Origin of the sequence: Chloracidobacterium sp., from assembly GCA_016715795.1 — a bacterium.
Taxonomy (GTDB): Bacteria; Acidobacteriota; Blastocatellia; order Pyrinomonadales; family Pyrinomonadaceae; genus OLB17.
In genome coordinates this window covers 286,607-401,949 of sequence record JADJXP010000002.1, presented here as the reverse complement: position 1 = coordinate 401,949, position 115,343 = coordinate 286,607, and the positions used below count along the sequence as shown (strand labels likewise).

Annotated in this window: 109 protein-coding genes and 1 tRNA gene (2 of these 110 running past the window's edge); 48 read left to right on the top strand and 62 right to left on the bottom strand. The window is 56.3% G+C overall.

The genetic code is table 11. The features are described from left to right. The 5 genes from IPM59_06890 to IPM59_06870 all read left to right on the top strand — a co-directional run. On the top strand, positions 1-648 hold the 3' portion of the coding sequence (locus tag IPM59_06890; GenBank protein ID MBK9215314.1) for an efflux RND transporter permease subunit. It extends 2,589 nt beyond the left edge of the window; only the last 648 of its 3,237 coding nucleotides appear in the window; the start codon falls outside the window, past its left edge; it ends in the stop codon at positions 646-648. A gap of 1 nt (position 649) precedes the next feature. After that, a complete protein-coding gene (locus IPM59_06885; GenBank protein MBK9215313.1) occupies positions 650-2,332 on the top strand; it encodes a TolC family protein in 1,683 nt (560 codons plus the stop codon). Positions 2,333-2,522: 190 nt separating this feature from the next. After that, positions 2,523-3,893 (top strand): insulinase family protein, encoded by a 1,371-nt coding sequence (locus IPM59_06880; protein ID MBK9215312.1) that lies wholly within the window; start codon positions 2,523-2,525, stop codon positions 3,891-3,893. Between the two features lie 5 nt (positions 3,894-3,898). Then, the gene (locus tag IPM59_06875) at positions 3,899-5,308 is read left to right on the top strand and encodes an insulinase family protein (GenBank protein ID MBK9215311.1); all 1,410 of its coding nucleotides are present in this window, start codon (positions 3,899-3,901) and stop codon (positions 5,306-5,308) included. A 94-nt stretch (positions 5,309-5,402) separates the two neighbouring features. Then, positions 5,403-7,130 carry a hypothetical protein gene (locus tag IPM59_06870; GenBank protein ID MBK9215310.1) on the top strand — a complete coding sequence of 576 codons (1,728 nt, stop codon included), beginning with the start codon at positions 5,403-5,405 and terminating at the stop codon, positions 7,128-7,130. Here the strand turns inward: IPM59_06870 and IPM59_06865 are convergent. Continuing rightward, the gene (locus tag IPM59_06865; protein MBK9215309.1) at positions 7,077-7,598 is read right to left on the bottom strand and encodes a hypothetical protein; all 522 of its coding nucleotides are present in this window, start codon (positions 7,596-7,598) and stop codon (positions 7,077-7,079) included. The two genes, IPM59_06870 and IPM59_06865, sit on opposite strands and share 54 nt — an antisense overlap. 124 nt (positions 7,599-7,722) lie before the next feature. Between IPM59_06865 and IPM59_06860 the strand changes: the two genes are divergently transcribed. After that, positions 7,723-7,902: a hypothetical protein gene (locus tag IPM59_06860; protein ID MBK9215308.1), complete on the top strand. Its 180-nt coding sequence runs from the start codon at positions 7,723-7,725 to the stop codon at positions 7,900-7,902. Positions 7,903-8,157: 255 nt separating this feature from the next. Here the strand turns inward: IPM59_06860 and IPM59_06855 are convergent, their stop codons facing one another. Then, positions 8,158-8,481, bottom strand: a complete 324-nt coding sequence (locus tag IPM59_06855) for a hypothetical protein (GenBank protein ID MBK9215307.1) — start codon at positions 8,479-8,481, stop codon at positions 8,158-8,160. Between the two features lie 511 nt (positions 8,482-8,992). On the opposite strand from IPM59_06855, the gene IPM59_06850 reads away from it, so the two are divergent. The 5 genes from IPM59_06850 to IPM59_06830 all read left to right on the top strand — a co-directional run bounded on the left by IPM59_06850 (position 8,993) and on the right by IPM59_06830 (position 16,921). Further along, the gene (locus tag IPM59_06850; GenBank protein ID MBK9215306.1) at positions 8,993-10,144 is read left to right on the top strand and encodes a hypothetical protein; all 1,152 of its coding nucleotides are present in this window, start codon (positions 8,993-8,995) and stop codon (positions 10,142-10,144) included. A 24-nt stretch (positions 10,145-10,168) separates the two neighbouring features. Further along, positions 10,169-11,734 (top strand): O-antigen ligase family protein, encoded by a 1,566-nt coding sequence (locus tag IPM59_06845; GenBank protein ID MBK9215305.1) that lies wholly within the window; start codon positions 10,169-10,171, stop codon positions 11,732-11,734. Between the two features lie 8 nt (positions 11,735-11,742). Continuing rightward, positions 11,743-12,891, top strand: coding sequence for a glycosyltransferase family 2 protein (locus IPM59_06840; GenBank protein ID MBK9215304.1), 1,149 nt, complete (start codon positions 11,743-11,745; stop codon positions 12,889-12,891). Position 12,892: 1 nt separating this feature from the next. After that, positions 12,893-13,906, top strand: a complete 1,014-nt coding sequence (locus IPM59_06835) for a glycosyltransferase family 2 protein (protein ID MBK9215303.1) — start codon at positions 12,893-12,895, stop codon at positions 13,904-13,906. Positions 13,907-14,194: 288 nt separating this feature from the next. Further along, positions 14,195-16,921: a CSLREA domain-containing protein gene (locus IPM59_06830; protein MBK9215302.1), complete on the top strand. Its 2,727-nt coding sequence runs from the start codon at positions 14,195-14,197 to the stop codon at positions 16,919-16,921. A 69-nt stretch (positions 16,922-16,990) separates the two neighbouring features. Here IPM59_06830 and IPM59_06825 read toward each other — a convergent pair whose 3' ends face one another. Both IPM59_06825 and IPM59_06820 read right to left on the bottom strand, forming a co-directional pair. Beyond that, positions 16,991-17,968 (bottom strand): M48 family metallopeptidase, encoded by a 978-nt coding sequence (locus tag IPM59_06825; protein ID MBK9215301.1) that lies wholly within the window; start codon positions 17,966-17,968, stop codon positions 16,991-16,993. 74 nt (positions 17,969-18,042) lie between these two features. Continuing rightward, positions 18,043-19,257, bottom strand: coding sequence for a class I SAM-dependent RNA methyltransferase (locus IPM59_06820; protein ID MBK9215300.1), 1,215 nt, complete (start codon positions 19,255-19,257; stop codon positions 18,043-18,045). A gap of 109 nt (positions 19,258-19,366) precedes the next feature. Here IPM59_06820 and IPM59_06815 point away from each other — a divergent pair, with 109 nt between their 5' ends. The 3 genes from IPM59_06815 to IPM59_06805 all read left to right on the top strand — a co-directional run bounded on the left by IPM59_06815 (position 19,367) and on the right by IPM59_06805 (position 23,769). After that, positions 19,367-20,959, top strand: coding sequence for a methylmalonyl-CoA mutase family protein (locus IPM59_06815; GenBank protein MBK9215299.1), 1,593 nt, complete (start codon positions 19,367-19,369; stop codon positions 20,957-20,959). Between the two features lie 862 nt (positions 20,960-21,821). Further along, the gene (locus tag IPM59_06810; GenBank protein ID MBK9215298.1) at positions 21,822-23,060 is read left to right on the top strand and encodes a type IV pilus twitching motility protein PilT; all 1,239 of its coding nucleotides are present in this window, start codon (positions 21,822-21,824) and stop codon (positions 23,058-23,060) included. Positions 23,061-23,175: 115 nt separating this feature from the next. After that, positions 23,176-23,769: a TlpA family protein disulfide reductase gene (locus IPM59_06805; protein ID MBK9215297.1), complete on the top strand. Its 594-nt coding sequence runs from the start codon at positions 23,176-23,178 to the stop codon at positions 23,767-23,769. On the opposite strand, the gene IPM59_06800 is transcribed toward IPM59_06805, so the two are convergent. The 3 genes from IPM59_06800 to IPM59_06790 form a co-directional block, all read right to left on the bottom strand. Next, positions 23,756-24,658, bottom strand: coding sequence for a DUF814 domain-containing protein (locus IPM59_06800; protein ID MBK9215296.1), 903 nt, complete (start codon positions 24,656-24,658; stop codon positions 23,756-23,758). The genes IPM59_06805 and IPM59_06800 overlap by 14 nt on opposite strands. A gap of 36 nt (positions 24,659-24,694) precedes the next feature. Beyond that, positions 24,695-25,861, bottom strand: coding sequence for an RDD family protein (locus IPM59_06795; protein MBK9215295.1), 1,167 nt, complete (start codon positions 25,859-25,861; stop codon positions 24,695-24,697). Between the two features lie 254 nt (positions 25,862-26,115). Next, positions 26,116-26,754, bottom strand: a complete 639-nt coding sequence (locus IPM59_06790; protein ID MBK9215294.1) for an NYN domain-containing protein — start codon at positions 26,752-26,754, stop codon at positions 26,116-26,118. Between the two features lie 263 nt (positions 26,755-27,017). Here IPM59_06790 and IPM59_06785 point away from each other — a divergent pair, with 263 nt between their 5' ends. From IPM59_06785 to IPM59_06775, 3 genes are read left to right on the top strand one after another with little or no spacing between them, the layout of a single operon-like run. Continuing rightward, positions 27,018-28,016: a hypothetical protein gene (locus IPM59_06785; GenBank protein ID MBK9215293.1), complete on the top strand. Its 999-nt coding sequence runs from the start codon at positions 27,018-27,020 to the stop codon at positions 28,014-28,016. Next, positions 28,013-28,846, top strand: coding sequence for a 23S rRNA (guanosine(2251)-2'-O)-methyltransferase RlmB (gene rlmB / locus IPM59_06780; protein MBK9215292.1), 834 nt, complete (start codon positions 28,013-28,015; stop codon positions 28,844-28,846). The genes IPM59_06785 and rlmB overlap by 4 nt, the downstream gene beginning before the upstream one ends. 2 nt (positions 28,847-28,848) lie before the next feature. Then, positions 28,849-29,373, top strand: a complete 525-nt coding sequence (locus IPM59_06775) for a hypothetical protein (protein ID MBK9215291.1) — start codon at positions 28,849-28,851, stop codon at positions 29,371-29,373. Positions 29,374-29,454: 81 nt separating this feature from the next. Here the strand turns inward: IPM59_06775 and IPM59_06770 are convergent, their stop codons facing one another. The 12 genes from IPM59_06770 to IPM59_06715 form a co-directional block, all read right to left on the bottom strand. After that, positions 29,455-31,632: a hypothetical protein gene (locus IPM59_06770; protein MBK9215290.1), complete on the bottom strand. Its 2,178-nt coding sequence runs from the start codon at positions 31,630-31,632 to the stop codon at positions 29,455-29,457. A 173-nt stretch (positions 31,633-31,805) separates the two neighbouring features. After that, on the bottom strand, positions 31,806-33,173 hold the full coding sequence (hisS, locus tag IPM59_06765) for a histidine--tRNA ligase (GenBank protein ID MBK9215289.1): 1,368 nt from the start codon (positions 33,171-33,173) through the stop codon (positions 31,806-31,808). Positions 33,174-33,263: 90 nt separating this feature from the next. Then, a complete protein-coding gene (locus tag IPM59_06760) occupies positions 33,264-33,770 on the bottom strand; it encodes a gamma carbonic anhydrase family protein (GenBank protein ID MBK9215288.1) in 507 nt (168 codons plus the stop codon). A 72-nt stretch (positions 33,771-33,842) separates the two neighbouring features. After that, complete coding sequence (gene murJ, locus IPM59_06755; protein ID MBK9215287.1) at positions 33,843-35,546, bottom strand: murein biosynthesis integral membrane protein MurJ; 1,704 nt, start codon at positions 35,544-35,546, stop codon at positions 33,843-33,845. Positions 35,547-35,652: 106 nt separating this feature from the next. Further along, positions 35,653-38,172: an alkaline phosphatase family protein gene (locus IPM59_06750; protein ID MBK9215286.1), complete on the bottom strand. Its 2,520-nt coding sequence runs from the start codon at positions 38,170-38,172 to the stop codon at positions 35,653-35,655. Positions 38,173-38,181: 9 nt separating this feature from the next. Next, positions 38,182-40,074, bottom strand: a complete 1,893-nt coding sequence (locus tag IPM59_06745; protein MBK9215285.1) for a hypothetical protein — start codon at positions 40,072-40,074, stop codon at positions 38,182-38,184. 168 nt (positions 40,075-40,242) lie between these two features. Beyond that, the gene (locus IPM59_06740; GenBank protein MBK9215284.1) at positions 40,243-41,346 is read right to left on the bottom strand and encodes an ABC transporter permease; all 1,104 of its coding nucleotides are present in this window, start codon (positions 41,344-41,346) and stop codon (positions 40,243-40,245) included. Between the two features lie 52 nt (positions 41,347-41,398). After that, the gene (locus IPM59_06735; protein ID MBK9215283.1) at positions 41,399-43,348 is read right to left on the bottom strand and encodes a radical SAM protein; all 1,950 of its coding nucleotides are present in this window, start codon (positions 43,346-43,348) and stop codon (positions 41,399-41,401) included. Between the two features lie 81 nt (positions 43,349-43,429). Continuing rightward, positions 43,430-45,367 carry a hypothetical protein gene (locus IPM59_06730; protein ID MBK9215282.1) on the bottom strand — a complete coding sequence of 646 codons (1,938 nt, stop codon included), beginning with the start codon at positions 45,365-45,367 and terminating at the stop codon, positions 43,430-43,432. 8 nt (positions 45,368-45,375) lie between these two features. After that, positions 45,376-46,050: a DUF305 domain-containing protein gene (locus tag IPM59_06725; protein MBK9215281.1), complete on the bottom strand. Its 675-nt coding sequence runs from the start codon at positions 46,048-46,050 to the stop codon at positions 45,376-45,378. A 10-nt stretch (positions 46,051-46,060) separates the two neighbouring features. Continuing rightward, positions 46,061-46,693 (bottom strand): hypothetical protein, encoded by a 633-nt coding sequence (locus IPM59_06720; protein MBK9215280.1) that lies wholly within the window; start codon positions 46,691-46,693, stop codon positions 46,061-46,063. A 16-nt stretch (positions 46,694-46,709) separates the two neighbouring features. After that, the gene (locus IPM59_06715; protein ID MBK9215279.1) at positions 46,710-47,297 is read right to left on the bottom strand and encodes an arylesterase; all 588 of its coding nucleotides are present in this window, start codon (positions 47,295-47,297) and stop codon (positions 46,710-46,712) included. A gap of 197 nt (positions 47,298-47,494) precedes the next feature. On the opposite strand from IPM59_06715, the gene IPM59_06710 reads away from it, so the two are divergent. Continuing rightward, positions 47,495-48,166 carry an ABC transporter ATP-binding protein gene (locus IPM59_06710; protein ID MBK9215278.1) on the top strand — a complete coding sequence of 224 codons (672 nt, stop codon included), beginning with the start codon at positions 47,495-47,497 and terminating at the stop codon, positions 48,164-48,166. Continuing rightward, entirely contained in the window at positions 48,167-50,695 is a 2,529-nt protein-coding gene (locus tag IPM59_06705; protein MBK9215277.1) for an ABC transporter permease, read from the top strand. 5 nt (positions 50,696-50,700) lie between these two features. Here the strand turns inward: IPM59_06705 and IPM59_06700 are convergent, their stop codons facing one another. Then, positions 50,701-51,990 carry a hypothetical protein gene (locus tag IPM59_06700; protein MBK9215276.1) on the bottom strand — a complete coding sequence of 430 codons (1,290 nt, stop codon included), beginning with the start codon at positions 51,988-51,990 and terminating at the stop codon, positions 50,701-50,703. Positions 51,991-52,131: 141 nt separating this feature from the next. Between IPM59_06700 and rdgB the strand changes: the two genes are divergently transcribed. The 4 genes from rdgB to IPM59_06680 all read left to right on the top strand — a co-directional run bounded on the left by rdgB (position 52,132) and on the right by IPM59_06680 (position 53,745). Next, the gene (gene rdgB / locus IPM59_06695; GenBank protein MBK9215275.1) at positions 52,132-52,737 is read left to right on the top strand and encodes an RdgB/HAM1 family non-canonical purine NTP pyrophosphatase; all 606 of its coding nucleotides are present in this window, start codon (positions 52,132-52,134) and stop codon (positions 52,735-52,737) included. Positions 52,738-52,795: 58 nt separating this feature from the next. Then, positions 52,796-52,872 (top strand) — tRNA-Pro (locus IPM59_06690). Positions 52,873-52,987: 115 nt separating this feature from the next. Continuing rightward, positions 52,988-53,269 (top strand): HU family DNA-binding protein, encoded by a 282-nt coding sequence (locus tag IPM59_06685; protein MBK9215274.1) that lies wholly within the window; start codon positions 52,988-52,990, stop codon positions 53,267-53,269. Positions 53,270-53,496: 227 nt separating this feature from the next. Further along, positions 53,497-53,745, top strand: a complete 249-nt coding sequence (locus tag IPM59_06680) for a hypothetical protein (GenBank protein ID MBK9215273.1) — start codon at positions 53,497-53,499, stop codon at positions 53,743-53,745. Between the two features lie 57 nt (positions 53,746-53,802). Here IPM59_06680 and IPM59_06675 read toward each other — a convergent pair whose 3' ends face one another. Both IPM59_06675 and IPM59_06670 read right to left on the bottom strand, forming a co-directional pair. Further along, positions 53,803-55,644, bottom strand: coding sequence for a hypothetical protein (locus IPM59_06675; GenBank protein MBK9215272.1), 1,842 nt, complete (start codon positions 55,642-55,644; stop codon positions 53,803-53,805). A 301-nt stretch (positions 55,645-55,945) separates the two neighbouring features. Beyond that, positions 55,946-56,107, bottom strand: coding sequence for a hypothetical protein (locus tag IPM59_06670; GenBank protein MBK9215271.1), 162 nt, complete (start codon positions 56,105-56,107; stop codon positions 55,946-55,948). A 795-nt stretch (positions 56,108-56,902) separates the two neighbouring features. Here IPM59_06670 and IPM59_06665 point away from each other — a divergent pair. Further along, positions 56,903-57,337, top strand: coding sequence for a transposase (locus tag IPM59_06665; GenBank protein ID MBK9215270.1), 435 nt, complete (start codon positions 56,903-56,905; stop codon positions 57,335-57,337). A 243-nt stretch (positions 57,338-57,580) separates the two neighbouring features. Here the strand turns inward: IPM59_06665 and IPM59_06660 are convergent, their stop codons facing one another. Continuing rightward, positions 57,581-59,014, bottom strand: a complete 1,434-nt coding sequence (locus tag IPM59_06660) for an AAA family ATPase (GenBank protein MBK9215269.1) — start codon at positions 59,012-59,014, stop codon at positions 57,581-57,583. Positions 59,015-59,052: 38 nt separating this feature from the next. Between IPM59_06660 and IPM59_06655 the strand changes: the two genes are divergently transcribed. Further along, positions 59,053-59,499, top strand: coding sequence for a GatB/YqeY domain-containing protein (locus IPM59_06655; GenBank protein MBK9215268.1), 447 nt, complete (start codon positions 59,053-59,055; stop codon positions 59,497-59,499). A gap of 75 nt (positions 59,500-59,574) precedes the next feature. On the opposite strand, the gene dnaJ is transcribed toward IPM59_06655, so the two are convergent. From dnaJ to hrcA, 4 genes are all read right to left on the bottom strand, one after another. Beyond that, on the bottom strand, positions 59,575-60,678 hold the full coding sequence (gene dnaJ / locus IPM59_06650) for a molecular chaperone DnaJ (protein MBK9215267.1): 1,104 nt from the start codon (positions 60,676-60,678) through the stop codon (positions 59,575-59,577). An 88-nt stretch (positions 60,679-60,766) separates the two neighbouring features. Continuing rightward, positions 60,767-62,572: a molecular chaperone DnaK gene (dnaK, locus tag IPM59_06645; protein ID MBK9215266.1), complete on the bottom strand. Its 1,806-nt coding sequence runs from the start codon at positions 62,570-62,572 to the stop codon at positions 60,767-60,769. A 39-nt stretch (positions 62,573-62,611) separates the two neighbouring features. After that, complete coding sequence (gene grpE, locus IPM59_06640) at positions 62,612-63,469, bottom strand: nucleotide exchange factor GrpE (GenBank protein MBK9215265.1); 858 nt, start codon at positions 63,467-63,469, stop codon at positions 62,612-62,614. A 34-nt stretch (positions 63,470-63,503) separates the two neighbouring features. Next, entirely contained in the window at positions 63,504-64,646 is a 1,143-nt protein-coding gene (gene hrcA / locus IPM59_06635) for a heat-inducible transcription repressor HrcA (protein ID MBK9215264.1), read from the bottom strand. 141 nt (positions 64,647-64,787) lie between these two features. On the opposite strand from hrcA, the gene IPM59_06630 reads away from it, so the two are divergent. Continuing rightward, positions 64,788-65,510, top strand: a complete 723-nt coding sequence (locus tag IPM59_06630) for a M48 family metallopeptidase (GenBank protein MBK9215263.1) — start codon at positions 64,788-64,790, stop codon at positions 65,508-65,510. 83 nt (positions 65,511-65,593) lie between these two features. On the opposite strand, the gene IPM59_06625 is transcribed toward IPM59_06630, so the two are convergent. Further along, positions 65,594-66,580 (bottom strand): hypothetical protein, encoded by a 987-nt coding sequence (locus IPM59_06625; protein MBK9215262.1) that lies wholly within the window; start codon positions 66,578-66,580, stop codon positions 65,594-65,596. A 171-nt stretch (positions 66,581-66,751) separates the two neighbouring features. Here IPM59_06625 and IPM59_06620 point away from each other — a divergent pair, with 171 nt between their 5' ends. The 4 genes from IPM59_06620 (at position 66,752) to lpxK (ending at position 70,478) form a co-directional block, all read left to right on the top strand. Then, on the top strand, positions 66,752-67,534 hold the full coding sequence (locus tag IPM59_06620) for an SDR family oxidoreductase (GenBank protein MBK9215261.1): 783 nt from the start codon (positions 66,752-66,754) through the stop codon (positions 67,532-67,534). Positions 67,535-67,736: 202 nt separating this feature from the next. After that, the gene (locus IPM59_06615) at positions 67,737-68,303 is read left to right on the top strand and encodes an aminodeoxychorismate/anthranilate synthase component II (GenBank protein ID MBK9215260.1); all 567 of its coding nucleotides are present in this window, start codon (positions 67,737-67,739) and stop codon (positions 68,301-68,303) included. 53 nt (positions 68,304-68,356) lie between these two features. Next, positions 68,357-69,445, top strand: coding sequence for an anthranilate phosphoribosyltransferase (gene trpD / locus IPM59_06610; protein MBK9215259.1), 1,089 nt, complete (start codon positions 68,357-68,359; stop codon positions 69,443-69,445). Between the two features lie 37 nt (positions 69,446-69,482). Further along, complete coding sequence (gene lpxK / locus IPM59_06605; protein ID MBK9215258.1) at positions 69,483-70,478, top strand: tetraacyldisaccharide 4'-kinase; 996 nt, start codon at positions 69,483-69,485, stop codon at positions 70,476-70,478. 12 nt (positions 70,479-70,490) lie between these two features. On the opposite strand, the gene IPM59_06600 is transcribed toward lpxK, so the two are convergent. Genes IPM59_06600 through IPM59_06585 form a run of 4 tightly spaced genes read right to left on the bottom strand, consistent with a single transcriptional unit; the run spans position 70,491 to position 74,148 of the window. After that, positions 70,491-70,628, bottom strand: coding sequence for a hypothetical protein (locus IPM59_06600; protein MBK9215257.1), 138 nt, complete (start codon positions 70,626-70,628; stop codon positions 70,491-70,493). Beyond that, positions 70,629-71,846, bottom strand: a complete 1,218-nt coding sequence (locus tag IPM59_06595) for an AI-2E family transporter (protein ID MBK9215256.1) — start codon at positions 71,844-71,846, stop codon at positions 70,629-70,631. It lies immediately after the preceding gene. Between the two features lie 19 nt (positions 71,847-71,865). Then, on the bottom strand, positions 71,866-72,276 hold the full coding sequence (locus IPM59_06590) for a hypothetical protein (protein MBK9215255.1): 411 nt from the start codon (positions 72,274-72,276) through the stop codon (positions 71,866-71,868). A gap of 51 nt (positions 72,277-72,327) precedes the next feature. Continuing rightward, complete coding sequence (locus tag IPM59_06585) at positions 72,328-74,148, bottom strand: hypothetical protein (protein MBK9215254.1); 1,821 nt, start codon at positions 74,146-74,148, stop codon at positions 72,328-72,330. A gap of 104 nt (positions 74,149-74,252) precedes the next feature. Between IPM59_06585 and IPM59_06580 the strand changes: the two genes are divergently transcribed. The 5 genes from IPM59_06580 to lipA all read left to right on the top strand — a co-directional run bounded on the left by IPM59_06580 (position 74,253) and on the right by lipA (position 77,487). Further along, on the top strand, positions 74,253-74,894 hold the full coding sequence (locus tag IPM59_06580) for an alpha/beta fold hydrolase (protein ID MBK9215253.1): 642 nt from the start codon (positions 74,253-74,255) through the stop codon (positions 74,892-74,894). A gap of 119 nt (positions 74,895-75,013) precedes the next feature. Then, entirely contained in the window at positions 75,014-75,355 is a 342-nt protein-coding gene (locus IPM59_06575; GenBank protein ID MBK9215252.1) for an acyl-CoA thioesterase, read from the top strand. Positions 75,356-75,450: 95 nt separating this feature from the next. Then, positions 75,451-75,783, top strand: coding sequence for a (2Fe-2S)-binding protein (locus IPM59_06570; GenBank protein ID MBK9215251.1), 333 nt, complete (start codon positions 75,451-75,453; stop codon positions 75,781-75,783). 61 nt (positions 75,784-75,844) lie between these two features. Further along, on the top strand, positions 75,845-76,450 hold the full coding sequence (locus tag IPM59_06565; protein MBK9215250.1) for a superoxide dismutase: 606 nt from the start codon (positions 75,845-75,847) through the stop codon (positions 76,448-76,450). 98 nt (positions 76,451-76,548) lie between these two features. After that, a complete protein-coding gene (gene lipA, locus IPM59_06560) occupies positions 76,549-77,487 on the top strand; it encodes a lipoyl synthase (protein MBK9215249.1) in 939 nt (312 codons plus the stop codon). Here lipA and IPM59_06555 read toward each other — a convergent pair. Both IPM59_06555 and IPM59_06550 read right to left on the bottom strand, forming a co-directional pair. Further along, positions 77,484-78,431: a serine/threonine-protein phosphatase gene (locus IPM59_06555; protein MBK9215248.1), complete on the bottom strand. Its 948-nt coding sequence runs from the start codon at positions 78,429-78,431 to the stop codon at positions 77,484-77,486. The two genes, lipA and IPM59_06555, sit on opposite strands and share 4 nt — an antisense overlap. A gap of 76 nt (positions 78,432-78,507) precedes the next feature. Beyond that, positions 78,508-79,641: a cystathionine gamma-synthase gene (locus tag IPM59_06550; protein MBK9215247.1), complete on the bottom strand. Its 1,134-nt coding sequence runs from the start codon at positions 79,639-79,641 to the stop codon at positions 78,508-78,510. Positions 79,642-79,863: 222 nt separating this feature from the next. On the opposite strand from IPM59_06550, the gene IPM59_06545 reads away from it, so the two are divergent. The 4 genes from IPM59_06545 to IPM59_06530 all read left to right on the top strand — a co-directional run bounded on the left by IPM59_06545 (position 79,864) and on the right by IPM59_06530 (position 82,802). Continuing rightward, positions 79,864-80,766, top strand: a complete 903-nt coding sequence (locus IPM59_06545) for a LysR family transcriptional regulator (GenBank protein ID MBK9215246.1) — start codon at positions 79,864-79,866, stop codon at positions 80,764-80,766. Positions 80,767-80,836: 70 nt separating this feature from the next. Continuing rightward, entirely contained in the window at positions 80,837-81,169 is a 333-nt protein-coding gene (locus tag IPM59_06540; GenBank protein MBK9215245.1) for a PilZ domain-containing protein, read from the top strand. A 48-nt stretch (positions 81,170-81,217) separates the two neighbouring features. After that, entirely contained in the window at positions 81,218-81,607 is a 390-nt protein-coding gene (locus IPM59_06535) for a four helix bundle protein (GenBank protein ID MBK9215244.1), read from the top strand. A 70-nt stretch (positions 81,608-81,677) separates the two neighbouring features. Beyond that, positions 81,678-82,802, top strand: coding sequence for a carboxylate-amine ligase (locus IPM59_06530; GenBank protein ID MBK9215243.1), 1,125 nt, complete (start codon positions 81,678-81,680; stop codon positions 82,800-82,802). Here IPM59_06530 and IPM59_06525 read toward each other — a convergent pair. The 23 genes from IPM59_06525 to IPM59_06415 all read right to left on the bottom strand — a co-directional run bounded on the left by IPM59_06525 (position 82,783) and on the right by IPM59_06415 (position 103,015). Then, positions 82,783-83,115: a hypothetical protein gene (locus IPM59_06525; protein ID MBK9215242.1), complete on the bottom strand. Its 333-nt coding sequence runs from the start codon at positions 83,113-83,115 to the stop codon at positions 82,783-82,785. The genes IPM59_06530 and IPM59_06525 overlap by 20 nt on opposite strands. 170 nt (positions 83,116-83,285) lie before the next feature. Beyond that, entirely contained in the window at positions 83,286-84,188 is a 903-nt protein-coding gene (locus tag IPM59_06520; protein MBK9215241.1) for a hypothetical protein, read from the bottom strand. 83 nt (positions 84,189-84,271) lie between these two features. Next, positions 84,272-84,727: a hypothetical protein gene (locus tag IPM59_06515; GenBank protein MBK9215240.1), complete on the bottom strand. Its 456-nt coding sequence runs from the start codon at positions 84,725-84,727 to the stop codon at positions 84,272-84,274. A gap of 7 nt (positions 84,728-84,734) precedes the next feature. Next, the gene (locus IPM59_06510; protein ID MBK9215239.1) at positions 84,735-86,273 is read right to left on the bottom strand and encodes an NADH-quinone oxidoreductase subunit N; all 1,539 of its coding nucleotides are present in this window, start codon (positions 86,271-86,273) and stop codon (positions 84,735-84,737) included. Next, positions 86,270-86,911 carry a DUF1684 domain-containing protein gene (locus IPM59_06505; GenBank protein ID MBK9215238.1) on the bottom strand — a complete coding sequence of 214 codons (642 nt, stop codon included), beginning with the start codon at positions 86,909-86,911 and terminating at the stop codon, positions 86,270-86,272. Before IPM59_06505 ends, IPM59_06510 begins: the two co-directional genes overlap by 4 nt. A gap of 188 nt (positions 86,912-87,099) precedes the next feature. Then, the gene (locus tag IPM59_06500) at positions 87,100-87,318 is read right to left on the bottom strand and encodes a type II toxin-antitoxin system HicB family antitoxin (protein ID MBK9215237.1); all 219 of its coding nucleotides are present in this window, start codon (positions 87,316-87,318) and stop codon (positions 87,100-87,102) included. An 8-nt stretch (positions 87,319-87,326) separates the two neighbouring features. Beyond that, positions 87,327-88,913 carry an NADH-quinone oxidoreductase subunit M gene (locus IPM59_06495; GenBank protein ID MBK9215236.1) on the bottom strand — a complete coding sequence of 529 codons (1,587 nt, stop codon included), beginning with the start codon at positions 88,911-88,913 and terminating at the stop codon, positions 87,327-87,329. A gap of 8 nt (positions 88,914-88,921) precedes the next feature. Continuing rightward, a complete protein-coding gene (gene nuoL / locus IPM59_06490; GenBank protein MBK9215235.1) occupies positions 88,922-91,099 on the bottom strand; it encodes an NADH-quinone oxidoreductase subunit L in 2,178 nt (725 codons plus the stop codon). An 8-nt stretch (positions 91,100-91,107) separates the two neighbouring features. Continuing rightward, complete coding sequence (locus tag IPM59_06485) at positions 91,108-91,449, bottom strand: hypothetical protein (protein MBK9215234.1); 342 nt, start codon at positions 91,447-91,449, stop codon at positions 91,108-91,110. After that, positions 91,449-91,754, bottom strand: a complete 306-nt coding sequence (nuoK, locus tag IPM59_06480) for an NADH-quinone oxidoreductase subunit NuoK (GenBank protein MBK9215233.1) — start codon at positions 91,752-91,754, stop codon at positions 91,449-91,451. Before nuoK ends, IPM59_06485 begins: the two co-directional genes overlap by 1 nt. Before the next feature lie 2 nt (positions 91,755-91,756). Further along, entirely contained in the window at positions 91,757-92,341 is a 585-nt protein-coding gene (locus tag IPM59_06475; protein MBK9215232.1) for an NADH-quinone oxidoreductase subunit J, read from the bottom strand. Positions 92,342-92,436: 95 nt separating this feature from the next. After that, positions 92,437-93,525 carry an NADH-quinone oxidoreductase subunit NuoH gene (nuoH, locus tag IPM59_06470; protein MBK9215231.1) on the bottom strand — a complete coding sequence of 363 codons (1,089 nt, stop codon included), beginning with the start codon at positions 93,523-93,525 and terminating at the stop codon, positions 92,437-92,439. 20 nt (positions 93,526-93,545) lie between these two features. Next, positions 93,546-93,953: a hypothetical protein gene (locus tag IPM59_06465; protein ID MBK9215230.1), complete on the bottom strand. Its 408-nt coding sequence runs from the start codon at positions 93,951-93,953 to the stop codon at positions 93,546-93,548. After that, positions 93,892-95,808: a molybdopterin-dependent oxidoreductase gene (locus IPM59_06460; protein ID MBK9215229.1), complete on the bottom strand. Its 1,917-nt coding sequence runs from the start codon at positions 95,806-95,808 to the stop codon at positions 93,892-93,894. The genes IPM59_06465 and IPM59_06460 overlap by 62 nt, the downstream gene beginning before the upstream one ends. Positions 95,809-95,822: 14 nt before the next feature. Then, positions 95,823-96,200, bottom strand: coding sequence for a 30S ribosomal protein THX (locus tag IPM59_06455; GenBank protein MBK9215228.1), 378 nt, complete (start codon positions 96,198-96,200; stop codon positions 95,823-95,825). 20 nt (positions 96,201-96,220) lie between these two features. Beyond that, the gene (locus IPM59_06450; protein MBK9215227.1) at positions 96,221-97,624 is read right to left on the bottom strand and encodes a hypothetical protein; all 1,404 of its coding nucleotides are present in this window, start codon (positions 97,622-97,624) and stop codon (positions 96,221-96,223) included. After that, complete coding sequence (nuoF, locus tag IPM59_06445) at positions 97,624-98,940, bottom strand: NADH-quinone oxidoreductase subunit NuoF (GenBank protein MBK9215226.1); 1,317 nt, start codon at positions 98,938-98,940, stop codon at positions 97,624-97,626. Before nuoF ends, IPM59_06450 begins: the two co-directional genes overlap by 1 nt. Further along, positions 98,941-99,387, bottom strand: a complete 447-nt coding sequence (locus tag IPM59_06440; GenBank protein MBK9215225.1) for an NAD(P)H-dependent oxidoreductase subunit E — start codon at positions 99,385-99,387, stop codon at positions 98,941-98,943. Positions 99,388-99,542: 155 nt separating this feature from the next. Next, entirely contained in the window at positions 99,543-99,914 is a 372-nt protein-coding gene (locus IPM59_06435) for a four helix bundle protein (GenBank protein ID MBK9215224.1), read from the bottom strand. A gap of 30 nt (positions 99,915-99,944) precedes the next feature. After that, positions 99,945-101,162: an NADH dehydrogenase (quinone) subunit D gene (gene nuoD, locus IPM59_06430; protein MBK9215223.1), complete on the bottom strand. Its 1,218-nt coding sequence runs from the start codon at positions 101,160-101,162 to the stop codon at positions 99,945-99,947. A gap of 81 nt (positions 101,163-101,243) precedes the next feature. After that, complete coding sequence (locus tag IPM59_06425; protein ID MBK9215222.1) at positions 101,244-101,723, bottom strand: NADH-quinone oxidoreductase subunit C; 480 nt, start codon at positions 101,721-101,723, stop codon at positions 101,244-101,246. 101 nt (positions 101,724-101,824) lie between these two features. Then, positions 101,825-102,472 carry an NADH-quinone oxidoreductase subunit B gene (locus IPM59_06420; protein MBK9215221.1) on the bottom strand — a complete coding sequence of 216 codons (648 nt, stop codon included), beginning with the start codon at positions 102,470-102,472 and terminating at the stop codon, positions 101,825-101,827. A gap of 54 nt (positions 102,473-102,526) precedes the next feature. Continuing rightward, positions 102,527-103,015 (bottom strand): NADH-quinone oxidoreductase subunit A, encoded by a 489-nt coding sequence (locus IPM59_06415; protein MBK9215220.1) that lies wholly within the window; start codon positions 103,013-103,015, stop codon positions 102,527-102,529. 197 nt (positions 103,016-103,212) lie between these two features. Here IPM59_06415 and IPM59_06410 point away from each other — a divergent pair, with 197 nt between their 5' ends. The 6 genes from IPM59_06410 to IPM59_06385 all read left to right on the top strand — a co-directional run bounded on the left by IPM59_06410 (position 103,213) and on the right by IPM59_06385 (position 106,428). Continuing rightward, entirely contained in the window at positions 103,213-104,031 is an 819-nt protein-coding gene (locus IPM59_06410; protein MBK9215219.1) for a hypothetical protein, read from the top strand. Positions 104,032-104,095: 64 nt separating this feature from the next. Next, complete coding sequence (gene thiS, locus IPM59_06405; GenBank protein MBK9215218.1) at positions 104,096-104,305, top strand: sulfur carrier protein ThiS; 210 nt, start codon at positions 104,096-104,098, stop codon at positions 104,303-104,305. 41 nt (positions 104,306-104,346) lie between these two features. Continuing rightward, positions 104,347-105,117 (top strand): thiazole synthase, encoded by a 771-nt coding sequence (locus tag IPM59_06400; GenBank protein MBK9215217.1) that lies wholly within the window; start codon positions 104,347-104,349, stop codon positions 105,115-105,117. A gap of 2 nt (positions 105,118-105,119) precedes the next feature. Continuing rightward, the gene (locus IPM59_06395; GenBank protein ID MBK9215216.1) at positions 105,120-105,359 is read left to right on the top strand and encodes a MoaD/ThiS family protein; all 240 of its coding nucleotides are present in this window, start codon (positions 105,120-105,122) and stop codon (positions 105,357-105,359) included. A gap of 8 nt (positions 105,360-105,367) precedes the next feature. Next, positions 105,368-105,919 carry a nucleotidyl transferase AbiEii/AbiGii toxin family protein gene (locus IPM59_06390; GenBank protein ID MBK9215215.1) on the top strand — a complete coding sequence of 184 codons (552 nt, stop codon included), beginning with the start codon at positions 105,368-105,370 and terminating at the stop codon, positions 105,917-105,919. Beyond that, positions 105,850-106,428: a molybdenum cofactor biosynthesis protein MoaE gene (locus IPM59_06385; GenBank protein MBK9215214.1), complete on the top strand. Its 579-nt coding sequence runs from the start codon at positions 105,850-105,852 to the stop codon at positions 106,426-106,428. Before IPM59_06390 ends, IPM59_06385 begins: the two co-directional genes overlap by 70 nt. Here IPM59_06385 and IPM59_06380 read toward each other — a convergent pair. Next, positions 106,388-108,214, bottom strand: coding sequence for a hypothetical protein (locus IPM59_06380; protein MBK9215213.1), 1,827 nt, complete (start codon positions 108,212-108,214; stop codon positions 106,388-106,390). The genes IPM59_06385 and IPM59_06380 overlap by 41 nt on opposite strands. A 137-nt stretch (positions 108,215-108,351) precedes the next feature. Here IPM59_06380 and IPM59_06375 point away from each other — a divergent pair, with 137 nt between their 5' ends. After that, complete coding sequence (locus IPM59_06375) at positions 108,352-109,314, top strand: alpha/beta fold hydrolase (GenBank protein MBK9215212.1); 963 nt, start codon at positions 108,352-108,354, stop codon at positions 109,312-109,314. A 22-nt stretch (positions 109,315-109,336) separates the two neighbouring features. On the opposite strand, the gene IPM59_06370 is transcribed toward IPM59_06375, so the two are convergent. After that, the gene (locus IPM59_06370) at positions 109,337-110,593 is read right to left on the bottom strand and encodes a metallophosphoesterase (protein MBK9215211.1); all 1,257 of its coding nucleotides are present in this window, start codon (positions 110,591-110,593) and stop codon (positions 109,337-109,339) included. A 160-nt stretch (positions 110,594-110,753) separates the two neighbouring features. Between IPM59_06370 and IPM59_06365 the strand changes: the two genes are divergently transcribed. Next, positions 110,754-112,310, top strand: a complete 1,557-nt coding sequence (locus tag IPM59_06365; GenBank protein MBK9215210.1) for a B12-binding domain-containing radical SAM protein — start codon at positions 110,754-110,756, stop codon at positions 112,308-112,310. Positions 112,311-112,323: 13 nt separating this feature from the next. Here IPM59_06365 and ispH read toward each other — a convergent pair whose 3' ends face one another. Continuing rightward, positions 112,324-113,190, bottom strand: a complete 867-nt coding sequence (gene ispH, locus IPM59_06360; GenBank protein MBK9215209.1) for a 4-hydroxy-3-methylbut-2-enyl diphosphate reductase — start codon at positions 113,188-113,190, stop codon at positions 112,324-112,326. A gap of 64 nt (positions 113,191-113,254) precedes the next feature. Here ispH and IPM59_06355 point away from each other — a divergent pair, with 64 nt between their 5' ends. Further along, positions 113,255-114,133 (top strand): GNAT family N-acetyltransferase, encoded by an 879-nt coding sequence (locus tag IPM59_06355; protein ID MBK9215208.1) that lies wholly within the window; start codon positions 113,255-113,257, stop codon positions 114,131-114,133. A 38-nt stretch (positions 114,134-114,171) separates the two neighbouring features. Here IPM59_06355 and IPM59_06350 read toward each other — a convergent pair whose 3' ends face one another. Both IPM59_06350 and IPM59_06345 read right to left on the bottom strand, forming a co-directional pair. Beyond that, the gene (locus IPM59_06350; protein ID MBK9215207.1) at positions 114,172-114,591 is read right to left on the bottom strand and encodes a hypothetical protein; all 420 of its coding nucleotides are present in this window, start codon (positions 114,589-114,591) and stop codon (positions 114,172-114,174) included. A gap of 165 nt (positions 114,592-114,756) precedes the next feature. Beyond that, positions 114,757-115,343: the 3' portion of a hypothetical protein gene (locus tag IPM59_06345; GenBank protein MBK9215206.1), read on the bottom strand. It continues 205 nt past the right edge of the window; the window shows 587 of its 792 coding nt (coding positions 206-792); the start codon falls outside the window, past its right edge; the stop codon is at positions 114,757-114,759.

The following is a 115,343-nucleotide window of genomic DNA, read 5'->3' as shown; positions in this document are numbered from 1 at the left end:
CTTAATATGCCGGCCGAATATGTAACGGGCGTGACCGGCCAGTCAAAGGAGCTGCAAAAGGCTTATAACGCATTCCTCTACGCGTTTCTGCTCTCATTCGTATTTATGTATCTGATCCTGGCGGCTCAGTTCGAATCGTTCATCCATCCGGTCACGATCCTGCTGACGTTGCCGCTTGCGGTACCATTCGCATTGCTTTCGACCGCCATCGCCGGGCAAACGCTTAATATCTTTTCTGCCCTCGGCATCCTCCTGCTGTTCGGTATCGTGAAAAAGAACGCGATCCTCCAGATCGATCACACCAACAATCTCCGCTCTCAGGGCATGGGCCGCTACGATGCGATAATTCAGGCGAACCGCGACCGCCTGCGTCCCATCCTGATGACAACAATCGCTCTGGTTGCCGGAATGGTCCCTCTCATCCTCGGCACCGGTGCCGGTGCGGCCACCAACCGCTCGATCGGGATCTTGGTCGTCGGCGGCCAATCGCTTTGCCTGCTGCTTACGCTGTTGGCGGTGCCGGTCTTTTATTCGCTGTTTGATGACGCCGCCGAAACGGCCGTCTGGCAAAAGATATCGGGCGGCGTCGGCAGCATCTTTTCGGTTTTCAAGAAGAAAAAGGCCGATTCAGGAGCCGACACGATCTAAGATGGCGCCAATACCGATCATCACTCGCGCTTTCGGCCTCGGCGCTCAATTCGCAGGATTGGGCCTCGCCCTGCTGCTCACCGGACAAACTCAGGCTCAAACGCCGACGCCCACGACAACGCCGGAGGAGCCGAACCCGACGGCTCCGACATTCAGTTCGCCGGCGCGTCCGCTGCCGGGCCTCGATCGCGTCGGTGTTACGACAGCGGACCCGCTGTCACTCACGCTCGCCGCTGCGATCGAGATGGCTCTGAAGAACAACAACGATATCGACGTTTCACGAAATGATGCACAGATTGCTGACTTTGATCTGAAAGCCGCTCGCGGCATCTACGATCCGCTCGTTAACTCCCAGACGTACTTCGAGAGCCGAACGACGCCGACGGCCTCGACCATTGGCGGCGCTGTCGACGGCAAGGTGACGCAGCGTCAGTTCTTTAACGATCTCGGCCTGTCGGGTTTCGTCCCGCGATTTGGCGGGTCGTATGACGTCGTCTTTAACTCGGCCCGCACGAATACGTCTAATCGCAACGCCACGCTTAACCCTCAGTTCCCGGCGAGTCTCATCGCGTCATACGTTCAGCCGCTCTGGCGTAACCGTAGGATCGACGCGAATCGGCGCTCGATCCAGATCGCCAAAAAGAATATCGAGATCTCCGATTCACAACTCCGATCAAAAGCTATCACCGTGATCTCGGACGTCGAACAAGCTTACTGGGACCTTGTATATGCCTTGAGAAACCTGCAGGTCCAGACCGATACTTTGCGGCAGGCCCACGAACAACTCGAGAGCAATAAACGACTGGCAGCGAAAGGCGTTCTCGCCCCGATCGAGATCGTCGCGGCAAACTCACAGATCGCGACGCTTGAGCAGGCCGTCTATGCCGCCAAGGAGAGCATTACGCGAGCTGAGAATTCCTTAAAAACGCTGCTGTTGCCGGACCGCAATGCTCCCGATTGGTCGCGGCCGCTGACGCCCGTAACATCCGCCGAACTCGACCTGCCGCGGATCGGGCTTGAGGTTGCCGTCACCGAGGCGTTCAGGAATCGGCCTGAGATTGCCCAATATGATGGCTTGGCCGAGATAAATCGCATTGACGAAAAGTTCTACCGCAACCAGGCCAAACCGCAGATCGACCTCGTCGGCTCATACACGTCCGCCGGCCTCGCCGGCACGCCAAATCCGCTCTCGTCCGGCGGCGCGAACGTACCCGCGAATCTGCGCGGAGGTTATTTTACATCGCTTGGCAATCTGCTCGCCCAAGACTTCCCAACCTACCGCGCCGGAGTGCAGATAACGTTTCCTTTGAGGAATCGAACCGCCGAGGCCAATCTCGGCCGTGTGCTTGTCGAGGGTGAACGCATCGCCAACAACCGCGCTCAGGTCGAACAGTTGATCGAAGCTGACGTTCGCAACACGCTCCAGTCTCTTCGCTCGGCCGAATCTCGGCTCGCTTCAGCGACCGAGGGCAGGATCGCAGCCGAAGGGCTCTATGCCAGCGAGCAGCGGCAGTTTCGAGCCGGCACAACGACCTTCTACCTCGTACTTCAGCGCCAAACCGACCTGACCGCCGCTCTCGGCCGCGAGCTTCAGGCCCGCACCGATCTGAATAAGGCCGTCTCAGAGTTTAACCGAGCGATCGGCTCCACGCTCTCCGTCAACAACGTCTCGGTCACCAAATAGGGTAGTGTCTTATTTCGTGCATTCGTGGCTAATGGTGCTCTCGAAGGATTAGCCACAATGCACGAATAGATCCCAAACAAAGGCCTCTAAAATAGTACCTCTCGCATTCCTGAAACCTTTTCGGCTACAATCCGAATTACAAGCATTCAGTTCGCCCTACGGAGTGATTATGAGATCTCTAGCTCGCATTATGGCCACCTTTGCCGTGACCGCTGCCGTCGTGTTGTGTCTCGTTCCGGCCGCGGCCGCGCAGAAGAGAGGCGGCATCAAGGTGCCCGTAACGTATTACAAGCTCGGCAACGGCCTTAAGGTCGTGCTCTCGCCCGAGCATTCGGCACCGCTCGTGACAGTAGCCGTGTATTACAACATTGGCTTTCGGATCGAGCCGCGCGACCGCACCGGCTTTGCGCATCTATTCGAACACCTCATGTTCCAGGGCTCAAAGAATCTGGGCAAGATGGAATTCATCCGGCTCGTCGAATCGAACGGCGGCGTGCTCAACGGCTCGACTCGGTTCGATTTTACGAACTATTTTGCCGTCGTCCCTGCCCACAAGACCGAGACACTGCTCTGGGCCGAGGCCGACCGAATGAAGGGACTCGACATTACGCAGGAAAACCTCACCAACCAGCAAGGCGTCGTCTCAAACGAGGTCAAGGTCAATGTGCTGAACCAACCCTACGGCTCGTTCCCATGGATCGATCTGCCGATGGCAGCGTTCACAAACTGGTACAACGCACACAACTTTTACGGCGACCTCAAGGACCTCGATGCCGCGACGCTCGACGATGCAAAGGCCTTCGCGGCCAAGTACTACCAGCCGCAAAATGCCGTATTGGTAGTGGCCGGCGATTTTGATGAAAAGGCAACGAAGGGCTGGGTCGATAAGTATTTCGCAAAGATACCGTCGCAAAAGCCCGAGCCGCTTCCTGAGTTGACCGAGCCGCGTCAGGAAAAGGAAAAGACGGTCACCCGCACGGATGCGCTCGCAAAGAAGCCCGCCATCGGCTTCGGCTATCAGATGCCAAAGCGCGGCACGCCTGAGTATTATGCGATGGGCCTGCTCGACCAGATACTGCTTCAGGGCGAGGATTCGATGCTGTTTCAGGAGCTCGTTAAGAACAAGACCTACACCAGCGGCCTCAGCGGCGGTATCAACGGCTATTTGGGCAATATGTTCAATTACAATGGCCCGATGCTCTTTAGTGTCGACCTGATCCACGACGAAAAATATACGCCCGAGGAAATACTGGCCGCCGCCGATAAGGTCATCGCACAGGTTCAGGACAAGGCCGTCGATCAAAAAACGATCGAGCGAGCGATCGTCAAACTTCGCAGCGGGCTCTACGACACGATGACGCAATTCGGCGGCTTTGGCCGGGCCGACCTTCTGGCGAGCTTTGCCCTGTTTGACGACAAACCCGACAACATCAACCAGATCGAGGCGAATTTCAAAAAAGTAACGCCCGCAATGATCCAAAAGACCGCAAAGGAATATTTGCGAAAAACCAATCGCACGGTCGTCATCCTTGATGTCGAAAAATCGGCCACCGCGGAGTAACAGCAATGCAAAATTCTAAATTCAAAATTGTAAATAGAGCCTTTTCTCTGCGTCTCTGCACCTTTGCGGTTATTTCCTTCGTTCTGCCGCTCGCGATCGCGGCACAGAAAGAAACGCCTCCGGCCGGCGGCCAGCCCAAGGCGTTCGTTTTCCCAAAGCAAGACACCTACAAGCTCAGCAACGGCATGCGCGTGACGCTCGTGCAATACGGCTCCGTGCCAAAGGTCGCCATGCAGGCCGTCGTTCGCGCGGGCTCGCTCAACGAGATGAGCAACCAGCGTTGGATCTCGGACATGGTATCGACGCTGTTAAAGGAAGGCACATCGAATCGCACTGCCGAACAGATCGCTCGTGAGACCGCCGAAATGGGCGGCAGCATCTTCTCCTCGGCCGGGACCGACAAAACTGTCATCGGCGGTGAGTCATTATCAGAATTTGATACGCGCTTTCTCTCGCTGTTGGCCGACGTGATGCTCCATCCAAAATTTGCAGCCGACGATCTCGCAAAGGTCCGGGCCAATAAGCTCCGCGAGCTCGCTATCAGCAAAGCACAGCCCGGCACGCTGGCGTGGGAAAAGTTTCGCTCAGTCATCTTCCCGGATCACGCATATGGCTCGATCTTTCCGACCGAGGAAGGCCTCAGGGCATATACGATGCAGGACGTTAAGTCCTTTTATTACAACCAGTACGGAGCGGCACGTACCCACCTGTATGTCGTGGGCCAGTTCGACGCAGCGAAGATGAGAGCGGCTATCGAGAAAGTATTTAGTAACTGGAAGAAAGGCCCCGAACCGATCCGCAACCCGCCAAAGATAGCCGCGAAGTACTCGCTCGACGTCATCGACCGGCCCGGTGCTCCACAATCGACCATCTATCTCGGAATGCCCGCGATGTCGCCCTCGGATGACGACTTTATCAAATTTACCGTGATGGACTCGCTCCTCGGCAGTTCGTTCGGCTCGCGCATCACCGCCAACATCCGCGAGAACAAAGGCTACACCTATTCGCCCAACAGCTTTATCTGGAACCGCTACAAAACGGGCTATTGGATCGAGAACGCCGACGTCACCACCGAGCACACCGGCGCTTCGATCAAGGAGATCCTCTACGAGATCGAACGCCTGCAAAAAGAACCGCCGTCCGACGCCGAGCTGCAGGGCATCAAGAATTATCTGGTCGGCATCTACGTCCTGCAAAACTCATCCCGCACCGGCGTGATCGGCCAACTCGAATCCGGCGACTACAACGAACTTGGCCCAAACTATCTGGACACCTACGTCCAAAAACTAACCGCCGTCACCCCATCAGACATCTCCGAAATGGCCCGAAAGTATCTCCTAAAAGACAAAATGACGTTCGTCGTCGTCGGCGACAAAGCCAAGATCACCGATCAGCTGAAGCCATACGAGAACTGATCGGCCATAGGCCGCGGATGTCGTGATTGCTCGAAAACCGAGCCAGTGCTATATTACGGTTGGGGAACACACATCACATTGGAGGTGACATGGGATGCGTTGTCGATCTATGGCCCGAAGGAGCCTGATTCCGGTCGTCCTGGGAGTACATCTGGTTGCGATTGCCCTTTTCTTGTCTTACCCCGGTCAAGTCAACGGACAGTCTACCTGGCGCCTGAAGCTCGCCGACGTCGAGGTAGTTGACCAGCGCGAGGCCAGCGGCGACCGGCCGTATTTTGCGGTGATCCAATTTCGGTCGCGATTCAACTCGCGCAACTCTACCGAAGTTAAGGTTCTGAGCTACGAACCGCATGATTGGGTGTCAAAGCCTGAGTTCCGCAGCGGCCTCAGCTCCCGCGGTGACCATATCTTCAATCGCCAGCGGGCATCTCTACCCTTTTGGATGGGTGACATCGAGTGGCAGAATATGACACCTCTGCCGTCACCGTTCGTCGGCACCGCGATCGACCTGCGCCGGGTCACGCCGGAGGTCTTGCGGATGGAGGTAGCCGGCGCGGTAATTGTTGGCCTTGATAACAACAACACGCCGCCGCACATAATTCGCGGATTGCTCGATTCTATCGGCCAGGTGCTCGACCAGACACTGCGGGAAAAGATCGAGCGGAACACTGCGGTCGTCGCGTCATCAGCAACTTTTAGCAAGGACTTCGAGGATCGCCTGGGTGAGATCGCCAAGGGGCTGGTGACAGTTCCTCGCGTAATGGAACTCCTCGGGCAGCTCACCGTGGGCTCGACCTTCAATCCGGACCAGATCATCGGGATCCAAACCTTCATGATGCCCGTTCTGGATGGATTTCCCGCGAAAGTCGAAGGTCGAACCATCAATCTTCCTAACGTGATCGTAGCGGGACCGATCGAATTTCGAACAAAGACGTTGGCCCTTCAGCCATGGTCGGAAACTCTTACTTTCAAGGGTTCGGGTGGTGAATACCGAGTCTCGGCCCGTCTCGAGGGATCGGCCTGTCGTGGGACCGTTCGTGATCTGAGCTTTTCATTCCTGTCCGGCGACGACGGATTGAGGGACGACTCACGTCTAGAGCTGGAACTGAACGTCGCAGGCCGTGCGCCTATGATAATTCCGTTGGGCGGCGGCAACGGCGACCGCACAAATGCCATGTTCACCCGCACTGCACGGCTGCCAAGCGCAGTAAACCGCTCTGATATCAGGCAGGTGGGCATCAGATTCTCGAGCCGAGGTGGCTTTGGCCTTTCGCAGGACAACTGGACGCTGAACGCAATGCAGGTAGTTTCGGGCGGCGATACCGTCGTGAGCAGTTCGGGCCGGCCCTTGATGCGCTTCACAGGGCAGCAACGCCGCATGATGGTTGAGACCGGATGTGGCTCAGCGAGCTCCAGTAGCGGGACGGCGGCGGTCGATCCCGTCGTTAGTACCATTGAGGTAACGCTCGCCACGGGAGACGACGACCTGCGCGGCGGCAATGACAACGCATTTGTTTTTGCGATCCTTTCGGACGGAAGACGGATCGAAGTGCCATTTAACAGCCGGCGGCGTTTAGCCGATAGGACATCGAAAACAGTGTCGTTCTCGTTACCGCCGGGAACCCGCACCTCGCAGGTTCAGAGCATCGGCGTCAGAGCGACGCTGTCCGGAGGGATCGGCGGAGACAACTGGAATATCGATTCCGTAAGTGCGATCGCGGTTTCAAGAGACGGCCGTCAGCCGCTTCTTTCGAAGTCCGGCAGGCCTCTAACCCGGCTGTCGAGAGAGACCCGCGAAACCGTCTGGCGGATCGGTCGGTGACAAGAGATATTCTGACGTGATCGCTCGGGCCGGGGTCGGATGGTCCGATCCTTGCTTGGATTTGTATTTATAGCCGCCAACGTCGGTGGTCTCACCCAGGTTCAGGAGCACGATGCCGGGGCTGAATTCGGGGGCGAAGAAGTACTGAGTTCCTGAGATCTTGATGCGGTAGTGGCGGCAAAAGGACGAGGCGTGGACGACCCAGCCCATCTGTTTTTTCGTCACCGGAAAGCTTTCGTCTGAGGGCGGCGCGGCGGGTTCGACGGCGATCGCGTCTTCTTTTTGGCTGTAATAGAGCGTCACAAAGCCCGGACGGCCCAGGGCGTTGTAGGCGGTGGAATTAAGGTAGATCGTCCCTTTTGAGTTGATCGTCACCCGCGCGACGCGCGGCTTGTTTGGCCCCGACGCCGGCCCGCCTCGGAATCTCTCAAATCCTCGATTAAGAATTGCTGCTCGTTCGTGGTTCATCGTCGTGTGTGCTCCTTGTTCGTGTTTCGTGATTGTGTTGCATGTATAGCACGTCCTTGCACCGTGTGTCAAGCCCAGTTTCCTTCTCCGCTCCTGCGGCTTGCCGCCCTATTTGCGGAGGAGCTTGCTCCTCCGAGATCGGCCAACTAATCTGCGGCTTGCCGCCGCCCTAACATTCGGCGGCGGCAAGCCGCGAATAAGAGAGCCCGTCACCGGAGCAGTAAACTGCTCCGCAAATAGAGCGGCAAGCCGCAAAAAAATGGATGCGGTGTTTAAGATGCGGGCGACGGCCCGCGATGAGTAAGAGATGCGTGCTAAATGGATCTGCGATGGCGACTGCGTCCCCAAACGGTCCGTTTTCCTATGTCGTGGGTCATACGAAATAGCAGTTGGTCATACGGAATGCGTCCCAGGGACGCATGCAAATTGAGAATGAAGAGCCTTTCGACCAATCGGGGGATTACCTCTACCAATCGAGGGTGTTTTGGATGGACAAGGCCCTGCGGGGCCGGACTACGGCCGCAGCATTTCTTGCCTATCGAAGATGATCGGAGATCGGTCAGTGAACGAGGGCGCTGTCCAAGCCGTTCAGCAGGTCCTTAAGCGAAGCGGGGTCTGAATGCTTTTTTTTTAGGAGCGCCTCGGCAAGCTCAAAGAGTGGTGCAGGGATCGATGCCGGCTCATAAGTATCTACGGGCATTTCATCCTGCGGATACATTGAATAGAACTCAGCCTCGGCGGCGCAGAATTCGCATGCCTCGAGGTGGCCCATTATCGCCAGCGACTGTGCGGAGGTTAGTTCACCCTCTTCAAAGGCGACAAGATCGCATGATGTCGGACAATCTTCGTCCTTATAAAAGCCTGTCATTTTTGCTGAGTCCATACTAGACGCAATGCGACCTGAGTGTCGCTGTCGCCCGCCACACAACGGCCGGCTGAAGTTCCCTCTTGCTACATCAAAAATAAATCTGTAATGCCTAATTGCTTCCAAAACTCGAAGCCCAAAATCACGCAAATTGACAAAAAATGTGTCTTATTATTGTCAAAAAGTGTCACGAAGGCCTAATTTGACAATGTTTAGCGATGGTGTATAAAAAATATACAATATTGCAAAAACTTGTTGCTCATCGAGAGATTAATTGTTACTATCTTACTTGTCGGCCGTGAGAGGCAATCATCTCATTGCCACCCGGTCGGACCGCCACCAGTAGCTCGGAAACGGTCCTGTCTCGGCCTCACTACCAGATACCCAACTTACTCACCCTTGAGTTCGAATTGAGTCGCAACCGATAGCCTCAACGGCGCATCGAAAGCCGGATCGTTTGCTCGGCGATCCTCACAAAAAGCGAATTGCGACTTTTCGACCATTAGGCGACTGAATCGGAAGAGTGACTATGAAAGAAGTGAGAACAAAGGAACGCCTGCCCCGTTCGATCCAAAACAAACAGGTCAAGGTCGGCAAATGGAACGACAGCCTCAGGACCTCTGACGTAAACCAGATCTGGACCGAACTGCATCGTATCGTCTCGTCGCATCCGCTCGTACGGGCGTCAAAGCGTGCGGGTTTTCTCGTTGAGGAAGGGCGCTATAACGCCTACACCGACCTCACTCAGGAACTCTTCGTCGCACTCCTCAGCAAAGACCGATTCCAGCATTATATTGACAGTGGGATGTCCGACCCCGAGATCGAGGCCGAGATCAGCCAGATCGAGCTGACCAATATGCTCACGGCCGAGCTCCGAAAGCGCTATCCCGAGAGTTACCGCCTCGCGCGACGAATTTCAACGTTGATCCAGTCGAGCGAGACATTCAAGAGGTTCGACAACATTGACAATCCTGAGGCCCACCGCCGCCTTGCGGATCGGCTCTACGGGCTTGCCGACTGGAAGGTCACCAAGATGCGGCGCGACGTCCAGGAAATGGACGAACGCGTTAAGGCCGTAGCGTTCTATCGTCGCGACACGCGAATGGTCGGCTGCACGGGTGACGCTCAGATCGTCATCAGCAATCCGGAATTGGAAAAGCTGATCATCCGCGTCTTTAAGGCCGTGGATTCGCCCGTCGATGTTCGATCGCTGCGGTCATTCGTCATGTCCAGACTGCCGATCATGGACATCCATCTCGTGCCCGTAGGCAGCGGCACAGACAGCGACGACGACGACCGCATGCCGTTTGAATTTACGGACACAGGAGCGACGCCCGAGGAAGACCTTCTCCGTAACGAAGCCGAAGCGGCCGCCGCAGGATGCGTCGATGATTTTCTCAACACGCTCAGCCGCTCGGTCCGCGGCAAGGCGAAACAATACGACCGCATGATCAACGTCCTCTGGCACTGCTACCTGATCTCGAATAGCGGCACGCAGCTCGAGGTCGCGGACATGCTCGGTGTGTCGGACTCGCTCGTCTCCGACTATCGCAAACGTATCGAGGCAAATCTCCAGCAATTGTCATTCAACGGCGTAAACGAAGCACGGCAATTCGAAAAGGCGCTTAAACTTCGCGTTCGCGACATGATAACGATGGACCGCGAAGGAGTAACCGCCTGAGTTCCGACAAGTATATGGGCGCCGATGGCCTTCAAAACAATAAAAAGCAAGGAATACCGCTCGCTGACAAATCCGGCCCGCAAGAGCAAGCCGTCGGGCGATATTCCCTCGTTGATGCCACCTCAAGCGCTTCGGCCGGAAAACGACGTCTCGCAAGAATACGTCGCTATCGCGCCGGAGTTCGAAGGCGACGCTGCATCGGCCGCGCCGCCGCTTGATCGTGCAGAGCCACGGCAGCCGTCACCCGTAAGTTCAGGATCGGTTCGCCACGACAAGAAGGCTAGGAATAGCGAAAAGGACCAACAGCTATTGACCAGCGAAAAATGGCTCGTCCGTGCCGGCCACAAGCTCACATATATCGGCCTCTTTCTGTTCTCGATAATGGTGCTGTTCCGGCCCTACGAGATCGTGCCCGGACTCGGCTTCTTATCGGCAACAGCGTTCTATTTTGCACTAGCGACGATCCTGCTCTTCGTCCCGAGCCAGTTGGCTGCTGAGGGCACGCTCACAACATTCCCGACCGAGGTCAAAGCCATTCTCGCAATGGCATTGATCGCTCTCTTGACCATGCCGCTAGCCAAGGACCCGGCGATGGCGTGGGAGACCTTTAACGACCCTTTTATTAAGGCCGTTATCATCTTTGTCGTCCTCGTCAACGTCGTCCGTACGCGACTGCGACTGCTCGGAATGATGTGGCTCTCATTCGGCATTGGGATATATCTTGGTATTTCGGCTCTCAACCTATATTCGCAGGGCAAGTTTGCGGTCGAGGAGTATCGCATCGCCGTGGATGTCGGTGGCATGTTCGGCAATCCGAACGAGATGGCTCTGCATTTCGTGATGATGACACCTATCGTGTTCTCGCTTGGGCTTGCAACCCCCAAGAAGCTCGTTCGAATCTCGTATTTTGCAATGGCCAGCCTGTTTGTCGCAGCAAATATGGTGACATTCTCGCGTGGCGGTTTTCTCGGTTTGATCGCGTGCCTCGCTGTTCTTGCGTGGAAACTCGGCCGCAAATATCGTCTCAATGTCGCCATCGGATCGATCATAATCGGCGGGATCGCTATCGTCGCAGCCCCGGGAAACTACGGCCTGCGGATGCTCTCGATCTTCATTCCAGGCCTTGACGCAGCCGGATCGAGCGATCAGCGGTGGGAACTGTTGATGAGATCGCTGCTTGTGAGCGCACGAAATCCGTGGGGCATCGGCATCGGCAACTTCCCGATCGTCGGTATTCGAAGCCTGCAATCGCATAACGCGTTCACACAGGTCTCTGCAGAACTCGGCATTCTGGGCCTGATCGCGTATCTGGTCTTCATTATCAGCCCGTACCGAAAGCTGTCGGCCATCGAGAGAACTCTCTTTGACGCGGACGATCACAGTTGGTATTACTATCTCGCGATCGGACTGCAGGCGAGCATCGTAGGCTATCTAGTTTCGAGCTTTTTTGCATCCGTCGCCTACAATTGGTTCGTCTATTACCTGATCGCGTACGCCGTCGCATTCCGCCGGATCTACACGATCGAGACAGGCGGTGTAAAACAAGAGACCGCTGCCGCACGAGCAGCGAAACCAGTCGCAGCCGTATGATCTGGGCAGTGGAACAGTCAGTCTTTTGGGCATGCGTCAGTGTGCTGAGTTACGTGTATGTCGGCTATCCACTGCTGGCATGGCTCGTCGGTCGCCTTTCTCCAAAGCCTGTGCGGATCGGAGCCCTCGAACCGACCGTCACCGTACTGATAACAGCTTTTAACGAGGCCTCGTCGATACGCGGAAAGATCGAGAATACCCTGAAACTCGACTATCCTGCCGATAAACTTGAGATACTGGTCGCATCTGACGGATCAACCGATGGCACAGACGACATCGTTCGTGAATTCGAGTGCCACGGCGTTAAGTTGTTTCGACAAGAGGGACGCGTCGGCAAGACCATCACGCAAAACAACGCCCTTCGTCAGGCATCCGGCGAGATCATCCTTTTTTCCGATGCGACCACGATCTACCGCGAAGATTCGCTCAAGGCCCTTCTGCCGGCCTTCGCCGACGACACCGTCGGCTGTGTCGCAGGACGGCTCGTTTATCGTAACGTCGAAAGGTCAAATGTCGGGAAAGGTGCCCGCGGCTACTGGGGCTATGAGACGCAGCTCAAGATGTCCGAGAGCCGCGCCTGCTCGCTGATCGGTGCATCGGGCTGTCTTTATGCTGTTCGCCGCTCGGCATATGAGCCAATGTATGCCGAGGCATGCTCAGATTTTCTCATTTCCTCATTGCTCTATCGCAAAGGCCTTCGGACCGTGTTCGAGCCGGATGCTATTTGCTACGAAGACACTAACCGCGAAGCCGGAAACGAACTTAGCATGCGTGTCCGCGTGATCGTGCAGACGTTTACGGACCTCTGGCGGAATCGCGATATGATGAACCCGCTAAAACGCGGTTTCTTCGCCGTCGAGCTCATTTCACACAAGTTGCTGCGTTATGCGGTGCCGCTCGTCCTCATCGTACTGTTAGCTTCGAATGCTATGTTAGCATCGGGTTCCGCATTCTATTCGATGACCCTGCTCATCCAGCTTACGTTCTATCTTATGGCCCTCGCAGGTTGGATAACTGAACGAACTGGCCACCGGCTGACGCTGCTTGCCATGCCGCTCTATTTCGTCCTCGCAAACGTAGCCTCACTCGTCGCATTCTATAAGTTTCTGCGTGGCGAGCGGCTCGCGAGATGGGAACCGATACGAGATTCTCAGTGATATGATCAGTCACGCCGATCACATCATCAGCAAGCGCGTCGGGCGCAACGTCTTTGAGACGCCGCCGCGAGTCTCTGTGGTCATTCCGGCATACAACGTTGCCGGGTACATCGGCGAGACACTTGATTCGGTCATCGGCCAGAAGTTTCGCGAGCACGAGATCATTGTCGTCAATGACGGCTCGCCCGATACCGATGCGTTTGAACGTGCACTTCATACGCGCCTCGAGGATATAGTCTATATCAAACAGCGAAACCTCGGTGCCGGCCCGACACGCAACACTGCCATCGAACATGCCCGCGGCGACGTCATCGCATTCCTCGACGGCGATGACGTCTGGTTGCCTGATTTCCTCGCGTCGCAGCTTGTTTATCTCGAGCGTCATCATCTCGATATGGTCTATTGCGACGCATTCCTCTTCGGAATGAACAACGCCTATCGACGCACGTTTATGGAAAGCGCTCCGTCCAATGGCGAAGCGAACTTTGACAGCATTCTCGACCTGCGGTGCAACGTAATAACGTCAGGAACGCTTGCGAGGAAGCAGGCAATCCTGGATGCCGGTGGGTTTGAACTCGAGCGCGTTCGAGCGCACGACTTTCACCTATGGCTGAGAATGGCGAAAAATGGGGCAAAAATCGGCTATCAGACAAAACCACTGGTCAAGTACCGCGTCCATTCTGACAATTTGTCGGGCGACTCGATCAGCCGCGTCGAGCGCGAGATCGACGCTTTTGAGCGTGTTCGCCGGACGATCGAGCTTAGGCCGCAGCAACACGAGATCGTTACGGCCCGCCTCGCCGGCCTCGAAGCCGATCTCGCCGTCGAGCAGGGCAAATCTTACCTACTGAAAGGCGAGCACCGCGAGGCCGCCCTAGCCTTTCGAGTTGCAAACCGACATCGGCGATCGCTCAAGCTGACGATGGCCGCCGTTCTGGCATCTGTCGCTCCATCGACACTAATCAAGTTTATGCAAAAGCACCGGTCAGAGGATCTTGCTCTCGTCCGTCGCTGACGGTGGATACTCAAGACCGCGTTCAAGAATAGCTGAAACAGGTTGACATACGAGCCATTTGGTGAAATGGCTAAGTTTCCGTTGCTTGACAATTGGTAAAAACCGCGAATAAACTTGAGGTTACTCGAGAATCACAAGTTTTTGACAAGGGGGACACATGGATCGCGTCGGATTACTTTTCGCGACACGACGGATGTTCCGGCCAAGTAGAATCAAATAAATTGGAGACCTATTCGTATGTTAAACAAAAGGCTCTCTTGCGAGAGAAACAGCAGATTAATCCATGTCATGGTGCTGATCGCGTTTGCGATGCTCGCCATGGCGACACTCCCGGCGCATGCCGCAACTTTTCTGGTAAATACCACCGCAGACACGCAAGATGCGGTACCGGGAAACGGAGCTTGTGCTGATGCGGGCGGAGCGTGTTCGCTACGTGCGGCGATCACGGAAGCAAATGCTCTAGCGGGAGCAGACATTATCACGTTGCCGGCCGGAACGTACACTCATTCGCTCGTTGCCGCGACCGAAGATGCAAATGCCGGCGGCGATATGGACATCACGGGCCCGGTTACGATCAACGGTGCCGGGGCTGGAACGACTATCGTCCAGGCAAATGCGGCCCCTGATACGGCAGCAGAACGTGTTTTTCACGTCGTTACTGGTGCGGGCGCGGTCAACCTCAACAACTTTACCGTTAGACACGGGTTTCACCGTTTCACGGCAGCAACGAACGGCGGCGGCGGCATCCTGCAGGAAGGTGCCACGACAAACGTCACGCTGGACCATATGACCTTCTCAAACAATACTGCTGAGCCACGCGGCGGCGGTGTCCGTGTCGGTACGAATGGTGCGACGATGACCATCACGGACAGCACGATCAGCAACAACAAGGCGAGCGTTGCTGCTCCAAATAGTTCTAATGCGGCAGGTGCAGCCCTCGATGTGGCCCAGATCGCCGGAACCGGAACATCAACGGTAACGGTGACCGGCACGACGATGTCAAATAACGTCGCGAACACCTCGACAGGCAACTGCTTTGGCGGTGCGGTGATCACGACCTCCGTCGGAGCGACGTTGAGCTTTACCGATAGCAACTTCACGAACAACCAGTGCATCCAGACGACCGGCACGGCCAACTCGTCAAATGGCGGCGGCCTTTACAATCAGAACAGCACGATGAATCTGACCCGCTGCAATATCACGGGCAATACATCAACGGAATTCGTTGGCGGTGTCCGTGCCCTGTCGTCGGCGAGTGGCACGTTTACCAATATCACCGATTGCAACATCACCGGAAATACGGCGGCTGGGGCCTATGGTGGCGTATTCAATGTCCCGACATCGACTTTTGAGTCAACCATGACTATCGTCGGAACAACGATCGCAAACAACAACACCACGGACGCCGACGGCCAAGGTGGAGGCGGGGCTAATGTGACCGGGGGAACGGCAACCGGAGCGGCCACTCTCTTCCTCACCAATTCAACCGTTGCCAACAATACAGCAGCCGACCTCGGCGGTCTCGCTAATGACGGAGCGACGGCAACGCTTATTCTGAACTTCGTCACGGTCACCGGTAACGTGGCCAACAATGTTACCAGTCCTGAAGCTGGCGGCCTTTTCCAAGGAACGACCGCGGGCGGCTCGACGTTTATAGGGAACACGATCGTGGCGGGCAATACAGCCTCGATTGGCCCGGATATCGACGGCGTCATCAACTCCCTTGAGTACAACCATATCCAGAACACTGCCGGCGGGACATTTACGCCGGGCACTGGTGATGTGACGGGCTCAGACCCAAATCTAGGAACACTCGGCAACAATGGCGGCTTAACGCAGACCAGATTGCCGAATACCGGCAGCCCCGTGATCAACACGATCCCGAACGGGGCTCTTGGTTGTAATGATCCGTTGATCCCAACTGACCAGCGCGGTACTGGCTTCCCAAGGCTCGTTGGAGGAAGCTGCGATAAGGGATCAACAGAGGTCGGTACAGGCCCGCTGCCAACGCCAACGCCAACCCCGACACCTCCACCGCCGACGCCGACGCCAACTCCGACGCCGACTCCAACGCCGACGCCTACTCCGACGCCGACGCCGACGCCGAGTCCTTCTCCAAGTCCGAGTGCATCGCCGACGCCGTTGTATACGCGTGGTGACTATGACGGTGACAACAAGACGGACACGACCGTCTGGAGGCCGTCAGCATTTCCGTCGCCAAACGAGATTCTGAGTGCGTTCTACATCCAGTATTCCGGCAACGGAAGCTTCTTTGGCATACAGTTCGGGAATAATGGTGATGGTGCCATTGCGGGTGACTTTGACGGTGACAACAAGACCGATTTTGGCGTCTCGCGGCTCAACACCAGCCCAGCACCGCCGGATCCGCCGGACTTCTACTATCTCGAGAGTTCGACGGGCACGGTGAAGTATCCGGTCTGGGGCAATGCCGGAGACATCTTTGTCTCGGGCGACTATGACGGCGACAAGAAGACCGATGTCATGGTGTACCGTCCGTCGAACAACGTCTGGTACATCGTGAATTCGAGCGGTGCGAATGGCGGCTTTACCATCGTCACGCACTGCCAGAGCGGCGACAAGCCGTATGCCATGGATACAGACGGCGACGGCAAGGCAAATCTTGCCTGCTATCGCCCGGCTACCGGCGACTGGATTGTCCGGAACAATGACGGCAGCAGTACGACGACGAACTTTGGCCTGCCGGCTGACATTCCGGTTCCGGCGGACTACGACGGCGACAACAAGGACGACATCGCCGTGTTCCGTGACGGCTTGTGGGTCGTGCTTCGCAGTTCTGACGGCCAGGTCGAGTTCACACCGTTCGGAACGACGGGTGACATTCCTGTCCCGGGCGACTACGACGCCGACAATAAGTACGACCGTGCGGTCTATCGCGGCGGCATCTGGCACATGCTGAGATCAACCGCAGGCTACACCGGCGTCCAGTTCGGTGCCCCGACCGATACGCCTATGCCCAAGACCTACATTCCGTAGCTCTTGGCATTCACTCAAACCAAAAGCCGGGCGAGGTAACTCGCCCGGCTTTTTTATTTGGTCACGGCCCTATTTGGTTTCCATTACCTTCGCATACTCACCGGTCTCGACCCACTCGAGGATCTCGGCGACACGCCATATCGGAAACGGATGCGAAAGTCCGGAGTTCATTACGTCAGCCCAAAACCTGTCCAGCCGGCTCTCATCGTATTGCTTCTTAAACTCGCGTCCCTGCTCGAGAAACAGGTCATAATCGATCTTTGACGCAAAAGTTCCGCCTGCGAGTTTCATCATCGTCCGGCCGATCACGTGCTCGTCCTGCGTGACCAACAATGCTGCTCGATCACACGATAATTCCGCTCGTCTCGCCCAGGCCAGCAATGCGCTCGCAATGCCCAGGCTGACGACAAGTTTGATGATCTCGGAGCCGGGCAGCAATGCGGCGATCGAACGGTTCAGGAGAAATTCGATCAGCCGGGCCGCCGTAATATACAGGACGTGTTCTGAGTGAATATGCCCGACCTCGTGGGCTATAACGGCCAGTGTCTCCTCGTCGTTGAGCCTCTCGACCAACGCGGAGTGGAGAACGATTATCGGTTTCTCTACGCCTCCGGTAAACGCATTAACGATTGGATTCTGCTGGACGTACATATCCGGCATCTCAACACCCAGCGTCTTGCAGGCGACATCGAGCTTTGCAAATAGATCGGGACACTGCTTCGGCGTCACCTTGACGGCCGATGCCATAAAAGAAACACGGATCGCCGACTCACCCGTCCACGCAAGCAGTTTCTTCAGCGCCGAATCCACGCCCGGGATTGCTTTTAACGCAGCCATAGCCTTCGCATCGGCCGGATGAATATAGTCGTTCTTGCTAAGCTCGGAAAACTTCTTATGAGGCTCGTCCGACAACGGCAGCTTACACTTGCCGCAGTTGGCGTCACGTGCCTTGTAATCGCCCTTTACGACGTTCTTCTGCCCACAAAAGCGGCATGTAACGGAATTTGGTTTTGACGGTTCGAGCGATTCGCTCTTCTTTCTCGACATAAACGCAGTCTATTTCATCGGCCAGACATTTCCAACCTCTTTAGTGAACGATATCTACCGGAGAAAGTTGCGGTCTATGCGGCTTTCAGGTGCACGACGGTTTCGACGTGGTGTGTCTGTGGAAACAGATCGAGTGCAGTGATCGAATTGATGCTGTATCCCGCGTCCACCAGCCTCCTAAGGTCGCGTGCCAGAATTGACGGCTCGCATGAGATGTACGAAATGTGGATGGGATGTAGCGTTGCGAGGGCGTCGATCACGCCATCCTCAGGTCCGGTTCTCGGCGGGTCGAGAACAACAAGATCGGCGCGTTTTGCCTTTCTTGAGTCCAGGAAACTGCTAACGCCTTTGCTGATGAGTTCAAGGTTTGAAAGCCCCGCATTCGCCGCATTCTTCTTTGCGATCTCGACAGCTGCCTTGTTCTCTTCCACGCCGATCACTTTTTCGAATCGGCGTGCGAGAGGCACCGAGAACAAGCCCACGCCGCAATATAGGTCGTACGCCGTCTTTCCCTCTGAGTCACCGATGGCCGTCTCTATCAGGTCCGGTATCAGGAAACGGTTCGCCTGAAAGAACGTTTCGGCGGAGTATGAGTAATTCTCGCCCGCTAGATCGATCTCAATCTCGGCGGCGTCGCCCTTCGCTCCCGGCGAATGTGTCGATACACGTCCGCCCTCACCGCTGACGGCCTCGATCTCCTGCTGCCCCTTCTGCAAAGCCGACCAGTCCGCGCTGAGACGCAGGTAATCAAGCGTCGATTGCATTCCAGGCGTCAGTATTGCGCACGAACCAATATCGACAACATCGTTTGAATCGCGCCGCTTATAGCCGAACGCGTGCTGCTGTGTGTCGAGATGCCATCTCGCACGCGAACGATATTCAAATTCCTGCGCGCTGGCAATGATTGGAATATCGAACTCAAATTCAATCTTGCCGATCCGCGTCAGACAGTCGCGAATGATGCCTATCTTCGCATCTAGCTGGGCCTTGTAGCCAAGATGCTGGAAATCACAACCGCCGCACACGCCGTATTGCGGGCATGGTGCCGGTATCCGCGCCGGGCCCGCACGTTTGATCTCGACGATCTCACAAAAGGCCAGCCGTTTTTTGCACTCGCGGATCTTTACCAACACCGTATCGCCGACCGCAGCAAAAGGCACGAGGACGGTGAGATTCTCCGCAAAGCCCAGCCCAAAACCGCGCGGCACGATTTTTTCGATCGTGACCACGACAGCATCGCCCTTGCGGTAGTGCGTGCTCAACGGCCCCGACTCTGCTGGTGAACTCACGGCTGACTCTTAAGGAACTTATCTTGTTTATCACAAAACGTCCGCCGATGGAAACGAGCCGCCATATCTTGAGCTTGATCGAGATCCTCGAATGGTATAATCAACCCGCATGGCTGAGCGTCGTTTATCGTTCAAAACCTCGTCGGACATTGATCTTCCGCAAGATTTCGGGCCCGACAACACCAAGTCGTTCGATTACGACAGCGAAATCGGGGAGCCTGGCGAATTTCCATATACACGCGGCGTCCGGCCCAATATGTATCGCGGTCGCTTTTGGACGATGCGGCAATACGCCGGTTTCGCCACGGCCGCCGAATCGAACGAACGCTATAAGTACCTTCTTTCCCAAGGAACTACGGGCCTCAGTGTGGCATTCGACCTGCCCACTCAGATCGGCATCGACAGCGACGATCCGCTCTCTGCCGGCGAGGTCGGAAAGGTCGGTGTCGCGATCGACTCGCTCGAGGATATGTTGACGTTGCTTGACGGCATCCCGCTCGATCAGGTGACCACGTCGATGACGATAAACGCGACGGCATCGACACTGTTGTGTCTTTATCTCGCCGTCGCTCGAAAACAGGGCGTGCCTTTCGATCGGATCGGCGGCACGATCCAGAACGACATTCTCAAGGAATACATCGCTCGCGGCACCTACATCTATCCGCCCAAACCCAGCCTGCGGCTGATCACGGACACGTTCGCATACTGCGCCGCCGAGGTGCCGAACTGGAACACCATCTCGATCAGCGGATACCACATCCGCGAGGCTGGCTCGACCGCAGCCCAGGAGATCGCGTTTACGCTTGCTGATGGCATTTGCTATGTGCAGGCCGCGATCGATGTAGGCTTGGACGTCGATATGTTCGCCCCTCGGCTCTCATTCTTTTTTAACTCGCATAATCAACTCCTCGAAGAAGTTGCCAAGTTCCGTGCTGCCCGCCGTTTATGGGCACGGATAATGAGGGAGCGTTTCGGCGCTAAAGACCCAAAGTCGCTGATGCTGCGTTTCCACACCCAAACCGCCGGATCAACCCTGACGGCCCAACAGCCGGACGTAAACGTAGTCCGGACGACCATCCAAGCCCTAGCTGCCGTTCTCGGCGGCACACAGTCACTGCATACGAACTCACTCGACGAGGCGCTCGGATTACCAACCGAATCAGCCGCCCGCATCGCGCTACGCACGCAGCAGGTCATCGCGCACGAATCGGGCGTCGCCGACACCGTCGACCCTCTGGCCGGAAGTTATGCAATTGAAACTCTAACAACCGAGCTCGAAAAGATTGCTGTTGACTACATTGAAAAGATCGACGCGATGGGCGGCATGCTGCGGGCGATAGAGACCGGGTATGTCCAGAATGAGATACAAGAGGCCGCCTACGAATACCAAAAAGCCGTCGAACACGGCGATATGATCGTGGTCGGAGTCAACCGGTTCCAAGCCGAGGAAGAACCGATCCCGGTCCTGCGCGTCGATGACCAGATCGAACGCGACCAAGTTGCTCGTCTACAAGCCCTCCGAGCCCAACGTGACGACGAAGCAGCCGGCAAAGCACTAGCCGTAATCGAGGGTGCCGCACAAGGCAGTGAAAACCTGCTTCCCCATATCCTGACCGCCGTCGAAGCCTACGCCACCGTCGGCGAGATCAGCAACACGCTACGAAAAGTATGGGGCGAATATCGCGAGTCGGTAACCCTCTGAGACTAAAAATCGCGTGACAAACAACGTTAACCTCTGCTATTCTTGCAGGTAGGGCATCGTCTGCCCACGCCTCCTCGTCCTCACGTATTACCACAACGCGTACTCTCCTGAAGATCATCATATGGAAAAGTTGAACGACTACCTAAAGCAGCTTCTTTCATCCTGCAGCGAAGAGCTGCGTCTCGAACCGAACAAGAATCCATTTCTTGTCTCGGGGAACGCAACGACCGAAGTGGCGAATACGCCGCTTGCCGGACCGCAGATCAGCACTATGGTATTTCCCCTGATACCGGCTGACGTCAAATCATCACTGCCTACCAGTTCCGAGATAGAGTTCGTGCATCCGCACAATCTGGGAAATTTTAGTTTTACGGTCCTGAAATCACCTGCCGGATTTATCGTCACGATCCGACCTATGATCGGCGAATCAGACGGTTCGATCTCAGTCCCGAAGCCGCTGCCTGAGACACCGCCCGCACCGGCGGTTGCCCCTATCCCTGTCTCGACACCGCAATTCGAGGATCCAGTCCCGGCTGTTGATAATGACATTTCGCTCAATGCCGGGCCCGAACCGGCACCCATGGCAACGGCAGCCGAACCGCCACCGAGCTTTGAGGCTATCTCGTATGAGCTTGAGAGTTCATCGTCTGCCTACGACCTGACAACAGCAGAACAGGTCGAGTTGAACTCACTCGAGGATCTGCTGACCGAAAAGCGTGACATTGCTCAGGAATATGTGCCGTCAGGTATCGAGGCTGACGTGGTTCCGGTCAATGATCCTGCGTTTCAGACCGTTTTTAGCGCGACCGCACCGGAGGTGCCGATGCGACGGAGAAGTGATTTTATGCCCGAATATACCGATATGACGCCGACTGCTGTTGCCGAACCGCCTTCAGAGATCAGCTTTGAGCAACCGGCTTATACACCGCCAACCTCGGCCGCCCCGTCTCACACGGCCCCGGTAGCTCCCGTTTCGCTTCCCGCCGAAGTGTCTTTCGTGCCGGCACCGGCGAACTCCGCGATGGCAGCGCGAATGGATACGCTATTCAAGAAGATGGCCGAGATCGGCTCGTCAGACCTTCACCTCTCCGTATCGATGCCGCCGATGGTGCGCAGGGACGGTAAGATGTGCCCGCTAGAGAACGGCCAGGAACCGCTGACTACCGACGCGATGCGCGAACTTCTTACCTCGATCATGCCCGAGCGTAACCAGGAGGAATTCGCCCGACGCAGCGATACCGACTTTGCTTATGAGATACCAGGCCTCGCTCGATTCCGGTGCAATATCTTCGCTGACCGCAAAGGGATGGGAGCCGTCTTTCGCATCATCCCGAGCAAGATCCTGACAGCCGAGCAGCTCGGCCTCTCAAAGGCGATAATGGATCTATGTGCTCTATCCAAAGGGCTTGTCGTCGTAACCGGGCCGACCGGTTCGGGCAAATCGACTACGCTCTGCGCGATGGTCGACTCGATAAATAAGACGCGAGAGGACCACATCATCACCATTGAGGATCCGATCGAGTTTGTTCACGACAACCAGAAATGTCTTGTGAATCAACGAGAGGTGCACAATCATACCGACAGCTTCAAGGACGCTCTGCGCGCAGCTCTTCGCGAGGACCCTGACATCGTGCTCGTTGGCGAGATGCGCGACCTCGAGACGATATCTATCGCCATCGAGACAGCCGAGACGGGGCATCTCGTCTTTGGCACCCTCCACACGACGACGGCCCCGTCGACCGTTGACCGCATTATCGATCAATTCCCCGCGGATCGTCAGCAGCAGATCCGCGTGATGCTCTCGGAATCGCTCAAGGGCGTGATTGCCCAAACACTGCTGCCAAAGAAGGGCGGCGGCCGTGTGGCGGCCCTTGAGGTCCTAATTGTCACGCCCGCGATCTCAAACCTGATCCGCGAAGGCAAGACGTTCCAGATACCGTCGGCCATGCAGACCGGCAAAAACTACGGCATGGTCGTGCTGAACGATGCGCTCTTCGAGCACGTCCAGAATGGCACTGTCGAACCTCTAGACGCATACATCAAGGCCGTGGACAAGACAGGATTTGAGTCATTGCTTACGCGCGGCGGATTCAAGATCTGATCGCGGCAAGTCTCCGATTTTGCGCACGTTCAATTTGATGCTACTGTTTTCTTTGATTTGGACAGCGGCATCGGCTGAACCTTAAAGTCGCGCATTGCGTAAGAGAAGAGACTAGATGACGAGAGTATTTCTAAAGGTAGCCATCGCGACCGTTTCGGCATTGATGATCGCCTCATGTGGCGACACCGGTGTCAATTCGGGCACAAACAGATCATCCAACCGAACCGCATCGAATAGTAGATCGGCGGAGTATCCGCCGCTGCCGAGTGCGGTATCGGATGCGGAATTCGAGATGATCGATGGCACAAAGAGCAAGATCGCCGACCGCAAGGGCAAGGTCGTGCTGATCAACCTCTGGGCAACTTGGTGCGGGCCATGCCGCGGCGAGATGCCGCATCTGGTCGAACTGCAAAACACATTTGGCGACAAGGGTTTCACGGTCCTCGGACTCGATATCGGCGCACATGATGGCCAGCCCGAAAAGATCGAGGACATGCAGCGATTTGCGGCGTCGATGAAATTGAACTATGAGCTGGCCCGCATCCCCGGTGAACTCGTCGGGAGATTCAATCGGGTTTCCAACTTCAACGCCATTCCCCAGAGTTTCGTAATTGATCGCGAAGGCAAGCTGCGCGGGGTCTTTCTCGGCGGTGGCGGAGACGTGATTGGTAAGATGAAGCAAACGGTCGCGATGGTCATGAGCGAGTAATATACTCTGTGCCCGGCGGTATTCCGGGCTCGACGACGACGGTCTTGAAATCCGCTATACTCACCCGTCCTGCAGGTGCCCGTTTCGGCTTATTTACAAATTTCTTCTCGGTGTAGCGGACAGTAGCCTTGCCGAGGCTCCGAGCGTCGCTGTAAAACGCTGCAATCTGTGCGGCTTCGATCAACGTACGGTGCGGAATATCGGCTCCGCCACGCTTCCTGATCACAACGTGCGAGCCGGGATAATCAGCTGCGTGCATCCAAATATCACGCGAGCGGGCCACGCGAAAGGTCAGAAAATCGTTGTCCGCAGCCTTTTTCCCGACAAGTATCTCGTAGCCTTCAGACGAAGCGAATCGGCGAGCACCCTTGAACTCTGCGCCTGTTTTCTTCTTAGCTCGCCGGTTATTGATCTGCGGTTTCGTCTCGGCCGCTGTTATTAGGAATGCACGGTCACCAACGGCGATCGCATGGTCAACCGTCTTGAGCCACTCGTGAGCCTGACCTAGTTTGGCCTCTGTTATCTCTAGCCGCTCAGCCACCCTCTGCGAAGCGTTTCTCGCCTTCGAATACCGGCGAAAGAATGCTTCGGCCGCCTCCGTCGGCGTGGCCGCGTTGTCGACTGGGATGGCAAGCATCGGCGCCGCCGCATCAAAATAGTCCGTAACGTAGAAAATGTCACCATCACGAACAGCATTCGAGGCGTTCGCAAGCAGAAGATCGCCGAATTTTCTCCACTCGGTCGCGTCACCGTGACGGCGAAGGTCACCGTGAAGGTTCTCAATGAGTTTCTCGAGCTTCGAGATCTCGCGGATAGCCTTCCGGCGGGCAGCCATGGCCAGCCGATCAAGATCGGGATCAGGTTGAGGTCGATGTTCGTCCTGCGTCACAGGTCGATTGTAATCGATACAAATCGCGAATTGCGGCTAGAATTCCTTGACGAGGATCGTGCCGGAAAGCAAGTCGTGAAGCGCTCGGTTCTCTTCGTTATAGAGGATGGTCAGAAAGCCCGCCCCGACCAGCGGCAGCGTGACGAGATAGACGGCGGAACTGATCGCGGCCTGGTGAAGCGTCGGGTATTCGTTCTCAAACGCGTCCACGAGCTCAAGTGAAAACAGCCGCATCCCTATCGTCTTGCCGACAAATCCCAGGCAAACGGTCATATAGACGAAAAGAACGATTGCCCAAACGCCTGTGAAGAGGAGTATTCCGCTCGTCGTGGACCAATCGCCGCCTGCCAAAATGAACGGTGACATCGCTGCCATTGCGATGAATGCTCCGATGATCAGGTCAAACAGGCCCGCACCGAACCGCATCGAGAACGGAGCGAGATCCTCAATATCGTCAATTGCGGAATCGGAAGCCTGATCGACGGTTGTATCCTGCGAGACATGGATCCTTATCCGATCGATCTCAGCCGCCACAAAGGGAACGATGGGAACCTCGGCGTTGAGCTCCACGGGTTTCTCAACCGGCAGCAACTCCACCGATTCGATTGGCGGCAGTTGGCTTGTGACACGCTTGGCTGGCTGAGCCGGAACGACGAGTTTCGGCCTCTGAACAGGCTGAATACGCGACGGCGCCGCGACCGTGCCGGTCGCAACCACACCGAGTCTTGCCGCCGGCCGGGGCATCGGTGGAGTCGGCGTCATCTGCGGTTTTCGCGCACCGGAATGTGGCCGGGCTTCAGTAAATTTTGCACGCGAGGCATGGATACGATCGAGCGCTTTGCTCACACGAGGATCATTGATCGTAGTCTCCACCTCGGGCTTGGCGGTAACGCCTCCCATCGCGACAGCAGCCGGTGCGGTCGCCGGCGTCGACGGTACGGCCGGCTCTTTCATGCTCCTACGGTGCCTGACCGCGTTTTGCATCTGCAGACGCCAATCCGGTAAGGCCGGCTGCTTGTTCTGAAACTCGACGAGCGTTGGACTCGTTTTCGGCGCGACAAGGCCTGCGGTCACAATCCTCGCGGCTGGCCGTGCCGACGCGGTCGAAGGCGCCGTGTCGTCCGTCGCCCGGATCGCGACCCGGGACGGCGGCCGCATCGTTATCTTAGATTGCAGTTCTTCACGAACGGTATCGTTCATCATCGTACCGCACGCCGGGCAAATCGACAGTGTTGGAGCTAACAGGCGATCACAAACCGGACAATTCATATGCTCTCTGTGTCAAGAATCTCGGTTGTTTAGGGATAAGCGCTTAAGAAAGCTAAGCGATAGTATCAACATTTACCTAAGACCGTCAACTGTAAAGCGCAGCAGAACCGATACTTGTCCAAAAATACGCTTGATCGTCTTGAGCTTAATATCTGTGGAAAACTTGTAAGCGCTCTAGAGAAGGTCGATCACTCGCGTCCATGCCGCGTCACATCGGAATAGTCATCCCGATCCGCCTTGGCAAATCCGCCTTCTTCGGGTGGCACGAACGACGGCACTTCGTAGTCTCCCGGCTGCCCGACGTCCTTACGGATGAGATGCGCGATGTCGCCCAAGTCGATGAAGTAGTCGCCTACGTCGATCAATCGCGGGGCAGTATTCGACCGGAATCCGGCGATCTCAACACGACAGCCTTTGTAAGCGACCGCGTTGATAGCATAGACAAAATCCTCGTCACCCGATACGAGCACGGCTGTATCGTAGCGCCCGGCCAGACTTAGCATATCGACCGCGATCTCAACATCGAGGTTGGCCTTTCGTGTGCCGTCGTAAAAGGTCTTTAGCTCCTTCTGAATGACGCGAAAACCATTTCGCCGCATCCAAAGCAGAAAGCCCTGCTGCCGCTCGGCTCCGGCATCGACGCCGGTATAAAAGAACGCCCGAAGCAGCCGTCCGTCGCCGAGCAGGACGCGGAGAAGCTTGGTGTAATCGATATCAATATTGTGAAAACGTGCGGCGTGAAACAAATTATTCCCGTCGATAAAAACGGCGACACGTCCGCGATGACCAAACTGCCAGGATGAACCGGCCGCCGTATCGAATTTCATTAGAGCCACCTCAAACTACGAGTATTCGGCACCGCTTGAGTTGATGTGAAAGGCTGGAAATTTGTTACCGAATCTTGTCTCCAATAGAGGGCTAACAACCCGCTGATATAACAATTTGCTTTCGATAAACCGCCTTGATAAATACCTTTGCTCACACCTGATCACAGAACGCTGCCTTGGTTCTAGTTTGCCAACGGGGCAATCAACGGTCAAGCATTTTTGGCCCGAAAGTGCTAAAATCGCGCCAACCCCGGCCCGCCACTATGCCTGAGAGCACCGATAAAGAGCACCGATTCGATCCGAAAATTCAATCGGAAGACATCGCATTTCGCCCCTCGGAACTGGTGAAGTGCTCCTGCGGCCGCACGAATCCGCCAAACCGCTCCGCTTGCGTGTATTGTGGCAAGGCTCTCGAGATTGCCGACCTCTCGACCGTCAGATTTTCGCTCAGACAGCCCGAGACGTGGGAACGCGGTTGGAACCTGATCTATCTGCCGAACCTCAACGATCCGCGGCCGAATGCCGCCGTGCTATCCGGTATTGTTGGGATCGATGCCGAACGGCTGACTCCGTTGCTCGACGCCGGCGTGCCTGTGCCGGTAGCACGAGTTTCTAGCGATGCCGAACTGGCGGCCAGCGTCAAAAAACTTTCGGGACTCGGCCTCGATTGCCGAATTGTCGGTGATGCCGACCTTGATGCCGATTCGCTGCCGACGCGGATCAAGGGCATCGAAATTACCGGCGACGGCATTACCGTTTGGGATTTCAATACGCATGCCACACAGCATATCTGTCGCGACGATCTCGCTCTGCTCGTCATCGGAACACTCCGCTCAAGTCGCACGGATTCTCTTGAAAAAAAACGTCGCCGCGGCAAGGAGGCAAAGGTGCTCGACGAAACGACGGCCGATTCCGATCAGGCCGTGCTCGATATCTACAGCCGAAGCGAAGCGCGCGGCTGGCGCATCCATCTAGCCGGTTTTGATTTCACTTGCCTCGGCCAGGACAAGAGCTTGCTGGCGGGAGAGAATCTTCGCCGCCTCGTAACGGCCCTCAGCGAATACGCTCCAAATGCCAAGGTTGTGACAGACTACGCTCGCATCAGGAATTCGCTTGACGCGATCTGGCCCGTCGAGTCTCGAAAAGATCCGCAAGGCCTGCAACGTGCTGGATTCGGCAAGGTTGAGTTCGGCAGCGTGGCCTCGACAAACAACGTGATCCAGTTCACCAAATACTCGCGCCTGCAATGGCATCTTCTATGAAAAGAAAGTCCGAAGTCTCAAGGCATCAGTCTCGAGCAGGAAGGTCAAGCAGTCATGGCGGCCGCCCGAAGCGACGGGCCCACCCAATATCCCAGACACAAGACTCCAGACTGATCTACGGCGTTCTGCCCGTCCTAGAGGCCTTGCGCGCTGACAAACGCCGGATCGACAAGGTGCTGATCGCTGAGGGCGTTCGGGAAAAGCGGCTTGTCGACATCATCGACTTGTGTCACGAACGGTGTATAGCTTGGAACCGAGTGCCGCGCGATACGTTCACGCACCAGTTAGGCTCGGACGCTAACCATCAGGGAGTAATGGCCTTTATTGCCTCGGCGGAGTATGCCAATCTCGATCAGGTACTCGACAAAGCGGCCGGTCCCGCACTTCTCCTCCTGCTTGACGGCGTCGAAGACCCGCGCAATCTAGGTGCCATCATCCGAACGGCCGAGTGTGCGGGTGCCGACGGCATCATCATTCCCGAACGCCGCGCCGTCGGGCTGACCGATACGGTCGCCAAATCCTCGGCCGGCGCGGTCGAGTTTCTGGCAGTCGCAAAGGCCCAAAACCTGAACAGTGTCATCAAAACGCTTAAGGACAAGAACGTCTGGGTCGTCGGCACATCGGCCGATGCGTCAACTTCATACACCGATTGGGACTGGACGCGGCCGAGTGCTCTCGTACTCGGTGGCGAGGGTAGGGGCATCCACCGGCTGGTTGCCGATAACTGCGACGTCTTGGTAAACATCCCGATGTATGGAAAAATAGATTCTCTGAACGTCTCCGTCGCCGCCGGCGTAATACTATTCGAAGCCAGACGGCAACGAACTTAACTATGTTTTGCCCCAAATGCGGACAACAGAATCCTGAGACTGGTAAGTTTTGCCGCGGATGCGGAACTGACCTCGGCAACGTCTCGCAGGCGCTCTCGGGTGCTCCTCCGACGGAGACCACCGAACTGCGCAAACAAAAGGCCAAAGGCTGCGAAGCCGCCTATTCACAGATCTTCATGGGGACGGCTTTCATTATCGTTGCCCTCATTCTCGGAGCCACGGGCAAGGGAAGCGGATGGTGGTTCTGGATGCTGATCCCAGCGTTTATTATGCTTGGCAACGGGGTTGCAAAATTCGCTCAGTTCAAGAACGACCGCCGCTCTCAGGTCGGCATCGCCAGTCAATCAAACGCCGCGGTCGGCCCCGCGCCTGTCGCTAGCCTCACGCCAGCCCAGACAGAATTCGTCGCCCCCACCGAATCTCGCTACAAGACTGGCGACCTCGTCCCGCCAAGCGTCACAGACTCAACGACCCGGCATCTCGAGATCGATAGCGAAGGCAAAACTATGACGCTGCCAAAAAAGTGACATTGCATAAGCCCGCGCGTTAGCAAGGGCCTAATACTCACGCTGAGAGCATCGCCCTTGCTCACGCTCGTGCCCTCGTACCTACCGCCGCACAACGATTCGGGTATTCCCTGAGTTCGCGTTCACATCAAATACACGCAGCGTAACCGCATGTTCGCCCGGCTCGGCGGCGAGCTCGATCGTGTAGCGTTCACGGTTGCTGTCTGAGATGCCGTCGTCGGCGTAGACGGTGTGCCATTCACCGCCGTTGACGCTGTACTCGGCACGTGTGAGATAGCTCGACGTGTCTAGGGCGTCGAATACGATGCGGGCCGTATCGCCGGTGATCTGCGGCGTGCCGACGGTTGTGACGACGGGTGCAGTGTTGTCGATATCGACAGGTTCGGTCAATCTCTCGCCCGATAACGCAAGTGTCGCTGGATTAGAAGGCTCGTCACGCGCGACCACTCGGAAAACATAGCGCCCATCCGCCAGTGATTGGCCGTCGATTGCGAGGAAGTTTTCGATCAGACCGCGGCGCAGCGGTTTGTAGGCCGCATCACCGATCTCTCGGTAATAGACGTCATAGACGAGAGCGTCGCCGTTGCGATCTTCGGCGGTCCATTGCAGCGAGGTCGCTCCTTTTTGATAGACGCGCCGCGGCGGAACCGCCGTCACCGGAATGCCGAATGTCGCCGGCTCCATTCCGGAAAGCACAATATTCGGATCGATCTGGATCGGGGGATTCGATGCGAGACCGACGTTGGTTGGCAGGACGCTGATCGACAGGATCTCAGGCGCGATGTTCCGGGCGACAAAGGCGAGATTCACCTCGTTCAAGGATGTCCGGTCGTCGGTCGCTCCCTCGGGGACCGGCCATGACGGTTTGAGCACCGCTCGCCATTGAATGTATCTCGCCTTTGGGCTCGTGATCTGTCCGCCTTTTTGATCGACCTGCGCGACGCTCCACCCACTCCACGTTTCGTCGGGCTTCTCAGTATTGCCGGTGCGAGTCTGTATCGCTACGTCACCGCCCGAACGCCACCAGATACGGCCCCAGGTCGCGGTCGAACGGGCGTCGAGAACAGCCGATTCGTACGTTCCTTGCGGCATCGTCTCCGGGCCGATGCGATAGAACGATCCCTGATTGCTGGATGTCGCGAGCAAACTGCGGCCGTCGGTGCGGATCGTCGAGATCTGGCCGGCGTCGGACTGCAGCACGAGTGTCTCGCGGCCTTCGTTGGTGATGTTGTAAACACGGCCTTTGTCGGATGTGCCGACAAGCACGCCGCGACCGGTTTGGTGCGCGTAGATCGAAAATCCCGTCACCGTCGGCGATGCCCAAAGCAGATCGACCGCACCATCGGGCAGGATGCGATAGACAGCGGTTTTTGCATCCTTTAGTTCGTAACGGCTCTTTGGCGTTGGCTCGGCACTAGGCATTCCGGGCCGGTCGATGGTGACAGGCTTGTACTCGGCTGCGTCCTTTGGCGGGTCAGCCTTTGGCGTCGAGACCGACTCGCCCAAGGCGAGTACATACACCGAACCGTCAGGCCCGACGGCGAGTTCGTGAATTTCCCTCAGTGACGAATCGAGCAGCCCGAACGGCCTGCCGGCCGGCCCGAACCGCATCACGAGGCCATTAGAATCCGTTCCTGCGTAAAGATTTCCGGCCTTGTCCGTAGCCAGCGATATGACGTGTGTCTCGCTCGTGTCAAACATCAGCGACGCATCACGTACCGCACCGGCGGCCTTGACCTTGTAGATACGTCCGCCGTCGCCCGTGGCGACAGCGAGGCCGTCTGGCAGGATAGCGAGCGCCCAGACGTACTTTTCCTTCGGGTCGAAATAGACCTCGGCTTTGCCGTCGGCCGCAATGCGATAGACCTTGCCGTCAGGCGAAGTGCCCGCGAACAACTCACCGCCGCTGCCTATCGCCAATGCCGAAACGTTCAACTCGGCAAGGTCAGCAAACTGCGCTCCCGCTCCGCTCGCCGGGACTTTGAATATCTTCCCCTCGCCGCCGGTGCCTAGGTAAACGTTTCCCGTCGCATCGACTGCGCTGGACCAGATGTATTGCTGCCCCGTCTTGAACGCCTCGACCATCGCCGGTGCCAACGTGATCGTTCCGTCGTCCGCTATGGAAACACCGCGAGCATCACCCCGCAACACGTCCGCACGCGCATTTACAGACCAAACTTGCGGGCCGGCGACATACGCGGCATGGACGCCAACGATCAGCATAAACAGAGTCGAGATCGAAACGGTAAGAATGGACATATGTTCCGTACGGGCTTGGTCTAAGCGCCGCGTAGCGGCGTCTGAGTGTAGCCGTGGGTTAAAACCCACGGACGCCGTAAAGTAGCGACGGTTGATTCAATTGTCGCTACGCGACACGATGATACGTTGATCGCCAACCGTGGGCTATCACCCACGGCTACAGTCAATGATCGCTACGCGATCTTGATCTTTGCCGCAACCTGATCAAGCGGTTCTCGATAGCGTTCGCGTGTCTTCAGGTTCTGAAACGACACCTTGCCCTCGGCGATATCCTCGCTCCTGACCGTGCATATCCACGGCGCGCCGATCGAATTGGCGTATTTCCACTGCTTGTCTTCCTTATCGGCCTGCGGATAAAGTGTCACGCGAAGGCCAGCGGCACGGAGTTGGTTAGCGAGCTTTAGTGAATCGGCAACTGTCTCCTCAGAGGATATCGTCACCAAAACATCAGCCGGCGTCGCCTCAGCGATCTCCGGCGGAAACATCCCACGCTCTTCCATCACCACCAATATCCGCTCCAACCCCAACGAAAACCCGCACGCCGGAATCTGCTCCTTCCCAAACATCCCGATCAGCCCGTCATACCGTCCTCCGCCGCCGAGACTGCCCGCAAGATCGGGAACATTTATCTCCATGATCGTGCCGGTGTAGTATGAGAGGCCACGGGCAAGGGACGGGTCGATCCTTAATTTGAAATTTGAAATTTGAAATTTAAGGATCTGCTCGAGGTCACCAAGAGCGATAATACTGTCCTCATTTTGGCCGATGAAGTTTCTTAGGCGCTTAAGCTTCTCCAAGTTGTCATCGGCCAGGAATAATTCATCTAAGTACTCGGAAAAGAAAAGCTCAAGCAGGCGCTCTGATGAGGTTTCGCTTATACCGCGTTCCGCAAGTTCCCTAGTAACACCTTCTGACCCGATCTTGTCAATCTTGTCGAGTGTCACAAGAGCCGCGGGATGAAATTCAGTCTCGATACCGCAGGTGTCCAGAATCGCAGTAAGCAGGCGGCGGTGATTGATTCGAATGACAAAATCGGTAAATCCGAGAATATTCAGAATGCTGCCCGCAGCCGCAATGATCTCCGCCTCCACAACCATCGACTCAGACGCGATACAGTCAACATCGCACTGATAAAACTCGCGAAAGCGCCCTCTTGCAGGACGGTCGGCTCGCCAAACCGGTTGTATCTGATAGCGTTTGAAGAACTTAGGCAGGTCGTTGCGGTTGTTGGCGACGACGCGGGCCAGCGGGACGGTCAGATCGTAGCGTAAAGCGAGATCGGCAAGTTCCCGTTTCCCGTCTCCCGTCTCCAGGCTCTCGTCGAGTTTCTCGCCGCGCTTGAGTATCTTGAATATGAGCTGATTGCCCTCGTCGCCGTACTTGCCCATCAGCGTTTCGATGTTTTCGACGGCGGGAGTCTCCAGCGGTTCGAAGCCGTAGCTTTCGTACACCTGCTTGATCACGCCGATGACGTATTCGCGTTTGCGTACGTCTGCAGGCAGAAAATCGCGCATACCGCGAGCTGGATTGGTACTCGACATAAAAAGCTATTTTAGCCACGAAGTACACGAATTACACAAATAGAAGATCGAGACTGCTTCTTAGATTCGTGCAATTCGTGTAATTCGTGGCTAAACGTATTTTGTTTTTAGCTCGACATAATTTCGCCACGATCTATCGAGATATGCAAGTTCGTCGTCACTCAGTTCCCTTTTCACGCGGGCGGGCGAGCCGAGGACGAGCGAACGCGGCGGGATTACGGTGCCGGGCGTCAGCAGGCTGCCAGCGCCGACTAGTGACTGTTCGCCAATACGAACACCGTCCATCAGGATCGCTCCGATTCCGATTAGGCAGCCGCGCTCGACGTGACAACCGTGCAAAACGACGCGATGGCCGACTGTGACCTCTTCCTCGATCACGGTCGGGTGTGTTTTTGAACTGACGTGGATGACGGTTAGGTCCTGAATGTTCGTACGGGCTCCGATGCGGACATAATTCACATCACCGCGCACTACCGCCCCAAACCAAAGGCTCGCGTCCTCGCCAATCTCGACGTCACCGATGACGACTGCCCCGTCAACAACCAGGGCTGACTCGTGAATGCTCGGCCGGATCGACCCAAACTCTCTGATTGTCATACACGTCAACGCCTTGCTACTCGCTTCGTCAGGAGGCCGAATAGCTTCTCTAATTCGTGAATCCTCAATAGTTTAGCAGCAAATGAGGAACGTGACACCGGCGAGCGCTATCGGCACGAATACTTCGATCAGCCTTGTTGAGAACGCCTTCGCACCGAGATATCCGGCGAGCAGTCGATAGCTCGTGTAAGCGACCGCAGACATCGCCGCCGACGCGATCACGATCCGCACGAACGCCGAAATTAGATCGCGGCCGTTGAGCCGTTTTATCTTTCGCCGCATAAAAAAGGCGAGCACAACCAACGTCACGATCGAAACGACCGACGTCGCCAACGCTACACCGACGTGGCCAAAACCGTTCGGACGCTCAGGCGACACACCAACCGTCGACAACAACTGCATCATCCCAAAGCTCGTCGGCACATGTACCAGGATCGACGCGAGGCTTAGATACATAGGCGTTTTCGCGTCATCGAGAGCGTAGAATGCAGGCGACAACACCTTGATCGCAGCATAACCTGCCAGCCCAACCGAATATGCCGTCAAGGCCCAAGCCGTCATGTTCGTGTCAAACGCCGTGAATTCGCCTCGCTGATAGATCAGCGAAATGATCGGTTCGCCGAGCACGATAAGGCCGCATGCCGATGGGATCGCGAGAAGAAACACGAGCTTCATCGCATCTGATAGCGTCGAACGGAATTTGAGAATATTCTCTTCCGACGCAAGCCGAGACAGAGTCGGTATCGCTGCCGTGCCGATCGCCACACCAAAAACGCCTATCGGAAATTGCATTAACCTGAAGGCATAGCTCAGCCAGGAGGCGCCGCCGTCGATGCCCGACGCCACCACCGTATCGACCAAGACCTTGATCTGAATAGCTCCTGTCCCGACGATTGCGGGTGCCATCAGTCGCATCACGCGCCGAACGCCCGGATCAGTAAAGCTGAGCGCGAAAGAAAATCGGAAGCCGACCTTGAATAGCGACGGTATCTGTATCGCAAGCTGCGCCGCGCCGCCCAGCAATGTCCCGATCGACATTCCGATGATCGCCCATTGTGCGGCGTCCGACGGGATCGTTATCTTATCGACCGATCGCTCCCATGCTCCACCGCTCAGCCAAAAGGCGAGACCCAGCCCGAACACGACGGACACGATATTAAAAGCGGTCGATGCCGACGCAGGTATGCCAAAACGCCCTTTGGTATTCAACACGCCCATCGCCAACGCCGCCAGAGCGACCAGGAGTATGAACGGGAACATTATCTGCATCAGCGTGGTCGCCAATGCTGCCTTTTCGGCCGGATAGTAATGGTTTGGGTCGCCGAGATAGTTGTAGGTTATGAGCTTGACGAACAGCGGCGAGAGCAGAATACCTGCGATACAAATGACGCTCAACACTACCGCGAGCCCATTGAATATCAGGCTCGCTAGCCGCCAAGCCTCTTTTTCGCTGTTCTTTAGCTGATAATCCGTGAAGACCTTGACGAATGCCGCCGACAGAGCTCCCTCGGCAAACAGGTCGCGGAGCAGATTAGGGATCCGAAATCCAACGATGAACGCGTCGTAGAGAAAACCCGCGCCAAAGTAGCGCGCAAATATCGTCTCGCGCACCAACCCCAGTACACGCGAGAACATCACCGCGATCGATACAATTCCCGCCGACCGCGCAACGCTCTGCTGTCTGGGCGGCTCAGCCTCGACTATTGCCTCGGCAGTCGGCCCGGTCAGTTCTTCTGGTTCTTCAGCGGTAGCCTCTACGTTTTGCAGGTCGCTCATTCAGGCGTGAATTATCTCACAACTGGAAACCGTTCGTCCCTCCACGGAACCACGACTCCGCGGTGCAGCCCGGCGGCAAACATACCCTTTAGATCCGGACCTCTGCCTATCGCTGTCCCGCAACGTCGATTTGGCCCTTCAAATTGCTCGATGTCGATGATCGTTGACCGACTATCTCGGTAATCACCCTACCCGGAAATCGGCGAAAGCCGAGCGCGGTGAGGGCGGGGTCGGGTCGATTTTTATCGTCAATGCGGCCCATCAGCGAGAGAAGGGTCGGAAGAACGCTTAGATTATCGTAGGGCTCATCGACCCTGAGCCCTCGCGGAATGCCCGACGTCTCGCCGCCTGCGATCATAAAGGTCGAGTTTGTCGAGACGCGGAAAAACGAGCCATGATTGCCGCCTGGGTTAAAGCCCTTGACGTCAAAATTCCAATGGTTACTGGCCATTATCAGCATGTCCGTCTCGGCGAGGTGCCGCTGTCGCTCGCGAAAGCGGCGGACAAGACGATGATCGGCGGTCAGCCCTTCCACGTCGTCGAACAAGGAGTGCTTGCCCAACTGCTCGTTAAGGCCTATGATCGCGTTAGAGTACTTAGTTCGGTGGACGGCTCTGAGCCATTCGATCTCAGTGTGCCACTGAGTCAGCCACGCGGCCTTGTTCTGCTCGGCAATGTTAAGTGCCGGATCCTCGATTATCTTTAGCGGCAGGCCCGCGGCCCAATCTCGCGTATCGAACGTGATGGAACCGTTGACGTCAGCCCGCAGATCGGCGATCGGCACGTATTTGATCGACCTGCCCTCATCGTTTCTCGTAAGAAGCAGAGCCTGCCTGTCTCGGTCAGCGTAGAGCCAGATCGGGTCGGCATCGCTCCTAAGGTCGCCGGACAAAGCATTGCCGAAAGCGTTGAGCGGGATCGTTGTTGCGACGAAATCAATGGGTCGATTGCCCACCTCCGCCTGCACGTTATTCCGAACCGTTTGCGAGGTAAAGAGATCGAAGTAGTTGACATGCTGAAAGCTGGCCAACATGTCCATGCGGCCATCCTGGTCAAGCACTAGGCCATTCTGCGATGGTCCGACAACATAATTCTGAAGCTGATATATCGAGTTGTGATCGCCCATCGCTCCGGGAGCGATCAGCGTCTCGATCTTGACATCCTTGGGCTCAAAGCTGTCCTTCTTCAACGACAGGAGTCCGTTCAAGGTCGCAAGATAATTTCGATAATCAGCCTCTTCGCGTCGGGCAATCTTGTTCTGAGCGGTCATTCGCCGGCCCTGGACGTCTTCACCCGGCTTCTTGGCCATGGGATCGATCTTTGCAATAAATTCGGCGGTCAATTTCTCTTTCGCATCCGTCGTGCGGCCGAGGGCGTCCAGTTCCTCCGACATCTCACGAACCGTCGCCTCCCAGTCGGCCCGGTGCCGGTCGATCAGGTCAAATAACGTCGCTGTGGCCGCGCGTCGGACTTCCGGTTTGAGGCCGCCACTCTTAAGCTGCTGCAGCAGGATGTGAAGGACATTAAGATCGCTGTTCCTAAGTTGAACGGATGCTCGTTCATTGCCGTCAAAATCGAAAAGGGCTGTCGGATAGTTCTTGCTCTGCCCTTTTAGGTAGATCGACTCGTCGGAGGCTGTCCTAATCAGTGGTGTGAACGGGTAAAGGGCCTTGACATCATAATCGAGCATCAGCCGCCGCTTTGTTATCACATGGTGGCCCCCGGCGGTGCGCTTATTAAGCAGCTTCACAATGTTGTAGCCCTGGCTGTAGGTCTTATCCTTAGAGTTGAACCCGTGGTCAGATACCAGAACGAGAGCGGTCTCGGCCGCTCGCGACGAGTCGCGGATTGCCGTCCAAAAGCGGCCTACCGTCCGGTCGAGCTTCTTGATGTCTGCGAGTTGTGCCCTCGGATCATTATTGCCGTGGGCCACATGGTCGAATGAGACATCGTAAAAGTCCATATAATCAAACTCCGGCCTATCGATCAGCCGCTTAACGATGTCCCGCTCGTTTTGCCGCATAGTCATGCTGCTGAAATGGATACCCATCGCCCATTCGTCGATCATATCGCTGGGCGTGCCGGGATAGAGATGCACAAAACCGCTGCCGATGATCTCCCAACGATTACCGCGCTGATAGAGCTGAGCACTGATATAACGTTTGGGGTAGGGAAAAACATCGGCGAGGATCGGCAGCTCAAGCTGGTCCAACACTTCGAGTGCCGGCATGTCGGCAACCTTCCTCAAGCCAAAGTCTATGAAGAAAGGGACAAAGTTCAGGTAATCGTAAGAGTGCAGCGTGTAGCGGTCGTATTCAACATTCCCTTTGATATGCAGGCGCTGTCCTGTATCGATCGTGCTCCACGACGGGCCCGAAAGGCTCATTCCACGCGTATAGAAATTGTCCAGGCGCGTGCCGTTCTTATAAAAGGCCTCCTCGATCCATGGCAACTGCGACTTGCCGGTCACCGGATCGGTCTCCTTGACATATTTGTCAACAAGATAACCCGGAAGGCCGTCGATCTTCATAACGACCAGCCGCTTGACGCCCTGTGCTCCGGCCGCCGATACAAAGACGAGCAGGAATAGCCATGCCAGAAGAGATCTCGATCTTAGGAACATCATCTTGAGGGATCAGTTAGCTTCGATCGCAGCGATCGCGGATGCGTCGCGTTTAGTGAACCGCTGACCTTCGCCGAGTGCGCGTCGCAGATAGAGCGCACTGGCATCGCGCCACGTCGTGTCTAAACCCGGATCACGATAGATCGCCAGCAGTTCCCTTTTCGCCGTCGAGTTGTTAATTCGGTAAAGTCCCGCCAGGGCTGATGAGCGCATGGCATCGTCAGGTGCGATGCGGAATATCCTGGCCAGCGCACGGCTCGTTTTACCCTTGGCTGATGCGCCGTTCTGGGCAACGAATTCAAGGGCTCGCCGCACAGCCGGGGCATCACTATCGATCTCGGGATCCGACGAGTTGTATGCGGTCTCGATCAGGACCCGTTCGTGGTGGTCAAGCTGCCGCCGGATGTCCATCTTGGCCAGCATCTCCGGCGACGGTTCTTCACGATGTCGATAGATCCCCAAGCTCAGCATGCTCGCGAGAGAGAAGAAAAGCCGCTCCTTTGAGCCGTGGGCCAGCTTCACCATTTCCTCGCGTCGTTCGCGGATTAGTTTTGCCGGCAGCCCGTCCGGCCTGCGGGCATATGCCATTAGATTCTTATACTGCTGGCCGGCGATCTTAACCTGCGAAACCGCATCGTTCTCCATTGGATTGATCGAAGCCCGCTCTATTCGATCGATCAACTCATCCTCAAGGCCGTCGTCGAGGCTGTGATCAAGGGCCAACAACATCTTTAATTGAGCATAGGATCGCTGACGCGAGGCTCCGTTAAGGTCCATTCCGCGCTTTCCGGTCGTATAGTCATAAATATATCGCCCAACAAAATACGGAATACTGCTGAATTTCGATATCGCCAATACATTGTTCGTGACGTCGTTCAGAACGCGTCGGCTGATCTCACGACGCCGGGGATTCCCGCCATCGCGAAAATCGATAAGTATCACCGGTATTTTGGGATTATCGAGGCCATAAAGAGCGAGCGGTATCATTGTGCGCTCCCGGGCACCCTGTGTACCGGCGTCGACAACCCGATTCTCCCTATCAAACCACCACGTCTGCGTATAGCCCTTCCATTTACGAAGTCTGCCATCATTCCAGGGGCTGGCGATATTCAGAAATCGCGAGTTAAACGTCCGGCCCGAATACTCAGCAAGGTCATCGGCGGCAACCCAGATCATCGCATGTCTTGCCTCACCATCGGCCATCTCGATCGGATCAAAATACAGCCGCTGCGCCTCAGCATACTGGCGAAGCAGTTCCCAATTGGTGCCGCGCTCAGACTTGACCCTCGTCATCTCTCGTTCGTAAACGCGATTCAGGTTCTCATCCTGCATGTGCCATCCGAAGGTCTTATCGGTAAGCCAAAGCCGAGCCTGGATGTCCTTCAGTTCGGCGTCGCTAAGGAGTTTGTCTTTCTCGATCGACTGGTACAGGGCAAGAATGGTCAAGGCGCTCGCGACAGCCGTCCGGCGATGATCGCGAGAGTTCTTGTAATACTGGGAGACAACCGATTTGCCGCCGAGGCCGAACTCACTCCTCACGATCCGCTTAAAAACTGACCAGAAGATCTGGTCCCACAAAGCCTTGTTCGACCGCTGCATATCGACGAGCGGCGGGGGCGGGCCTGATACCTTGGAGCGGCCCGTAGTACGCGTGTAGAGAAACGGTACCGATCCGGCAAAACGCTGCCAAAAACTTGGTTTTGAATACGTGTGCATCCAGACATAGCGGAGACGGTCGTTCTCGCTTATCTGATCGCCCAATGTGTCACGCAAGACGCTCACCATAGGCAGTTCCTGCGAGCCGTATTCACTGCCGTCACCGATGAGTATACCGCTCTTCGCAAATATGGTCACGATCTCTGCCCCGCCCTCGACCGGAACTTTCTCGACACGAAAGGTGTTCACCTCCTCGGTTTGCGCGTTTAACCCTGCGGCCAGTAAGGCCGACACGATGGCACAAAAAAACAACCTTGCGATAGAATTCGTCACGCGATCAACGGGTTGAATCATTGTAGGTCAAACCGGTCCGATTTTCGAGGACTTTAGGACTTTTTTTTAGAACGGAAGGCCGAACTATTCGTAATTCAGGGCCTCGACAGCATCCAGCCGTGCGGCCCGCAGCCCCGGATACAATGCCCCGATCACGCCGCTGATGAGGCCGACGACGACGACCGCTGCCACCACCTGAGGTTCGATCGCGACCGTCAGAGAGGTCCATTTCACCGTCGCCGCTCGCAGCAAGACCGTCGCCAATACTCCGAAAATGACGCCACCGAGACTGATGAGAAGAGCTTCTTTGACGATTGTCAGAGCGATACCGAAACGCGACATACCGAGACTCTTAAGAACGCCGATCTGGCGTGTTCGTTCCGTTACTGTCGTGTACATCGTCAATAGAATGATCAAGGCACTAATGCCGCCGGCGACACCGACAACGACGTCCAGAAAGACATTCAGAGCAGGCACGCCTTGCATGTAGAGTTCCTCAAGCTCGCTCGTCAGGATTATCTGATTATCGGGAAATCTCGCATGCAAGAGGTCGCCCACTTCCTGTGGCGTGCGGCCCGGCTGGACCTTGATCAGGAAGGCCGAAGCCAGATCGTCCGCGCCCAACTGGGCCTGCATCGTTGAGAGAGGTATCTTTACTCGTGCACCCGCGCTTGGTTCATAGGCTCCGACTATCACAAAATCGCGTTCGTATATCTGAAACTTGTCGCCAACCTTCTTTTTTCGTCGTTCGAGCCATGTCGGATCGGTCATCATCTCATCCCGGCCATCGACAAACTTCCGCCCTTCGACCACCTCGAGCCCTGAGATCTCCGCATACTTGTCGAACGGAATACCGTCGATCAGCCGGTTGCCGGTCGTCGTCTCGTTCGCCATGACACTGTTCTGACCTATTGGAACCACAGCCTCGACACCGTCAACCTTCTCAAGGTCAGCACCGAGCGACACGGGCAACCGAAGCACGTCCGCTCCGGTCAGGCCCATGCTGCCTGATGCACGAAACATGATCTCGGCCCCCACATTGGCCTCGCGTGCGGCTCGCTCACGAAGGCTGCCGTTCGCTAGCCCAATCGTAAAAACGATCAGCAACACACCCACGCCTATGCCAAGAACACTCACGACGGTCCGCGCGGGCCGGTGCAGCATATTTGAGAAAACGAGACTGTTCATCTGGTGGGCGAACAACAGATTCGCGCGAATAATTGTTCTTCGGTCGGTTCGGTCAGACTGGGGCTGATTCGCCTTCCTCGACAAGATACGGCGAGACCGCAGGCTTTTCGATGTCTGCTTCGAGAACCTTTGCTATCACGGGAAGACTGAGCGAGCGGGTCTTTTCGATATGCGGCACATCATGCCCTTTTGCATAGACCGCATGGCGGCCGTGTTCCTTGTACCAATCGGCCAAACTCGCCGTCTTGTGCATTTCTTCGATGATCTGCCGCCAGCCGACGCCGGTATTGTATGCGCAGAATGAGACCTCACCCTCCTGCGTGCCGTATGGGATGACGCACATCTCGGTGCGGCGAAAATCGTAGGTAAACAGGTCCTGAAACCACATACCTTCGACGCACAGCACGCGCCAAACATCCTCCTCGGTACGTTCGACCTGCATCCGGTCGTTGCGGTCCGAGTTCGATGTAGTGGACGATGGTTTGAACAGGTTGATGATCTGAGAGATCGGAAATCCCTCGGGCGCACGTGACGCGTCGTAATTGCGCATTATCGCGAGCCCGAGCTGCGCGATTGTCAATTTCTTTCCGCGGGCTGTGTCTGTTATGGTCGCCACGTCCTGGATGAAACGTTCGTAGTTAAAAAACTCAAAGAGCGACCGCATCTCGTTCGTCTTCTTGTTGACAACGATTAGCGTAAAGATGCCGCAGTTCGGATGGCAATTACATGACGACCATCCCCACGGAGCATCAGCTCCCTGAAGCATGTCCATTACGGAGGTGAAAGCTGAATAGCTTGAAAGAGGAAACCAATCCCTGAGCGGCTCGAGCGTGCCTTCGAGCTGACGCTTGAGATCGTGCGTCATTCCCGCGAGCGTATAGCGCTGCTGTGTTCGATCCTTTTCTGAGATATCCTCATCGCGCCCCGTAAAGCTAACCGGCTGAAAGGCGATCGTCTGGACCTTGTCGATATTCTCGGCAGCAAACTTGACGATCGAGCCGATGCCTTCGTTGTTCCACGAATTGACGATCGTGGTAACAAGCGTGACCTTGATACCGACCGAGGCAAGGTTCTCGATGGCCTTTAGCTTGACATCAAACAAATTACCGACGCCACGATGCTTGTTATCCTCTTCGTTTGTGCCGTCAAACTGTAAATAGACGCCGTGCTGGCCCGCAGCTTTCGCAGCCTTACAAAACTCGATATCCTCGGCATAGCGGATACCGTTCGTCGCAGCGAGAATGCGATAGAACCCTACCTTTTTTGCATATGCAACCGCATCCAAAAAGTACGGCGACAAGGTCGGCTCGCCGCCGGAGAACAGGATGATTATCTGACGCCGTGGTTTGAAGGAGACCGCTCGATCAAGTATTGCCTTCGTATCCTCGAAGGTCGGCTCGTGAACATAGCCAACCTGGTTCGCATCCATAAAGCATGGATTGCACATCATGTTGCAGCGATTTGTAAGATCGACGGTGAGGACCGCGCCGCGGCCGAATTTGATATCGCTCGTACCGTGATGGTGAACGTGCGTATCCTCCGCCGCCTTGAAATCTCGCCCGAAGAACAGCTTCTCGATCCGATCAAGAAATCTCGCGTCAGTCGCCAGCACGTCTTCGTACAGGCCATGCGTCGGACATTCCTTTCGCATCAGGATCTGCCCGTTCTCTTCAAAGATCTGAGCCTTGATCTCGCCCGGATGGGCGTCCATCAGAATGTCGAGGGGAATGTCACCGGAAATTACACCGTTGCGAACGGACTTAACGCACGCAGGGCACAGCGAATCTGTTTCGCGTGGAAATCCAAGGGGTGGAGCCGTCCTTTCATGGGACTTGAGGAGTGCTTCGGCAGCCCACGCGGGCTTGATCGACTCTCCCTCGGGAATCGCGCGATTGACGGCCTGAAAAGCCTTCCAGCCGAAGTCTGCGATCTTGGAAACGGCCCGCGACCCAGCCATTCCCTTACCTTTCCCTTCACCCCGCCTGAAGTTGTCGCTGAACATCGCTGCCTCCCCAAAACAACTAACAAGTTTAGCAAACTTCCGGGCAAGACCCCAAAATAGTTTATTGCCGCAACCGAGGTGTTAGATGCCCGGCTTTTTCAGGATCGCGGCAAGAGCCTGCATACGAACGCCATCCTGGCCAAATGAGGCATTGTAGCGGCGGCCGATGTCCTTCCCGAGTTTTCTCATCTTGCTCTTGTCCTGTTTATCGATGGCGGCACGGACGGCTGAGATCTCCGCTCCCGGCAAGGCACGCGAGCGTTCGAGTTGATCAAGATACGCCTTTGCAACGGCCGGGCTATTTGGCCAGTGAAAACGCTGCTGGGTCTGGACATTCAGAGCATCAGCATGGACGGCTTTTGCCGCATCGATCTCATTCTGCGAGAGGTGTTGCGTTGGGGTCAGTTCAAAGATATCCAAGCCGCGTGCGATCTCGGACGAGTAGATTCGTCCGTTGTACCAATAGGCTGACCAGGAACCGCCCATTACGAGCATCTTGTCGTCGATCGGGCCTCGGTCGAAATATGCTATCTCGACCGGTTTTGCCGGATCTGTGAAGTCCATCAGCGATATGCCGCCCTGATACCACGCCTGTATCTTTAGATCACGTCCAGGCACAGGGATGAGCGAACCGTTGTGTGCTACACAGTTTTCGCTGTCGGCCTGAGCCGCCGGCAGTTTATAGTAACCGGCGAAACGCAGCTTGTTGTCCTTAAGATTGAAGACCGCATCGGCTCCCCAGACGTTTGGGTCATTCGCACGACACCGAGCTCCCATACCGCCACCCCACTCATCGGTAAAAACGACCTTTGTACCGTCATTCGAGAAGGCAGCCGAATGCCAGTAGGCGTAGTTCGGGTCATTGACCGCGTCGATCCGTTTGGGATTTGCGGGGTCTTTGATGTCGAGGATTATCCCGTTGCCGGAACAGGCTCCGGCAGCCAGGCCAAGTTCCGGATATGCTGTGATGTCATGGCATTGATCGGTCGGTGTGGGCGTGCCGGTTCCGTGGGTCGCCGCGCTCTTGAGACCGGCGATCTCGCCCGTCCGCGACTCCATGAATATTCTGGGAGCAGAGACGATCTTGGCGGCCTGGGGATTTGCAAGGGGAACCTTGATCACCTCGATACGGAAGAGGGCCGTATCCGGATTCTTGTCCGGTGTGCCGGCGGAGCATCCAGCAAGCTCCTCATCCTGACGGACGAACGATGTGCCGGAAACGTAGATGTAGACGTTTTCCTTGTCTTTAGGATCGGCTACTAATGTATGCGTGTGCGATCCGCGGCATGTTTGGACCGCAGCCACCTGCTTCGGCTTGCGGATGTCGGAGATATCAAATATTCTAACGCCGCGAAAACGATCCTTGCTCGCGGCCGGTAGCCCACCACCCTGTCCGTTGGTCGGCGGAGGCGGTGCGGGAAAGCCCTGCTCACCGCAATCGAGGCGGCCGTTCTGCATCTCGACCGACATGAACATCAAGTTCCCAAATACGGAGACGTCGCCCTGCCCGCCCGGGCAGACCATCGACGTTAGCAGTTTCGCATCGGCCGGATCAGCAATATCGTAAATATTGATGCCGTAGAAATTGCCGACGAATACCCGGCTGCCCTGAAACGCGAGGTCCGAATTCGCAAATGCCAATCCGCCCAGCAGCAATCGCATCCCGACCGGGACCATCGACGGATTGCCGATGCCTAGCGCTCCAAGGGCCGTACCCATTTTCGGCCCTTCGGGATCCAAACCGAGCTGGAAGGCATCAGGCTTTCGTAGCAGCTGCAGATGTTTGATGCCGAATGCGGCCTCGCCTGCGTCAAACAGCCCGGGAGAGAGATTGGTCCGCGGGTCGGTCGCGTCCGAACCTTTCATCCCGGCCGGCAACGGCGGCGCCTTTTGCAGTGCGAACGGATCCGGCGGCGGAGCGGGAGTCGGCGACGGCTGACCGGCCACACCTAACGTGATCAAAAGCGAAAAGCAAAGGACGACGACAAAGCGAACATTCGCGGTTCTATTTACATTCATGGTTCTTATTACGGTTCCTCACCGAGTAATGTTTGCATTCTCTTGATCTCTGCCCGCTGACCGCTGTCAACATCAGTCGCGAAATTGAAGATCTCAGCCTCCTGGCCTGCCCCGGCAGTACCGAAGAGGTCCTGCACCATCACAAGCGCTCCCTCATGATGCTGGATCATGCCCGTCAAAAACAGTCGGTCGAAGGCCGTGCCTTTTGCGTTACTCAGGGCATCCATCTGCTTCGGCGTAAGCATTCCCGGCATCATTATCGGATCGACCTTCATCTCCATACCGGGCATATGATGATGCTCATGTCCGCCGCTGGCAGCTTTCGCCGCCATGGATGTTGGTTTGCCGCGAGCAGCAAGCCAACGTTCCATAAAGCGTATTTCCTCAGCCTGCGAGTGGCTAATACGCGCCCCGAGCAGCTTAAGTTCCTTGTTCGTCGTCCTATCATCTATCAGCGCCGTCATCTCAACGGCCTGAGCATGATGATGGATCATACCCTGCATGAACTCTACGTCCCTCACCGCTACGGGTGCGAGCACCGCACGGGTTGTGGCAGGCAAAACCTTGGTCGGCTGGCCCGGAGCCCCGGGCTGAACGATAAGCGGAGCGGCCCCGCTCTCTTGCGCCACTAGCGAAAGAGCCAAGGATAAGATAACGATCGCTAATCGAATAATTCGAGTCATGATATTCTCATCAAAAATGAACAAATTCCTTGAAGAGGTTCGCAAGAAATTTGACACCCAAGGACATCGTTCCGCTTCGGAGGCCGTCTTTCCATGTATATCGACTGGGATACCAAACCTCAGCGGCGATCACATTTGAGGCATACGTCCCAACCAGCCGCGGAACGCCAATGGCACGCCTACCGTCCGGGCGACGCGCAGTAAATACAGAAACTAGAGCGTTCCCGACTTTGTTCGCAACTCCCTTATTCTTCGTCCGGTAGAATTTGCTGTCCAGTTTTAAGGCCTCATCCAGGCCGTACCGGACGCTGCTGCTGATGGCACGCTTGCCAAAGTTCGACGCCAGGCGCTTGCCGAAACCGTCCCAGTGCGGGCCCCATTCCCGCGGACTGTTGCGCGAGGTGCCCCAGCCGGCTGAGGCCACCATTCGTGCCCAGGCACCGGGACCGATGAGCCCTTTCACAAAACGAGTTCGTCGCGTCTTGGCATCCGGCCTGACATACTTCCCAGCGGCGGGCGGATCGTCGTCCCTAACAGACACATCCGCGACCGCCTTGATAGCCGGCGTAGGCTGTGGAGTCTGTGCGGAAAGAGAGACGACAGACATAACTGAACAGAAGAACATCAGGGCAAACATTCTCATAGTTAGTCGTGCGGCCTTATAGCAACGGCTTTAGGGCCTTATAAACATTATCGGTCATTATACGGGCGCCGGCCGCATTCGGATGAATGCCGTCGGCCTGATTCAATTCCTTCTTAAGGGCGACGCCATCAAGCAGGAACGGCAGGAACTTAACCTTGTGTTCGGCGGCGAGATCGGGAAACACCATCGTAAACTCCCGTTGATACTCTGCTCCCATCGTCGGCGGCGCGAGCATTCCGCAGAGCAGCACGCGAAGGTTCTTGGCCTTTGCCTTTCGTATGATCTGATCGAGATTCTTCCTGATGTTGGCAACCGGTACGCCGCGGAGCAGGTCATTTGCACCCAATTCGAGGATCAATACTGCTGCATTGTCCTGGTCGAAGACCCATTCCGCCCGCTCCAGTCCGCCAATCGTCGTATCACCCGACACACCGGCATTCACAACCTCGTAGGCAAATCCGTCCGCCCTCAGCTTTTCCTGTAACAGGTACGGATATGACTCTCGTTCAGTAAGTCCAAATCCAGCGGTCAAACTATCGCCAAGCGCGATGATCTTCGGCAATTTCGAACGCGGCTCGGGCGTCGTAGGTGTCCTGCCTGCCATGTTTCTTGGTTGAGCTTCCGAGCAGGCGATCAGCGCCACCGCAAAGATCGTGGAACCAAGTATGGCGGATATTCGAATAAGTGAGAGCATCGCAACCAATTAGTTTACGCTATCAGAGACGATTTTGATTCAGAAAGAATGGAGTTTAGTGGCCACGTTTTGGCAAGCTAGAATACAGGCGGCAATTTTCTAGATATATGATCACGTTGAACCAAGTCACCAAGATCGTCCGTTCCGGTACTGAAGACCTTACGATCCTCTCGGATGTATCGATCGACATTGCAGAAGGTCAGTTTGTCGCCGTTACGGGCGCGTCGGGCAGCGGCAAATCAACACTGCTTGGCCTGATCGCGGGGCTTGACTCTCCGACATCGGGGAGCATCTCCGTAGATGAAGACGACATTACCTCGCTCGGTGAGGACACCCTTGCCGGGATACGCGCACGCAAGATCGGCTTTGTCTTCCAGTCTTTCCATCTGATCCCGAGCTTGACGGCATTTGAGAATGTGCTGATCCCGATGGAGATCCTCGGCCTCGATAACGTGCGTGACCGTGCCGCTCGGCTGCTGGATGCAGTAGACCTTTCCAATCGGGGTCACCATTACCCAAATGAGCTCTCAGGAGGCGAGCAGCAGCGCGTTGCAATCGCGAGGGCTTTTGCGAACAGTCCGAAAATACTATTGGCGGATGAGCCGACCGGCAACCTTGATTCAAAGAACGGCCAACATGTATTCGAGCTAATGGAGCAGCTTCACCGTCAGCACAAGGTCACCCTTGTCCTTGTCACCCACGACACCGCCCTTGCTGGGCGGGCTGAACGCCGGATCGCATTGTCTGATGGACGTGTCGTGTTGGACGAACTGAACTAGATGCGATTTATCCTCAACCTCACGCGACGCGAGATCCGATCGTCCTGGCGGCGGCTAATGTTTTTCTTTCTCTGCATCGCCGTGGGCGTCGGTTCGGTCGTGGCCCTGCGCTCAATGATCCAGAATCTAAACAAGGTCGTTGGCGACGACGCACGGACGCTTATGACGGCCGATGTTGAGATAACGTCGACCAACGATTTCTCCCCGATCGAGATCGCAAACATTGAGGCGGTCATCAGCCGTTTCCCGACAATTGAAGCTCGGACAGAGGTGATGACCACTGCGGTTATGGCGCGCCCGACGGATTCGTCGAATCTCGCCCTTGAGTTCGTCGACCTTAAGGGTGTCGCCTCGGGATTTCCTCTTGTCGGTGATTTTCGGCTTTCAGACGGCTCGCCGTTCGGCCTGGATCTTGTAGAGAGCGACGGCGCCGTGATCAGCCGGATCCTTCTCGACGAATTGAAGATCGCGGTAGGAGAGAAGTTGAAGATCGGTGATCGCCAGTTCACGGTCCGCGCAACGTTCGACGAGGAGCCTGGTGGAACCAGCGGGTTTCGCCTGGGGCCTCGTGTTTTCGTTGACATCAAGGCCTTCGAGACGGCCGGAATCTCGCGAACGACCAGCCGCATCCGCCGCCGGATACTGTATCGAACCTTGGACGATCCGACCGAACTGGTCCGGGAGCTTCGCCAAGCTCTTCACGGCACCACCGTTCAGGCGAACTCATATCGCGAACAGCAGGAGAACATGAACGAGCAGTTCGATCGGGCGGAGAATTATCTCTCGCTCACGGGCCTGTTGATCCTCGTTCTGGGCGGTGTCGGTGTATGGAATGTGTCGCGGGCATTCGTCGAGCAGAAACGCAAAACGATCGCCGTGCTCAAATGCCTCGGAGCTTCCGGAAATCGCGTGATAACCATCTATTTACTCCAGATCTGGCTCCTGGGGCTGATCGGAAGCCTGCTCGGCGTCGGTCTGGCACAATGCGGGCTCCTGTTGGCTCAATGGAAATTCAGTGATGCGCTTCCCGCAAAAATGAGCTATGCGGTAACATTCTCGACCGCTTGGCACGGCGTTGTTCTCGGCTTGACGATCTCGATTCTCTTTGCCGCGCTGCCATTACTTCAGATCAGGAACATCAAGCCGAGAATGCTGCTCCGCGACGATAATAACCTCAGCCTCACGCAGCTTAACCTGTCAAAATGGCTTCTCGCTGTGAGTTTTCTCACGGGGCTTCTTGCCTTGGCCATTTGGCAGGCGGGTTCGATCCGCGTGGGATTACTCTTCCTTGCCGGACTTGCGATCACGGGTGGTGCTCTCTACTCTTCGGCAACGATCCTGACAGCGACCCTTAAGCGGGCACGGGTCGTTGGTTCATTCCCGCTACGACAAGCCATAAATTCGCTCCATCGGCCGGGCAATCAGACTCGCGTCGTCCTCATTGCGGTTGGATTAGGCGTACTGGTCGTCCTTACAGTAACGCTGATGCAGGAGAATCTCGTTCGCGAGTTCGACCTGACCCGAAACAGCCGGCTTCCGAGCCTGATCTTCGTCGATGCCCAACGAAGCCAGATAACCGAGGTTGCCCGGATCATAGAGTCCTATACCGGAGAGAAACCCGAACTAGTGCCGACCGTGCGTGCCCGGATCGCGGCTGTCAACGGTGATCCGATCGATTATCAGCAAACCGAGATCAGGCAAAATCAGGGCCAGATCGGGCGCGAGTTTGCCCTCACATACCGGCTCAACCTCGAAGAGAACGAATCGCTCGTAGCGGGCGACTGGTGGAGATCCGGCGAGGCTCCATCGCAGCCGGAGGTTTCTGTGGATGAGCGAATGGCGAAGACGCTGCAGGTTGGGCCCGGTGACACGATGACGTTCGACGTTTCGGGCCGGGCGGTCAGCGCACAGGTTCGAAGCATCCGCAAGATCGATCTGAGAAACGCACGTTCAGCCTTTGTGTTTGTCTTCCGTCCTGGCACATTGGACAAGGCACCCCAGAGTTATGCGGCCACGGTGCTTCAACACGTTCCTGCAACGGAGCGACAGCAGCTTCAGCGCACGGTCGTTGACAGCTTTCCAAATGTTCAGATCATCGATGTCGCCGACGCTCTGGCTACATTCAAGCGTGTGCTCAACAACTTCGTAATGGCGATCTCCTTCGTGGGAAGCTTTGTCCTGTTAGCCGGCATCCTGATCCTGATCGGATCGGTCGCCCTGACGCGCTCCCAGCGCATCTACGAGAATGCGATCCTGAAAACACTAGGCGCGAGCCGATCGACTCTCGCGATGATCCTGGTTTCTGAATACGGTGTGCTTGGAGCGATCGCAGGCCTGATCGCGACCGGATTCGCATACGCTCTTGCTTTCGCGATCTCTCGCTACATGATGAACATCGATTGGGTGTTCGATCCGCTGACCGGGCTTTTGGGTGTTATTGCATCGACCGTGTTGGTCACGTTGGTTGGGACGGCGGCTAGCTTTGACGTTCTGTTTCGCAAGCCGCTCGCGACGCTCCGTTCGCATTGACCACATCAACCAATTTCGTCCTGGAGCACCAATCGCAGGCCCACCTGACCGAGCAGCGTCTCAAGGTAGGCTCCAAACCGGTGAAGGATGGGGACGAGATCGCTGCTCTGTCGGGCAGCTACCACTTCATCTGCAAATCTCTCGAACGTCTCTATGTCCTTGTAGAACAGGAAGCTGACGGCAGAAGCCATAAAACCGTGAAGTTCAGCCTGCATTGTCGATATCTCATCCTTCTCGCTCTTCCGCTCGGCAGCTTGGACGGTCTCCAGCAGCGACGCGAGGCCCTTGCGAAGGGCGACTGAGTTATCACGCTTTTCGCGAAACTCCGGAAACAGGTCATAGATCTCGATCTGCGGGTCAAACTCGCGAGCGAGAGTAGCAAGCATTTGCTGAAAACCATCGTTCAGTAGCGAATAAGCAGTTTCGATCCGGGCATAGATTGCGGTGCAGGCTCGCAACGTCGGCAGCGAGACTAGCTCCTGAGAAAAGACCTTCTTCAGCTCGATCGTTGCCGTGTATGCGGCTGCATCTAGCGAAGCAAAGACCTGGCTGTCGTCACCGGGAAGCCTACTAAGGCGTCGGTCGATACGTTCCGTCAATTCAATGACCTGCTCATTAACGCGGGCAAAGATTACAAGCGTCGGTTTCAGCGGTTCGTCAGCCTTGAGCATTCCTTCGACTACACTCAGCCATCGAAGCACCTTCCCGAAGTCGGGTAGGAGCGCCGCCACGTCGTCGAGACAGGAAACTGCATGGCCTGAACTCGATGCGGCACGCCTTAGTATCGTCGGTAGAAACTGCTCGCCTACGCGTTCAGCTTTTCCTATCACCGAACAAAAAGCCGGTTCGGCTCGAAGCTTCTCGAGCACAGAATTCCGTGCGGCATCTCTCCCGTTCACCTGAGCGTACCGACAGGCAGATGTGATCTGGATACATTCCTGCAAACTCGCATAGAGGCTGGACAAGCCGCTCAAGTCGTTGGGCAACGGCTCACCCGTCGCCACAGATCGACTCAAAATTCGGGCAAGGAGGTGCGTAGACCGTTCGAGGGCCGAGTGGACCAGTTCGATAGCCTTATCGTCAGTCTGTAGCGAGCGCACGGAATCACCTGGGCCGACCATGAACTCCCTCGACGACAGGAAACTCTCGATACCGGAAAGCCACACACCCAGATCAACAACGATCTCGATCTCAACGCCCGGCTGCTCATGCGCCGCACGCCCGTTCCGGCCCACCTCTTGTCCGGCAGGTCGAGCGCGGACGGCTACAGGTTCATCGAGGAGAAGAGAATCCAATACGTGTTTACCTCACAAGGTCAGAAGCACGGACGAAGAGAGAGGGAAAGCCCGCTATATCATTTATATCGCGATTGGCCATACTGTGGCAATAGAAATCTGCTTGCCGTTTCGATGCGGGTTGTCTATTCTGGGGCCAATATGGGCCCATTTCTAACGATCGGAACTCACAATCGCGGCAAACTTTTGGAGATGTCGCAACTCCTGGGCGGGTTGCCGGTCGATATACTCCGGCTACGCGACGATATCCTCGAGATCGAGGAAACTGGTAAGACATTCGCCGAGAACGCGGGCCTTAAGGCCGCAGGTTATGCTCGCCGCGCCGAAGCCTACGTGTTAGCAGATGATTCAGGCCTTGCAGTAGCAGCCTTGGATGGAAGGCCGGGAATAAACTCGGCGCGATACGCCGGAGACAATACACCATTCTCTGAGAAGATGGCTGTCGTGCTGAGCGAACTCGACAGTGCGGACAGCAATGACCGGTGTGCGTGGTTTGTGTGTTCACTCGCATTCGCCTCTCCTGCGGGCGATATCCTTAGCACCGCGGAAGGAGTGTGCGTCGGATCGATAGCCACAGCTCCTAGGGGCAGCGGCGGTTTTGGATACGATCCGATCTTTGTCCCGGACGGCTACGACCTGACTTTCGGCGAACTCAACGGGGCAGAAAAGGCCAAAATCAGCCATCGAGCGCGCGCATGCACAGAAATTATCCCGTTTTTACGGGATTTTTTCGCTGAATTGACTTGACGTCCACGTTTTTCGGGCTTAGAATGCGACACTTGGAACCCGTTTCCAGAGTGAAACACGGGGCGTAGCACAGCTTGGTAGTGCGCACGGTTTGGGACCGTGAGGTCGCAAGTTCGAATCTTGCCGCCCCGACCAGTCAGTAATATGTTGGCTGGTACTCTTTTCCCGCTGTTGTCGGAGCCCTTTTCCGACTGGAAGGTCACTAAGGAAGGTAAGATCACAAGACAAAAATACTGGAGGATATTCAACTATGGCTCGTTTGACACAATCGGAAATCATTAGCCGTCTCGCAGATTCGTGCGGATGTAAGAAATCAGACGTCAAGGCAATGTTCGATGCCTTGGCATCTATGGCCGCCAGCGAGGTACGAACTAATGGCGAATTCACTGTTCCCGGCTTTGGTAAGCTGAAGAAGACCCATCGTAAAGCGCGTGACGGACGCAACCCCGCAACAGGAGCCGTCATCCGCATTCCGGCCAAGACGACGGTTAAGTTCAGTATCGGCAAAGCCATGAAGGACGCGGTGGCATAACCTACAAGATAGTGTTCTGAATACTTGTTTGACCGGCAGATGTTGTGTAATTCTGCCGGTCTTCTTTTGTTTAAAAAAAGGTAGTGACAAAGGCCGTTCCCTCTGATAACATTCAATTACAGTTGAGATCGGGCCGGGAGCGATGTTTTTTGCAGACTCTAGTAGGCTGAGGTCTTGACTTTTATGGCGTCCCGCGTTGGGGCGACTAACACGAAGGAGAAGACAAAGTGGCAGCAGCTAGACCCATGACCTTGCAGGACAGAGTTCTGCAGATCGATCATATTCAGGCTCGACGGTTCTCTAAACTGACCGGCGATGCAGTCGAGATCGCGGCCGAGGGCATCATCAGGCATCTTAGGGCCTGTGCCCGCATGGACGTAAATCCCGACGCATCGGCGGTGAGGGAGATCATCGACGACGCCCTTAACGGCAGACGAGTTTTTGCCGAAACCTCAAACGACCTTTTGGCCGCCTGAAGCAGTACTTACTTTTCTTTGTAATACCAACTGACCGCCCGCGTGGCGGTCTTTTTTTTATGACAGGCGCGGCGTCAGCCTGAAAAGAACGTACTTTCCAAAAGCTTCGCCGGCGTCGCGAAGGTACCATCGGTCGATATTTTCGTAGAAAACATTCGGCTCATTCGGGGCCACCAGATAATCGACCCGAACGGCCCCATTCTGCTCCGGATCGAATTCGCGTGCATACCGCTCGTATCGCATCGCCTCGGCCTCGATCTCTGCGTAGGTAAGCGGCTTTGATTCTGAATTCAGCCGGTCCGTATGCCTTCCCCATCCGAACAGCGCGATCATCGAGACAAAATCGTTGCCATGCTTCATTCCGTCAGCAAGCTGTCGCGGGCTAACGCCCTGATAATACAAGAGTTGGTAATACCTTTCCTTGTTCTCCTGCGTTGTGACGCCTGCAAAGACGTGCTGATGGCGGGCCCACAGGACCGATTGCGGTGCAATCGTCGGGAGGTCATCGGCTTCGGCGATGCCGAGATGAAGGACGACTTTTCGGTAACGTTCAGCGTCGCTCACACCGAGTTCTGCAAGTCGGCGAGCAACCGGCAATGCCTCGTCCCTGATGACATTGACGTCGTCGAGTATCCGTACCGTATAGTGACATTCGACGAATCCCCAACCTGCCGCAGCCAGGGCAACGACAGCGGCGGCAACACGGCCCACGACGCGTCCGGCCAGCCTCGCCCGTCGCCAGATCAAACCGCACGTCAGCACGAGAGCGAGCCCCGCGACATAATTGCCGATAAAGACCTGATAGTGTATTGGCTGCAGCGATCGGCCCGTGATCACTTGTTGATTAAAAACAACGATAACCGCTATGGCGAGAGAGGCAGTAAACAGCACGGAGCGATCGCGCACGTCGAGAAGCCTAAATAACACACAGCCCGCCAGCACAATGAGGACCACGATCGCGATCAGTTCCGGCGGCCGTGTCAGGTCGAGCGCCCGTGTATTGACGACCATCTGAACGTCGTCCATCGTATGCGAACGCTTCGAAAGCAGATACGCATACGGCACCAGTGCCGCGCCACAACCGACCGCCAAAACGACGAGCGATCTAATGTCCTTCCAGCCGCCCTCGGGCCTGACGAGCAGCCATAACAACCCGAGACAGCCAAGCCACGCAACCGCCATCGTCCAGACATAGAAATACGAGAAAACGGTGTAGGCAAAGGCGAGGACGGCCAGTAAGGTAGTGAGATGGTGAGACGCTGAGACGCTCAGAGTCCATTTTTCGCTCATTTCGCGTGTTTCGCGGTTATCTCCAACCAGCTTCCAAACCAACCCGACCAAAATAAAGAACGCCGGGAACGCCATCGCCGGCACGTACCGACGAAAGCCCGGAAAATACGGATACGCGTAGCTTGTATCGAGAATTTCGCCGATCGCGCCTTCGCCCGCGAATATCGCTCCGCCGGCGAGCGTAACGAGGCTTCCTGCCATCGCAAACCAATCGTCGCCCGTGATCTTCCTTACGAGCCAAAAGATCGCTAGAGCCGTCAAAAACGCCGCAACCGCGCCCGAGATCGTCATCGCCCACGTCACGGGCACACCGAGCAGCCTCGCGGGCAGCGCTATCGAATACGGCGCCGCAAACTGTATTGAGAACAACGACTCCGGCTGTGGGTTCTCCGCCGAATCGTCACGGCCCGTATAAGGGTCATTCTTCCTCGGCCGCCCGTCGATCAGGGCCTTGAGATACGCCGCGTATGCGACCTCATCAATGTCGTTATAAGCGTAATGGCCGTTCCACTCTGCCCCGCGAAGATAGATCATCTTCATCTGCGGATACAGCGAAAACACAGCGAGAAACAATCCCGCAACAATGCCAAAACGCCAACGAATCTTCATAACGGACAGTGGAAAGCGGACAATGGAAAATGCTGAAGCAATTGTCCATTCTCCACGCTCAATTGTCCAGAATCGTGTCCGGGTGAGTCATCACGCAGGGGAAACGCTTCATCGCGTCGGAACGCGGGCACCCCTGCCCGCGTGTTGCTAATAGATATTTGAATGCGGATAAAGCGGATCGGGCGGATAAAGACGAATCTGAAAGGCCTATTGCTTATCCGTCCTGATCCGCTCGATCCGCCCGATCCGCGTTCAAAAAATATCCTCGCCACGAGCGGGCAAGGTGCCCGCGTTCCGGCAATCAATTGCCGAAGGCCGACGGCGTCGGTTTGTCGCCATTCTGGCCCCACGGGAAGACGATGAATTGCGAATTTGACGAACGTTTGATGTACCAAGTCCCATCCGAAGGCCGCCATACGCCGATGTCTGCCTTGCCGTCACCGCAGGGTCTGGAAACAGTCACAATTGCGTGGCATAATTTAACAAAGCCTAAAGAGAAGTTCACAATCGCGAATGGAGAACAAACCGCTAAATCGAAGTCTGCACGCCGCCAAGTCGTCCAAGAAAGACGAATTTTATACGCAGGTCGAAACCGTAAACCAGAGAAATAAACGAACCTCGAACCAAGAGAGATCACGGCGGGCGTTGTTCCTTTCCGCGAAGCGGCGGATCCTTCGGTTTTGCCCGTCGATGTGCGGAGCACATCAAATAACTTTAGCTACACATGACGCGAAGCGAAATGTGTAGTCAGAACGCCCAACGGACGTTAGCGTGTGAAACACGCGGCACGAAACGGCAATGCACAATTTCGCGTGTTGCACACGCTGATACGTTATTGAACGCGCCGGTTCTACAGGTTACGCTTCGCTCCACCTGTAGCTAAAGTTATGCTGCGTGCTTCGCACGCTCTGGACGAGAAAAGGATGATTATCAAACAATAAAACATCACGGCCGTTCGTTATACGCCAAGCGGCATATCCTTCGGGGCTTTGCCCGTCGATGTGCGGAGCACATCAAATAACTTTAGCTACACATGACGCGAAGCGAAATGTGTAGTCAGAACGCCCAACGGACGTTAGCGTGTGAAACACGCGGCACGAAACGGCAATGCACAATTTCGCGTGTTACACACGCTCGCGATTCCGGTCGGAAGGTTCTACAGGTTACGCTTCGCTCCACCTGTAGCTAAAGTTGTGATGCGTGCTTCGCACGCAAAAGATAAGACGTACGAAAGATAAGACGGACAAACAGAACCAGAATGTCACACACCAGATTTCTGTATCACATAGTTTTCCGAACCAAAGGCGGCAAGCCGATGATATCGGCGGCGTGGGAAAACGATCTATACAAATATCTGGGCGGCATCGTAAAAGGCTGGAAGGGCGTCCCGATCATTATCAACGGAATGCCCGACCATGTGCATTTGCTCGTCCTGCTCGCTCCGTGCGATTTCGCCGCATTCATGCGTGAGTTGAAAGCATACTCGTCGAAATGGGCAAAACAGCATAACCAGCATTTTGCCTGGCAGCGTCGGTATGGAGCGTTCACGGTTAGTTCTTCGGTTGCCGACAAGGTGCGTGAATATATCAGGAACCAGAAGAAGCATCATTCCAAACGATCATTTGAAGATGAGTATTTGGAACTGTTGGTAAAGCACGGCGTTGAATTCGAGCCTGATTATTTGTGGGATTAATATCGCGTGTTTCACACGCTCAGTTTTTTTGTCATCCGTTTCTACAGGTTACGCTTCGCTTCACCTGTAGCTAAAGTTATGCTGCGTGCTTCGCACGCTTGAGGAATATGAAGCACGCTTGAGGAATATGAACCACGCTTGAGGAATATGAAGCACGCTGGGGGAATTCGTTCGTGGCCCTGCCCTTGATCGCGATCTCATTAACGAGGTAATAAAGCGATGCCCCGCCTGCGAACCAGGATATCATTTTGAACTGGTTTGTCGTTTCCTCAGGTAGCTCTCGACTGTTGACGGGCTTAGGTCGAGGGTGTGGGCTATTTGGGTGGTGGTGCGGCCGGCGGAGTGGAGGATGCGGGCAAAATCGCGCCAGCGGCCGCGAGGGATGCGGTGGCTGGGGCCGAGGTGGTCGCTCTCATTGGACATTCCGGCGTAGGTGAAGCCGAGGAAGGCCGCGTCCGGCGAGACCGGACGGGCCGCCGGTGCGGGAGCGCTTGGCGGGCTGAAGACATATGTCGCCGCTGCGCCGCCGGCCTCGCCGGGGACTTTTTGGACGTGTTTGCCGCGGAGCGGCAGTTCGGGCGGGGCGACGCCGTGCATTTTGCCGAGGCGGAGCGTCCAGACGGTGGTTTCGTCGGCGCGTGTCGGGGCGTTTCGGACCTTGAGGTGCTTGAGGTATCTGATGTCGTGGCCGAGGCGGCTGCCGCCGAGAGCAAAGATCGTGTCGGCAAAATTCGAGAGCATCTTGCTGCCCTGCATGTCGTTGAGGCCGAGGCGGCCGCCCTCGTAACGCTTTGGCGTGTGAGCGAGGATCAGGATCGACAGGCCAAGATCGAGCTTTAGCCGCTTGAGGCCCTTGACCAGGGCGAGCGCGCTGCTCGTATTACCGAGCGACGTGTTGAGCCATGTAATGTTGTCGATGATGACAACGCGGGCCCGCGTGTATTCGATCAGCTCGACTATCGAATCGATCGTGCGGACAGTAAAGCTGCGCCTGTCGCCCGGCGGCGGTTCGGCATAGCCGACGCGGGCACGGATGAAGTTGTCAGAGAAGCGATAATGAACCGTCTCATTCGATAACGGCACGCGTGCGGCGTATCGCTGCTCAAATTGCTTGTCCTCTAACTCAAAATCGAACAGCAACACGCGCTGAGGCTCGGCTTCCATCGAAAACGGCGGTATAGGCGTTCCGGTCGCAATGCTCTCGGCGATCTGGACCGCTAAAACGCTCTTGCCCTTCGCTGTCGCCGCAAAGAGTATCGCCATCTCGCCTTCGTACCACAGGTCGCCGAAAAGCGGACGCGGCTCCGGCTGTTCGCTCGCGTCGTTCAGCCAACTGTTAACCGGCCTTGCCGAGAACACGTTGTCGTGGCGGTAGAAATCCAGATCGGGCAGATGGTCCTCGGAGAGTGCGTGATCGTAATGATAATTGTGCTCGCGCGGCTGTTCCGCGACGTCGGGAGGCTCGACGGCCGGTATTTCTTCAGGCGTCGTTTCACTGGTTGTCTCGACGGGCGGCGGAGCATTGTCGGGCACGTGGTACGGGCAGAACACGTTGAACCCGTAACGTTCTCGAGCCTCGGCCTCCTCGTCAAAATCATCTTTGTAAGGCTGCGGGATGAACTGCACGTGAATTAGTGTTGCATAGATAGCAGACAATTGCAAGTAGCTCTGCGGCACTTTGCGTTGATCGCGCCTTTGCGTCTAGACTGGTCTTTATGGGACTAAAAGAACAAATAATCGCCGATCTGACCGATGCGATGAAAGCGCAGGACGCCGGAAAGCGCGACACGCTGCGGATGGTGAAGGCGGCGTTGATGAATCGGCAGATCGACAAAGGCAGCGAACTGACGGATGAGGAAGTGACAAAGACCCTGCAAACGCTCGTCAAGCAGCGGCGCGATTCGATCGAGCAATATGAAACGGCAGGCCGCGCTGAACTTGCCGAGAAAGAGGCGGCCGAGATCGCCGTGATCGAGGTTTATCTGCCGCAAGCGGCCACAGACGATGAGATCGCAACCGCGGTCGAGGCTGCCGTGGCCGAGACGGGAGCTTCGTCAATGAAAGAAATGGGAGCGGTGATGAAAGCCGCCCTTGCCCACCTCGCCGGCAAGACTGCGGACGGCAAAGCTGTCAGCGAAGCGGTGCGAGCAAAGCTCGGCTAATGCACAAATCACGATGCACAATGCAGGAGGTTCAAACTCCCTTTTTATTGTGCATTGTGCATTTTGCACTGTGCATTAGCCAAAGATATTTCTAACCTTGTCGATAAACGACTGATCTGAGAAATCTGCATCCTCGACCTCAGCGAGTTGTTCGAGCAGGGCCCGCTGTTCCTTGGTTAGCGACTTGGGCGTGACGAGCGTAACGGCGACAAACAGGTCGCCGTGGCCGCGGCCGCCGAGGTTGGGCATTCCCTTGCCCTTGACGCGAAAGACGGTGCCCGTCTGCGTACCGGCCGGCACCTTTAATTCCTCTTCGCCGTCGAGCGTGCGGACCTGTAGGTCAGCACCTAGAGCGGCCTGGGCAAACGTAACGGGAACGGCCGAGTAGAGGTCCGCACCCTGGCGCTCGAATTGCTCGTGCTCCTTGACGTGGAGGACGATAAAAAGGTCGCCCGACGGCCCGCCGCCGACGCCGGCTTCGCCCTCGCCGGTGACACGCAGCCGGCTGCCCGTTTCGACACCGGCCGGTATCTTGATCTCGATCGTTTTCTCTTTTTCGGTGCGGCCCTGGCCCGAGCACTTCGGGCAAGGCGATTTGATGATTTGGCCCTTGCCCCGGCAGTTCGAGCACGTTCGCATCACGCTGAAAAAGCCCTGCTGATACCGCGTCTGCCCGCTGCCGCCGCAGGTCACGCAGTTCTCCGGCTGAGTTCCCTTCTCGGCCCCGGTTCCGGTGCATTCCTCACACGTTTCGAGACGCGGAATGCGGAGCTTCTCGTCCTTGCCCGTCGCCGCTTCTTCAAGCGTGATCTCAAGGTCGTATCGAAGGTCCGAACCGCGCTGAACGGTCGTCCTGCGGCCGCCGCGGCCGCCAAAAATATCGCCGCCAAACCCGAACATCTCGAATATGTCCTCGATATTCGAAAATCCCGGATCAAACCCAAATCCGCCCGCACCCGTCGCCTGATGCCCAAACCGGTCAAACGCCGCACGCTTCTGCGGATCAGACAACACGGCATAAGCCTCGGCTGCCTCCTTGAACTTCTCCTCGGCCGTGTGATCGCCCGGATTCTTGTCCGGATGATACTGCACCGCCAACGCCCGATAAGCGCGCTTGATCTCGGCATCATTCGCCGTCTTAGAAACTCCAAGAACCTCGTAATAATCGCGTTTGCTCATCAATCAAAATCTCAAATGCGCCAGACGATGCGAGATCGAACTGACGCAATTGAGTATTTTATGCAGAAATGGGCCGAGTGGCAAGGCCCTATGCCATCGCCAGCATCGCCGCGGTGATGCGGTTGGCGGCGGCTTCGACCTTGTCCAGTTGGACCTTTATCTCGTCGATGCTGGTGGTCGAGAGGGCGTCTTCGGCTTCGTTGAGGATGCCGTTGATGGACTGCTGCTCCTCGAGCTCGAACGAGCGGCCGACCTCGGCCATCGCACGGCGGGCATTCTTGATGAGCGTGTCGAGCTTGTTCTTTTCGACGATCAGTTCCTTTTCGTCGCGGTCGCGTTCGATCGATGTCTCGGCCTCGATGATGAGCTTTTCGATCTCGTCGGGCGAGAGGCCGCTCGAAGGCGTGATCTGCATCGCCTGTTCGAGGCCGGTCATCTTGTCCTTGGCCGAAACGCTGACGATGCCGTTGGCGTCGATCTCGAACGAAACGTCGATCTGCGGCACACCGCGAGGGCTGGGCGGAATGCCGACCAGCTCGAATTTCGCGAGGCTGCGATTTGCGCTTGAGATCTCGCGTTCGCCCTGCAGGATGTGGATCTCGACCGACTGCTGATTATCGACGACGGTAGTGAACGTCATCGTGTTCTTGAGCGGGATCGTCGAGTTGCGCGAGATGAGCTTTACGAACAAGCCGCCGCGCGTTTCGAGGCCAAGTGACAGCGGCAGCACATCGAGCAGGACGATGTCCTTGACGTCGCCGGTCAGCACGCCGCCCTGAATGGCAGCACCCATCGCGACGACCTCGTCGGGATTGATCTCTGAGGAGGGCTCCTTGCCAAAGACCTCGGTCACCGTGCTCGTAATGATCGGCGAGCGCGTCTGGCCGCCGACGAGGATGACCTTGTCAATGTCGCTGGGCTGGAGCTTGGCGTCCCAAAGGGCTTTCTGGCACGGCTCGACCGACGATTCCACGAGGTCGCGGACAAGCTCCTCGAACTTGTCGCGGCTGAGCGTCATGTTGATGTGCTTAGGCCCGGAGGCGTCGGCGGCAATGAACGGAAGACTTACGTTGGTCTCGGCGACGCTCGATAGCTCGCACTTGGCACGCTCGGCCGCTTCCTTAAGACGCTGCAGGGCTAGGCGGTCGCCCTTCAGGTCGATGTTGTTCTCTTTCTTGAACTCCTCGACAAGCCATTCGATGATCCGTTGGTCAAAGTCCTCACCGCCGAGGAACGTGTTGCCCGACGTCGACAGCACCTCAAAGACGCCGTCATTGATCTCAAGGATCGAGATATCGAACGTGCCGCCGCCGAGGTCATACACGGCGACCTTCTCGGTCTTGCTCTTGCCAAATCCGTATGCGAGGGCCGCAGCCGTTGGCTCGTTAATGATGCGCTCGACCTCGAGGCCGGCGATCTTTCCGGCGTCTCGTGTGGCCTGACGCTGCATGTCGTCAAAGTAAGCGGGAACGGTGATGATCGCTTCGGTTATCTTGTCGCCAAGGAACTCTTCGGCCGCTAACTTGAGTCTTTGCAATACGATAGCCGATATCTCCGGCGGGCTGTAGATGCGGTCGAATACGCGAATGTGGGCGTCGCTATTCGGCGCTTTTACGATCTCGAATGGCACCGTCTCGCGCATCTTTTCGACCTCAGGCGAGTCGAATTTGCGGCCGATCAGGCGCTTTACGGCGTAGAGCGTATTTGCTGCGTTGGTCACGGCCTGGCGCTTGGCGATCTGCCCGACGAGGCGTTCGTCCTTGTCCGTAAAGCCGACGACCGACGGCGTCGTACGGCCGCCCTCTTTGTTCGAGATGATCTGGACCGAGCCGCCCTCGAGGACCGAGACGCAGCAATTCGTCGTGCCGAGATCAATACCGATTACTTTCCCCATAGCGTTGTGTGTTCCTTGTGTTATTTGGGAGCGAGAGAACTATTCACCGAGAGTCAAGACATCCGGCTCCAGGCCAAGATCATCGGAGCCCTTCGGTTCGGCCTCCGCCTCCGGCTTCTTTGCCGGAGCGGCTGACGTGGTCACCTTGACCATCGAGTGGCGGATAACGCGGTTGCCGATGCGATAGCCGCGAAGCATCTCTTCGAGGATCGTATTCGGCGGCATGTCGTCGCGGTCCTCCGCAGCGACGGCTTCGTGAAAATTCGGGTCAAATGTCTCGCCGACCGTCTTTATCGCCTCAACGCCCATACCGCCAAGCGTCTCGCGGACCTGCTTGTTAACGAGGACGATGCCATCAAAGAATTGCTGAAAATCATCGCTCTTTTTGCCGTCGAGCTTCTCAGCAGACTCGAGGGCCCGATCGAGATTGTCGATCGCGGGCAGCAGCTTTTCCGTCACGACGGCGACCTGGTCGATGTGGGAACCGCGACGCTCGCGATCCATCCGATACTTATAGTTCTGGAAATCCTTGAGCCGCTGATCGCTCTTTTCCTGGATGTCCTTTCGCTCATCTTTGAGCTCGACGACCTTCTCCTGCAGTGATTCGACCTCGCGCTGCAGTTCGTAAACGCGTGTCTTCAGGCCAGCCTGCTGCCTCGTTGCGGGCTCGGCTGTCGCGACGGCCGGGCCGCTGCTCTTCAATTCATCCTGCACAAAATCCGGCAGGTCCTGAGCTTCAAGATCGGAATCCTCGATCTCGATCTGAAGATCGGCCGTGATATGCAGATCCTTTTCTTTTTCCTCGAGTTCCCTGATGAAATCGTCGACCGACCCGACATCGTCCATGTCGAGTTCGTCGAGAGTTTCATCCGGCTTCGGGATCTGTTGGTTCTTCATTTGATTGCGGTGAGGGAGCGGTCAACCGCGAGAATTAGTTTCGTGAGGTGTCGGTGGACATCATTCTTTCAAGCGTGCGGGCGACATAGCTGACGATCGAGATCATCCGGCCATATTCGATCCGCGTCGGGCCCAGCACGGTCAGCGTGCCGACGGCCGAGCCGTTGCCGATGCGGTAAGGGGCCGAAACAAGTGAACAATGCTGCATCGACGTGTTGCGATTCTCGGTGCCAATTACGACCTGAACGTCGCCTTTGGCGCTTGAGTCGCGTTCGATGCATTCATTGAGTATCTGCATCAGCCGCGAGCGTTCGCCGATCGTGTGCAGAAGCTCACGCAGGCGTTCGAGGTCGGCAAAATCGCGTCCGGAGAGAATATTCGACGTACCGTCCACAAAGACCTCGCCGGCAGCATCGTCCTCGATCGTTTCCGAGCAAAGGATCACCGCCGTCTGAAGCAGATTGTCAAACAACGCCTTTTCCTCGTGCATGAGACGCATTATCTCGGCACGTATCTCGGCAAGGCTCTTCCCGGCAAACTCCGCGTTCAGATAGTTCGCGGTGCGTTCGAGTTCCTCTCGGGCAAAGGCCACGTTCAGCCGAATTATCTTGTTGTGAACGATATTCGGCGGCGAGACCAGCACGACGAGGACGCGATTGTCGGAAAGGTTGACAAACTCGATATGCTGCAGGCGATCACTCGCCAAACTAGGCGATACCACGATGCCCACATTATTAGAAAGAGCAGAGAGCAAGTGGGAAGTACGTTCCAACAGCCGGTCGGGCGTTTCGCCCGCGTCCATCGCATTCAGGCCGAATTCCTCACCTATGCGGAAGAGGTCGTCATTCGAAATGCTCAGCACGCCCAGCAGATTGTCAACGTAGAACCGATAGCCCTTATCCGTGGGAACTCGCCCTGCCGAGGTGTGAGGCTGTTCGACCAGCCCGATCTCCTCAAGCTCACTCATCACGTTGCGGATGGTCGCCGAACTCATCCCCGACTGGCGGGCGAATCGCTCGGCGAGCACCTTTGAACCGACCGGTTCACCGGTGACGAAGTGTTCGTTGATAATGGCTGTCAGAATGATCTGTCCGCGACTGTCGAGGTGCCTCACGGCCTCCTCATTGCCTGGGTTGCCGTCACGGGCGAGGTTCTGATCTCGGTGGGTTTGATGCATAGCCTGTCGGGGCGTATGCTGTTCCCATATAAAGGGATAGCATTTACCCGGCCAGAGTGTCAACAAAAATGTTTAATCCTGGTTATATTCGTTTTGCACAAAATAGGGCCGATACGTCCTATATGACCTGTTTGTCCCATTGTGATCGACCAAATCATCGCCTTCTATAACGAAGCCTACCGTTTTTACGACCCAAAACGGGCTGTGCCGCCGGTCCACGTTTCATTTTACCCGTATGTCGGCATAAATCATACGATACGCTTGCGCGGCGGCGAGGTCTATGTGCGGATCGGCACTGTTTGCAGCGATATGCCGCTGCCATGTCACCGAGGCCTCGCATACGTGCTCGTCGGCAAACTGCTGAGGAAGCGCATTCCGGCCGGGGCACGTGAGGTCTATGCCGCATATAGCAAGTCAGACGCGTTGCGCGAACGCGCGGCCGAGAGCAAACGCTCTCGGGGCCGCAAGGTCGTGACGAGTTCAAAAGGCTTGGTTTACGACCTCGATGAGATATTCGATGCGGTCAACGATAGGTATTTCAGGGGCGAGATCCCAAAACCGGCTCTCACATGGTCAGCCCGCAAGACCTATCGTATTCTCGGCCACCACGACGCGACGCACGATCACGTAGCCATCAGCCGCTCGCTCGACAGTGGCGACGTCCCGCGATACATCGTAGAATACGTCGTATTTCACGAGATGCTCCACATCGCCCACCCGACCAAACACATCAACGGCCGCCGCTACAACCACACGCCCGCGTTTAGGAGGGATGAGCGAAAGTTTGCACACTACGACGACGCCGAGAGATGGATAGAGCAAAACGTGCGCAAGCTCAAAAGGGCGGCAAAACGCAGGACCTGATCCGAAATAAGTTAAGAATTAAAAGTGATAAGTCGGCCTTAGCACTTTTCACCTATCACTTCTCACTTATTCCGGTATGTCAGCTAGCCTTCGCTCAACTGCGCGATCAACCAGCCGAAGAAGCCCAGATCCGAATTAATGCGACGTTCGGCGGTCGTTGCGGTGCGGCGGTCTTCGCGCTGATGGACGGTGTTGGGAGCTGTTGCGGTCTCGGTCCTACGCACGCCGAGGACGGCGACGACCTCTTCGGCGGTGAGCCCTTCGAGATCATCGAAGAATGAATCGACGAGTTCGGCCACAAGCTCATTTCCCTTCTCTACCGGTTGAGGCCGCGTAACTGAAAATCTGTCCTCGATTGCCGGACTAGCGGCACGCGAGACCCAGCTCAGGTCGCTCGCAGATGATCGGATAAGCTCCGGCAGCACCGCAACAACGCTTGAGCGAATATCCGGATCCTCGGTCGATTCAGCGGCAACCTTGACCGAAGCGAGACTTGCGATCTGAGCAACGCCGTCGGTCGATACATAACCGCGAGCCAGAGTGCCGGGCTCGGCGGCTTGAACCTTCCCCGTCGTGATAAGGCTCTCGGCCTCACCGCGGCGGACGGCGAGACATTTATCAATGGCGGTCTCGTCGTTGCCGAACCAGATGAGGCTATCGGTAACGAGGGCGTAAGCTTTTCGGCCGTCAGCGGCGGTCCATGTGAAGTACTTTCCGCCGTGCTTATCGCTTTTTTCGAGCTGTGGCTCAGCATTGTAGATGTCCCGGACGAAACTTCCGAGTTTGTGCTCGACAAAGGCCATGGCCTGATTGTTCCACGCGTGCGTATCAACAACGGCGACGAATCGCGGCCGCACTCTGCCGATGCTCTGTTCGTCGTTGACCTTTTCTTCGCTGGTCTCAAAGCCGGTGACCGCTACGGCGACCTGAACGCCTTTTAGGGCCGAAAAGTCGGGCTTGCTCGTCGCCACCTCAGTGAACGGTTTGCTGTCAACTATCGGCTGCAAAGCGGCCGCGAGGTCATTGGTCTCAAGATAAACAAGCGTCTCGGCCGGCACGAGCGTGCGCATGTCGGTGGGCTTGGCCGAGCAACCAGCAAGAGGAATTAACCACAGATAAACACAGAGAGACACAGATAGAACAATCGGAAGTCGTCGCCGTCCTGGCAGGCCGTGCTCATATCTGTGTTTATCCGTGTCCATCTGTGGTTTCAATTTCTTTATGCTAAAATCCACGCCAATATGACCAAGGTATTCAACACCGACATTTTACAGGGCAAAGTTGCTTTTGTAACAGGCGGCGGGACGGGCATCACTGGCGGCGTCGCGAGGGCGTTTGCAGAACACGGGGCAAAGCTCACCATCACGAGCCGGAAAGAAGAGAATCTCGCTGCGATGAAAGAGGCTGTCGAGGCATTTGGCGGCGAGTGTTTTACGGTTGCCGCTGATGTTCGCGAATATGACGCCGTCGAACGTGCCATTGCCGCGACCGTCGAGCACTACGGCAAGATCGACATAGTGGTGAACGGCGCGGCGGGCAACTTTTTGTGCGCGGCGGACCAATTGTCAGCGAACGGCTTTGGCACGGTCATCGATATCGACACCAAGGGCACGTTCAACGTCTCGCGCGCGGCATTCGATGCGTTAAAAGAGTCAAAAGGCCAGATCATCAATATCTCGGCGACGCTGCACTATCTCGCAACGCCGATGCAGATACACGTCTCGGCCGCCAAGGCCGGCGTCGACGCGATCACGCGAAACCTCTCGGTCGAATGGGGCCGTCACGGAGTGCGCGTCAACGGCATCGCACCGGGCCCGATCGAGGACACCGAAGGCATGAAACGCCTGCTGATGCCGGAATTGAAAGACAAACTTGTTCGCAAAATACCGATCGGCCGTTTTGGCCGCATCGCCGATATCGAGAACGCTGCGTTGTTCCTGGCATCCGACGCCGCGAGCTATGTTAACGGGGTGACGCTTGTCGTGGACGGCGGCAGCTGGCTCTTGGGAACGAGTCTGACCTAAGTCGCGTAGCGACGGTGTGACTGTAGCCGTGGGTTTCAACCCACGGACACCGAGCGAAGCCAAAACTCGTCGCGTCAGCGACGATTGAATCATCGTTTCGATGGGATCAACCGTAGCTGACGCGACGTATTCATGCGATCTGCCGTCCCGTGGGTTGAAACCCACACCTACAATCAGTTATCGCTACGCGATGTAAAGCCGGATGCTGCTGATCATAGACAATTACGATTCATTCACATATAACCTCGTCCAATATCTAGGGGAGTTCGAGACCGAGATGCGGGTCGTAATGAATGACGAGGTTACGGCCGATGAGATCGAGAACGAGTTCAAACCGACCCGTATCCTGATCTCGCCTGGGCCGGGGACGCCGGATACGGCGGGGACCACGCTTGGCGTGATCAAGAGATTCGCCGGGCGGCTGCCGATCCTTGGTGTCTGCTTAGGACATCAGGCGATAGGGCAGCATTTCGGCGGGCGTGTGGTTCGTGCTCCGATGCCCGTTCACGGCAAGCCAACGACAGTCAGGCATGACGGAAAGACCGTGTTCGCGGGAATACCGAATGGCTTTGCCGCCGGGCGTTATCATTCGCTTGTCGTAGATCGCGACGCGTGGCCCGCCGAGCTTGAGGTCTCAGCCGAATCGCCTGACGGCCTAGTCATGGGACTTAGGCACAAGACGCTCCCGATCGAAGGCGTGCAGTTCCATCCCGAGTCAATATTGACCGAGCACGGGAGAAAGTTATTGCAAAACTTCCTCTCTCTCTGACATAGTAAAACTAGGCGTTTCTCCCGCGTCCTCACGTCGTTCTGTGCCCTGTTATGTCCGCTTCCCGCTCAGATTGGCTTAAGTCTGCTCCGCTTGCCGCGACCAACGCAAAGGCGGACACGCCCCTGTTCCCGTATCTGGCCAAACTGGTCCGCGGTGAGGACCTGTCAACAGACGAAGCGGCGAAATTCTTCACCGCGATGACCAGCGGACAGTGTGGATCTAACCAGATCGCCGCCGCTCTGACCGCATTGACGGCGAAAGGCGAAACGCATGAGGAGCTCGCGGGCATGGCAAGCGTGATGCGTTCGCTTGCGGTCAAGATCCGCAGCCCGAAAGGCTCTGTCGATATCGCAGGGACCGGCTCGTCACCGACGAGAACATTCAGCGTCTCGACCGCCGCAGCATTCGTTGCCGCCGGCGCGGGCCTCGTCGTCGCCAAGCAGAGCAATCGCGGCATTACGACCAAGGCCGGCAGCACGGATGTGCTCAGCGAGTTGGGCGTCAAGATGACGGGCGAACCCGATGTTGCCCAGATGAGCCTGAGCGGAGTCGGGCTTTGCTTTATGTTTGCGCCTAAATTCTTCCCGGCTCTGCGTCGCCTTGCCGACGTCAGAAGTGCTCTCGGCTTGCGCACGTGCCTTAATATTCTCGGCCTGATGGCAAATCCGGCGGGCGTCAACCGCCAGCTTCTCGGCGTATGGCACCAGTCTCTGATCGAGCCCATGACTCGTGCGCTGTCGATGCTCAAAAGCGAAATGGCATGGGTCGTTCACGGGCACGACGGCCTCGATGAGGTGACGCTCACAGGCAAGACGTTCGTCGGTGCCGTAAAGGGCGGCGATATCCGTGCATATACTATCTCACCAGGCGATTTCGGGCTGAAGCCCGGAAAGATCGATCACCTCAGGACCGCCAACGCAAAAGAAAGTGCTGCGATCATCCGAGACGTACTCGCAGGCAAACGCCGTGACGAGGCGCGTTCGCTGATCGTCCTAAACGCCGCAGCAGCCCTCGTTATCGGCGGCCTCGCACCTGATCCGATGCACGCCGCGCGCCTCGCCGAACGCTCGATCGACAGCGGCATGGCCCAGAATAAGCTCGACCGCCTGGTCCAGGTAACGAACAAAAAACCAAGCTAATTGTTAATTAGTAATTGTTAATTAATAATTATCAGCGATGCTCGCATTGCTGGCCTTTGTCTTCACTAGGATCGTCGGTCTCCGCAATCGGCTCTATGACCGCGCATTGATCGAGAGCTTCGATCTCGGCGCACGCACCATTAGCATCGGGAACATTACGGCCGGCGGCACGGGGAAGACGCCTCTGGTCGCGCATGTCGCCGGTATTCTGACGGATCGTGGCGAGAAGGTCTGCATCCTGACTCGCGGCTACGGACGACGCGACCCAAAGGATCGTGTGCTCGTGTCCGATGGCGAAAGCGTGCTCGTCGATGCCACGACCGGCGGCGATGAGCCGGTCGAACTGGCACAAAAGCTGTTCGGCAAAGGCGTCATCATCATTGCCGACGCTGACCGCGTTGCCGCTGCCGAATGGGCCAAGCGAAAATTCGGCGTGACGGCATTTGTATTGGACGACGGCTTTCAGCACAGACGTGCCAAACGAGACGTGGATATCGTCTGCATCGACGCGACCAGCCCATTTGGCGGCGGAAAGATGCTGCCGGCGGGCCGGCTGCGTGAGCCGCTTGAGAATCTGAGCCGTGCCGACGTTATTGTCATCACCCGCAGCGACCTCGTCGAGAACATCTCAGATCTAAGGTCTCAAGTTTCAAATTGTGCTCCCGGTGCCGCCGTATTTGAATCCCGGACCAAGATCAACGGCTTCACTACACTCGACGGTGCACCGGCCGAGTCGCCGGATCGTCCGGTGTTCGGCTTTTGTGGACTTGGCAATCCGGAAGGTTTCCTTGAGCAGCTTCGACGTGCAGACATGCAGTTAGCCGGAACCAAGGTATTTGCCGATCATTATTGGTATTCGCAGCACGACGTTGATGAGGTTGCTCAGGCGGCGAGAAGTGTTGGTGCGGACGTACTGATAACAACCGCTAAGGACGCGGTGAGTCTTTCCGAGTTTAAGTTTGAGATGCCGTGCCTTGTGGTTGGGATCGAGGTTGTGATCGAGCGATCTGAAGAATTCGAGTCGCTGTTGTAAGCGGCACACTCCCTACTGGTCGTGTTTCCGCCTGTCTTCCGGTCCATCTTTGCCGCCCCAGTAGAAGGCCCTTACGACAAGGACATAGACCAGGAGACATATCCCAAGCAGCACAAAGAAGAAGACGATGAGCCATGCAAGAGGTGACATCTACGCGGCCTCCTCTGGCGCGGCGTCGGCTTCCTCGATGAGGTCCGTCATGATGCCTCGGCTGCCGCGATGTTCGACGACATGGCGATAGATGACCGTTGCGACGGCAACAATAGGAATAGATAGAAACACGCCCGGAATGCCGGCGACCTGTTCACCTGCAAGCACTGACAGAATTATCGCAAGCGGATGCAGATGGATGCCGCCCCTGACGATCCGCGGATACGTGACGTAGTCGTGCGTAATTCTCAGCACGATGAGAAAAATGGCGGCGTAGAGGGCCTTCCACGGATCGGCCGACAGCGCGGCTGTCGATACAACGATAATGCCGATCGTAAGCGGCCCGAGTAGCGGAACGAACTCAAATATCCCGGCGAGAATACCGAGCAGCAGAGCATATTTTAAGCCGAGAAGATAAAAGCCGAGTGTGCAGACGGCTGCTATCAGGATGCACGAGATGAGTTGTGCCCGCGTGTAGGCCGCAAGCGTCGTGTTCACGTCAGCCAGCACGAGTTCGGCCCGCGCTCGCCATCGGCCCGCGGGAAAGAGCCGTAGGACGCCGAGCCGGAATTGGTTGACATCCTTGAGGAAGAAGAACGCCAACACCGGTATCAGGATGAACCACGGCAGATATGTGACAAGCGCGAGCACGAATCCGCCAAGCGCGGTTGTAATGCCTCCGCCAAGTTCGGTGACCTTTTCATTGATCTTCACCTGAACCTCATCGGGGATCCTCAGCCTTTCATATCGATGCGCAAATTCCTCAGCGCTCTTTCGAAATGATTGGCCGTAGGCCGGCAGATTCGACCCGAACTCTTTAGCCTGCTCGACGACGCGCGGTGCGATATTCGAGATCGCAATTCCAAGAACGGTAAAAACGAAAAGATACGCAAGAACGATCGCCAGCGAACGCGGCATCAGACGCTCTCGGCCGCGGTCCTTGAATGGGCGTCGTATTATCCTGACGATCGGATCGATCAGATAAGCGAAGAATACGGACAGGACGATGATGAAGAACAGGTACGTAAGGGCACCTATCACGGCCTGCAGCCAACCTGCGACAAAGAGCAGCAGCAGCGTTACCAGCACAACACGGACTATCGATCGAATCGTCGGCGTTGCTGCATCGAGATAGACGCGGCGGGCCGACTGCTGCCGTTCGCGCAGGCGACGCCTGGACTGTGGCGGTTCAGATTCGGGCTCTTTTAGCCTAGGCATAAACTGTGTCTAATATACGCTATTTCGCTGCCGAATTTGTGTTGACCGGCAACAACGGAGGCGAATAGTTCTCAACCGCAAAACGGTCGAAGAGCACGAACATATTCTTTGGCGGAATTGCGTAATTCGAGCCGATCACGACTGCCCTGTCTTCGTCCGATGTGACACGGCGATTGGCATCGGCCGTTTGAAGCCGCACGATGCCGCGATCTTCCGCGTCGAACTTCTGTCCGTCTTTTCGCCGTAGAACATAGATGAACGTGAACCCGGCGGTCCGCATCTCGTCGATGTCCCTTTCGATGGTCGTCTTTACCGGTTCCACGTTAGCTTGCCCGGGCGTCTCGCGGCCCGACTTTAGCACACGCTCGTTCGCCCCGCAGCCGGCACAGCAGGCAGTCATCAGAGCAGTTGCGATGAAGTGCTTGACCATTGTATATGAAAGTAGCTGTTAGCTCTTAGCTGTCAGTTATTAGCCGGAGGCCTAATTCTCTGCGTCCGGCTCGGCATTGAGATTCGGTTCGTTTGCTTCTTCCTGATCGAGGGCCTGTTTTTCCTCTTCGGTCTCCGGCGGCTCGTCCTTGGCCTCATCCGGCGGCAAACCTTTTTCTACACGGATCCGGAGCAGACGCGCGTCGGCGTCCTCATAGATCGTCTCAGCCCAGCCGCTTTCGAGCATCTTGGCGATCATGTCCGTGTTCTCTTTCGCGTCGGCAAAGACGTAATTCGCACCAAATTTATCGCGTATCTGCGGCGCCGGATCGTCAACCTTGCCCTCGGTCAGGTCCTTGAGCAATTTGTACAGGTCGGGATTCTCGGTGTAGAGATAATTCGGATCGAGCCCGTAAACGTATCGGTGCTTGGTGTTGTAAAAGAAAAGCTTTGGGAAATCGTCCCAGGTGCAGTTAAAGATGATCTCACCCGGCGGAATGTTATCGGCACCCGTTTCGTCGAGGCCTGTCGCCCACTGCATTGCACGCTCGTATTTGTCCGCAGGCTCATTCGAGGTGATGTTGTCGATCATCCCCGCTTCGTCAAAGCCCCAACGGTGCAGGCCAATGAGGTTGTAAAACCAGAAAACGCACAGCACGATGCCGATCACCCAAGGCGCGGCCCGCTTGGCGGAATATATCCATGCCTCGCGTTCGGTCGTTTTTGGCGCATCCAAATACGGGTCGATCTCGCGGCGAAATTCCTCGGGCAACTCGATTGTCGTAGGCCTCGTGAATGCGTTCCACGCAAACGCGAGAAATAGTATCGCGAACGGCGGGAAATACTCGGCGAACCGTTTGGAGCGAAACTGCGCCGTAAACAGTATCGTCGTGAACATCAGAAAGAACGCCGCTTTCTCAGGCAGCTTACTTCCGCGCGGAACGAACAGGATGTAGCCGATCAGCATCGCGAGCATCGCGACAGGAAAGTTCATCAGCAGTTCCATTCCCGAATACGGATACCACTCGCCGCCGACGGCGACGGCAAAGTCGCTTCCGACCTTAAACTTTGTCCAGAAATGCTCGGTAAAGAGATACAGGTTATTCGGAAAATACGGATTGATGATGTTGCCGAGCACCATTCCGGCTCCCGTAAATGCCAGCGGTCGCCATTCAAAAATGCGTTCGTTCCAAGCAATGATGATCGTCCAAATGATCGCGGCAAAAAGCAGCAGCGGAAACAGGCTGTATGTCCACACGAACGCGAACATCAGCGGCAGCAGCCATTTGTAATTCCGCTGGAAGAGCAAATGAATGCCGAGCACCGTGATGATGATGGTCAGCGGCGGCGCCTTTGCCATGTTCATCCGGTAGTAAAAGGCGTTCGAGCAGACGAGGATCGCCGCAAGCCAGATCAACTGGTGCTTGATGTCATAGCGATAGATCAGCCAGTAGACCGAAAAGATCGCCAGCGTCGCAAATGTTACAGTCGCTACTTTCGCTGCGGTTACGGCCTCAAAGATCCAGAGGAACGGTATCTGGAGCAGGTGAAAGAGGAAATGATGATCGGCGTAATCTCGTGGGTTGAGCACCGTCAGCGGTAGCCATTCAAAGGTCGGGAGCCACTTGAACTGCTTGAAGTTCTCCCACAGCAGCGATGACCATTTGATGTGATAATAGCCGTCCCAATCGCCGCAACAGACGGCACTCGTGCGAGTCTGGAGAAACGTCATCACCATCAGGATCGCCAGAAACCCGAAGATCAGGTAAATGACACGGACGGCCTGCTCCGTCTCAAGGAATTCGGCCCAGGTCTGCTTTTTCGGTGGCGCAGCCGGCGAAGCGTCTGCCGTTTCGATCACGTTTTCGTCCATCTTGGGCAAGTGGATAATTGACAGTTGATAATGGACAATGAAGACGAGAGATCACATTGTCGCTCGATGTCCATTGTCCATTGTCCATTGTCCATTGTCCATTCATGATATATCCAAAGGGAAACCTATTCATCCCGGCATCGCACGGACGGCTCGAGGCGATGTTGAAAGAGCCGACCGGCGAACGTCACGGGGCCGGGCTGGTTTGCCATCCCCATCCGCTCGGCGGCGGGACGATGCATAATAAGGTCGTGTTTCGCGTTGCTTCAGGACTGGTCGATGCGGGGCTGGCGACGTTGAAATTCAATTTTCGCGGCGTCGGAGCATCGACAGGCGAACACAACGACGTCGAGGGCGGCGTTGAGGACGTTCGCGATGCGTTGAATTACCTCGCAGGCGAGTACCCTAATGACGACATCACGCTTGCCGGATTCTCATTCGGTTCGCGCACGGGAATGGAGGTCGGCATGAGCGATGACCGCGTCAAACGTCTCATCTCGGTCGGCACGCCGGTCGAGAAGTATCTGGATTATGACTTTCTGGTTGACGTAACGAAGCCGATACTATTTGTTCATGGAGATAAGGACGAGTTCTGCTCGGTTGCGAGCTTGCGGGCCCTAACGAGTCGCATACCGCACGCAGAAGTTATTGTTCTTGAGAATTGTGGACACTTTTTTGACGAGCACCTGAGTGAACTCCGAGATACGGTAATGATATGGACGGAGGGGCAGATCCGGGATAAGTGAGAAGTGATATGTGACAAGTGAGAAGTTACCTTATAACTTATCACGTATCACTTTTGCCCAATTCGGAGTGATCTCAAATGGAAACAGAGGTTCGAGACGCAGCTATCCGCCTGACCATGATGCCGAGGGACACTAATGCCCATGGCACGGTATTTGGCGGCATTATTTTGAGTTACATCGACGTCGCCGGCGGCGTCGAAGCGATCAGGCATACGCGGCACAATCGATTTGTGACCGTCGCGATGAAAGAGGTGATATTTCACGAACCTGTATTCATCGGTGACCTCGTTAGCTTTTACGCAAAGACGATTCGCGTCGGCAACACGTCGATCACGATCCACGTCGACGTCGAGGCTGAACGCTTTGGCACGCCCGGCGTCATTGTCAAGGTGACCGAGGCCGAGGTCGTCTTTGTAGCGATCAACGAGAAGCAGGAGAAAGTAAAGATCGGAAAGAGCTAACCACGCAGCGCTTGTTAATCGAAGCGGCACTTCCAAGCGGCTGTTTTTTTGATCTGCCCGCGTAGGATAGAATAGAGGTACGGAGGGAGTTTTTAATGCCAAATGTGACGGCCGAAACGGCCACGGGAACAGTTTCATTTGACGCGCCGGCGGGCAAAAAGCTCGTGCTGGCGATCGAGGACAGCGGGATCGACATACTTCACCGCTGCGGCGGCAACATGCGCTGCACGACCTGCCGCGTCGAGGTTTTATCGGACAACGTCGGTGAGCGGAACGAGGACGAGCAGGCGATATTATCGACTAAGGACGGCATCAGCGATATTACACGCCTGTCTTGCCAGATCAGGCTGAGCGAGGACATTCACGTCCGCGTGATCAACCAGGCAAGCGTCGCGGGCATTGATCCCGGAACGAGACCTGAGGATTAGAATGCATATTAATTACTAATTACTAATCTATAAATTATTAATTAGAGACAAGGAGAGAGCGATGGGAACAACCACTACTTACACGGCAAAGACATTCGACCTGAGCGACCTAAATGGCATCTCGAACGAGACGCTGGCGATGCACTTTAAGCTCTATGAGGGCTATGTCGCGAATACCAACACTTACAACCAGCGTATCGCCGACTTGATCGGTTCGGGTGAACTTGATGCCACGCAGGTTGCGGCATACAGCGAGCTCAAACGCCGATTCGGCTTTGAATACAACGGCATGGTGCTGCACCAGTATTACTTCGAAAACATGCAGAAGCACGGCACGGGCGACCCTTCGACGGGCGATGCGTTCATCAACGCGGCCGAGGCGAGCTTTGGTAGTTACGATGTCTGGAAGGCCGATTTTGTCACGACCGGCAAGATGCGCGGCGTCGGCTGGGCCGCCTGCTATCAGGATCCGTCCAGCGGCGCGATCTCAAACCACTGGATCGACCTTCACGAGACCGGCAACGTCGCCGGCTTTACGCCGATCCTCATCATGGACGTGTGGGAGCATGCATGGATCAAGGACTACGCCCCGGCCGACCGGCCCAAATATATCGAGGCGTTCTTCTCGAACATCAACTGGTCGGTCGTCAATTCGCGGCTCGGCTAGCCGGTCGGAATAAACTAACCACAGATAAACACAGATAGACACGGATGGGGCAAAATCCTATCTGTGTCTATCTGTGTTAATCTGTGGTTTCAGTTCTTATGATCGAGGAAAAGGTGCTAGTTCAGAAATTTCTAAACCGCAAGCAGCGCGAGCGGCTGCGTAAGCCTGATTGGCTCAAGATCAAGCTCGGCGACCCGCGCAATCAGAATGCGGTTCTCGACCTCATTTCGGGGCTGAATCTGCACACCGTCTGCCAGGAGGCCAAGTGCCCTAACATCTTCGAATGCTGGACGGACAAGACTGCGACCTTTATGCTCGGCGGCGACACCTGCACGCGGCATTGCGGCTTTTGTGCTGTCAACAAAGGCAAGCCGATGGACCTCGACCCGCAGGAACCGGTGCATGTGGCTGAAGCGGTCAGGCACCTGAAACTCGAACATGCCGTGATCACATCAGTGAATCGCGACGACCTGCCGGACGGAGGCTCGATGCATTGGGCCGAGACGATCTTTCGCGTGCGCGAGATGAACCCGACATGCAAGGTCGAGGTGCTTATTCCCGATTTCAATGGTGATGAGGACGCGCTGAATAACGTCCTGCGTGCGCGGCCGGACGTGCTCAATCACAATACAGAGACCATCGCCCGCCTCTACCGCCGCGTGCGGCCCGACGCGATCTACGATCAATCGATGGAGCTGCTCTCGCGCGCCGCCCACTGGCGCGACCGCTCTCAGCCAACGATGCTCACCAAGAGCGGCATCATGGCAGGCCTCGGCGAGGAATTTGACGAGGTTGTCGAGCTAATGCGCGATCTGAGGCGAGCATCGTGCGATATTATGACCATCGGCCAGTATCTGCAGCCATACGAGAAACGGCTGCCCGTCGAGCGTTATGTCACACCTGAGGAATTTGCTGAGTGGAAACGCTTAGGTGAGGCAATGGGCTTCAAACACGTTGAATCATCGCCGCTCACGCGCAGTTCCTACCATGCCCGGCAGCAGACCGAAACGGGTGAACAAGCAGTAAATTCGATCTAATTTATCTCGGCGGTATCGAATTCATCGGTCAGCTGATCGGCGGTGTCATGGATGCCGCCGAGATCGATGTACTCGATCTGGACGCCTTCGTCATCAGGCTCGGGCAGGCCATCGCCGGCGAATCTGACCAGAACGACGGTGATGTTGTCTTCGCCGCCGTTCTCGTTGGCGATCTTGACGAGCTCTGCACAGGCATTCTGAAGCTCATCCATGTTGTCGACGATGATCTGCTGCATCTCGCCGGCGGCCACCTTGTTTGACAGCCCGTCGCTGCACAGCAGGAATACGTCATCTTGGCACGGCTGGACCCGCGCCGAGACAGGATATATCTCATTCTGAGCTCCGAGGGCCTGAAGGATGACGTTCTTCAGCGTGTGCGTTTCAGCCTCTTCGGCAGATATCTGCTGGGCATCAATAAGCTGCTGGACGAGCGACTGGTCCTTTGTGACCTGATAGATCACGCCCTTGCGAACCAGATATGCGCGGCTGTCGCCCACCTGAATGATGTCAGCGGCGTTCGGCGTCACGCCGAGGCCCGTAAAGGTCGCGCCCATTCCCTGATACTGCGGGTCGCGCCCTTGTTGGTGGATGAGATAATTTGCGAAAACGGTAGCGTCGTAGAGCTTGTTGATCAGGTAATGGTCCTGGTTCTCAGCGGTTGGGATTTCGTCGTCATCTGCGCTGAGCAGCTTTTCGCTCACGGTCTCGACCGCCATCGTGCTTGCAACCTCGCCGGCGAGAGCACCGCCCATTCCGTCCGAGACTGCCATCACCGCACCGGCGTCATCAATATCAAAATTCTGACTCTCAACGACAAATTCGCCATCCGGCTGGTCGCTCGTCCAGGCCTTGGACCTGGCAACATTCAGCAGCAGATAATTGTCCTCGTTGCCTTTTCGGACGCGGCCGATATGCGATGTGGCGTGGACCTCGACAGTGAACATAACCTAATAGAGTTTCTAGTTTAAGGTTCCAAGTTTCAAGTTCGGAACCGCAAAAACTAGGAGCGGAAACCTGTAACTAGCTCAGGGCCTGATCAAGGTCCTCGATTATGTCCTCCACGTCTTCGATACCGACGGATATCCGCACAAGGCCGTCGGTGATCCCAAGTTTATCACGAGTTTCGGCGGGCACGGACGCATGCGTCATAGATGCCGGATGAGAGATCAGGCTTTCGACGCCGCCGAGGCTCTCGCCGAGTGTGCATAACTTCACTGATTCCAAGACCTTACGGGCATTATCGAGCGAGCCGGTCTCAAATGAGACCATCCCGCCAAAGCCCGACTGCTGTCGCTTTGCAAGCTCGTGCTGCGGATGCGAAACGAGGCCGGGATAATAGACCTTTTCGACACGCGGATGCTCGGCGAGGAAATTTGCCACGACGCGGCCGTTCTTATCGTGAGCTTCCATGCGCACGGCGAGCGTTTTTGTTCCGCGAAGCACAAGGAACGAGTCGAACGGCGAGAGTATTGCCCCGACGCCGTTCTGGACGAATCCGATCCATTCGGCATCAGTTTCGTCATTGAGCGCTACAAATCCGCCGACGCTGTCCGAGTGGCCGTTGAGATATTTTGTTGTCGAATGCACGACGATATCGACGCCGTGTTCGATCGGCCGCTGAAAGTACGGTGACATGAACGTGTTGTCGCACACGACCTTGGCGCCCCGCGTGTGGGCAAGCTCAGACACAGCCTTGAGGTCGGTCACCGTCATCACCGGATTGGTTGGCGTCTCGACAAAGACCATCTTTGTGTTCGGTTTGAACGCGCTCTCAAGACTATCGACGTTAGACGTATCCGCGAGGCTAAACTCGATGCCGTAGTCGTTCAAGATGCGATTGAACAGCCTAAACGTGCCGCCGTATGTGTTGTCACCCAAAATAACGTGGTCGCCCGCTTTTACAAGCTTGAGAGCAACATCGATCGCTGACATTCCAGATGCGAACGCGAAGCCGAATCGCGCCCCCTCGAGCGCGGCGATATTCTTCTCAAGCGCCGCCCGCGTCGGATTCTGCGTGCGAGCGTACTCATAGCCCTTGTGTCGGCCGAGCCCATCCTGAGCGTAGGTCGAGGTCTGATAGATCGGCACGCTCACGGCACCGGTCGTCGGGTCCGGCTCGTTGCCGGCGTGAATAGCTGTTGTCGAAAATCCCATAAATCAGAGCCTATTCTATCGTTTTTCGCCCCTATGGAACAGTCTCTTATCCCGTATCTATCATCTATTTTCATGCATTTTGGGTAGTGTCTTAATTCGTGCATTCGTGGCTAATATCGCGTTAAAAGAGTTAGCCACGAATGCACGAATAGATCCAAATTAAGACACTGCCAGCAGGTGTTATCTATTCGCGTAATTCATAACTATTGTTAATATAGGGCCGTGGACATAAATGGTCTCGAAGTGCTCGTCACGGTCGCGCGCGAACGCAGCTTCTCGCGCGCCGCCGAGGTGCTCGGGCGTACACAGCCCGCGATCAGCCAGGCGATAAGGCGGCTCGAGGCGGACATCGGCGAGAGGCTCTTCGACCGCTCGTCAAAGGACGGCACGCTCACACCGGCCGGTCAGGTCCTGTTGGGGCACGCGAAGCAGATGCTCGCTCTGCGACAGCACGCGCTGGTCGCCGTGACCGAGCTTCGCGACCTGCGTCACGGCAAGGTCACGATTAGCGCCAATGAGCATACGGTCTTTTACCTGCTGCCGGTGATCGCTGAATTCCGCAGGCAGCATCCGCTGATCAAGATCGAGGTCCAACGCGGCGTCGCCAGCCGCATTCCAAAGCAGATCACCGCCCGCGAGGTCGAGCTCGGCGTCATCTCGTTCACGCCGAGAGACGCCAGCCTGCGCGTCGTCCCGGTCCTGAATGATGAGCTCGCGCTGATCGTCGCTCCGACACACCGGCTCGCCCGACATCAGCGCGTGTCGATCAAAGAGCTTGCTGAGGAGCCGTTCGTCGCACACAATGCGCCGTCTCCATACCGACAAAAGGTCATCGAAGCATTCGAAAGCCACGATACAAAACTCAACATTGTCATCGAGTTACCGTCGCTGGAGGCGATCAAGAAACTGGTCGAATCAGGCATCGGCGTGGCGCTGGTGCCTCGGCTGACGGCAAACGACGAGATCGCATCGGGACGGCTGTGTGCATTGTCGGTAAAGGAAATGCGGCTCGAACGCAAGCTCAACATCATCTACCGCCGCAACTCCCAGCTCTCACACGCCGCCCGTAAATTTCTTGAGATCGCAAAACAGATGCGACGAACCACAGATACGCCTATGGATTAGGGCTGTTTTGGGTTAAAATTTAGGCGAAATTCGCGAAGTTCTGCGATCCTCTGATCTGAAACGGAAAAGTATGGCTGAGCACGAACCCGGTGATGCTGCGTCTTGGTCTAACAGGCGCGGCTCCGAACGCAAGAAGCTGATAATTGACGTCCGCTTTGAGGGCGGCGACGGCACCGGTATCGCGAATACGCGCGATATCGGCTCGGGCGGACTGTATATGACGACGACGGCCCCGCTCGATCAAGGCACGCCGATAATGATGACGTTGAGCCTCGGCGAACGCACGCTGAACCTCAACGGGGTCGTTGCCTACTCCGATCCGGGCCATGGCGTCGGCGTGCGGTTTCGCAACCTCACCGCGGAGGATGACGCTTTTCTACGTTCAGAGCTAGAGATGATCTAAGAGTCCAAGGTCCAAAGCCCAAAGTCCAAAGCCCAAGGTTCAAGATAGATGGCGCGAATTGAGAGGTTTGAGGATATTGAAGCTTGGAAGCTAGCCCGTGAGGTTACGAGAACGGTCTATGCCGTAAGTTCGTCCGGGGCATTTGCGAAGGATTTTGCGCTGGTAAATCAGATCCGCAGGGCGGCTGTATCGATCCTATCTAATATTGCAGAAGGATTTGAGCGAAACGGAGATAAGGAATTTGTGCAATTTCTAACGGTAGCGAAGGGCTCCTGCGGAGAAGTCAGGGCTCAACTCTATATAGCAATGGACCAGGGCTACTTGGACGAAAAGAACTTCCTGAAACTTAGGGAAGAGGTAGTCCAAGTGAGCATGATGATCGCTGGTTTGATAGCCTATCTGAAACAGTCGGAGCTCAAAGGCAGCAAGTTTCGCTAACAATAGCGACATTGGACCTTGGACCTTGGACTTTGGACTCTTGGACTCTTGGACTTTGGACACCAAGTTTATGTTCGATCAATTCACATTGGGTATCGAGGAAGAATTCCAGATCGTCGATCCGGAGACGCGCGAGTTGAAATCGCACGTCTCGGAGATACTCGACGAGGGCAAGATGCTCCTCGGCGAAAAGATCAAGCCCGAAATGATCCAGTCGATGATCGAGGTAGGCACAGGCGTCTGCGCGAACATTCAGGAAGCGCGCACCGACATCACCCAACTTCGATGCATAATCTCGGACCTCGCGCAGAAAAAGGGCATGGCGATCGTCGCCGCGTCAACGCATCCTTTCTCAAAGTGGTCCGAACAGGAGATCTACGACGGCGCCCGTTATAAGCTGCTGGTCGACGAACTGCAAATGGTCGCGCGATCTCTGCTGATCTTTGGAGTCCACGTGCATGTCGGCATCCCCGATCTCGAACGCCGTATTCACATCATGAATGCAGCGCGTTACTTTTTGCCGCACATACTGGCGATGACGACGTCGTCGCCGTTCTGGCTGGGACACAATACGGGTCTTAAATCATACCGCTCAGAGGTCTTTAAGAAATTCCCCCGAACGGAGATCCCTGACCATTTTGAGTCGTATGCTCAGTACGAGGCCTATGTCAATCTGCTGATAAAGATGAACTGTATTCCCGACGGTTCAAAGATCTGGTGGGATGTGCGGCCGCATTATAAGTTCCCGACTCTCGAATTTCGCGTTTGCGACATACCGACGCGCGTGGATGACACCGTTGCCGTCGCGGCCCTGTTTCAGGCGATCGTCGCGCGGCTGCACCAGTTGATCGATAAGAATCTGGGATTCCGCATCTATAAGCGTCGCCTTATTCTGGAAAATAAATGGCGCGCCATCCGCTACGGCCTCGACGGCAAATTGCTCGATCTCGGCAAACAAAAAGAGGTCCCTGTAAAGGACCTCATCCGCGAACTTCTCGATTTTGTCGAACCGGTCGTCGGGCCTTTAGGCTCGCGCGACGAGATCGACCACATCCACACCATCCTCGATCGCGGCACCTCAGCCGACGAGCAACTGCGTGTTTACGAGCAGAGCGGCGGCAACTTCAAAGCGGTCGTCGATATGCTGATGAAAAACACGCTCGAGAATGTCCCATCTAGCGAATCGAGACCGTAAGCGTGTAGCGGACCGATCCCCGACACTCGTTGCTGATGTCGAGATAATTACTGCCGCTGTCCGTGATCATACTGATGCTCGAACTCCCGTTAAATACAACGCATCCACCGCGGGAACTTACGTTGGCCGTCAGCCGCTGGCCCGCCCTTGCCCCCAAGACATAGGTTCTCGTTCCATGGCTACGTAACGTACCGGAAACGGACGCAGATGTGCTGCCGCGGCTAAACCGTATACGCGTTTGGGCCGGGGTATCTATGACGGCACCCATAAATATCATCACCAGGATCAACAGGTTTGCACTGAGTATTTTCATTAAAGTAGTCCTCTCCCTTTCTTTACTATTGAACTCGTTTGAGGCTCGGCAACGGAGATTGGATCTGTCGGGACCTCACCTCAATTGGTAATGCGTAAAAAACTCGCGATAAGTGACAAATCCCCATCGGCAGCGACGTCAATAGCCTTTTTAGAATGGTTGAGGGTTGATTAGGAGGCGTGAGCGAGAGCGAGTCTTAGGAAGTTTTCAAAAAGGATGCGGCCGTCGCGGCTTTCGTTGGGGTGCTCCCAGCGGGTGGGGTTCTTTGACCAGTCCTCGAAGGATTTTTCGAGGTGAAACTGAACACAGTAGATCAACTGTCCGTGGGAACGCTTGACCATCATCTGGTTCTTGCAGAGGTATGAGGTCGCGAGCAGTTTGAATCCGGCAGGCAGGCCGTCGACCTGGACGCCGTGATTTTGCCAGACGCGCAGAATGTCGTCCTGAGTGGTGTAATCCTGCCAGACGCCTGACCGATTGTCGTCAGTGCCCTTAAATATCGGGTCCGCCTTGTCAAGGATCTTCACAAAACGATACTGATACTCAACGAGGCGATCGTCCCTGCGTGCCGCGAGTTCGAGGTCGTCGAGCGTCTTGAGCTTTGCTCCAAAAGCTAAGCCGACCAATTGGTGAGCGCCGCAGATCGCGAGGACCGGTATCTCAGTCTGGCGAATAAATTCGCTAAAACCCGCGATGTGATCGGGATTGTAATAGTCAAAATCCGCATATGTCCCGCTCATCACGATCGCGTCGGGCTGAAACTGTTCGGCCGCGCCGGCGATCTCAGAGAGATGCACGGTCATCGTCTTAGGGTTCTGAACGAGGCGGATCACGTTCTTGGCAATGTTGTCGCATGCCATCGCGGCGACCTTGCGCTCGAATTCGAGCTTGGCCTTGGTCGATGAATTCCAGTCTTTTAACGCGAGGTCAGACAGGTCAGACTCGTAGCGGAGCAGGTCATTGACGATCAGCACCTTTGCGTGCTCGATCCTTTTCACGACCGGCTCGTAAAGACAGAATGTGCTCTTGTTGTAGGGGAAAGGCAGTTTTTCCGCTTCGGTTACCTTCGCCACGCCGTCATACATAAGCCAACAAAAAACGTCAAAAAGACATCCTTTTGACGCGTCAAGAAATTATAGCTCAATGGGCCCTTGCGTCAAACCTTTCGCTGCCGCGTCTCTCGGTCAAACAGCGGCATCGCATCGCCCGGCCCTATCGCAGCTATTTCGTCACGAATAGCTTTTACGGCCCGTTGCCGCATATCGGCCATACCGTTTGGCTCCAGCGCAAGCAGCGTGCGTTGCCATGCGGTCTCTAATTCGTCAGCGATGGGCGAGATCCGGCTGATGTCGTAGGGAACCGCAAACGACGAGCAGCCCAGCCGTGCAAAAACCCTCAGATACCGGGCGGTCGCCAGATCAGGACAGGCAAAGCGTCGCCGTCCGACCTTGAGTTCGATGCCGAGCAAGGTGTACTGGATCTCGGCCGCGTTCTCCTTCTTTGGGACCTTTAGATCATATGACCGCGTGCGGTCAGAGCGCACACGGGCCTCATAGATCGTCGGGATCCATTGTTCGCCAAGTGCCGCCTTTAGGTCGTCGATGCCGGACACAGTAGGCCTACTTTAGCTGGGCCTTCTGCGTAGCTACGGGCCGCGAGAACCGCTGGATGACGCTGTCAGAGAAAATGCCGAAATAGAGCACACCGGCGACAGTAATGATAAGCACGGCCGCCATCGCAGCGGACAATTTCGGTGCCGCCCATTCGGTCGTGCGTTCGCGAAAGAACATCAGCACGATCAGCCGCAAATAATAATAGGCCGAAACCGCCGAACCGAGCACGGCCACTACGACGAGGGCTGTCACCAGCGGCTCAGCCGCGACCATCGCCGAGCTGAATACCAGCACCTTGCCCATGAATCCGGCCGTCAGGGGCAGGCCGAGCAGGCTTAGCATAAAGAGCGATAACGAGAAGGAAAGAACCGGCGACTTAAATCCGATGCCCGTGTAATCCTCAAATTCGGCGCGGCGGTCGTTTTTCTCGGCGAGCAGAGTAACGATGGCGAACGCGCCCATGTTCGTCACGGCATAGGTCACCATATAAAAGGCGACCGAGGCGACGGCCTCGTCTCGGACAGTTGACGCCTTAGCGAGGCCCGCACCTATGAATCCGACGAGCGCGTAGCCCGCGTGGGCGATTGACGAATATGCGAGCATTCGCTTGACGTTGTTCTGCATGATCGCGGCGACGTTGCCGACAACGATCGTCGCCATTGCGAGGACCGTGAGGATCGTGATCCACGACTCGTGGAGCAATGCTGCGACCGGCACACCGGCGAGCAGCGGCAGGCCGAAAACAAAGACACGCAGGAACGATGCAAAGGCGGCGGCCTTTGGCCCGGCCGCCATAAAGCCGGTGATCGGCGTCGGCGCACCCTCGTAAACGTCAGGCGTCCAAACGTGGAACGGCGCCATCGCGATCTTGAACCCAAACCCGACGATCATCATCGCGCCGCCCGCAAGCAATAGTGCCGGGAAGTTCGGTGATGCCATCTTCGCGGCGATCTGGGTCAGATCGGTCGAGCCCGTAGCCCCATAGATCAGGGCCATTCCATACAGCAGAAACGCGGATGCGAACGAACCGAGGATGAAGTATTTCATCGCAGACTCATTCGATTTTAGGTCCGTTCGCCGCAATCCGGCCATCACATAGGTCGCGATCGACAGGACCTCGAGGCCGAGGAAAATGATGACCAGATCGTTGCCCGCCGACATCATCATCATTCCAAACGTCGCAAACAACAGCAATGCGTGATATTCGCCCGCGGGCACGTTCTCGCGCTCGACCCAAACCGTCGAGATGAGCACGGTCATTGCAGAAACGAACAGGAAAACGAACGAGAAACTGATCCTCAGATTGTCATGCGCAATCATGCCGTTCCAGGCCGTCGCCGGATGGCCGCCCCACATCGTCGCCAGTATCGCACCCGATGCGACAAGGCCGATGATCGAGATCGCCCCCGTCACCCCGCGCCGCCCCGGAAAAAAGCTGTCATAGAGCATGACGACGACACCGGCGATTGCAACGGTCAACTCAGGCGCGATGATCGCGATGTTTGCGTCGGGACGTGTCAGCTCGGTCAACAGGAACGTGTTCATTTCAGGTCTCTATTTGCTCTTTCCAAATACTCAAATCGCTTTTCACCTGCCGTTATCGCGACATCGAGCGTGTTCTCGCGCGGTGGTATCGGGCAATTGTATTTGTCGGTGCCGTACGCGCAGTTTGGATTGTAGGCCAAATTAAAATTGACTACTACTGCGGCGTCCTTGGGCTGTCGAATGTCGATATACCTTCCGCCCGCGTAGGTCTCGGTCCTATTGGTGGCGTCGCGGAACGGTATGAAAAGCAGGTCGGCATACTCGGGAAATTTATCGAGCACCTCCTTATCGATCTGATAGACGCTGAGCTTCCTTTCGGTGCCAAACAGATCGAATCTCAGGACGCCATACTTTACAAATTTCTTGCTTATTCCAGACGACGTCGGCATCTGGAAATATTTCTCTTCCGGCGTCCGTGTAAACCGCGCACTGACCCGAAATGCGTCATCCACCGGGAAATAGTTAAGCCCTTTGAAGGCCGCAAGGTCCTCTTCCTTCAGCGGCGATTCCTCCTTGTTACGAAACTCATGGTCCCGTCCGTCGCGAAACGCCTTGACATCGGTCGAGCCGTAGAACGTCTGGCCATTCACAGGCACGAGTAGCCCGATCACAAAGATGGCAAGAAAGAGAAGCCTCATAAATACGTCATGGCGTCGGGATCGACAGATTCTTGCAGATCTTGTTTGCCAACAAGTTTGGACCCTCCGTATGTCGCGGAACAGCCTCAACGGCACCGGTTCTGGGGTTGCACCAGAGTGAATGCTCACGGCCCTCGCGCTTAGGGTAACAGCCGTACCTGCGCAATGCCGGAGCAGCGAACCGCGTTTCATGTCGCGACGACGACCGAATCCCTGATCGCTTCCGGCGGAATCCCGCGAAGAGCATCTTCAAGCCGGTCTTCGAGTATCAATTCGATCGCCGATGCAAGATTTGATCGGCATTCTTCGACTGTTCGCCCCTGGCCGTTAGCTCCGGGAATCTCAGGGCAATAGCCGATATACCACTCGCCATCCCGTTCAATGATCGCTGTAAACTCGCTATTCATACCGCTGATTATCTATCTTTCGAAGTGTGCTCCGCAATGGTCCCGCCAGCGCGCTGCATCAGGCGCTGCTCGATGCTCTTAACGATCTGCTCAGTTCGCGTCAGGAACGGCTTCGGGAATACGCCCATATACACCATCAAAGCAAGCAGCGGCACCATTAGGCCGATCTCACGCCATGAGAGGTCGGCGAGCGTCTTGTTCTTATCGTTTGTCAGCTTGCCAAAGAACACTCGCTGCACCATCCAGAGCAGGTAGACTGCCGCAAAGATGACGCCCGTGCCCGCGAACATCGTCGCGACGTAATTCCAGTTGACCGACTGCGTGACGCTAAGCGCGTGCGACTGGAACATGCCGACCATTATCAGGAATTCACCGACAAACCCGTTAAGGAACGGCAGTCCGATCGATGACATCGTCGTGATCACAAAGAGCGTCGCGTAGATCGGCATCACATTCGTGAGGCCGCCGAATTCGCTGATCTCGCGTGTGTGACGGCGTTCGTATATAAAGCCTACGAGCAAGAACAGCGCTCCAGTCGAAACGCCGTGGTTGAGCATCTGAATGACCGCGCCCTGCATGCCCAACTCGGTGAACGAGAACATTCCCAGCACGACAAAGCCCATGTGAGCGACCGACGAATATGCCACGAGCCGCTTCATGTCGGGCTGCACCATCGCGACGAGAGCTCCGTAGATGATCCCGATGATAGCAAGCGTGATAAATATCCACGCCGTCTCGCGGGCCTGATCGGGAAAGAGAGCGAAATTGAACCGCATCAGCCCGTACGTTCCCATCTTGAGCAGTATCGCGGCGAGAATGACCGAACCGGCCGTCGGGGCCTCAGTATGCGCGTCGGGAAGCCACGTGTGGAACGGAAAGAGGGGCACCTTGATCGAGAACGCCAAAGCAAAGGCAAGGAACAGCAGCATGCCGGTCTGCGGCGTCAGAACGACGTTGCCGGACTTCATCGCATTCAGGATAGCGACAAAGTCCCACGACCCGCCGAGGCCCGTCTGGTCAGCATAGACGTAGTACAGCGCGATGATCGCGACCAGCATCAGCAGGCTGCCTAACGCTGTAAAAATAAAGAACTTGATCGCTGCGTAGATGCGGTTTTGCCCGCCCCAGACACCTATCAAGAAAAACATCGGTATCAGCGACGCCTCAAAAAAGAGGTAAAACACAAGCAGATCGAGCGAGACAAAAACACCTATCATCGCCGATTCCATCAGCAGCAAAAAGACGTAAAACGCCGTCACTTTCTTCTCGACCGCGTGCCAAGTCGAAATGACCGCGATAGGCATGATGAACGTCGTCAGTATCACGAGCCAAAAGCTCAAGCCGTCAACGCCGATGTGATAATTCGTATTGATCGCCCTGATCCACGGCACGTTCTGCTCAAAAAGAAACCCGCTCGGCCCGGCCACAGCGGAGCGCGAGAACATCGCCAGCGAGACCACGAAGTTCACCAGCGTCACGCCGAGCGTCAACCACTTGATCTGCCCTTCCTGCTTTGTGAACGCCTTATACGCGAGCACGACGATCGAGCCGGCCAAGGGCAGCAGGATCAGGATGGTCAATAGATTGGAATTAATGAAGTTCATCAGACCAGCTTCAATCCAAAATAGATAAAGTAACCAAGCACAGCCAACGCCCCGAGCAATATCACCGCTGCGTAGCTGCGGACAAATCCGACTTGAACGCCGCGGACCATATTGCCGACCTCAACGACAAAGTGTGCAATGCCGTTGACGATGCCGTCGATAAAGCCAAGGTCAAAGCCCTTCCACAGGCCGTTTCGCGACAGGCTTGTTATGGGATCGACGACGTAGCCGTTATAGAGTTCGTCAAGCCGCCATTTCTCCTCGAGTATCTTTGGCATCTTGCGAAGCGGCGTGCGCCGAAACGCGAACCAACCGAGAGCAATGCCGCCTATCGCCATGATCACCGATAATCCCGCGAGCAGGCGTTCTTTTTGCACGACGGCTGGCTCGTGCGACGCGGCTGCCTCGCGTGCGGCAACGGCAGACGGCATCTCGGTCTCGGCAACGACAGGTTCCAGGACGTGCTCGAACGAATTCGCGTCCTTAATACCAACAAGCGAACTCATCGCGTATGGCACGCCGACAAGTCCGCCGACTGTTGAGAGAAACGCGAGAATTATCAACGGCACGGTCATCACCCACGGCGATTCGTGCGGCTTGAAATCATGCGGCAGTGGGTGGTGATCGTCGTCGTGGTCAGAACCGCCTGCGGCAGCGGACGGTTGAACGTAATCATCGGCATGCTCGGCATGAGTGGATGCTTCGCTTAAACCACCCGCTACCGCAGGTGGTTCTGACTCGGCCGACGTCCAGCGTTCCTCGCCCCAGAAGGTCATGACCATCATCCGGGTCATGTAAATGGCTGTCAGGACGGCAGTTACAACCGCGATCGCCCAAAGCACCTCTTCGCCGGGGAACGGTCCGGCCGGAAAATACCTATCCGTAGCAAATGTCTTGTACAGAATCTCATCCTTTGAGAAAAAGCCCGCCCAGATCGGGATGCCGCAGATCGCGAGCCAGCCCATTGCCATCGTGATGAACGTGACGGGCATGTATTTCTTCAGCCCGCCCATCTTTCGCATGTCCTGCTCATGGTGCATTCCGTGAATGACGCTGCCCGAGCCGAGAAAGAGCAGCGCCTTAAAAAACGCGTGCGTCATCACGTGAAATATCGCAACGACAAATGCGCCGACACCGGCCGCCAGGAACATAAACCCGAGCTGCGACACGGTCGAGTATGCGAGCACCTTCTTGATATCGTTCTGCGCAATGGCGATGGTCGCGGCAAATAGCGCGGTCGCGGCACCGATCACGGCGATGATCCACATCGCGGTCGGGGCAAGTTGATAGATCGCATTCGAACGGACGACCAAATAAACGCCCGCCGTGACCATCGTTGCCGCGTGGATCAGCGCCGAGACGGGCGTAGGCCCGGCCATCGCGTCGGGCAGCCATGTCAGCAGCGGTATCTGCGCCGATTTGCCGGTCGCGCCGATAAAGAGCAGCACGCCAACCGAGGTAAGCCCGCCGGCCACGATTGCGCCCCAGGTGAACGGATCGGCGTGCAGATTGTGAAGCACGTAGGTAAACACGCTCTGCACGTATGTGCCGTCCACCGATTTATCAAAAAAGGACAACGAACCGGTAAGCGTAAAGATAAGGAAAATGCCGATGAGCACGCCCCAATCGCCGATGCGGTTCATCACGAAGGCCTTCTTTGCGGCCTTTCGCGCTTCGTCCTTCTGAACGTAGTAGCCGATCAAAAGGTATGAACACAGCCCGACGCCTTCCCACCCGACGAACATCAGCAGGTAGTTGTCCGCCAGCACGAGCGTCAGCATCGCGAACATGAACAGGTTGAGATACGCAAAGAACCGGTAAAATCCGGGATCGCCCTTCATATAACCCGTCGCAAAAATGTGGATCAATAGGCCGACGAATGTTACAAAACATGCATAAACGCCGCTCAGGCGATCCATACCCAGGGCAAAATCCGCCCGAAATCCGCCGACCTGTATCCAGGTCCAGATATGGTCGAGTATCGGCTTGTCCGCGTGCAGTGCACCGTGCTCACCGAACGCGAGCATGAACGCCACGGCCGTCGACACCGCGATCGCTCCACACGCAAGGACGCCGCTAAAAAGCTCATTCCTCAACCGACCGCCGATCAGCCAATTGATAACGGCACCGACAAGCGGCGCGAAGATGATTATGCTTAGGAGGTTGTTTTCCGCCATTTAGTAACTCAGGTCGTTGTCCTCGTCGTCAACGGAGAAATCTTGCTCGACCAATTCGCTCCAAAAACCTTTGCAAACTTGCGGATCCATCTCACTCGGACGTCGATGTGGAATCTATCGCTCAAATGCTGCCGCAACTCCTCAGCAAACTCATGCGCTTGGTTCGACATAATATCGACCTCCTGCGTCGCACGTGGTTCGGCGACGTATGCATTGACGGCCTGAGCGCCGAAGAGCACCGCGTCATCGCGCCCTTGCAAAAATTCAAGGATCGCGCCCTGGATCGTTGATAACGGGAGCGGCTCGTGCATAACGAACTCCTGAAATGTCAGCACCTCGGCGTTAAGCATCAGTTCTTCAAAATACTCGCATCGTCCACATCGACGGATTGCTTGTTGCGGAAAAACGCGATGATGATACCCAATCCTACAGCCGCCTCCGCTGCGGCGACGCTCATTACCATAAATACAAAAAGCTGCCCGGTCGTGTCGGCGTAGTAACGCGAAAAGGCTACGAATGTCAGGTTCACCGCATTGAGCATCAGTTCGATACACATGAACATGCCCAGAGCGTTGCGCTTGAATATCACGCCGGCAGCGCCGATCGTAAAAAGTATTCCTGACAGTGCGAGATAGCTCGCGAGATTGGGTTCCATATCTAAAACGATATCCTCGGCTCTTCTAACGCCTCAGGTTCGTTGCGACGCTCCAATTCTTCTTCGACAACAAGCTCAAGCTGTGACGGGCGCAATCGCCGAGCCAGCATCACCGAACCGATGATCGCCATCATCAGCAGCACGCCGACTATCTCGACCGGCAGCAGATATTCGGTGTACATAGCCTCACCGATGGACATCGTCTTGCCGGCCGTCGTGTTAGGATCGACCGTCTGCTGCGGCGCACGCAGCACTGCGTAAAAGACGAAGAGCGTCTGTGCAAGCAGCACGACCCCGAGCCCGCCGCCGACAGCATAGAGATAACCGAGACGGTTCTTGGCCGTGTCATCTTCCAGGTTCAGCAGCATAATGACAAATACGACCAGTACCATGATCGCACCGGCGTATATCAATATCTGCACCGCAGCGATGAATGGCGCTGCGAGCGTGATGTAGATGCACGACAGCGAGATAAATACGCCAACCAAAGAGATCGCGCTGTAGAGCGGATTCTTGTGATACACCATCGAAATGGCGCACATTATCGCAAAGCCGGCGAATAAGAAAAATAATGCGGTCGAAGCCATAAAAAGAATTAGCCACAGATGGACACAGATGGACACAGATAGGAGAAACTCTCCGAAAATCTGTGTTTATCTGTGTTCATCCGCGGTTCCATTTCTTATCTATTCAAGAAAAACACAACCACGATCGTCAGGATCACGTTGCCCAAGGCGACCGGCAGCAGGAATTTCCACCCAAAGTTCATGAGCTGATCAAATCTAAACCTCGGAAGGGTCGCACGCACCCAGATATACAGGAACAGAAACGCGCAGACCTTGCCGATAAACCCGATGTGGCTCGCCACCGCATATGGCACCGACCCGGGTTCAAAAACATGGCTCAAACCCGGTACATACCAGCCGCCGAGGAACAACACCACGCACATCATTGAGACCGTGAACATGTTCACATACTCGGCCATGAAAAAGAGCGCGAATTTCAAGGCTGAATACTCGGTATGAAATCCCGCAACAAGTTCCGTCTCGGCCTCGGGCAGGTCGAACGGCACACGGTTGGTCTCGGCAAATGCCGCGATCAGAAAAACGACAAAGCCGATGAATTGCGGGATGATGAACCATCGGAACGGCGACTGGATCTGGGCAAAGATGATGCCGTTAAGGTCGAGCGTCCCCGCCAGCATGACCACGCCGATGATCGATGCGCCCATCGCCAGTTCATACGAGATCATCTGGGCCGATGAGCGCAGGCCGCCCATCAGGGAATACTTACTATTAGATGACCAGCCGGCAAGCATAATGCCGTAAACGCCGACCGAGGTTATTCCGAGGACAAATAGCACGCCGATGTCTATCCTGGCGATCGTAAGCGGCAGCGCCGTAACGCCTTCGCCCAGCCCAAAAGGCAAAAAGCTCCAATCGATCGTCGTAATGGCAGGGCCGAACGGATAGACGACGATCGGCATCAGCGCACATGTCAGTGCGACCAGCGGAGCGAGAAAATAAACGAACTTCGTCGATTTATCTGGGACTAAATCTTCTTTAAAGATAAACTTGAGCAGGTCAGCAAACGGCTGCAGCAGGCCCCACGGGCCCACTCGATTAGGGCCCACACGGCCCTGCATCCAGCCGAGGATCTTTCGCTCGCCGAGCACGGTGTAGGCGACGATCATCAGCACGATCTGAAAGCCAATAAGCACGCCCGCGCCTACAACGGCATAAGGAAATGCGGTTTTGATGATCTGTTCCATTAAAGCTATCAGCTACTTCTCTATCTTCCTGACGGATTGCTCCTGTCGCCGGCGCCCACGACCGCCGCCTGCTCGCGAGGATTGCCATCGAGGTCAAACTGCACCAGTGGCGATACGAGCAGGTTCTCAGGCTTTGGATTGCCGTGCGCCAACAGGTGAAACTGCGGCGTCTTGCTCGTCATCGTTGTCAGCCGATGCAACTTGTGCCCGATCCGCGGTGCGGCCGTTATGCGATGGCTCGGCTGGACGGCCTCGATCTCGGCCTTTAGGGCGTCGATATTCTCGGCCACACTCGTTTTCTTCGCCAACGCGTGTTTCGCCTTAACCGGATCCGATTCGTCCTTGAGCGCCGGATAACGCAGTCCTTCATAGGCCGGAACGGCGTCCGCGATGTTTCTGAAGATCGCCGACGCGGAAAACTCCGGCACTATTTCGCGCGCCCATCTCGCGGGCTATCAGTGCCGTGACCATCCAATCCGGCTTCGACTGATTCAGCGGCTCGATGGCCTTGCGGACACGCTGGACATTGCCCGCGTTGTTTGTATAAGTTCCGTCAACTTCTGCAAAGCTCGCCGCAGGAAAAACGACGTCGGCATGTTCCGCCGTCTCGGTCAGGAATAATTCCTGAACAACGATGGAGTCTTTGCCCGGCAGCACACTTGCGTCCGGCAGGCTGCCGCCGATCAGCAGGGCCTTTGAAGTCTTCAGCACGTCAGCGAGCGGCTTGCGTCCCGCCATCATGTCGTGCGCACCGACGGAATTATTATGTCTGGCCAGAGGATGGAGCAGCACGCGGCGGCCCTCGCCGCCGAGCTTTGCGGCCGCGGCGGCAAGTATCGCCTGAGCGTTTGCAGATAGATCTCCACCGAACATCACGATCAGGTCGCCCTGTGTCTCGGCGATGGCCTTGCGGACCGCGTCGATCTCACCGGCCTGGATGCCCACTTTCTCGGCAACAAAGCCGTCAGCCTTTGGGTCCTCGACACAAAGGGCAAAGGCACCGGTCGTGCCCGGAGACGTATGCACGAACATCGCTCCGGTCTGCCTGACGAGGTTGATTGGAGTGTCATTGATGCAGATCAATCTTGCCCCGCCATTTTGTACCGCCTGCCGTATCTGCTTGGCTGTAAAGGTCTGTTCCTCCTCAGGCTCGCCGCCGATGAGCAGGATCGTTGCCGCGTTGCGGATCTCACTATGCGTGCAGAGCGGAACGCTGAGGTTGTCAAAGATGGGCGAGACATCGTGCGTGTCCGCGACGGCGAAATTGCCGGAACTCGCCGCATCGGCAAATTTCTTGAGCGTGAAAACCGACTCATTCGTCAATCTCGGACTGGCTACGACGCCGACCGAGGAGCCAGCCTTCTTCAGGCCGTCCGCCGCAAATTTCACCGCTTCATCCCACGTTGTCGGGATCAGTTTGCCGCCTTTAGAATAGCGGACCATCGGCGTTTTGATGCGGTCCGGATGATCGATGAATTCATGCCCGAAACGCGCCTTTACGTCGAGAAATTCGCCGTTCAGGCCGTTGACGTAACGGTCGCGCGCGACGACGCGGTGCACGCGCCCGCCCCGCGAGCCTATGGATATCTGCATTCCATCCGAACCGTAAACGTCAGTTGAGATGGTCTGGTCTAGTTCCCACGGCCGCGTTTCGTGGCGATAGACGCCGTCAAGCAGCGTACCCGTCGGACACACCTCGACACAGTTGCCGCACTGCGAACAATTGAGCCATCCGCCATACGTACCGATCACGGTATTGACGCCGCGATTGCCAGCCTCGATGGCGTCCTCGCCCATCCATTCCGAACACACGCGAGTACAGCGTTTGCATAGGATGCACCGCTGAGGATCGTTCGCTATCACCGGCGAGAGATACTTTTCCGGGGCGACATTCTTGTTCTCTGTGAACCGCTGTTCCAGATCGCCCCAATCAAAGACAACCTCCTGCAATTCGCACTCGCCGCCGCGGTCGCATACCGGGCAGTCGAGCGGATGATTGGCAAGAAGGAATTCGCCCATCGCCCGTTGGGCCTTTTCGACCTCTTCGCTGTTCGTCGTCACGACCATGCCATCAGTACAGTTGATCGTGCACGACGCCTGCAGCTTTGGCATCTTGTCTATGCGCACAAGACACATCCGGCACGATGCCTGAAGTTCGAGGTCCTTGTAATAACAGAACGACGGGACGCCGAAGCCCTTTTCGCGACACACGTCGATCAGGCGCGCGCCTTTATCAACCTCGAAGGCCTGCTCGTTGATGGTTACTTTGATCTGTTCTGACATTCGTCTGCTGCGGCCTATGCTGCTTCGGCAGTTCCGGCTTCGGCGGTGGCATCGGTCGCCTCTGCTTCGCCCGCATCGGCGGTTGCAGCATCAGCCGCTTCGTCTGCCGCCCCGTCAACCTCCGCGCTATCAGCGGGAACGTTTGCTTCTGCCGGAGCCTCGATCACGGCCTCGGTCGTCTCCACCGGGACTTCCACCGGCTCGACAGCGACCTCGGCAACGGGGTTCGCAGCCGGGATGCGTTTAGCGGTCCTCTTCTTCACCGGTTTTTCAGCCGGAGCCGCCTTTGGCGCGCTCGCGATGAATGCCGGACGTTTATACTTCGGCCGCGTCTTTCCGTGGCTTCCGGCAAAGATCTTGCCGCGCCGCGTTCTCATATCACCTTTTCCCATACAACATTACTTTCTCCTAACTACATATGGCTCTTTCCGAGCCTGTCTTCGTCATCATCCGAACCTGCAGCCGCAAGCCAGGCAATGATCCGGTCCTGAACTTTGGCATTCGCCGCGAGCTTGCTGTGGCTCTCGCAGACTAGGATCGTGTCCTTGGCGAGCGTGACAGATCTGGCGCCCATAAGCCGTGCCTCGGTCGAAGCCTCGAACGACCGGAGCGTCACCGTCCCGTCACCCGAGGACAGCATTGCCGGTCTCAACTCCTTGTCCGTCACCTTTTGCCCATCCGCTCGGGTAAACCCCTTGGGCGAAAAGAGCGTCTTCCATTTATCGCCCTTTTCGTCCCGGTAAAGCACTATGGCATCGAGTGCTGTTTTGCAGTCAGAGCCGATGGCATAGAATGTGACCGGGCCGGGTTTGTCGGCGGCCGCCGCAAGTGCCTTGTGCAGTGCCTTGGCACGGGCGAGAGCGGCCTCAAAGTAGGCCGGTGCGATCTTTCGCTCGGCCGCACCGAATTGCGACAGGAAATCCGGGTCGGTCATCGGGTTCCAACCGTATTTGGACCAAACCTTTGGATCATAGATATCGACGTCAATCGGCTCCAGTTTCTCATCAAGAACGCGGACGGTTCCGGGTGCCGGCAGCAACTGAAAGGCTGACGGGCATGAAAAGATCGTAAACCGCGAGGTGTCCTGAACGAACGGAACGTCGAATCGCAGGCCCGCGATGGAATATCCGTGCATAAAGCCCTCGAGAGCCGAGACCGTTCCCTCATTCGGCGTCGCGAGCAGAATTATCTTGTCAAAGTGCTTTGCTCCGGCCCACGTCGGCACATGCTTCTTGCTGCCCGACGGCAGGTCGGCGTCGCCATACATGGCCGCATATCTCGCAAGCAGCCCACCCATCGAATGGGCAACGATATTGAATTTGAGCCGTGGCTTGCCGAGCCGGTGTTTCAGATCCTCGACATCCTCGACCAAACGCCGGGCGTTGGTCACAATGTCCAGCCGCCAATCGTATGGAAAGACGTATAGCGAATCTTCAAAGCCCTCAGCCGACGGCGCGTCCCATCTCTCTTCGCGATAGCCGCCATTGACCGCCATCGCCTTGATAAAGTTGCCGTAAAAATCAGCGACCTGAAACGGGCCGACCTTGACCGAGCGAATAATGTCGCCCGGTATCAGGCCGTCGGCGACCTTCTCAGGGTCGCGGTTTAGCGGGAGGCGCAGGTCCTCGTTCTTTGACTTAAAGGCCCTGATCCAGATACGCTCGCCCGTTTGTTTATCGATCAGCTCCGATCCCGTCAGGCCGGGAATAAGGATCACGGGAGCTTTGCCCTGGGCCCATAGCGAAAAGCTCAGCGCGAACCCCACCGCTGCGATCCGCAACGCACAAAAGGCTGAGCTTTTAAGGCCGAGTCCCACTATTGAACGTTTGGCTTGACGCCGTTCGAGCTCACGTTGTCAAAGAGCCATTTCTTAAAATCACCTGGAAACTGCCGGATCGCCGATTGTATCGGCCACGCGGCGGCATCAGCAAGCGGACAGAACGACTTGCCCTCCATGTTGTCACAAATATCTAGCAACAGTTGAGCATCCTCAGGACGGCCTTCACCCGTCGAGATGCGGTTGAATATCTTGACGAGCCAGTCGGTCCCTTCGCGGCACGGCGTACACCATCCGCACGATTCGTGTTTGTAGAATTCGGTGAGGTTCTTGGTCGATTCCATGATATCGACCGTCTCATCCATCACCATCATCCCGCCCGTGCCGAGCATCGAGCCGGCCGCGACGAGGCCCTCGTAATCGAGCGTCACGTTTTGTCCGATGATCTGCCCGGCGTTCATTATGTAAACGCTTGAGCCGCCAGGAATTACGGCCTTGAGATCCTTGTCCTTGCGAAGCATCCCGCCGCAGTCCTTCATGATGAACTTTTCCATGTCGGCGTAGCCCATCGGCAGCTCGTAGACGCCGGGCTTCTTAACGTGGCCGCTGATCGACCATAGCTTTGTGCCGCCCGATTTTTCTGTGCCAAGATCACGCCACTTAATGCCGCCCATCTCGATGATCTGCGGAATGCTCGTAAGCGTCTCGACATTATTGACGATCGTCGGAGACGCATACAGGCCCTCGATCGCAGGAAACGGCGGCTTCATTCGCGGATGACCGCGAAAACCCTCGAGGCTGGACAATAGCGCCGTCTCTTCGCCGCAGATATATGCTCCGGCGCCAGTGTGCGTGTGCAGATCAAATGAGAAATCCTTGTTGCCGAGAACCTTTTCGCCAAGGATGCCTGCTTCGCGAGCTTCCTTGATCGCGACATCCATGATGTCGAGCAAGTAACGATACTCGCCGCGGCCGTAAATGTAGCCTGTGTTCGAGCCGAGGGCGAAGCCCGCGATGAGCATGCCCTCGATCAGGGCATGCGGGTCGTACTCCATCAGATAGCGGTCTTTGAAGCTGCCCGGCTCGGACTCGTCGGCGTTGCAGACAATGTATTTTGGCTTCGGATTGTCACGCGGCACAAACGACCACTTCATACCCGTCGGAAAACCCGCACCGCCGCGGCCGCGAAGCGCGGAGTCCTTCACTTCCTGAATGATCGCGTCCTGCGTCATCGTCATCGCCTTTTTAAGCGACTTGTACCCGCCGTCTTTGCGATACACGTCGAGCGTGTGCCCATCCTTGATGAACACTCGTCGCAATGATAGCGGCTCGCAGCCTAGTGCTTTGATCTCCATCTACTTACAATCCGAGAGGATCTTATCCACCTTCTCTAACGTCAGATCCTCGTAGTAATCAAACCCGATCTGCATCATCGGTGCGGTGCCGCAGCTGCCGAGGCATTCGACCATCGTGACGGTGAATTTACCGTCATCGGTCGTCTCGCCGGGCTTGATGCCGAGCTTCGAACAGATGTGATCGGTGATGTCGGGCTCGCCCATTATCTTGCACGACAGCGTCTTGCAGATCTGGATGTGATGACGGCCGATGGGTCGGAGATTGAACATCGAGTAGAACGTCGCCGTTTCCCAAACGTCGGTCACCTCAAGGTCCAAAAACTTCGCCAAAAAATTCACGCCCGGATTATCCAGCCACCCGCCACGCTCACGCTGCACGACAAACAGCAGCGGTATCAACGCGGAGCGCGACCGATCGGCCGGATACTTCGCGACATGTGCCTTCATCTCCTCAATGACCTCAGGCGAAAACTCCGCCACCTCGTCAGAGACGACGATCTTGTCGGTGTAACTTGTAGGTGTTGCTGCTGCCATCTTGACTAACGGTGAATGGTGAGTGGTGAATGATGAATCGAAATCACCTTACACATTCAAATTCAAATTCATTTTCCTGCTGCCTTTTTCAGATTTGATTTCGCGGTTTTGATCGATGCGGTTAACAACCGCTGGATCTCTTCGCAATCACTCAAAAACGATTCTGCTAGTTTCCCATCGATGTATTCAGCATCCTTCAGCAGTCTAAGCCAATAGTTCGTCTCGTTCGCCTCCTTCTGCGCGATCGATAGTTTGTGAATAAAGTCGATCTTCGATTGAGCATGTACCGATTCTTCAATATTTGCGCCGATCGAAGTTCCGGATCGCAGAATCTGTTTAGAAAGAACATACTCATGGTGTTCATCGGCCATGAATCGATACAACTTAATTATCCTAAGAGCAAAGGCATATGACTTCGTACTCAAAACGCTTTCGCTCATTCACCATTCACACCTCACCATTCACCATTACTACCGGTCTATCTCTCCCAACACAATATCCAAACTCCCAATAATAGCCACCACATCCGCGATCATCTCGCCCTCGCTCATTACGGGCAGCGCGGATAGATTCACGAATGACGGGCCGCGGAAGTGGACGCGTTCCGGTTTCGGGCCGCCGTTGGATCTCATATAAACGCCAAGCTCGCCTTTTGACGCCTCGATGGCGTGGTAAACCTCGCCCGGCGGGACGTTAAAGCCCTCGGCGACGATCAGGAAGTGGTGAATTAGCGAGTCCATATGCTTGCGCATATCGTCGCGGTCGGGCAGGACTACCTTTGGCGCGTCGGCCTTGATCGGGCCGGGCTTGAGCCGTTCGAGCGCCTGACGAACGATCTTGTAGGATTCGACCAATTCGCGCATTCGGACCTTGAACCGCGACCACACATCGCCGTCGGGCTCGGTCGGGACCTCAAAATCGTATGTCTCGTAGCCCGTGTAAGGATCGTCTCTCCTTAGGTCAAGATCGACTCCGCTGCCGCGCAGGCACGGACCGGTCAGGCCCCAGTCGATGGCATCTTCCTTCGATATGACGCCGATGCCCATTGTTCTGTTCTGCCAGATCGGGTTGCCCGTGATCAGCGTGTCAAATGTATTGAGCGCATCCGGAAAGTTCTCGAGAAACTGCTTAACGCGGTTCTCAAATCCCGCCGGCAGATCCATCATCAGGCCGCCGATGCGAAAATAGCTCGGCGTCATCCGGCCGCCGGAGGCCGATTCGATGAGGTTGAGGATCTTCTCGCGTTCCTTGAAGGTGAACCAGAACGGCGTCATCGCCCCCATGTCGAGGCACGACGTTCCGAACCAGACCATGTGCGATGCGATTCGCTGCAATTCGCACATCAGGACGCGGACGATCTGGGCGCGCTCGGGAATTTCCAACCCAAGCAGCTTCTCCGCCGCCATCACATACGCGAGGTTGTTGCCGAGCGGATTGAGATAATCCATCCGATCGGTGATGACGATGCCCTGCTGGTATTTCTTGTATTCAAAGAGCTTCTCCATGCCCGTATGGAGATAGCCGATGTCGGGAATTGCCTTAATGACAAGCTCGCCATCGAGACGCAGATCGAGCCTCAGCACACCGTGCGTGCTCGGATGCTGCGGCCCCATCGACAGCGTCATCTGCGATTCAAGCGCAGTGTCGAGGACCTCAGTCGAACGTATGTTTTCTACGGCAGTTGCCATTGGTCAATGGTGAATTGTGAATGGTGAATGGTGAATGCGGTGTAATCAAAGTTCACCATTCACCGTTAACCATTCACTATTTCAATTCAGGCTGTAGGGCTCATAGCCCCGCAGCGGATAATCCTTTCTCAACGCGTGCCCATCAAAATCAGAAGGCAGCAGTATGCGCCGCAGATCAGGATGACCGTCGAATCTAACTCCGACCAGATCGTACGTCTCGCGCTCGTGCCAATCGGCCGTCCGCCATATCTGCGTAACGGTCGCGACGTGTGCGTCGTCCTCGCTCAACACAACTTTTAATCGCAGCCGGTTGTGGTGCGTCGTCGAGAAGAGGTGATAATTCACCTCGAACCGCGGATCCTCCTCAGGCCCGCGATCTGCTCCGCAGAGGTCGGCGAGCAGGTCGAATCCGTGTTCGTCCCTCAGAAACCGGCAGACATCAACGATCGCCTCGCGTGGCACGGTCACCGTCACCTCGCCGTGAGCATCGGTGACATCGACGACCCATGAGCCGTTCTCGGCCTTTAACTTGTCCACAAAGGTGTGGAGCTTCTCGGTCATAAGACAAACTTTAACCACAGATGAACACGGATAGACACAGATCAAGAAATGGTCTTGTAATTATCTGTGTGCATCTGCGTTCATCTGTGGTTCCAGATCCTCTACGAACTTCGTCGTCGCTCGTGCTTCGACGGCACTGAATACGGCCGTGATGTCTCGCCCGAGGCGACCTCGACTTCCATCTCTCTTTCCAGCGCCGTTCCCTCGGTGACCGGAAGCGTTCCGGGAACGATGGATTCGCGCGATTCTGCTTCGAACGTATCGCGGCGATCCTTGGAACGCTCCTTCATTATCTTGTCCTGGAGCATCGTTATCGCGTGCACCAGCATTTCCGGACGCGGCGGGCAGCCGGGAACATAGACATCGACCGGCACGATCTTATCGACGCCCTGAACGATCGCGTAATTATCAAAAACGCCGCCCGATGTCGCGCACGCGCCCATCGAGATCACCCATTTCGGCTCGGGCATCTGATCATAGATCCTGCGCAGCACCGGCGCCATCTTTCGCGAAACACGACCCGAAACGATCATCACGTCCGCCTGTCGCGGCGATGCTCGAAACGTCTCGGCCCCAAACCGCGAAAGGTCGTTGCGTGCCGAGACGGTGTTCATCATTTCGATCGCACAGCACGCAAGGCCAAACGTCGCCGGCCAAAGGCTCGATTTGCGGGCCCAATTGACCACCGCGTCGAGCTTTACGGTCACAACGTCGGGGAGCGATTCGAATAACGTATTTTCTAAACCCATTTTCGCTTCTAAATTAGTAATTATTAATTCGATAATTGCTAATTAGCAGGCTGATCATGCCGCCAGCCTCATCTTTGCTTCCTGCTCGCGCCGCTCCTTCGCCATTTGTTTGGTCTGCTCGCGGGCCTCTGCACGGGCCTGCAGGCCCCAGTCGAAAGTCCCCTTTTTCCAAACATATATGTAGCCAACTATAAAGGTCGCGATAAATACCAGTATCTCGATCAGAGCGATCGTGGCGTAATAAACGCCGCTCGACGCCTCGGCCGCGATCAGGCTTTTGAAAGCGACCGCGAACGGGACAATGAACAAAACTTCTATATCGAACAGCAGGAAGATGACGGCGACCGTATAAAACTTGACTGAGAACCGGTCGCGTGCGCCGCCGACCGGGTCCTTGCCGCACTCATAGGGCATCAGTTTGGTTGCGGTCCGCTTGCGAGGGCCGATCAATTGCGTAACCAGCAATTGGCTGGCGGTAAAGCCCGCTGCAACCAAGAACATAATGCCGAACGGCATATAGTCAAAAACATTGAAATCCGACATTCAGACCTCGAAAAACGCTGAGTTTACGGCACAAACTAAATCGTAGGATAAGGCATTTGCAGTGTCAAATCAGTGACCTAGCTCACAACGCACGTGCCGCCCCAAATATGCGTTGACCGTCACTTTTTGGGTGTGCTAACTTGAATATTGGCGGAGTTTGCCTCCGGCCCGCACTCCTGCACGCCCCGATCGAACGTGTGATAGCTGGCTTTAATACTGATATCGACCATAACGGTACGGTTTACCACGTCCAGACCGAGGACAAAGGTGCGCCTGCTTACATGATCATGAGCCTGGTCTATGACAAGGGCACGATACTTGCGAGCAAGCGCACGACCTACGGCGAACTTGCCGCGATCGGACTCGACGAAAAGGAGATCGCAGAGCGCGTTTCGCGCCAGCATAAGCTGATGTGCGCCGCAGTAAAGGCGGGCCGCATCTCTGAACTCGTCGAGATGACGCGAAAGGGTTCGAAATATGCGGCCCCTGCAGGCGAACCTGTCGCTGCCGGAGAGCCCGCAACGGTCAGCGTCACGTTGTCGCCGGTATTACAACCGTCGATACCGCTTGATGTGCCGCCAATGCGGCCGGAGACGGATCCGTTTGACGATATTCCGGTCATCGACGCCGTTGAGATCATCGAGGACATCGAGATACTGCCCGACGAGGCCGTTCACGTCGTCAGCGAGTTGTCCGGCCAGGAGCGCCCGTCAAATCAGAAGCTGAGTGTCGAACTCCTCGGCGACGCAAAATTTAAGGGAGGCATGCGCCAAACTGTGAACCTGCTCATATGTCGCGGCACCGACCGCAAGGTCGTCGCCGACGCACAGATCATGGTCAAGGTGCTGGGTTCGAGCTTTCGCCCCGTCATCTTTCACGCTCGCTCGGATGCCAACGGCCTGGCAAAGGTCCACCTGCAGCTTCCCAGCTTCCAATCCGGCCGCGCCGCCTTGCTGGTGCGCGCAATGAATGCGGGCGAAGAGATCGAACTCCGCCGCATCGTCACGCCGGGTTAGTCCTCGATCCCAAATCTCATATCTCAAATTTGAAATCCTCTTCTCGCGGACGCAGAATCGAAGTGTGCCGCCACTCAGCATCTGTCTAAACGGCGAACGCCGCGAACTTCGCGGCGAGAACAAGCTGGCCGACATGTTGGAGGAGTTTGGGCTGCCCTCGCAGCGCGTAGCCATAGAGCTTAACGGACAGGTGGTCAGCCGCGCGCAATGGCATGAAACGCCGGTGCACGAGGGTGATCGGATCGAGGTCGTGCACTTCGTCGGAGGCGGTTAGGCGACTCGCCCCGCAGCGATCGTGTGAGGATAGGAATTGGGATGTCGGATGTTTTTTCATTAGCTGGCAGCGACTTTGGATCGAGGCTGATAATCGGCACGGGCAAATACCGCTCATATGACGAGATGAAGGCCGCACATGCAGCGTCCGGTGCCGAGATGGTGACCGTCGCCGTGAACCGCGTGCCGCTCGACGGATCGAGCGAGTCGTTTCTCGACCATCTCGATCCAAAAATGCGGATCCTGCCAAATACGGCAGGCTGTTACGACGCGGACCACGCTATCCGGACCGCTCGGTTGGCCCGCGAGGCGCTTGAGACCGAGTGGATCAAGCTCGAGGTGATCGGCGACCCGGTGACACTGCTGCCCGACAATGAGCAAACGCTCGCGGCAGCGAAAGTGCTTGTCAGCGAGGGCTTTATCGTGCTGCCGTATTTCTCGGACGACCTGATAATGGCAAAAAAGCTCCTAGACGCGGGCTGCCCTGCGGTAATGCCGCTCGCAGCGCCGATCGGCTCAGGAATGGGCGTGCAGAATCCGTCTAATCTGCGGATAATGCGTGAACAGCTTCCCGATGCGACAATCATCGTTGACGCCGGCGTCGGCGTCCCGTCGGACGCCTCCGAGGCAATGGAGCTCGGTGCCGACGCGATCCTGATGAACACGGCAATAGCCGAAGCCGGCGACGTCGCCAAGATGGCCGCAGCAATGAAACTTGCGGTCGAGGCCGGCCGCCTGGCGTACCTCTCGGGCCGCATGCCAAAACGCCTCTATGCCTCCGCTTCAAGCCCGATCGAAGGAGCGATCAAATAGCGATGGCCGCACATATTCTATTCTTTGGTGCCACCGCCGATATTGCAGGCGAGCGCCTGATCAAGATCGAGCCGGATCCGAACGCGACGGCAGGATCGATCCTCGACAGGTTGGTGCGAGCCTATCCGGCACTCGCACCGCACAAGCTGAAGATCGCAGTGAACCAGACGTATGCCGACGCAACCGTACCGGTGCGGGACGGCGACGAGGTTGCCGTATTCACGGCGGTCTCGGGCGGATAAGAATAACGATGACGGGAAAGCAATTCTACGATTGGCAAACGCTTGGTGGAACGGATGATGTGATGCGCTTTGTAAACGCGCTTGAGAAGGCGGATATCGTCTGGTGCGCCATTGACGGCATCGCCGTGAACCACTGGGCAGCCGAGCAGATGGTCACGCAGGATGTCGATTTCGTTGTTGCTGCGGATTCGATCGACTTGACTGAAAAGGCCCTGAAGGAAGCGGGGTTTAGCTCCGAACGTTTTGATTGGTCGATCAATTTTCGAGGCAAGTCGAAGGTCAGCATTGAACTGACGACAGAGGATTTTTATCGAGATTTTGCTGAGCGTGGTCTGGCGGCAGATGTTCACGGTATTTTGCTGCGCGTCGCCAGCCTTGAAGATACACTCGCCGGGAAAGTAAAAGCTTGGGGCGAACCGACCCGACGGCAGAGCAAACAGGCGAAAGACTTTACAGATATCGTTCGCCTCGTCGAATCTCACCCTCAGTTATGGTTGTTGCTCACAGACGAACTCAAGGCCAAAGTCGAGAGGCCGAGCGGTCGGAGAGAGGCTCGATGACCCAGGAGACACATCGGGAAAGGCGAATTGAGGTGGACTTCTGCGAGATAACAACCGAACCCATTGATGTCACATCGGTCGCCCGGCGTGTGGTCCCGCCGGAATGCGGGGCGACGGTTACGCTCGATGGGTATGCACGGAAATTTACGCGAGACAAGGTGACGGGAGAGATCCGCGAAACGGAGTATCTTGTTTACGAGGCCTACGACGAGATGGCGGTCAAGGAAATGCGGAAGCTCGTCGCACAGGCCAAAGAAAAATTCGAGATCGCGAATGTTGGCATCGTCCACCGCACAGGCCGTTTGGAGATCGGCGAAACGAGTGTGGTCATCGCCGTCGCCGCACCGCACAGAAAAGATGCCTTCGCCGCCTGCGAATGGCTGATCCGCGAGCTAAAGCGAACAGTGCCGATATGGAAGAAAGAGGTCTATGCCGACGGCGAAGCATGGATCGAGGGTGATGCGGAGGCTAACGAACAACCTCGATCGTCAGGCTCTGCGAGCCGGTGACGACGAGGTCGGACGGCGGCAATTCAAACTCGGCGAGAACGGCGTTCGTAGTTGGCTTTACCATGCCGGCACTGCGCTGACTGTTGATCGTCGCGAGTACCGACGGCGGCAGCCCCGGCATTTCGCTGACGCCGATCACCGCTCCAACGCTCGGCCGCGACATCATCAAATAGAGACGGTCTGAACGCTTTAGCCGGTTAAAGGTCGAGACGAATTCCGCTGTGCTGAGCGGCGTAAAGTGTGTTACGGCCGATGCCTGCTGGGCCGCCCCGCCGTCAGCTACCGTTATCGACAGCGGGCCGGGCATTGCCGCCTCGGGCACGGTCACCGGGATCTTGCGGGTTACGATCTCACCGTTCGCACTTCGTTGGTTAAGCGTGACTTCGACAGACTCGCCGGCACGAACACGGTTCCTGTCGACAGACAGACGGTCGATAACTGCGGTCCGGCTACCTTCGGTAACCGAAAGATCGACATCGACACCCGTGATCTGAAGCCCGTCGAAACCGGCCCGCAGCAGAGCCGTGACCGGGACGGAAACGGCAGCGGCCGTCAGGCCTGTTGCTTGCGGGCCGACAAACCGACGCGAAAGCCTGAGCGGTGCTCCGCCGCGAATGCGTATCTCGCCTCCGACCTCGATAGTCGATTCGCCGATCCCTCGCTCGTTGCCAATGAGCGTATTTGCGATGCCGGCATTGAGTATCAGTCCTGTCAACAGGTCGTCGACCGCGGTCTCGAACCTGACCGTTTCCTTGCGGCCACGGCTTGTGTTGATCCTTATCGTCACCGGCATCATCTGTGGCTCTCGGCCGAGCATGCCATAGATGCCGGTCGCCCGGTCTTGGGTCATTGAGCCTACAAGGGCGTCGGACACGGCGAGCTTGAACGAGTTATTCGTATTCGGAACGACTGTTACAACGTGCGATTCGGACATTGGCAGGTCGGCCGAGCCAAGGCTGAAAAATGGATGTCCGAACGCATATATCTTGTTGCCGTCCCGGTGCGTGACGGTGCCGGCCGCAGCGATTTGAATGTCGCCCCGAGACAGATGAACGACAACCGAATCACCCGCGAGCAGCGTGGTCGCATCCGCCTTCTTTAACCCGGACATTCGGCCGTCACCACCGGCTGCGGCGATTGGCACAAAGCCCGCCCTTTCAAATTCCGGCGCGATCAGATCGAGGGCTCGCTGTGATATGCCCGAGAATGTCACCGGCGTCGCAATACGCACAAACGACTGAACCGCAACCGATGACAGGGCCGCGTCGAATACGTTAGCTGCCGTGCCCTGAGATGATAGCCCGCCGACGTCGGGAGTGGCTCGGTCTGTGGCAAGATCGGCCAGCGAGAACGAGACGGGCTGTCTCGCCTGGCCAATTGTTTGCGGCGCCGCCTCGACCAGCGAACGCATCTGTTCGAACGGCGTGATGCCGCAGATCGGCTCTTTGGCAAACGGGAAACTGTATGAGATCGCACCGACAAGTTTGCCGTTGATGTAAACGGGCGAACCGGACATTCCCGCGAAGACAAACGTCCGCTCTGCATTGGCGCCGCTCAGCTTGCCGACGATCATATCCTGGCCGGGGCCGATCCAGTTTGGCAGCACCCCGAGGATCTCGACGCTAAACTCTTCCGGTTGGCTGCCCCGAAAAACGCTCTTGGCCGTTCCCCGCATCCCTTCGCGGATCTCCGAAACGGGCATTACGCTGATGTCAGCAAGTGAGGGAATGGCCGATGATAGCAGGGCAAGAAAGGCTACGACCGAAATACACACAACTTTTAACATCTTTAAAAACTGCTTCCCGCGGAACAGGCGCTTATGGTAACATCAAAGAGGTCTGATCGAAAGCCTTTTGTTCCGGGCTTTCGCCACTTCCTTGCCGCATCCGGCGGTATGCTTCGCTTCTGAAGCACCTCAATGCCATGCCCAAAACGACACGCCTCTTTAAGAGTTTTCTTCGTCTGCTTCTACCTGCCTTATTCCTGCTGGTCGCCGCCGTTGCTTCCGGCTCGGTGTGGCTTGTCTATACCTCGGCCCGGCCATACCGCGCACCGTATTTGGTAACCCCGGAGAAATTCGGGCAACTGAGTGCTCGCGCCGCTCAGGTCACCGAAGAGACATGGCCAAATCGCGACGGCAGTTCGTCGCGAGGATGGCTATTGCGTGGGACCGACGGGGCACCCGCCGTCATCCTGTATCACAAATACGGGGCCGACCGGTCGTATGTTCTGAATCTGGGCGTCAAGCTGAATGAGTCGACCAATTTCACCGTGCTGATGCCGGATCTGCGCGGCCATGGCGAGAAACCGAACGTTGAGAACGCGAGCTTTGGCGGCTGCGAGGCAGAAGACGCCGGGTCGGCCCTCGAATTCCTGCGCGGGCTCCGAACGCCGAATCAGATCACGCTCGTCGGCAAGAATATCGGTATTTATGGCGTTGAAATGGGCGCCGGCGTTGCCCTGACGGCCGCGGCCCGCGACCAAAGCGTGAAGGCTATTGCATTGGATTCGGTCCCGGAGAATGCTGATAGCGTGCTTCGCGAGACGATCGAGCGTCGGTATCCTTTCGCCAGTTCGGCAACGACGAAGCTTGCAAAGCTCGGCACGCGCCTCTATTTCTTTGATGGCTGCTATCAGCGTGAGCAATCGTGTGACACGGGCAGGAAGCTTGCCGATCGCGATGTGCTGCTGCTCGCGGGCGTCGATGCCGCAGACTTTCAGGACTCAACAGCCCGACTGAGCAAGTGTTTGCCGTCATCGAACCGCATCCAGACCAAGCTCGATCTCAGCCCGTCAGGCTTCAGGATCATTAACGCCTCTATGGAACAATCCGAGGCCTATGATCAGCGGCTGATCGACTTTTTCCGTGACTCACTAAGTAACTAGGATCGATCCCCCAAATGGCCGATCACGCCGGGCATGCCTTTTGAGCGATAAGATCGGCTATCTTGTCCGGCGGTTCGTCACCGAGAGCCATTCGTTTGGCCCCGATCACCGCCTCGGTCAGGTCGTCCGGACGCGCCTTATAGCGGCTGTCACGCCGGATCAGATCAGCGATCACGCGCCTCTCGAGCCTCTCGCGGCCCGTATCATCGAGTTCATCGGCCGAATCGAGATAATCAACAGGCACCGTGTGGTTCTTAATGCGGACGTGCAGAGCGCCCCTAATGTCACGGGCCGTGTCCCTAAGTTTCTGCAACTCAAGCAGCGAGTTTGGAAAGCCAAGCTGCCCTCGCAACGAGATCTCGATGATCGGCTGCGGCCTATCAGATTCGGTCGGCTGGGCGTCGCGTCCTACGGTGTCAAGCAGGTCGGCCACCAGCCGCTGCGCATCGGCGTAACCCGTCACATCGAACACCATCTGCTGAAACGGCCGATAACGATACTCATCGATATGCCGCGCCGAAACACTTTTATCGTCACCGACCTCAACAACGAAAACACCTCGCGTTTCCCGGTACTCGCTGATATTCGTCACCTCGATCGAGCCCGGATTGAAAGCCCAGTTGTCTATCTCGTAGTGCTTGTGCGTATGTCCTAGTCCGACGTATTCGACCGCCGACTTGAGTTCCTTCAGTGCATCCATTGACAGTGCCGGGATCGGATGCACCTGATGCCCTTCCACGTCAGTGTGAAGCATGAGTATGTGAAACGCGCCGTCGCGGCGGTTCTCTTTGATCGCCCGCGTAAGCATCGGAATGGCCCAGTTCGCGGAAGCACCGTACCAGTCAGAGCCGAAGATCCGCACCCTGCCGATATCTATAAAGCCGCCTTTGCGTGTCGCCTCGTCCCACGGTTGGTATGAGATGTTCCCTTCGGAATGCATGGGCTCAAGTAAGGTGAGCAGCCCCCAGCTTGACAGCGAACGCAGCCAGCTAAATTCGCTGTCGGTATGTTTCTGGTCGTGATTTCCCTCGATCGCGATCACCGGGATACCCGCATCCCGCATCATTGTGAGTCCCTTGACGGCGTGATTCATTGTCTCAGGCGGCACAGCCCGCTTGTGAAAAAAATCACCGCAAATGATGACAAAATTGACCCCTTCGCCTATGGCATACCGCTCGAGGACGTCGATCCATGCATCGAAAAAATCCTGGGGGCTCTCGGCCAACTGATAGCGAGTACAGCCCAGATGCACATCGGCGATATGAAGGAATTTCACCATCGCATTTTACCACAGGCTGTTCTCGCGACAGTTGACGTGCATCTTTCGGATAGGAAAACGCCTTCGGATGTGACATCATTAACGAACATTCCGCACCTTGCTGGCTTTCCCCCTGGCGAAAACGGGAATTTGTCGCGGGCACAGTCACGCAAAAGTAATTATGAAGATATTGCTCTACAATCCGGATAACGGTATTACGCGCAATTTCATGCCGCACCTCTGGATGTTTCTGCTTCAGTCACTGACGCCGGCCGAGCACGAGGTGATCCTGATCGACGGTAATGCTAAAGCAATGACGCGGCGCGAGCTGGTTCAGTTCTGCAAGGACGAGAATGTGGGCCTGGTCGGTATCGGCTCGATGACCCGAATGGTCGCGCGGGCTTATCTCGTTGCCGACGCCTTGCGCGAGGCGGGTTTTAAGGTGGTAATGGGCGGCCCGCACGTGACGGAATGCCCGGATGAGGCGCTGGGGCGCGATGGCGGCCCTCGCCATGCTGATGCAGTTGCTCTTGGCGAGGCTGATGAATATTGGGCCGACATGGTCAATGATGCGGCAGCAGGAACACTCAAAGAGGTCTATCAGCCCAAACTCGACGAAAAGGGCAATGATGTAAAGCCGTCACTCCAGCCGTATCCTCATATCCCGTGGGAATCATTCGACCTCGAGCAGTTCTCACTGGTCCCGCGGGCCTTGCGGCCTGTGATGTCAAAGTTCGGAAAGGGTTGGGGCAAGTTCTTCGTTGTCCCCATCGAGACCGGCCGCGGATGTCCCTACGGATGTGAGTTCTGTACAGTAACGGGCTTCTTTGGCGATTCTATCCGCTTTCGCACCAATGAGAGCGTGGTCGAAGAACTCCTCCGGCTAAAGGCTCGTGCGCGTAAGGAAAAGGGCCAGATCGCGGTGTTCTTTATTGACGACAACCTTGCGATAAACAAGAAGCGGCTGAAATCGCTCTTGCGCGACATCATCGCGGCCGGCGCTCATATGCCGTGGGTCGCGCAGATCAGTGCAAACCTGCTTGGGGACGAGGAACTCGTAGATCTCATCGCACGGTCGGGCGGGCGCTGGATCTTCATCGGCATGGAATCCATCGACCCGGCGAACATGGCCGATGTCAACAAGCAATTCTCGCGGCCTGAGAACTATCAGGCAGTTCTCGAAGGGCTCAGGAAGCGCAATATCTACGCGATCACGTCATTCATCTTTGGCATGGATAATGACACAAAAGGCGTATCGGACCGAACTGTGGATGAGATCGAGACTTGGGCCCCGGGCCTGCCGGTATTCGGCCAGCTCACGCCGTTTCCGGCGACGCCGCTTTATGAACGGCTCGAAGCGTCGGGCCGCCTCCGTCGGCCGAAGCATTGGCTCGATTTCGCCCCATTCGTAATGGCCCACGACCCGCTCAAGATGTCGATCGAAGATGCGAAGGCTGAGACCTTTAACGCATGGTCACGCTCCTACAGCCCGGAGCGCAACCATCAAGCCATCGAGTCGATCCGAGAGGCACCGATCCAGGTCCGCATCAGCCACCTCGTGGCCCGGCTCTGTTTTAGGGGCATCTATTTTCCGCAGATGAGCAAACTTGCGTGGGCTAAACTGATATTTCAGAACCGGCGGCCGATCATCAGCCTCACTCGCGAGGGCGTCCGCAAATGGCGGGCGTTCAGGAAACATCGGCGTGTGAGCACGGAACCCTTGCCGAGCTCTCAGTAGGGGCGCGGGCCTGTTAAGGCTGTAGCGTCGGCGGTTGGTTGCGGCCGACGGATTCGAGGTGTTTTACGATCTTCTGGATCAGCCAATCAGGTGTTGAGGCACCGGCCGTAACGCCCACGCGCTCGACGCCCATCAGGTCGGCGTCATTGATCTCTTCTTCCGTCTCGATCAGGAAACTCTTATCACACTGCTCCTTGCAGACGGCAAGCAGCTTGATGCTGTTTGACGAATGCCGGCCGCCGATGATGTAAAAGGCATCTACCATGCCGGCCAGTGCGCGCGCCGCTTCCTGGCGGTCGCGTGTGGCGGAGCAGATGGTATTAACGAGCTCGACCTCGTCGTCGGTCTTCGCCTTGACCGCCTCGGCCGTGTCAAAGAAGGTCTTTGATTTGATGGTCGTCTGCGACACGACAAGCGGCTTTCTCAATCGCGGAAGCAATGCAACCTCGGTCTCGTCCCGGATGACAAACGCGTGCTCCGGTGCGTAGCCTTTTACACCGATCATCTCAGGATGGTCAGGGTCGCCTACAACCACAACGTGCCTGTCCTTTGCCGCCGCACGGGCGGCCAGGCGCTGCACGCGTGTCACGAATGGACACGTCGCATCGACGACCTTTGACGCTTTCTCCTCAAGCTCCTGCTGCACCGTGGGCGTAACGCCGTGCGCGCGGATCACGGCCGTCTCGCCGCGCTGGATCTGTACCGGCTCGTTGATCGCCGTGACGCCCTCGTGCGCGAGACGCTGCATCTCCTGCTTGTTATGGATCAACGGGCCGAGACTGCGGACGGTCTCGCCCGCGGCGACAGCCTCCTCGACCATCTCAACGGCACGCTCGACACCGAAACAGAACCCGTATTCATCCGCCAGCAGAACTTGCATTTTTGCTAAACCTTAACTAAATTCTCTGTTTTGCCCCGCACTCGGCAAAGTCTGATTTTAACAAATGGCAAATGGAAACGAAACCACCTTGCGCGACTGCCGATTTCTCAGCAATGACCATTTCGGCCCGCTCTATGCGACGTTCATTGAGGCATTTTCCGATTATGTTTATCCTTTTGCCCTTACGGAAACACAGTTTCGCAACCACATCAATCTCAACGCCGTGGACCTCAGCCGGACGGCCGGCTGTTTCTCCGATGGTCGGCTCGTAGGCTTTTCGCTCAATGGATTTGGCGAGTGGGAAGGCCGTCCGACGGTTTACGATGCCGGCACGGGCGTGATCCCTTCGATGCGGCGTCGCGGGATAAGCGAGGCGATGTTTGAGATGATGATGCCCGTCTTTAAGGAGCGTTCGATATCGCAATCTCTCCTCGAGGTCATCACGAAAAACGGCGGGGCGATCAGGCTCTACGAGAAGCTCGGATTTTCTACCATCCGCGAACTCGCACTACTCCAGTGCGACGGCAAGGTCAAGCCCGCTGTGTCAGCGGCAGATGTCACGATCCGCGAAATAACTGATCCTGACTGGAAACTGCTGACCTCATTCTGGGACGGCCGCCCCTCGTGGCAAAACTCGGTCGAGGCGGTCAATCGCAGCCTGCCGCTCAAACGCATCCTCGGGGCCTTTCAGGACGGCGTCTGCGTCGGATATATCATATTCTCGTCGAGTTTTGGCCGCGTCGCACAGATGGCAGTTGACACGGCCCACCGCAATCGCGGCATCGGGACCGCGCTGCTAAACGCAATGCAGGGTGAGACGACGTCTGGATATTCGCTCCAGCTAATAAACATCGACCGCTCCCTGACCAATGCCGTCGCATTCTTCCGCCGCCGCGGCTTCTACGAACGCCTCACCCAGTTCGAAATGCTCAAATCTCTCTAAGATCACCTGCGAAACCGCTTGGATCGGTATGGCAGGTGTTATTTTGCGCGGATCTCGAGGCTGCGGGCGGCGGGGTCCAGGCGGCGTGTGCCGAAGCGGAGAAATGCTTCGTAATTCTCTTTGTCCTGGCCGTCGAGATAGACAATGTTAGCTCCGACGAGGAACCTCTCGGCCGAAATGTGGACGCCGACCTTCTTGTAACGACATCCCTTGGCCCGCATATAGACCTTTCCCGTCGGCAGATCGATCTCGACGTTAAGAATTCGGTCATGGCCTACGAGATATTTCTCTTTTACGCGGATCGACGGCACGGTAAAGCCGATGCCCGTCCTACTGATATCGACGGTCTCGCCGAGAATGCATGCCGCACGGGCGCGTTCGAGCGCCATCTCGCTGTTAATGTCGGGGTCGAACCAGACCTTAAGAGGGGCCGTATGATCGCGACGAAGAGACACCATGCGCCTCGAGAAAGAGCGGTTCAGCTTCGTTATAAGCTCACGTATCATCGCCAAGGGGCCTGGATAAAGCGACAGGAACCTATCTTTATAATCGCAATCCAAGAAAATTGCAAGTGGCTGACAGCATTTTTTCCACAGGCTATTTCACAGTTTTTCCACAGGCCATCATTTCGTCAGCGACGTGCCGCCGGTATCGCGTTTGGACAAGGCGGCGCCGTCGAGCATGAATGACAGTTTCCCGCTCTTGCCGTACTCGACCGGCGTAGCGGTGGCGTAATAGCTTTTGCGTTCGGCATCGAGGTTGACCGCGTAGACATAGCCCGTCGAGGTGGTCGACATCGCATCGTCGGGGATCAGGCCCTGTCCGACGAGCGTGCGCAGGTCGGCATAGACACCCTGATTCTGAGCTGCATATACGAGCTGGCCCTTGGCAATTCGCCGAAGCATCGCCTCGGCCTCGTCATGGTGAACGTCGATGCGCAGATTATAGAAATACAGTTTCCCGTCCGCCTTCATTCGCTGCTCGCCGGCCTCGTCAACGCTCATCAGGACCCAAACGTCATTCTGCCGACGCAATTGGATGGTCTGCGTCTCGGGCTTCTCTGATGTGGGCAACTCGATAGTTACGGTCGCGCGGTCGCCCGAGACGATCTCACCATTGATCTTGAGGTCGGCGGGAACCTGGACGGCGAGCTTCTCAAAATCGACCGAGAACTCCTTCAACTCGGCGTCGGTAAGGCCCTCGATCGCGG

Excerpts from the sequence above, each read along its gene's own strand:
- IPM59_06885 (MBK9215313.1), top strand. The coding sequence starts at position 650 with ATGGCGCCAATACCGATCATCACTCGCGCTTTCGGCCTCGGCGCTCAA.
- IPM59_06880 (MBK9215312.1), top strand. The coding sequence starts at position 2,523 with ATGGCCACCTTTGCCGTGACCGCTGCCGTCGTGTTGTGTCTCGTTCCG.
- IPM59_06875 (MBK9215311.1), top strand. The coding sequence starts at position 3,899 with ATGCAAAATTCTAAATTCAAAATTGTAAATAGAGCCTTTTCTCTGCGT.
- IPM59_06870 (MBK9215310.1), top strand. The coding sequence starts at position 5,403 with ATGCGTTGTCGATCTATGGCCCGAAGGAGCCTGATTCCGGTCGTCCTG.
- IPM59_06865 (MBK9215309.1), bottom strand. The coding sequence starts at position 7,598 with ATGAACCACGAACGAGCAGCAATTCTTAATCGAGGATTTGAGAGATTC.
- IPM59_06855 (MBK9215307.1), bottom strand. The coding sequence starts at position 8,481 with ATGGACTCAGCAAAAATGACAGGCTTTTATAAGGACGAAGATTGTCCG.
- IPM59_06850 (MBK9215306.1), top strand. The coding sequence starts at position 8,993 with ATGAAAGAAGTGAGAACAAAGGAACGCCTGCCCCGTTCGATCCAAAAC.
- IPM59_06845 (MBK9215305.1), top strand. The coding sequence starts at position 10,169 with ATGGCCTTCAAAACAATAAAAAGCAAGGAATACCGCTCGCTGACAAAT.
- IPM59_06835 (MBK9215303.1), top strand. The coding sequence starts at position 12,893 with ATGATCAGTCACGCCGATCACATCATCAGCAAGCGCGTCGGGCGCAAC.
- IPM59_06830 (MBK9215302.1), top strand. The coding sequence starts at position 14,195 with ATGGTGCTGATCGCGTTTGCGATGCTCGCCATGGCGACACTCCCGGCG.
- IPM59_06825 (MBK9215301.1), bottom strand. The coding sequence starts at position 17,968 with ATGTCGAGAAAGAAGAGCGAATCGCTCGAACCGTCAAAACCAAATTCC.
- IPM59_06815 (MBK9215299.1), top strand. The coding sequence starts at position 19,367 with ATGGCTGAGCGTCGTTTATCGTTCAAAACCTCGTCGGACATTGATCTT.
- IPM59_06810 (MBK9215298.1), top strand. The coding sequence starts at position 21,822 with ATGACGCCGACTGCTGTTGCCGAACCGCCTTCAGAGATCAGCTTTGAG.
- IPM59_06805 (MBK9215297.1), top strand. The coding sequence starts at position 23,176 with ATGACGAGAGTATTTCTAAAGGTAGCCATCGCGACCGTTTCGGCATTG.
- IPM59_06795 (MBK9215295.1), bottom strand. The coding sequence starts at position 25,861 with ATGATGAACGATACCGTTCGTGAAGAACTGCAATCTAAGATAACGATG.
- IPM59_06790 (MBK9215294.1), bottom strand. The coding sequence starts at position 26,754 with ATGAAATTCGATACGGCGGCCGGTTCATCCTGGCAGTTTGGTCATCGC.
- IPM59_06785 (MBK9215293.1), top strand. The coding sequence starts at position 27,018 with ATGCCTGAGAGCACCGATAAAGAGCACCGATTCGATCCGAAAATTCAA.
- rlmB (MBK9215292.1), top strand. The coding sequence starts at position 28,013 with ATGAAAAGAAAGTCCGAAGTCTCAAGGCATCAGTCTCGAGCAGGAAGG.
- IPM59_06775 (MBK9215291.1), top strand. The coding sequence starts at position 28,849 with ATGTTTTGCCCCAAATGCGGACAACAGAATCCTGAGACTGGTAAGTTT.
- IPM59_06770 (MBK9215290.1), bottom strand. The coding sequence starts at position 31,632 with ATGTCCATTCTTACCGTTTCGATCTCGACTCTGTTTATGCTGATCGTT.
- hisS (MBK9215289.1), bottom strand. The coding sequence starts at position 33,173 with ATGTCGAGTACCAATCCAGCTCGCGGTATGCGCGATTTTCTGCCTGCA.
- IPM59_06760 (MBK9215288.1), bottom strand. The coding sequence starts at position 33,770 with ATGACAATCAGAGAGTTTGGGTCGATCCGGCCGAGCATTCACGAGTCA.
- murJ (MBK9215287.1), bottom strand. The coding sequence starts at position 35,546 with ATGAGCGACCTGCAAAACGTAGAGGCTACCGCTGAAGAACCAGAAGAA.
- IPM59_06750 (MBK9215286.1), bottom strand. The coding sequence starts at position 38,172 with ATGATGTTCCTAAGATCGAGATCTCTTCTGGCATGGCTATTCCTGCTC.
- IPM59_06740 (MBK9215284.1), bottom strand. The coding sequence starts at position 41,346 with ATGAACAGTCTCGTTTTCTCAAATATGCTGCACCGGCCCGCGCGGACC.
- IPM59_06735 (MBK9215283.1), bottom strand. The coding sequence starts at position 43,348 with ATGTTCAGCGACAACTTCAGGCGGGGTGAAGGGAAAGGTAAGGGAATG.
- IPM59_06730 (MBK9215282.1), bottom strand. The coding sequence starts at position 45,367 with ATGAATGTAAATAGAACCGCGAATGTTCGCTTTGTCGTCGTCCTTTGC.
- IPM59_06725 (MBK9215281.1), bottom strand. The coding sequence starts at position 46,050 with ATGACTCGAATTATTCGATTAGCGATCGTTATCTTATCCTTGGCTCTT.
- IPM59_06720 (MBK9215280.1), bottom strand. The coding sequence starts at position 46,693 with ATGAGAATGTTTGCCCTGATGTTCTTCTGTTCAGTTATGTCTGTCGTC.
- IPM59_06715 (MBK9215279.1), bottom strand. The coding sequence starts at position 47,297 with ATGGCAGGCAGGACACCTACGACGCCCGAGCCGCGTTCGAAATTGCCG.
- IPM59_06710 (MBK9215278.1), top strand. The coding sequence starts at position 47,495 with ATGATCACGTTGAACCAAGTCACCAAGATCGTCCGTTCCGGTACTGAA.
- IPM59_06705 (MBK9215277.1), top strand. The coding sequence starts at position 48,167 with ATGCGATTTATCCTCAACCTCACGCGACGCGAGATCCGATCGTCCTGG.
- rdgB (MBK9215275.1), top strand. The coding sequence starts at position 52,132 with ATGGGCCCATTTCTAACGATCGGAACTCACAATCGCGGCAAACTTTTG.
- IPM59_06685 (MBK9215274.1), top strand. The coding sequence starts at position 52,988 with ATGGCTCGTTTGACACAATCGGAAATCATTAGCCGTCTCGCAGATTCG.
- IPM59_06675 (MBK9215272.1), bottom strand. The coding sequence starts at position 55,644 with ATGAAGATTCGTTGGCGTTTTGGCATTGTTGCGGGATTGTTTCTCGCT.
- IPM59_06665 (MBK9215270.1), top strand. The coding sequence starts at position 56,903 with ATGTCACACACCAGATTTCTGTATCACATAGTTTTCCGAACCAAAGGC.
- IPM59_06655 (MBK9215268.1), top strand. The coding sequence starts at position 59,053 with ATGGGACTAAAAGAACAAATAATCGCCGATCTGACCGATGCGATGAAA.
- dnaJ (MBK9215267.1), bottom strand. The coding sequence starts at position 60,678 with ATGAGCAAACGCGATTATTACGAGGTTCTTGGAGTTTCTAAGACGGCG.
- dnaK (MBK9215266.1), bottom strand. The coding sequence starts at position 62,572 with ATGGGGAAAGTAATCGGTATTGATCTCGGCACGACGAATTGCTGCGTC.
- grpE (MBK9215265.1), bottom strand. The coding sequence starts at position 63,469 with ATGAAGAACCAACAGATCCCGAAGCCGGATGAAACTCTCGACGAACTC.
- hrcA (MBK9215264.1), bottom strand. The coding sequence starts at position 64,646 with ATGCATCAAACCCACCGAGATCAGAACCTCGCCCGTGACGGCAACCCA.
- IPM59_06625 (MBK9215262.1), bottom strand. The coding sequence starts at position 66,580 with ATGCGCACGCTCGTGCCGGCCGAGACGCTTGTTTATCTTGAGACCAAT.
- IPM59_06620 (MBK9215261.1), top strand. The coding sequence starts at position 66,752 with ATGACCAAGGTATTCAACACCGACATTTTACAGGGCAAAGTTGCTTTT.
- IPM59_06615 (MBK9215260.1), top strand. The coding sequence starts at position 67,737 with ATGCTGCTGATCATAGACAATTACGATTCATTCACATATAACCTCGTC.
- trpD (MBK9215259.1), top strand. The coding sequence starts at position 68,357 with ATGTCCGCTTCCCGCTCAGATTGGCTTAAGTCTGCTCCGCTTGCCGCG.
- lpxK (MBK9215258.1), top strand. The coding sequence starts at position 69,483 with ATGCTCGCATTGCTGGCCTTTGTCTTCACTAGGATCGTCGGTCTCCGC.
- IPM59_06600 (MBK9215257.1), bottom strand. The coding sequence starts at position 70,628 with ATGTCACCTCTTGCATGGCTCATCGTCTTCTTCTTTGTGCTGCTTGGG.
- IPM59_06595 (MBK9215256.1), bottom strand. The coding sequence starts at position 71,846 with ATGCCTAGGCTAAAAGAGCCCGAATCTGAACCGCCACAGTCCAGGCGT.
- IPM59_06590 (MBK9215255.1), bottom strand. The coding sequence starts at position 72,276 with ATGGTCAAGCACTTCATCGCAACTGCTCTGATGACTGCCTGCTGTGCC.
- IPM59_06585 (MBK9215254.1), bottom strand. The coding sequence starts at position 74,148 with ATGGACGAAAACGTGATCGAAACGGCAGACGCTTCGCCGGCTGCGCCA.
- IPM59_06580 (MBK9215253.1), top strand. The coding sequence starts at position 74,253 with ATGATATATCCAAAGGGAAACCTATTCATCCCGGCATCGCACGGACGG.
- IPM59_06575 (MBK9215252.1), top strand. The coding sequence starts at position 75,014 with ATGCCGAGGGACACTAATGCCCATGGCACGGTATTTGGCGGCATTATT.
- IPM59_06570 (MBK9215251.1), top strand. The coding sequence starts at position 75,451 with ATGCCAAATGTGACGGCCGAAACGGCCACGGGAACAGTTTCATTTGAC.
- IPM59_06565 (MBK9215250.1), top strand. The coding sequence starts at position 75,845 with ATGGGAACAACCACTACTTACACGGCAAAGACATTCGACCTGAGCGAC.
- lipA (MBK9215249.1), top strand. The coding sequence starts at position 76,549 with ATGATCGAGGAAAAGGTGCTAGTTCAGAAATTTCTAAACCGCAAGCAG.
- IPM59_06555 (MBK9215248.1), bottom strand. The coding sequence starts at position 78,431 with ATGTTCACTGTCGAGGTCCACGCCACATCGCATATCGGCCGCGTCCGA.
- IPM59_06550 (MBK9215247.1), bottom strand. The coding sequence starts at position 79,641 with ATGGGATTTTCGACAACAGCTATTCACGCCGGCAACGAGCCGGACCCG.
- IPM59_06540 (MBK9215245.1), top strand. The coding sequence starts at position 80,837 with ATGGCTGAGCACGAACCCGGTGATGCTGCGTCTTGGTCTAACAGGCGC.
- IPM59_06535 (MBK9215244.1), top strand. The coding sequence starts at position 81,218 with ATGGCGCGAATTGAGAGGTTTGAGGATATTGAAGCTTGGAAGCTAGCC.
- IPM59_06530 (MBK9215243.1), top strand. The coding sequence starts at position 81,678 with ATGTTCGATCAATTCACATTGGGTATCGAGGAAGAATTCCAGATCGTC.
- IPM59_06525 (MBK9215242.1), bottom strand. The coding sequence starts at position 83,115 with ATGAAAATACTCAGTGCAAACCTGTTGATCCTGGTGATGATATTTATG.
- IPM59_06510 (MBK9215239.1), bottom strand. The coding sequence starts at position 86,273 with ATGAACACGTTCCTGTTGACCGAGCTGACACGTCCCGACGCAAACATC.
- IPM59_06505 (MBK9215238.1), bottom strand. The coding sequence starts at position 86,911 with ATGAGGCTTCTCTTTCTTGCCATCTTTGTGATCGGGCTACTCGTGCCT.
- IPM59_06500 (MBK9215237.1), bottom strand. The coding sequence starts at position 87,318 with ATGAATAGCGAGTTTACAGCGATCATTGAACGGGATGGCGAGTGGTAT.
- nuoL (MBK9215235.1), bottom strand. The coding sequence starts at position 91,099 with ATGGCGGAAAACAACCTCCTAAGCATAATCATCTTCGCGCCGCTTGTC.
- IPM59_06485 (MBK9215234.1), bottom strand. The coding sequence starts at position 91,449 with ATGCTTAACGCCGAGGTGCTGACATTTCAGGAGTTCGTTATGCACGAG.
- nuoK (MBK9215233.1), bottom strand. The coding sequence starts at position 91,754 with ATGGAACCCAATCTCGCGAGCTATCTCGCACTGTCAGGAATACTTTTT.
- IPM59_06475 (MBK9215232.1), bottom strand. The coding sequence starts at position 92,341 with ATGGCTTCGACCGCATTATTTTTCTTATTCGCCGGCTTTGCGATAATG.
- nuoH (MBK9215231.1), bottom strand. The coding sequence starts at position 93,525 with ATGGAACAGATCATCAAAACCGCATTTCCTTATGCCGTTGTAGGCGCG.
- IPM59_06460 (MBK9215229.1), bottom strand. The coding sequence starts at position 95,808 with ATGTCAGAACAGATCAAAGTAACCATCAACGAGCAGGCCTTCGAGGTT.
- IPM59_06455 (MBK9215228.1), bottom strand. The coding sequence starts at position 96,200 with ATGGGAAAAGGTGATATGAGAACGCGGCGCGGCAAGATCTTTGCCGGA.
- nuoF (MBK9215226.1), bottom strand. The coding sequence starts at position 98,940 with ATGGAGATCAAAGCACTAGGCTGCGAGCCGCTATCATTGCGACGAGTG.
- IPM59_06440 (MBK9215225.1), bottom strand. The coding sequence starts at position 99,387 with ATGAAGGCACATGTCGCGAAGTATCCGGCCGATCGGTCGCGCTCCGCG.
- IPM59_06435 (MBK9215224.1), bottom strand. The coding sequence starts at position 99,914 with ATGAGCGAAAGCGTTTTGAGTACGAAGTCATATGCCTTTGCTCTTAGG.
- nuoD (MBK9215223.1), bottom strand. The coding sequence starts at position 101,162 with ATGGCAACTGCCGTAGAAAACATACGTTCGACTGAGGTCCTCGACACT.
- IPM59_06425 (MBK9215222.1), bottom strand. The coding sequence starts at position 101,723 with ATGACCGAGAAGCTCCACACCTTTGTGGACAAGTTAAAGGCCGAGAAC.
- IPM59_06420 (MBK9215221.1), bottom strand. The coding sequence starts at position 102,472 with ATGGGTTTAGAAAATACGTTATTCGAATCGCTCCCCGACGTTGTGACC.
- IPM59_06415 (MBK9215220.1), bottom strand. The coding sequence starts at position 103,015 with ATGTCGGATTTCAATGTTTTTGACTATATGCCGTTCGGCATTATGTTC.
- IPM59_06400 (MBK9215217.1), top strand. The coding sequence starts at position 104,347 with ATGTCGGATGTTTTTTCATTAGCTGGCAGCGACTTTGGATCGAGGCTG.
- IPM59_06395 (MBK9215216.1), top strand. The coding sequence starts at position 105,120 with ATGGCCGCACATATTCTATTCTTTGGTGCCACCGCCGATATTGCAGGC.
- IPM59_06390 (MBK9215215.1), top strand. The coding sequence starts at position 105,368 with ATGACGGGAAAGCAATTCTACGATTGGCAAACGCTTGGTGGAACGGAT.
- IPM59_06385 (MBK9215214.1), top strand. The coding sequence starts at position 105,850 with ATGGTTGTTGCTCACAGACGAACTCAAGGCCAAAGTCGAGAGGCCGAG.
- IPM59_06380 (MBK9215213.1), bottom strand. The coding sequence starts at position 108,214 with ATGTTAAAAGTTGTGTGTATTTCGGTCGTAGCCTTTCTTGCCCTGCTA.
- IPM59_06375 (MBK9215212.1), top strand. The coding sequence starts at position 108,352 with ATGCCCAAAACGACACGCCTCTTTAAGAGTTTTCTTCGTCTGCTTCTA.
- IPM59_06370 (MBK9215211.1), bottom strand. The coding sequence starts at position 110,593 with ATGGTGAAATTCCTTCATATCGCCGATGTGCATCTGGGCTGTACTCGC.
- IPM59_06365 (MBK9215210.1), top strand. The coding sequence starts at position 110,754 with ATGAAGATATTGCTCTACAATCCGGATAACGGTATTACGCGCAATTTC.
- ispH (MBK9215209.1), bottom strand. The coding sequence starts at position 113,190 with ATGCAAGTTCTGCTGGCGGATGAATACGGGTTCTGTTTCGGTGTCGAG.
- IPM59_06355 (MBK9215208.1), top strand. The coding sequence starts at position 113,255 with ATGGCAAATGGAAACGAAACCACCTTGCGCGACTGCCGATTTCTCAGC.
- IPM59_06350 (MBK9215207.1), bottom strand. The coding sequence starts at position 114,591 with ATGGTGTCTCTTCGTCGCGATCATACGGCCCCTCTTAAGGTCTGGTTC.